The sequence below is a fragment of the Pseudomonas sp. Root562 genome (assembly GCF_001427125.1).
Classification (GTDB): domain Bacteria; phylum Pseudomonadota; class Gammaproteobacteria; order Pseudomonadales; family Pseudomonadaceae; genus Aquipseudomonas.
Genome location: NZ_LMGK01000022.1, coordinates 38,126 through 153,468, shown reverse-complemented (window position 1 = coordinate 153,468; position 115,343 = coordinate 38,126). Strand labels below are relative to the sequence as shown.

The 115,343-nt window shown below is 58.9% G+C and carries 86 protein-coding genes, 1 tRNA gene and 2 pseudogenes (1 of these 89 cut by a window edge); 37 read left to right on the top strand and 52 right to left on the bottom strand.

The genetic code is table 11. From position 1 onward, the window contains the following. Positions 1-647: the 5' portion of a MalY/PatB family protein gene (locus ASD60_RS18440; RefSeq protein ID WP_056855376.1), read on the bottom strand. It extends 508 nt beyond the left edge of the window; only the first 647 of its 1,155 coding nucleotides appear in the window; the start codon lies at positions 645-647; its stop codon lies beyond the left edge, outside the window. A 318-nt stretch (positions 648-965) separates the two neighbouring features. Here ASD60_RS18440 and fdnG point away from each other — a divergent pair, with 318 nt between their 5' ends. The 8 genes from fdnG (at position 966) to ASD60_RS18395 (ending at position 11,226) form a co-directional block, all read left to right on the top strand. Continuing rightward, complete coding sequence (gene fdnG / locus ASD60_RS18430) at positions 966-4,031, top strand: formate dehydrogenase-N subunit alpha (protein ID WP_153189007.1); 3,066 nt, start codon at positions 966-968, stop codon at positions 4,029-4,031. Beyond that, a complete protein-coding gene (fdxH, locus tag ASD60_RS18425; RefSeq protein ID WP_056855373.1) occupies positions 4,032-4,967 on the top strand; it encodes a formate dehydrogenase subunit beta in 936 nt (311 codons plus the stop codon). Beyond that, complete coding sequence (locus tag ASD60_RS18420; RefSeq protein ID WP_056855372.1) at positions 4,964-5,626, top strand: formate dehydrogenase subunit gamma; 663 nt, start codon at positions 4,964-4,966, stop codon at positions 5,624-5,626. Before fdxH ends, ASD60_RS18420 begins: the two co-directional genes overlap by 4 nt. Positions 5,627-5,629: 3 nt before the next feature. Next, positions 5,630-6,556, top strand: a complete 927-nt coding sequence (gene fdhE / locus ASD60_RS18415) for a formate dehydrogenase accessory protein FdhE (RefSeq protein WP_056855371.1) — start codon at positions 5,630-5,632, stop codon at positions 6,554-6,556. A 51-nt stretch (positions 6,557-6,607) separates the two neighbouring features. Further along, complete coding sequence (gene selA, locus ASD60_RS18410) at positions 6,608-8,038, top strand: L-seryl-tRNA(Sec) selenium transferase (protein ID WP_056855370.1); 1,431 nt, start codon at positions 6,608-6,610, stop codon at positions 8,036-8,038. After that, positions 8,035-9,942 (top strand): selenocysteine-specific translation elongation factor, encoded by a 1,908-nt coding sequence (selB, locus tag ASD60_RS18405; RefSeq protein ID WP_056855369.1) that lies wholly within the window; start codon positions 8,035-8,037, stop codon positions 9,940-9,942. Before selA ends, selB begins: the two co-directional genes overlap by 4 nt. Positions 9,943-9,947: 5 nt before the next feature. Further along, a tRNA-Sec gene (locus tag ASD60_RS18400) sits at positions 9,948-10,043 on the top strand. A gap of 109 nt (positions 10,044-10,152) precedes the next feature. Next, complete coding sequence (locus ASD60_RS18395) at positions 10,153-11,226, top strand: AI-2E family transporter (RefSeq protein ID WP_056855368.1); 1,074 nt, start codon at positions 10,153-10,155, stop codon at positions 11,224-11,226. A gap of 3 nt (positions 11,227-11,229) precedes the next feature. Here the strand turns inward: ASD60_RS18395 and ASD60_RS18390 are convergent, their stop codons facing one another. Continuing rightward, the gene (locus tag ASD60_RS18390; RefSeq protein WP_056855367.1) at positions 11,230-11,877 is read right to left on the bottom strand and encodes an MliC family protein; all 648 of its coding nucleotides are present in this window, start codon (positions 11,875-11,877) and stop codon (positions 11,230-11,232) included. Between the two features lie 294 nt (positions 11,878-12,171). Here ASD60_RS18390 and ASD60_RS18385 point away from each other — a divergent pair, with 294 nt between their 5' ends. Then, complete coding sequence (locus ASD60_RS18385) at positions 12,172-13,617, top strand: mechanosensitive ion channel family protein (protein WP_056855366.1); 1,446 nt, start codon at positions 12,172-12,174, stop codon at positions 13,615-13,617. Between the two features lie 19 nt (positions 13,618-13,636). Here the strand turns inward: ASD60_RS18385 and ASD60_RS18380 are convergent, their stop codons facing one another. Continuing rightward, the gene (locus ASD60_RS18380) at positions 13,637-15,922 is read right to left on the bottom strand and encodes an ELM1/GtrOC1 family putative glycosyltransferase (protein ID WP_236708485.1); all 2,286 of its coding nucleotides are present in this window, start codon (positions 15,920-15,922) and stop codon (positions 13,637-13,639) included. Between the two features lie 283 nt (positions 15,923-16,205). Here ASD60_RS18380 and ASD60_RS18375 point away from each other — a divergent pair, with 283 nt between their 5' ends. Beyond that, a complete protein-coding gene (locus ASD60_RS18375; RefSeq protein WP_056855364.1) occupies positions 16,206-17,015 on the top strand; it encodes a phosphocholine cytidylyltransferase family protein in 810 nt (269 codons plus the stop codon). A 16-nt stretch (positions 17,016-17,031) separates the two neighbouring features. Here ASD60_RS18375 and ASD60_RS18370 read toward each other — a convergent pair whose 3' ends face one another. From ASD60_RS18370 to ASD60_RS18330, 9 genes are all read right to left on the bottom strand, one after another. Next, positions 17,032-17,865 (bottom strand): metallophosphoesterase family protein, encoded by an 834-nt coding sequence (locus ASD60_RS18370; RefSeq protein WP_056855363.1) that lies wholly within the window; start codon positions 17,863-17,865, stop codon positions 17,032-17,034. Positions 17,866-17,928: 63 nt separating this feature from the next. After that, positions 17,929-18,690 carry an aspartyl/asparaginyl beta-hydroxylase domain-containing protein gene (locus tag ASD60_RS18365; RefSeq protein ID WP_056855362.1) on the bottom strand — a complete coding sequence of 254 codons (762 nt, stop codon included), beginning with the start codon at positions 18,688-18,690 and terminating at the stop codon, positions 17,929-17,931. Between the two features lie 38 nt (positions 18,691-18,728). Then, entirely contained in the window at positions 18,729-19,694 is a 966-nt protein-coding gene (locus ASD60_RS18360; protein ID WP_056855361.1) for a hypothetical protein, read from the bottom strand. Positions 19,695-19,709: 15 nt separating this feature from the next. Continuing rightward, entirely contained in the window at positions 19,710-20,681 is a 972-nt protein-coding gene (locus ASD60_RS18355) for a diacylglycerol/lipid kinase family protein (RefSeq protein WP_236708484.1), read from the bottom strand. Continuing rightward, entirely contained in the window at positions 20,671-21,777 is a 1,107-nt protein-coding gene (locus tag ASD60_RS18350; protein WP_236708483.1) for a CDP-alcohol phosphatidyltransferase family protein, read from the bottom strand. The genes ASD60_RS18355 and ASD60_RS18350 overlap by 11 nt, the downstream gene beginning before the upstream one ends. A 116-nt stretch (positions 21,778-21,893) precedes the next feature. Then, on the bottom strand, positions 21,894-22,976 hold the full coding sequence (lptG, locus tag ASD60_RS18345; protein WP_056855359.1) for an LPS export ABC transporter permease LptG: 1,083 nt from the start codon (positions 22,974-22,976) through the stop codon (positions 21,894-21,896). Continuing rightward, the gene (gene lptF, locus ASD60_RS18340; protein WP_056855358.1) at positions 22,973-24,046 is read right to left on the bottom strand and encodes an LPS export ABC transporter permease LptF; all 1,074 of its coding nucleotides are present in this window, start codon (positions 24,044-24,046) and stop codon (positions 22,973-22,975) included. The genes lptG and lptF overlap by 4 nt, the downstream gene beginning before the upstream one ends. 54 nt (positions 24,047-24,100) lie before the next feature. Beyond that, on the bottom strand, positions 24,101-24,931 hold the full coding sequence (locus ASD60_RS18335; protein WP_056855357.1) for a nucleotidyltransferase family protein: 831 nt from the start codon (positions 24,929-24,931) through the stop codon (positions 24,101-24,103). Next, a complete protein-coding gene (locus tag ASD60_RS18330) occupies positions 24,915-26,057 on the bottom strand; it encodes a hypothetical protein (RefSeq protein WP_056855356.1) in 1,143 nt (380 codons plus the stop codon). The genes ASD60_RS18335 and ASD60_RS18330 overlap by 17 nt, the downstream gene beginning before the upstream one ends. 430 nt (positions 26,058-26,487) lie before the next feature. Between ASD60_RS18330 and ASD60_RS18325 the strand changes: the two genes are divergently transcribed. The 5 genes from ASD60_RS18325 to ASD60_RS18305 are packed head-to-tail and all read left to right on the top strand — an operon-like array spanning position 26,488 to position 32,398. Continuing rightward, on the top strand, positions 26,488-28,218 hold the full coding sequence (locus tag ASD60_RS18325; protein WP_082557616.1) for a fatty acyl-AMP ligase: 1,731 nt from the start codon (positions 26,488-26,490) through the stop codon (positions 28,216-28,218). Next, the gene (locus ASD60_RS18320; protein WP_056855354.1) at positions 28,215-29,132 is read left to right on the top strand and encodes an NAD-dependent epimerase/dehydratase family protein; all 918 of its coding nucleotides are present in this window, start codon (positions 28,215-28,217) and stop codon (positions 29,130-29,132) included. Before ASD60_RS18325 ends, ASD60_RS18320 begins: the two co-directional genes overlap by 4 nt. A gap of 36 nt (positions 29,133-29,168) precedes the next feature. Then, a complete protein-coding gene (locus ASD60_RS18315) occupies positions 29,169-29,429 on the top strand; it encodes an acyl carrier protein (protein WP_056855353.1) in 261 nt (86 codons plus the stop codon). Continuing rightward, positions 29,416-30,612: a serine palmitoyltransferase gene (gene spt / locus ASD60_RS18310; RefSeq protein WP_056855352.1), complete on the top strand. Its 1,197-nt coding sequence runs from the start codon at positions 29,416-29,418 to the stop codon at positions 30,610-30,612. Before ASD60_RS18315 ends, spt begins: the two co-directional genes overlap by 14 nt. Positions 30,613-30,670: 58 nt before the next feature. Continuing rightward, entirely contained in the window at positions 30,671-32,398 is a 1,728-nt protein-coding gene (locus tag ASD60_RS18305) for an ABC transporter ATP-binding protein (RefSeq protein ID WP_056855351.1), read from the top strand. Between the two features lie 15 nt (positions 32,399-32,413). On the opposite strand, the gene ASD60_RS18300 is transcribed toward ASD60_RS18305, so the two are convergent. The 6 genes from ASD60_RS18300 to ASD60_RS18275 all read right to left on the bottom strand — a co-directional run bounded on the left by ASD60_RS18300 (position 32,414) and on the right by ASD60_RS18275 (position 36,903). Continuing rightward, positions 32,414-33,229: a DUF1206 domain-containing protein gene (locus tag ASD60_RS18300; protein ID WP_056855350.1), complete on the bottom strand. Its 816-nt coding sequence runs from the start codon at positions 33,227-33,229 to the stop codon at positions 32,414-32,416. A 117-nt stretch (positions 33,230-33,346) separates the two neighbouring features. After that, positions 33,347-33,988, bottom strand: a complete 642-nt coding sequence (locus tag ASD60_RS18295) for a 3-oxoacid CoA-transferase subunit B (RefSeq protein WP_056855349.1) — start codon at positions 33,986-33,988, stop codon at positions 33,347-33,349. Between the two features lie 8 nt (positions 33,989-33,996). After that, positions 33,997-34,689 carry a 3-oxoacid CoA-transferase subunit A gene (locus ASD60_RS18290; protein WP_056855348.1) on the bottom strand — a complete coding sequence of 231 codons (693 nt, stop codon included), beginning with the start codon at positions 34,687-34,689 and terminating at the stop codon, positions 33,997-33,999. 514 nt (positions 34,690-35,203) lie between these two features. After that, on the bottom strand, positions 35,204-35,689 hold the full coding sequence (locus tag ASD60_RS18285; protein WP_056855347.1) for a hypothetical protein: 486 nt from the start codon (positions 35,687-35,689) through the stop codon (positions 35,204-35,206). A gap of 357 nt (positions 35,690-36,046) precedes the next feature. Then, the gene (locus ASD60_RS18280) at positions 36,047-36,466 is read right to left on the bottom strand and encodes a DUF6691 family protein (protein WP_056855589.1); all 420 of its coding nucleotides are present in this window, start codon (positions 36,464-36,466) and stop codon (positions 36,047-36,049) included. 2 nt (positions 36,467-36,468) lie between these two features. Beyond that, positions 36,469-36,903 (bottom strand): YeeE/YedE family protein, encoded by a 435-nt coding sequence (locus tag ASD60_RS18275; RefSeq protein WP_056855346.1) that lies wholly within the window; start codon positions 36,901-36,903, stop codon positions 36,469-36,471. 352 nt (positions 36,904-37,255) lie between these two features. Between ASD60_RS18275 and ASD60_RS18270 the strand changes: the two genes are divergently transcribed. The 4 genes from ASD60_RS18270 to ASD60_RS18255 all read left to right on the top strand — a co-directional run bounded on the left by ASD60_RS18270 (position 37,256) and on the right by ASD60_RS18255 (position 40,392). Next, positions 37,256-37,525 carry a hypothetical protein gene (locus ASD60_RS18270; RefSeq protein WP_082557615.1) on the top strand — a complete coding sequence of 90 codons (270 nt, stop codon included), beginning with the start codon at positions 37,256-37,258 and terminating at the stop codon, positions 37,523-37,525. 82 nt (positions 37,526-37,607) lie between these two features. Then, positions 37,608-38,531 (top strand): universal stress protein, encoded by a 924-nt coding sequence (locus ASD60_RS18265; protein WP_056855345.1) that lies wholly within the window; start codon positions 37,608-37,610, stop codon positions 38,529-38,531. 19 nt (positions 38,532-38,550) lie between these two features. After that, positions 38,551-39,456 carry a universal stress protein gene (locus ASD60_RS18260; protein WP_056855344.1) on the top strand — a complete coding sequence of 302 codons (906 nt, stop codon included), beginning with the start codon at positions 38,551-38,553 and terminating at the stop codon, positions 39,454-39,456. 51 nt (positions 39,457-39,507) lie between these two features. Next, positions 39,508-40,392 (top strand): universal stress protein, encoded by an 885-nt coding sequence (locus ASD60_RS18255; RefSeq protein WP_056855343.1) that lies wholly within the window; start codon positions 39,508-39,510, stop codon positions 40,390-40,392. Positions 40,393-40,429: 37 nt separating this feature from the next. Here ASD60_RS18255 and ASD60_RS18250 read toward each other — a convergent pair whose 3' ends face one another. Beyond that, positions 40,430-40,855, bottom strand: a complete 426-nt coding sequence (locus ASD60_RS18250) for a potassium channel family protein (protein WP_056855342.1) — start codon at positions 40,853-40,855, stop codon at positions 40,430-40,432. A 289-nt stretch (positions 40,856-41,144) separates the two neighbouring features. On the opposite strand from ASD60_RS18250, the gene ASD60_RS18245 reads away from it, so the two are divergent. From ASD60_RS18245 to ASD60_RS18235, 3 genes are all read left to right on the top strand, one after another. Further along, positions 41,145-42,065, top strand: coding sequence for a universal stress protein (locus ASD60_RS18245; RefSeq protein WP_056855341.1), 921 nt, complete (start codon positions 41,145-41,147; stop codon positions 42,063-42,065). Positions 42,066-42,163: 98 nt separating this feature from the next. Continuing rightward, the gene (locus ASD60_RS18240) at positions 42,164-43,543 is read left to right on the top strand and encodes an MBL fold metallo-hydrolase RNA specificity domain-containing protein (protein ID WP_056855340.1); all 1,380 of its coding nucleotides are present in this window, start codon (positions 42,164-42,166) and stop codon (positions 43,541-43,543) included. A gap of 149 nt (positions 43,544-43,692) precedes the next feature. Continuing rightward, a complete protein-coding gene (locus ASD60_RS18235) occupies positions 43,693-44,148 on the top strand; it encodes a hypothetical protein (RefSeq protein ID WP_056855588.1) in 456 nt (151 codons plus the stop codon). A gap of 152 nt (positions 44,149-44,300) precedes the next feature. Here ASD60_RS18235 and ASD60_RS18230 read toward each other — a convergent pair whose 3' ends face one another. Both ASD60_RS18230 and ASD60_RS18225 read right to left on the bottom strand, forming a co-directional pair. Beyond that, complete coding sequence (locus tag ASD60_RS18230) at positions 44,301-45,284, bottom strand: zinc-dependent alcohol dehydrogenase family protein (RefSeq protein WP_056855339.1); 984 nt, start codon at positions 45,282-45,284, stop codon at positions 44,301-44,303. 13 nt (positions 45,285-45,297) lie between these two features. Then, positions 45,298-46,044 carry a helix-turn-helix domain-containing protein gene (locus ASD60_RS18225; protein WP_056855338.1) on the bottom strand — a complete coding sequence of 249 codons (747 nt, stop codon included), beginning with the start codon at positions 46,042-46,044 and terminating at the stop codon, positions 45,298-45,300. Positions 46,045-46,268: 224 nt separating this feature from the next. Here ASD60_RS18225 and ASD60_RS18220 point away from each other — a divergent pair, with 224 nt between their 5' ends. Then, on the top strand, positions 46,269-48,641 hold the full coding sequence (locus tag ASD60_RS18220) for a phosphoketolase family protein (protein ID WP_056855337.1): 2,373 nt from the start codon (positions 46,269-46,271) through the stop codon (positions 48,639-48,641). A gap of 6 nt (positions 48,642-48,647) precedes the next feature. Here ASD60_RS18220 and ftsH read toward each other — a convergent pair. The 3 genes and pseudogenes from ftsH to ASD60_RS18205 all read right to left on the bottom strand — a co-directional run bounded on the left by ftsH (position 48,648) and on the right by ASD60_RS18205 (position 52,137). Beyond that, a pseudogene (ftsH, locus tag ASD60_RS18215) lies at positions 48,648-50,524 on the bottom strand (ATP-dependent zinc metalloprotease FtsH). A gap of 86 nt (positions 50,525-50,610) precedes the next feature. Continuing rightward, the gene (locus ASD60_RS18210) at positions 50,611-51,258 is read right to left on the bottom strand and encodes a BON domain-containing protein (RefSeq protein WP_056855587.1); all 648 of its coding nucleotides are present in this window, start codon (positions 51,256-51,258) and stop codon (positions 50,611-50,613) included. Between the two features lie 336 nt (positions 51,259-51,594). Beyond that, positions 51,595-52,137 carry an Hsp20/alpha crystallin family protein gene (locus ASD60_RS18205; RefSeq protein WP_056855336.1) on the bottom strand — a complete coding sequence of 181 codons (543 nt, stop codon included), beginning with the start codon at positions 52,135-52,137 and terminating at the stop codon, positions 51,595-51,597. A gap of 416 nt (positions 52,138-52,553) precedes the next feature. Between ASD60_RS18205 and ASD60_RS18200 the strand changes: the two genes are divergently transcribed. Next, positions 52,554-54,836, top strand: coding sequence for a heavy metal translocating P-type ATPase (locus tag ASD60_RS18200; protein ID WP_056855335.1), 2,283 nt, complete (start codon positions 52,554-52,556; stop codon positions 54,834-54,836). A gap of 29 nt (positions 54,837-54,865) precedes the next feature. On the opposite strand, the gene ASD60_RS18195 is transcribed toward ASD60_RS18200, so the two are convergent. Next, on the bottom strand, positions 54,866-55,795 hold the full coding sequence (locus ASD60_RS18195; RefSeq protein ID WP_056855334.1) for a LysR family transcriptional regulator: 930 nt from the start codon (positions 55,793-55,795) through the stop codon (positions 54,866-54,868). 137 nt (positions 55,796-55,932) lie between these two features. Here ASD60_RS18195 and ASD60_RS18190 point away from each other — a divergent pair, with 137 nt between their 5' ends. Both ASD60_RS18190 and ASD60_RS18185 read left to right on the top strand, forming a co-directional pair. Then, positions 55,933-57,246 carry an MFS transporter gene (locus tag ASD60_RS18190; protein ID WP_056855333.1) on the top strand — a complete coding sequence of 438 codons (1,314 nt, stop codon included), beginning with the start codon at positions 55,933-55,935 and terminating at the stop codon, positions 57,244-57,246. A gap of 62 nt (positions 57,247-57,308) precedes the next feature. After that, positions 57,309-58,058 carry a creatininase family protein gene (locus tag ASD60_RS18185; RefSeq protein ID WP_056855332.1) on the top strand — a complete coding sequence of 250 codons (750 nt, stop codon included), beginning with the start codon at positions 57,309-57,311 and terminating at the stop codon, positions 58,056-58,058. A 153-nt stretch (positions 58,059-58,211) separates the two neighbouring features. Here the strand turns inward: ASD60_RS18185 and ASD60_RS28435 are convergent, their stop codons facing one another. Continuing rightward, positions 58,212-58,376: a hypothetical protein gene (locus tag ASD60_RS28435; RefSeq protein ID WP_236708488.1), complete on the bottom strand. Its 165-nt coding sequence runs from the start codon at positions 58,374-58,376 to the stop codon at positions 58,212-58,214. A gap of 77 nt (positions 58,377-58,453) precedes the next feature. On the opposite strand from ASD60_RS28435, the pseudogene ASD60_RS18175 reads away from it, so the two are divergent. Next, positions 58,454-58,777, top strand: a pseudogene (locus ASD60_RS18175) (TetR/AcrR family transcriptional regulator); the annotation flags it as partial. A gap of 42 nt (positions 58,778-58,819) precedes the next feature. Here the strand turns inward: ASD60_RS18175 and ASD60_RS18170 are convergent. Next, positions 58,820-59,398 (bottom strand): hypothetical protein, encoded by a 579-nt coding sequence (locus tag ASD60_RS18170; RefSeq protein ID WP_056855330.1) that lies wholly within the window; start codon positions 59,396-59,398, stop codon positions 58,820-58,822. A 1,351-nt stretch (positions 59,399-60,749) separates the two neighbouring features. On the opposite strand from ASD60_RS18170, the gene ASD60_RS18160 reads away from it, so the two are divergent. The 3 genes from ASD60_RS18160 to ASD60_RS18150 are packed head-to-tail and all read left to right on the top strand — an operon-like array spanning position 60,750 to position 74,783. Next, complete coding sequence (locus ASD60_RS18160) at positions 60,750-69,209, top strand: hypothetical protein (protein ID WP_156386282.1); 8,460 nt, start codon at positions 60,750-60,752, stop codon at positions 69,207-69,209. Next, a complete protein-coding gene (locus ASD60_RS18155) occupies positions 69,206-74,344 on the top strand; it encodes a hypothetical protein (protein ID WP_056855327.1) in 5,139 nt (1,712 codons plus the stop codon). The genes ASD60_RS18160 and ASD60_RS18155 overlap by 4 nt, the downstream gene beginning before the upstream one ends. Positions 74,345-74,390: 46 nt before the next feature. After that, the gene (locus ASD60_RS18150) at positions 74,391-74,783 is read left to right on the top strand and encodes a hypothetical protein (RefSeq protein WP_056855326.1); all 393 of its coding nucleotides are present in this window, start codon (positions 74,391-74,393) and stop codon (positions 74,781-74,783) included. Positions 74,784-75,641: 858 nt separating this feature from the next. Here ASD60_RS18150 and ASD60_RS18145 read toward each other — a convergent pair. From ASD60_RS18145 to ASD60_RS29670, 6 genes are all read right to left on the bottom strand, one after another. After that, positions 75,642-76,658, bottom strand: a complete 1,017-nt coding sequence (locus tag ASD60_RS18145; protein WP_056855325.1) for a succinylglutamate desuccinylase/aspartoacylase domain-containing protein — start codon at positions 76,656-76,658, stop codon at positions 75,642-75,644. Between the two features lie 14 nt (positions 76,659-76,672). Continuing rightward, entirely contained in the window at positions 76,673-77,638 is a 966-nt protein-coding gene (locus tag ASD60_RS18140) for a DMT family transporter (protein ID WP_056855324.1), read from the bottom strand. Continuing rightward, positions 77,638-78,336 carry an ABC transporter permease subunit gene (locus ASD60_RS18135; RefSeq protein ID WP_056855323.1) on the bottom strand — a complete coding sequence of 233 codons (699 nt, stop codon included), beginning with the start codon at positions 78,334-78,336 and terminating at the stop codon, positions 77,638-77,640. Before ASD60_RS18135 ends, ASD60_RS18140 begins: the two co-directional genes overlap by 1 nt. 18 nt (positions 78,337-78,354) lie before the next feature. Continuing rightward, positions 78,355-79,068 (bottom strand): ABC transporter permease, encoded by a 714-nt coding sequence (locus ASD60_RS18130; RefSeq protein ID WP_056855322.1) that lies wholly within the window; start codon positions 79,066-79,068, stop codon positions 78,355-78,357. 143 nt (positions 79,069-79,211) lie between these two features. Next, a complete protein-coding gene (locus ASD60_RS18125) occupies positions 79,212-79,994 on the bottom strand; it encodes a transporter substrate-binding domain-containing protein (protein ID WP_056855321.1) in 783 nt (260 codons plus the stop codon). A gap of 27 nt (positions 79,995-80,021) precedes the next feature. Next, a complete protein-coding gene (locus tag ASD60_RS29670) occupies positions 80,022-82,025 on the bottom strand; it encodes an aminotransferase class I/II-fold pyridoxal phosphate-dependent enzyme (protein WP_056855320.1) in 2,004 nt (667 codons plus the stop codon). Between the two features lie 238 nt (positions 82,026-82,263). On the opposite strand from ASD60_RS29670, the gene ASD60_RS18115 reads away from it, so the two are divergent. Genes ASD60_RS18115 through ASD60_RS18105 form a run of 3 tightly spaced genes read left to right on the top strand, consistent with a single transcriptional unit; the run spans position 82,264 to position 85,967 of the window. Continuing rightward, on the top strand, positions 82,264-83,802 hold the full coding sequence (locus tag ASD60_RS18115; protein ID WP_056855586.1) for an efflux transporter outer membrane subunit: 1,539 nt from the start codon (positions 82,264-82,266) through the stop codon (positions 83,800-83,802). Then, entirely contained in the window at positions 83,795-84,934 is a 1,140-nt protein-coding gene (locus ASD60_RS18110; RefSeq protein WP_056855319.1) for an HlyD family secretion protein, read from the top strand. The genes ASD60_RS18115 and ASD60_RS18110 overlap by 8 nt, the downstream gene beginning before the upstream one ends. Beyond that, the gene (locus ASD60_RS18105; RefSeq protein WP_056855318.1) at positions 84,924-85,967 is read left to right on the top strand and encodes a DUF2955 domain-containing protein; all 1,044 of its coding nucleotides are present in this window, start codon (positions 84,924-84,926) and stop codon (positions 85,965-85,967) included. The genes ASD60_RS18110 and ASD60_RS18105 overlap by 11 nt, the downstream gene beginning before the upstream one ends. Before the next feature lie 13 nt (positions 85,968-85,980). Here ASD60_RS18105 and ASD60_RS18100 read toward each other — a convergent pair whose 3' ends face one another. Then, entirely contained in the window at positions 85,981-86,436 is a 456-nt protein-coding gene (locus ASD60_RS18100; RefSeq protein ID WP_056855317.1) for a YMGG-like glycine zipper-containing protein, read from the bottom strand. A 282-nt stretch (positions 86,437-86,718) separates the two neighbouring features. Here ASD60_RS18100 and ASD60_RS18095 point away from each other — a divergent pair, with 282 nt between their 5' ends. After that, on the top strand, positions 86,719-87,741 hold the full coding sequence (locus ASD60_RS18095; protein ID WP_056855316.1) for an RHS repeat-associated core domain-containing protein: 1,023 nt from the start codon (positions 86,719-86,721) through the stop codon (positions 87,739-87,741). Positions 87,742-87,800: 59 nt separating this feature from the next. Here the strand turns inward: ASD60_RS18095 and ASD60_RS18090 are convergent, their stop codons facing one another. From ASD60_RS18090 to ASD60_RS18010, 17 genes are all read right to left on the bottom strand, one after another. Continuing rightward, complete coding sequence (locus tag ASD60_RS18090; RefSeq protein WP_056855315.1) at positions 87,801-88,523, bottom strand: NAD(P)H-dependent oxidoreductase; 723 nt, start codon at positions 88,521-88,523, stop codon at positions 87,801-87,803. 9 nt (positions 88,524-88,532) lie between these two features. Beyond that, complete coding sequence (locus ASD60_RS18085) at positions 88,533-90,176, bottom strand: ABC transporter ATP-binding protein (RefSeq protein ID WP_056855314.1); 1,644 nt, start codon at positions 90,174-90,176, stop codon at positions 88,533-88,535. A gap of 2 nt (positions 90,177-90,178) precedes the next feature. Continuing rightward, positions 90,179-91,006: an ABC transporter permease gene (locus ASD60_RS18080; RefSeq protein WP_056855313.1), complete on the bottom strand. Its 828-nt coding sequence runs from the start codon at positions 91,004-91,006 to the stop codon at positions 90,179-90,181. 3 nt (positions 91,007-91,009) lie between these two features. Beyond that, complete coding sequence (locus tag ASD60_RS18075) at positions 91,010-91,969, bottom strand: ABC transporter permease (protein ID WP_056855312.1); 960 nt, start codon at positions 91,967-91,969, stop codon at positions 91,010-91,012. Between the two features lie 244 nt (positions 91,970-92,213). After that, positions 92,214-93,815 carry an ABC transporter substrate-binding protein gene (locus tag ASD60_RS18070; RefSeq protein ID WP_056855311.1) on the bottom strand — a complete coding sequence of 534 codons (1,602 nt, stop codon included), beginning with the start codon at positions 93,813-93,815 and terminating at the stop codon, positions 92,214-92,216. A gap of 98 nt (positions 93,816-93,913) precedes the next feature. Continuing rightward, positions 93,914-95,329 (bottom strand): aldehyde dehydrogenase family protein, encoded by a 1,416-nt coding sequence (locus tag ASD60_RS18065; RefSeq protein WP_056855310.1) that lies wholly within the window; start codon positions 95,327-95,329, stop codon positions 93,914-93,916. Next, positions 95,322-96,512 carry a pyridoxal phosphate-dependent aminotransferase gene (locus ASD60_RS18060; protein ID WP_056855309.1) on the bottom strand — a complete coding sequence of 397 codons (1,191 nt, stop codon included), beginning with the start codon at positions 96,510-96,512 and terminating at the stop codon, positions 95,322-95,324. Before ASD60_RS18060 ends, ASD60_RS18065 begins: the two co-directional genes overlap by 8 nt. A 24-nt stretch (positions 96,513-96,536) precedes the next feature. Continuing rightward, positions 96,537-98,144: a 5-guanidino-2-oxopentanoate decarboxylase gene (locus ASD60_RS18055; RefSeq protein ID WP_056855585.1), complete on the bottom strand. Its 1,608-nt coding sequence runs from the start codon at positions 98,142-98,144 to the stop codon at positions 96,537-96,539. A 10-nt stretch (positions 98,145-98,154) separates the two neighbouring features. Continuing rightward, a complete protein-coding gene (locus tag ASD60_RS18050) occupies positions 98,155-100,254 on the bottom strand; it encodes an acetate--CoA ligase family protein (RefSeq protein ID WP_056855308.1) in 2,100 nt (699 codons plus the stop codon). Positions 100,255-100,272: 18 nt separating this feature from the next. Further along, positions 100,273-101,433, bottom strand: a complete 1,161-nt coding sequence (locus ASD60_RS18045; RefSeq protein ID WP_056855307.1) for an acyl-CoA dehydrogenase family protein — start codon at positions 101,431-101,433, stop codon at positions 100,273-100,275. A gap of 42 nt (positions 101,434-101,475) precedes the next feature. Continuing rightward, positions 101,476-102,267: an enoyl-CoA hydratase/isomerase family protein gene (locus ASD60_RS18040; RefSeq protein ID WP_056855306.1), complete on the bottom strand. Its 792-nt coding sequence runs from the start codon at positions 102,265-102,267 to the stop codon at positions 101,476-101,478. A gap of 330 nt (positions 102,268-102,597) precedes the next feature. Further along, positions 102,598-104,010, bottom strand: coding sequence for an amino acid permease (locus ASD60_RS18035; protein WP_056855584.1), 1,413 nt, complete (start codon positions 104,008-104,010; stop codon positions 102,598-102,600). Between the two features lie 206 nt (positions 104,011-104,216). After that, the gene (locus tag ASD60_RS18030; RefSeq protein ID WP_056855305.1) at positions 104,217-106,478 is read right to left on the bottom strand and encodes a hybrid sensor histidine kinase/response regulator; all 2,262 of its coding nucleotides are present in this window, start codon (positions 106,476-106,478) and stop codon (positions 104,217-104,219) included. Next, positions 106,475-107,254, bottom strand: coding sequence for a substrate-binding periplasmic protein (locus tag ASD60_RS18025; RefSeq protein ID WP_056855304.1), 780 nt, complete (start codon positions 107,252-107,254; stop codon positions 106,475-106,477). Before ASD60_RS18025 ends, ASD60_RS18030 begins: the two co-directional genes overlap by 4 nt. Continuing rightward, positions 107,254-107,970, bottom strand: coding sequence for a response regulator (locus tag ASD60_RS18020; RefSeq protein WP_056855303.1), 717 nt, complete (start codon positions 107,968-107,970; stop codon positions 107,254-107,256). The genes ASD60_RS18025 and ASD60_RS18020 overlap by 1 nt, the downstream gene beginning before the upstream one ends. Positions 107,971-108,045: 75 nt before the next feature. After that, complete coding sequence (locus ASD60_RS18015; RefSeq protein WP_056855302.1) at positions 108,046-108,693, bottom strand: TetR family transcriptional regulator C-terminal domain-containing protein; 648 nt, start codon at positions 108,691-108,693, stop codon at positions 108,046-108,048. 290 nt (positions 108,694-108,983) lie between these two features. Beyond that, entirely contained in the window at positions 108,984-109,778 is a 795-nt protein-coding gene (locus ASD60_RS18010) for a class II aldolase/adducin family protein (RefSeq protein WP_056855301.1), read from the bottom strand. A 281-nt stretch (positions 109,779-110,059) separates the two neighbouring features. Between ASD60_RS18010 and ASD60_RS18005 the strand changes: the two genes are divergently transcribed. Both ASD60_RS18005 and ASD60_RS18000 read left to right on the top strand, forming a co-directional pair. Continuing rightward, positions 110,060-112,015, top strand: coding sequence for an oxidoreductase (locus tag ASD60_RS18005; protein WP_056855300.1), 1,956 nt, complete (start codon positions 110,060-110,062; stop codon positions 112,013-112,015). Between the two features lie 166 nt (positions 112,016-112,181). Continuing rightward, a complete protein-coding gene (locus ASD60_RS18000) occupies positions 112,182-112,778 on the top strand; it encodes a cupin domain-containing protein (protein ID WP_056855299.1) in 597 nt (198 codons plus the stop codon). On the opposite strand, the gene ASD60_RS17995 is transcribed toward ASD60_RS18000, so the two are convergent. Next, positions 112,775-113,707, bottom strand: a complete 933-nt coding sequence (locus ASD60_RS17995) for a helix-turn-helix domain-containing protein (protein ID WP_056855298.1) — start codon at positions 113,705-113,707, stop codon at positions 112,775-112,777. The genes ASD60_RS18000 and ASD60_RS17995 overlap by 4 nt on opposite strands. Before the next feature lie 161 nt (positions 113,708-113,868). Here ASD60_RS17995 and ASD60_RS17990 point away from each other — a divergent pair, with 161 nt between their 5' ends. Further along, on the top strand, positions 113,869-115,227 hold the full coding sequence (locus ASD60_RS17990; RefSeq protein WP_056855297.1) for a glutamine synthetase family protein: 1,359 nt from the start codon (positions 113,869-113,871) through the stop codon (positions 115,225-115,227). Positions 115,228-115,343 lie beyond the last annotated feature (116 nt).

Below are 115,343 nucleotides of genomic sequence, written 5' to 3'. Positions count from 1 at the left end.
GGGCTGAGGGAGGCCATCGGAATGTGCTGGCGGCCGTCGAAGCACAGTTCGGCGTGGATTTCGTCGGAGATGATCCAGGCACCGTGCTCCAGGCAGATGTCGGCGATCGCTTGCAGTTCGGCCCGAGGGAATGCTTTGCCCAATGGGTTGTGCGGGTTGCTCAGCAGCAGGGCGCCGCCACCTTGCAGCGACTGGCTCAACGTGGCCAATGGCGTGATGTAGGTGCCGTCGGCTTGCGGATTGAAATTCAACTCCACCTTGTTCAGGCCCCAATGCCCTGGCGCGTGGCGCAGCGGCGGGTAGTTCGGCACTTGCACGACAACATTCTGTTGCGGCTGCACCAATGCCTTGAGGGCCATGTTGAAGCCCGATTCGACACCCGGCAGGAAGATCAGCTCTTGCGGCTCGACTCGCCAGACGTACTTGTTCCACAAATCAGCAACGATGGCTTCGCGCAGGTCATCCTGAGCCACGCTGTAGCCAAGCAACGGATGCTCCAGACGTTTTTGCAAGGCCTGGACGATCACTGGTGGTGCCGCGAAATCCATGTCGGCAACCCACATCGGCAACACGTCGGCCGGGTAGCGGCTCCACTTGGTACTGCCGGTGTGGTGGCGGTCGAACACCTGATCAAAATCGAAAGTCATGCGCAAATCTCGTAAAGGCTGGTTAATCATGCCGGCCATGATAAGCGCCAATCCCCGGCAACACATCCCCTGTGGGAGCTGGCTTGCCAGCGATGGGGGCCGGTCAGACGGCGAAATGGTGAATGACACGACGCTATCGCTGGCAAGCCAGCTCCCACAATGTTCTGTGGTTGTCCGCAAATGCCCGACGGTCGGTTGTCATGGTGATTTCGACAGCCTTGTCTACTATTTCAGGTGTCGGCAGCCAGACTGCCGCCACCGTGATTGTCCAGAAAAGTCCGGCAATGCACCGGATTTCCACCTGATCAGGAGTGCACGATGGACCTCAGCCGTCGTCAGTTCTTCAAGGTCGCTGGTATCGGCCTTGCTGGTTCGAGCCTGGGCGCGTTGGGCATGGCCCCGACAGCCGCTTTCGCCGAGCAGGTGCGCCACTTCAAGCTTGCCCACACTCGAGAAACCCGCAACACCTGTCCGTACTGCTCGGTCGGCTGTGGGTTGATCATGTACAGCCAGGGCGATGCAGCGAAAAATGTCGCGCAAAACATCATCCACATAGAAGGTGACGCCGACCACCCGGTCAACCGCGGCACCCTTTGCCCCAAAGGCGCAGGCCTGCTGGACTTCATTCACAGCCCCGGGCGCCTGCAATATCCGCAGGTACGCAAACCCGGCAGCTCGGAATGGACCCGCGTCTCCTGGGACGAAGCACTCGACCGCGTGGCGGACCTGATGAAGGCCGACCGCGACGCCAATTTCATCGAGAAGAATGCCCAGGGCCAAACGGTCAACCGCTGGTTGACCACCGGTTTCCTTGCGGCATCGGCGGCGTCCAACGAGGCGGGTTACATCACCCACAAGGTCATTCGCAGTCTCGGCATGCTGGGGTTCGATAACCAGGCGCGTGTCTGACACGGCCCGACGGTGGCAAGTCTTGCCCCGACGTACGGCCGTGGTGCCATGACCAACCACTGGACCGATATCGCCAACGCGAATCTGGTACTGGTGATGGGCGGCAACGCAGCAGAAGCGCACCCGTGCGGCTTCAAATGGGTGACCGAAGCCAAGGCGCACAACAAGGCGCGCTTGATCGTGGTCGATCCGCGTTTTACCCGGACCGCCTCGGTGGCCGATTACTACGCGCCGATTCGTACCGGCACCGACATCGCCTTCATGGGCGGGTTGATCAATTACTTGCTGACCGAGGACAAGATCCAGCACGAATACGTGCGTAACTACACCGACGTGTCGTTCATCGTCAAAGCCGGGTATGGCTTCGAGGACGGTATTTTCAGTGGCTACGATGTCGACAAGCGCCTGTACACCGATAAATCCGGCTGGGGCTACGAGCTCGGTGAGGACGGTTTCGTCAAGGTCGATCCGACGCTGCAAGACCCGCGTTGCGTCTATCAATTGATGAAGCAGCACTACAGCCGTTACAACATCGATCTGGCCAGCCAGATCTGTGGCATGCCGGTCGATGCCATGCAGAAAATCTGGGAGGAAATCGCCACTTGCTCGCAACCGGGCAAGACCATGACCATTCTCTATGCCTTGGGCTGGACCCAACACTCGATTGGCGCCCAGATCATCCGTAGCGCAGCGATGGTGCAATTGCTTTTGGGCAACGTCGGCATGCCGGGCGGGGGCGTGAATGCCTTGCGCGGGCACTCCAATATCCAGGGCCTGACCGACCTGGGGCTGCTGTCCAACTCACTGCCCGGTTATCTGACCCTGCCGGGCGACGCTGAACAGGATTACGCCGCCTACATTACCAAGCGTACGCAAGTCCCCTTGCGTCCGGGGCAGTTGTCTTACTGGCAGCATTACAGCAAGTTCCATGTGAGCTTGATGAAGTCCTGGTACGGCGCCAACGCCACCGTCGAGAACAACTGGGCTTTCGATTACTTGCCGAAACTGGACATTCCTCAGTACGACATCCTCAAGGTGTTTGACCTGATGGGCCAGGGCAAAGTCAACGGCTACATGTGCCAAGGCTTCAACCCCATCGCCGCGCTGCCCGATAAAAACCGGGTGATGGTTGCGCTGGCCAAGCTCAAATGGCTGGTGGTGATGGACCCGCTGGCCACTGAAACATCTGAGTTCTGGCAAAAAGTCGGGCCGTTCAACGACGTCAACAGCGCCGATATCCAAACTGAAGTGATACGCCTGCCCACCACCTGTTTCGCCGAAGAAGACGGTTCGCTGGTCAACAGCAGCCGCTGGCTGCAATGGCACTGGAAAGGTGCCGACGGTCCCGGCGAAGCACGCACCGACGTACAGATCATGAGTGAGCTGTTTCTGCGGTTGCGTCAGCGTTACCAGGCCAATGGCGGCAAATTCCCCGACCCGCTGCTCAAGTTGTCGTGGCCTTACAAGATCCCTGACGAACCTTCGCCCGAGGAACTGGCCAGGGAAATCAACGGCACGGCCATCACCGACATCACCGACGCCACGGGCGCGGCCATCAAGGCCAACGCCCAGCTGGCCGGTTTTGGTCAGCTCAAGGACGATGGCAGCACGGCGTCCGGTTGCTGGATTTTCTGTGGCAGCTGGACAGAGCTGGGCAATCAGATGGCTCGTCGCGACAACAATGACCCGTTCGGCATGCATCAGCATCAGGGTTGGGCGTGGGCCTGGCCGGCGAACCGGCGGATTCTCTACAACCGCGCTTCAGCGGACTTGCAGGGCAAACCGTGGGATCCGCACAAACGCCTGGTGTGGTGGAACGGCAAAGCGTGGGCCGGCACCGATGTGCCGGACTACAAGGCCGATGTGCCACCGGAAGCCGGGATGAATCCGTTCATCATGAACCCCGAGGGCGTGGCGCGTTTCTTCGCCGTCGACAAGATGAACGAAGGCCCGTTTCCCGAGCACTACGAACCGTTCGAAACGCCGATCGGCATCAATCCATTGCACCCGAGCAACAAAAAAGCCACCAGTAACCCGGCAGCGCGGATCTTCGATTCGGTGTGGGATACCCTCGGCGTTGCCAAGGATTACCCGTACGCCGCGACGAGTTACCGGTTGACTGAGCATTTCCACTTCTGGAGCAAGCACTGCAAGCTCAATGCGATTACCCAGCCTGAGCAGTTTGTGGAAATCGGCGAAGTGCTGGCCAAGGAAAAGGGGATCGTGGCCGGTGATCGGGTGCGGGTCAGCAGCAAGCGCGGGTTTATCGAAGCGGTGGCGGTGGTGACCAAACGGATTCGTCCGCTGCAGGTCAACAATCAGGTCGTGCATCAGATCGGCATCCCGCTGCACTGGGGGTTTACCGGCCTGACCCGTCACGGCTACCTGACCAACACCCTGGTGCCGTTCCTCGGCGATGGCAACACACAGACCCCGGAATCCAAGTCATTCCTGGTCAACGTGGAGAAAGTCTAAATGGCCAGCCAAGACATCATTGCCCGCTCGGCCACCACCACGCCCGCGCCATCGGTGCGTGGTGTGGAGGAAGTCGCCAAACTGATCGATACCACCAAGTGCATCGGCTGCAAGGCCTGCCAGGTCGCATGCTCGGAGTGGAACGAGCTGCGCGACGAGGTCGGCCACAACCTCGGCACCTACGACAACCCCCATGACCTGACTGCCGACACCTGGACCTTGATGCGTTTCACCGAGCATGAAACCGATGCCGGTAACCTGGAATGGCTGATCCGCAAGGACGGTTGCATGCATTGCGCCGAACCGGGTTGCCTGGCGGCATGCCCCAGCCCAGGGGCGATCATCAAACATGCCAATGGTATCGTCGATTTCGACCAGGACCATTGCATCGGCTGCGGTTACTGCATCACCGGTTGCCCGTTCAACATTCCGCGGATCTCGCAAAAAGACCACAAAGCCTACAAATGCACACTGTGTTCGGACCGTGTTTCGGTTGGCCTTGAGCCGGCCTGTGTAAAAACCTGTCCAACCGGTGCCATTGTGTTCGGTACCAAGGACGACATGAAGGAACACGCGGCTGAACGCATCGTCGACCTGAAAAGTCGTGGTTTCGACAATGCAGGTTTGTACGATCCCGAAGGGGTCGGCGGCACGCACGTCATGTACGTGCTGCATCACGCCGACACACCAAAGTTGTATGCCGGTTTACCGGATCATCCGGCGATCAGTCCCTTGGTGGGCTTGTGGAAAGGCATCAGCAAACCCTTGGCGCTGCTGGCCATGGGCGCGGCGGTGCTGGCCGGGTTCTTCCACTATGTGCGCATCGGACCGAACCGGGTCGAGGAAGATGAATACCCGGAACCGCCGGATACTTCGGTTCATCAGGTCGATCCTGCGGTGCACACCTATGACCCACGCGGGGAGGGCAGGCCATGAACAAGACCATCCTGCGCTACACCAGCAACCAGCGCACCAACCACTGGCTGGTGGCGATTCTGTTCCTGATGGCCGGGCTGTCCGGGCTGGCGTTGTTCCACCCGGCGCTGTACTGGCTGAGCAATCTGTTTGGCGGTGGCCCCTGGACTCGCATTCTGCATCCGTTCATGGGCGTATTGATGTTCGTGTTTTTCCTTGGGCTGGTGTTCAGCTTCTGGCGTTCCAACTACTTCATTGCCAATGATCGCCTGTGGCTGAGGCGCATCAATCGGGTGATGGCCAACAACGAGGAAGAAGTACCGCCGGTGGGCAAATACAACGCCGGGCAGAAGTTGCTGTTCTGGACTTTACTGCTGTGCATGCTGGTGCTGCTGTTCAGCGGCCTGGTGATCTGGCGTGCATATTTCAGTGCCTACTTCGGCATCAGCAGCATTCGCTGGGCCATGCTGCTGCATGCGCTGGCGGGTTTCGTGCTGATCCTGAGCATCATCGTGCACATTTATGCGGGCATCTGGATCAAGGGTTCGGTCAGCGCCATGACGCACGGTTGGGTCAGTCGTGCCTGGGCCAGGAAACACCACGAACTCTGGTATCGCCAAGTGACTCACGATGAGACGCGCGACGTACCTCCCGAGCGACCGATCACCAAAAAGGGCTGACGCTTGCCAACCATACTTGAACCCGGAGAAATCGAAGCGGCGGCCAGTTCGCCGCCGTTTCTGCACCTGCCACCGCATAACCTGTTCAGCCTGCGCGCAGCACGCCTGGAGCAATTGGCTGTGGATCATCCGTTGGCTGACTATTTACGCTTGATCGCAGACCTGTGTCGGGTGCAACAGCAGATCCTGGACGATCCGCCGCTTGGCGAGCCACTCGACGCACAACGCATCGAGCTTTGCCGACACCACGGATTGCCGCCGTTCGCCGCCGACAGCCTGACTCGCGAGGACGACTGGCAAGCGTATCTGGACGCCTTGCTGCAACGCTATGTACCGCCAGCGCAACCGGCGGTAAACGATGCATTGGCCACGTTGCGCACAGCCAGCCCGGGCCAGCGTCGTGCGTGGGCCGTGGCGCTGGTCAGCGGCCAATATTCGCTGGTGCCGGCAGCGTTGGTACCGTTTCTCGGTGCTGCCCTGCAAGCGGCCTGGAGCCATTGGCTGCTCCGCACGCCGAACCTGCAGCTCAAACCGGGCGACAGCCTCAGCCAATGCCCGTGTTGCGGCTCGCCGGCCATGGCCGGGGTGATTCGCAATCGTGGCAAGCACAACGGTCTGCGGTATCTGGTCTGCTCGTTGTGCGCCTGTGAATGGCACGTTGTGCGGGTCAAATGTGTGTATTGCGAGCAGAGCAAGGGCCTGGAATATCTCAGCCTTGAAGACGATCGCCACGCCGCCAACCAGGCACCGCTGCGCGCCGAAATGTGCCCGAGCTGCAACAGCTACCTGAAACTGCTCTACCTGGAAAACGATGCGGCCGCTGAAGCGTTGTCGGCGGATTTGAGCAGCTTGATGCTCGACATGCGCCTGGCCCAGGACGGCTATCAGCGCCTGGCACCGAACCTGTTACTGGCACCGGGAGACGAATGACCACAGCGTCTACACTCTGGCGCGACGGTCTTTCTATTTCAGGAGCGCCCGATGTCCGCCAGCGGTGCCAGTCCCAACCTGCGATTGCCTTCCATCGACAGCCTGTTGCGTCATCCGGCGTTTCAGCCTTTGGCCGAGCGTTATGGGCGCGACGCGTTGCTGGCGACGTTGCGACAATTGCTCGATGAATTGCGCGAAGCTGTACAACAGGGTCTGCTCCAGGCGATCGAAGTCAGTCCTGAAGTGTTGGCGGGCAGGGCGGGCGAACGGCTGCAGGTGCAACACCGCAGCCATGTGCGGCGGGTGTTCAACCTCACCGGAACCGTATTGCATACCAACCTTGGGCGGGCGTTGTTGCCGCTAGAGGCGATTGACGCAGTACAAATGGCCGCACGCTACCCGCTCAATCTGGAATTCGACCTCAACAGTGGCAAACGCGGTGACCGCGACGATCTGATCGAAGGCTTGATCCGCGAACTGACCGGTGCCGAAGCAGTGACGGTGGTCAACAACAATGCCGCCGCCGTGCTGCTGACCCTCAACAGCCTGGGCGCGCGCAAGGAAGGCATCATCTCTCGGGGTGAATTGATCGAAATCGGCGGTGCCTTCCGCATTCCCGACATCATGGCCCGCGCCGGGGTAAAACTGCATGAGGTCGGCACCACCAACCGTACCCACGCCCGCGACTATGAAGCCGCCATCGGCCCGCGCAGCGGTTTGATCATGCGGGTGCACGCGAGCAACTACAGCATTCAGGGCTTCACTGCTTGCGTACCGACTGCCGAGCTCGCACAACTGGCGCACCGGCATGGGTTACCGCTGCTCGAAGACCTTGGCAGTGGCAGCCTGCTGGACCTGACGCGCTGGGGGTTGCCTGCTGAACCGACGGTGCGCCAGGCGCTGCTCGATGGTGCGGATATCGTCACCTTCAGCGGTGACAAATTGCTCGGCGGGCCGCAGGCCGGGTTGATTGTCGGGCGCAAGGAACTGATCGGCAAAATCAAGAAGAACCCGCTCAAACGCGCGTTGCGAGTCGACAAACTGACCCTGGCCGCCCTTGAAGCGGTGCTCGGCTTGTACCGCAATCCGGATCGACTGGCCGAACGTCTGCCAAGTCTGCGCTTGCTGACCCGGCCACAGGCCGACATCCTCGCCCAGTCCGAGCGCCTGCAACCGGCCTTGGCCAAACAATTGGGCGAAGGCTGGAATGTCAGCGCGACGGCGGCGTTGGGGATGATCGGCAGCGGCAGCCAACCGGTGGCGAGATTACCGAGCGCCGCGCTGTGCCTGCGCCCGAACACTAGCAAGCGATTGCGCGGACGCTCGCTGATGGCGCTGGAATCTGCTTTGCGGGCATTGCCGATTCCGGTGCTCGGGCGCATCGATGACGACGCCCTGTGGCTCGACTTGCGGCAACTCGATGATGAACCGACGTGGCTGGCGCAGCTCGATCAATTGAAAGTGGAGGACCGGGCAGGGTGATTGTCGGCACGGCGGGGCACATCGACCATGGCAAGACTGCGTTGCTCCAGGCCCTGACCGGGCAGGCGGGCGACCGGCGCCGGGAAGAGCGCGAGCGCGGCATGACCATCGACCTTGGCTATCTCTACGCCGAGCTGGTGCCCGGCGCACCGCTGACAGGTTTCATTGATGTGCCGGGTCATGAGCGCTTCACCCACAACATGCTGGCCGGGGCGCAGGGCATCGATCTGGTGTTGCTGGTGGTGGCTGCCGATGACGGCGTGATGCCGCAAACCCGCGAACATCTGGCCATCGTCGAACTGCTTGGCATCGCCCGTTGCATTGTGGCGATCACCAAGTGCGACCGGGTCGAACCTTCCCGAGTGAACATCGTGCGCGAGCAGGTCAGCGCATTGTTGGCACCTGGGCCTTATGCGGCAGCGCCATTGATTGCGCTGTCGAGCGTCACCGGGCAGGGCGTAGACACCTTGCGCGAGGCGCTGCTGCAAGCGCAAAACCAGGTCGCGCAACACGGAATCGACGGTGGTTTTCGGCTGTCCATCGACCGGGCATTCAGTGTCGCCGGCGCCGGTATCGTGGTGACCGGCACGGCCGTGTCCGGCCAGGTCGCGGTGGGCGATACACTGATGCTCGGCCCGCTCGGCAAAACCGTGCGCGTGCGCGGCTTGCATGCGCAAAATCAGGCGGCCGATGTGGCAGTGGCCGGGCAGCGTGTTGCGTTGAACATCAGCGGCGAACGCCTGGCGCTGGAGCACATGAATCGCGGTCAGTGGCTGGTGTCAGAGTGGCTGTACGCGCCGACTCAGCGCCTGGACATCGACTTTCAGTTACTCCCCGCTGAGCCACGCGCGTTTGAGCATTTTCAGCCGGTTCACGTACACATCGGCACTCATGACGTTACCGGGCGCGTGGCATTGCTGGAGGGCGCGAGCGTGGCACCGGGCGAGCGGATGTTGGCGCAGATCCTGCTCAATTCGCCGGTGCAAGCCGTGAAGGGCGATCCACTGATCGTGCGTGACCAGAGCGCGCAACGGACCCTCGGCGGTGGACGCGTACTTGACCCGTTCGCCCCCAGCCGACATCGCCGCAGCCCGGAGCGACTGGCGCAGTTGCAGGCGTTGGCCGCGAGTAATCGCCTGGAAGATGCCCTGCCGGTGTTACTGGCCAACAGCGCTACCGGGTTCGATCCGCAACGTCTGGAGCGCCAGTTCAACCAGCTTCGAGCGAACTGGTCACTGCCCGATGACGTGCGCCTGATCGAATCACGGCAGTCTACCGTGTTGTTCAGCACCACCCGGTGGCAGACATTGCAGGATGAGCTGTTGCAACACCTGACACGCTTTCATCAAATGGAACCCGATCAAATGGGGCCGGACCGCGATCGCTTGCGTCGATTCGCCGGTTTTGCCCTCGACCGCTCGACATTCATGAGCCTGCTCGACCATCTACTCAGCCATGGCGCCATCACTGCGAGTGGGCCGTGGCTGCATTTGCCCGACCACCAGGTGCGCCTGAGCGCGGCGGATGAAGCGATGTGGCTGCAATTGCAGCCGCTGTTCGACGCGGCGGGTTTCGATCCGCCATGGATACGCGAGCTGGGCCACGACGAAGCCGCTGTGCGATTGTTGCTGCGCAAAATGGCCAGGCTTGGGCGGGTGCATCAGATCGTGCGTGACTTGTTTTACACCGACGCAACGCTCCATCGTCTGGCGGCTATGCTGTTGCAACTGGCCGATGAGAATCCGGTGATCCAGGTCTCGGCATTTCGTGATGCCGTGGGGCTGGGCCGCAAGCGCAGCATTCAGATTCTCGAATACTTCGATCGGCTGGGCCTGACGCGACGCGTTGGCGATCGTCGCCAGATTCGTCCGGACAACGCCCTGGCCCGGCGAACCGGGCACTGAATTGAGGAAGGTAATCGCGCCCGGTGGCGCGGCCGGGCTTCAAACCCGGTTGGGGACGGCATCCGTTCCCGGGCAGGTTCGACTCCGGCTACCTTCCGCCACTTTCCTGCGCTGATTATCGACAGTCATACATTCATCACATTTGCCGATGAGCAACTATGCTGGGCATACCGACACTCTATCTTTCCAGTGCACTGCCAGGAGATATCCATGGTGCCCCTACCGCTTTCAGAGAAGGCCTTGTCCCGCGGCTTGCTGGATGTCCTGATCCGCGCAGGACTGATTGTTGTGCTGGTGTTGTTCTGTTTCGAGATTTTCAGGCCGTTCCGCGATTTGATGTTGTGGTCGGTGATCCTGGCGATCACGTTGTATCCGCTGCAAAAGCGTCTCAGAGGCCCGTTGGGGCACAAGGACGGGCGCATTGCGACGTTCATCGTGCTCGTGGCAATCATCATTCTGATGGTGCCGATTTACCTGCTGGGAACCTCGATTGCCGACTCAGTGGAAAATGCCATCAGCGTCGTCAAGGACGAGGGCGTGCATATTCCGGCGCCGGCGGCATCCGTGGCGCAATGGCCGCTGGTGGGTGACCGGGTGTTTGCGCTATGGCAGCAAGCGGCAACTGACCTTCCCGGGCTAACCGCCAAATACATCCCGCAAATCAAGGGCGTCAGCCTGGGCCTGCTGGGCAAACTGGCCGGTGTGGGCATGGGTTTTCTGACCTTTATTTTCGCGCTGATCATTGCCGGGATTTTCATGGCCTACGGCGAAGCCGGCAGCCGTGCTTCCGTGCAGATTGCCTCGCGCATCAACGGGCCGGAGAAGGGCGCCAGCGTCGCCGCCTTGTGCACGGCAACCATCCGTGCCGTGGCGCTGGGTGTCGTCGGTATCGCTTTCATTCAGATGTTGCTGGTCGGGCTCGGCTTTGTCCTCAAGGGCGTGCCGGGGGCGGGCCTGCTGGCCCTGGCGGTGCTGTTGCTGGGGATCATGCAATTGCCCGCGACGCTGATTACCGTGCCGGTGATCGCCTATGTCTTTGCCACGGAAGGCCCCAGCACGGTCACCATCATCTTTGCGATTTACGTCTTCGTTGCCGGCCTGGTGGACAACGTCCTCAAGCCATTGTTGTTGGGGCGTGGGGTGGACGTACCCATGCCGGTGGTACTGATCGGCGCCTTGGGCGGCATGGTCACCAGCGGCATCATCGGTTTGTTCATTGGTCCGGTGGTGCTGGCGGTCGGGTATCAGCTTTTCTGGCAGTGGGTGCGCGATTCACCGGCATGAACTTCAGCCCGTCGGTTCAGCCGTACAGGTCAATATTCCCGAGCCCGGTTTCTGGAACAGGACGCCACTGCCGTCCTGCCGGAAGCTGTAGGTTCCCTGCAAATCCTTGCCAATGTATTGAGTACCAACGTCACTCGGCACCTGGTTCAAGGTGATCGAGCTATTGGCCCACGCCAGGTAAACGACACCTGGCTGGGTGGTGAAGAAAGTCGCGGAAACCAGTGCGTTCAGCCCGTTACAGCGAAATGCCAGAGGGCCTTCGGTGAGTCGGTATGGGTCTTTGGTCCTGACGATTGCCGAACCTTGGCGCAGCTGGTGCGCGCGCTGGGCATAACTGCTGATCGTGCATGACCGGGGGTCAGGCCTGGAGGCACATTGGTTACGGGCATCGACCCAGAACTGCTGGTCGATCAGTACTTTATCCGGGCGCGGAACTGAATGTTCATCCGTCAGCGCCAGGCGATAAAGACGCATCAATTCGACATCCATCTGCGCCAGTTGCGCGTCGCGACAGATCAGCTTCTCGACCGTAGCCGTTGCCTTGGTGCAATCGTAACTGGTGGCAAAGGATGCGGCTTGGGTGCAGGGGACCGTCACCAGGCAAACGCTGGCAGCGGACACAGCGGCCAAGCAGGCCATGAGCGTTTTCATGTTGGCGTCACCCAGATCACCGGATTGCCTTGGGACCCATCGATCCGTTGAGTAGTCATTGGAACGCGGCTGTATCGCAGTGTAAGTCAGTGTTCAGAACTTGCCACGCCGACTGACGGCTGGGTGCGCGCAAAGGGCTGGCGCAGAGCAGCCACAAAAACTGCACTAAGCCACCTTGGGAGACATGTTCACGCGCAATCCGCCGACTTCTTTCGGCCGGCCTGACTATCCTTCAAAGGTCGGATACAGGTCCGCAGTAGCGCGGCGACCATTGGCTGGAGCGGGAGATGCCCGATGTTGTCCTTGTTCTCTGAAAGTCCCTTGATGGGCGGCCTGCTCCTGATCCTCATTGATATGGTGATGTGGCGTGTGGTCGGTTCCCACCGGTACAACTGGAAAGTACTTGCGCGGGTGGTGATTTTTACCTTGTACAGCGCGCTGTTGTTCCATCAAGGCTTGAGCCCATGGGAGCCGGGGCCTGCGGTCGATGACGCGACGCTGCAGTTCGCGACCACCGTGCTGCAGATCATGTGGTGGTTGTTCGGCGCACGCACCCTGACAGTCATCATCGGTGCGGTGATGATGTACCGGGTAGGGCACACCGGGCGCTTGCTCCAGGATCTTCTCGGCGCAGTGATTTTCCTGGTAGCGGTCATCGCCGCCCTGGCGTATGTGCTCAATCTGCCGGTCAAGGGCGTTCTGGCAACGTCCGGCGCCTTGGCGATCATTGTCGGTCTGGCCCTGCAAAGCACCCTCAGCGATGTGTTCTCCGGGATCGTCCTGAACACCACCAAGCCTTATCAAATCGATGACTGGATCGCCATCGACGGCACCGAAGGCCGGGTCACCGATATCGACTGGCGTGCCACGTTCCTGCAAACCTCTCAGGGCAACATGATCGTGATCCCCAACTCGATGGCGGCCAAGGCCAAGATCACCAATTTCAGTCGGCCCAGCGATATGTTCGGGGTCTCGATCAGCTTGCTGATCAGCCCCCTTGTGCGCCCGAACCGGGTGTTCGATGCCCTTGAACGCGCGGCGCAAGGCTGCCGCATCCTGTTGACCAAACCGGCACCGAAAGTGACGATCAAGAGTACCGGTAGCAATGGCGTGGAGTACGAAGTCAGCGGCTTCGTGGTGTCGATGGATCAGAAGCGAAATGTGCGCAACCAGCTCTACGATCTGGCGTATCGGCATTTGCAGGCGGCCGGTATCAACTGGTTGTCGACTGTCGAAACCAGTTTGCCCCCGGTGCAATCAAAAGCCCGGGGCTTGCTGGACAACGCGAGCATCTTCGCGACAACGTTGAGTGAGGAAGAAAAAGACGACGTCAGCCAGGCCATGACCCGGCAGATTTTTCAGCCAGGTGAAGTGATTTTGCCGGCCAACCAGGTCAGCGATCACTTGTACATCATCGAATCGGGCGTAGTGACGGTGGCCTTGAGCCGCGCCGGTGTGAAGTTCGAAGCCGGGCGCATGGGCCCCGGCGAAGTGATTGGCGAAGGCGGGATCGTCTCGGGTACGGCGCTGCCAGCGGAATTTGCCGCACTGACGTTCTGCAACCTGTACCGGATCGACAAGGAATTCTTCAGGCCGTGCGTTGAGGCCCGCCATGACATCGGTGAAGCGATGAAAGCGTTGCTGGATTTCCGCTTGCAGATCGCCCACACCATGACCCAGGAAGAACCGAAGGCCATCGAGAAAAAAGGCTTTTTGCAGTGGTTGCGTAGGCGGGGGTGATTGGACAATTGCCTCCGCTTCAGTGGCCTTGACCAGACGGCCGCTCGCCAATGATCAAGCCGCGAATGGCGTTGATCGCTCGTTCGCGGGCGCTTTGCAGCATTTGTGGAGACAGCAGCGGCGGCTGCAGAGGGCCTTGTGACAAGGGCATGACGCCGAGTGCGAGGTGCGCCTGTTCGAATTGGCGTTCCCGCCTGATCAAGCCGCCCGACACGAGTTTGAAATAGAACCTGCTGAATCCCTCCTGCTGCTTGGGCGTGCCACGCACCCCCGTTGTCCGGTCAATCACTCCCAGGCGCTGTTCCAGAGCGTGGCGAAGTCGGGCTTTGCGGTTGCGTTGGATCGGCAACGGAAAAACCGCGACCGGGCGTCCGGTCATGCAAGCTTCCGTCAGCATCGAAAGGCTGTCGCCGGTGACGATAAAACCATCGGCCAGGGCCAGAAACGCAGGATAAGGATTGTCTTGGGTCTCACCGAATCGATACGACCAGCATGGAACGTCAATGACCGACAGCAAGGTATCGGTGGTCGTTGCGGATGAGCGCGGGCTGGTCGATAACAAAATCGAGCCCCCCATGGCTTTGACCGCTGCATTGGCTTCAACACCGAGTCGTTGCACTGCCTGCGTGTCCATGCAGTAGGGAGAGGCGCTGGCTCCCACGAGTACGGCGATCCAGGGGCGCGGCAGTGAAGCGAAACGCTGTCGCCATTGCTCCAGTTGCGCCTGATCGAGAGCACGCGGGTTCATGTATGGCGCAGGGAGGTCGACAACGTTATCCGCCAGGGCCAACCCATATTGCGGGGTGGAAAGGACCAGGTCGAATCGCCACAACGGAACCTGGGCACGTCCCACATGCACCAGTTGTGTCGTGCCTTTGGAGCGATGTTTGATCCATTGGGCAATCTGGGCGCTGCGTCGCCCCGAACTGAAGACCAGGTCTGGCCAAGGTGCGTTCAGGCCAGGAATTGGCCGTCTGGGCAGCTTGCTTCCCAGCAGGGCGTCGAGCAGATAAGAACGCGGTGGAATGGTGATCCGTTTGCATTCGTAAGGCCAACCCAAGGCGTCCGCCATGGCAATCAGCTGCGCATTGTCACCGGCATGATTGCTCAGCAGCACCCATACCTTAGGACTTTCGGCGGTCTTGAGCCGCAGCGCATAGTCAGCGACGAAGCGCTGCGTGTGCCCCTTTTCATCGACGCAGTCGAGCTGCCAGCACCGATCGGGATAACGCCGCGCGATGCGTCGCAGAAGCCGGCGCCAACCGCTGACAGAACTGATCATCGAGCCATTGCCACTGAGCCTGGCCTTGACGTAGAGCATTCGCGTGGCCAGTGCGAACAGGCGATCCACGACCCAGGGCAGGTCTTCCGGCGCCAGCTTTTCAAGATCATGCGCAGCGATGAAATCCTGAGCAGGTAAATCGACCTGGCGCAGCTGTTCCACATCGAGTTGCCGAACAGCAGGGCCGAATGCCGGCGTTTGTTGCCACGGCCCGATCAGCCCGAACTTCGCACACTGCAGGTTACGGCTGCGCAGCATGACATCCTCTGGCATCAGCGCCGGTTGTGCAGTGGCTTCGCGCTTGAGCTGGAAGAATCGCGGACTGGGTTCGGCTGCCGTGTAGAGCTCATACCCGGTTGCGTCTGCCGCTTCTTCAAGGCTGAGGAAAATTTCGGCATAGGGATGGATTTGATAGCTGTATTGGGCAGGCAGCGGTCGCCAGGGTTGTAGATGCAGCGTCGTGTAATGCAACAACCGGGATTCGCCGTGTTTGTACTCCAGGTCCCGGGCGTGCCAGATGGCATCCAGTATTCCGAAGTTCCCCGGAATGTCTGACGCAGCCGCATGCAGCTTTTTCTTACTGATCGTGGTGGCGGCTTTCATATTCCAGCAACGCTGCATCCGCTCGCAATCGATGAGCATGACTGCCGTTTCTCTGGGCGCGAGCGCCAGATAGCCGTGTTCACCCATCGGTTGGTCGAACAGCTCGGCCGGGTCGGCGGTGTAGAGCTGATCGACGTCGTTGTACAACGCGCGGCCGTGGCGCCCGGCCAGGTCCGGAATAGCGAAGCGATAATTGGTGAAACCGGTACGCCAGCCGGTCTGATCGAAACCGGGCAGGCCAGTCATGCGGTAAATTTCGTAGCGCCGATCCGGGTTTCGCACTTGCGCCAGCGCAAAGACAAAAATGCGTTCGGCACGGTACTGCGCAGGCTCGGTCCCAAGGAATATACGCACGGCGGGGGCTTGCGGTGCGCCGGCCCTGGCCGCCAGGACTATCGGCTCGATGCGGGGAATCGCCACGGGTTGCCCACTGTTCGTTTCGACGATGGGGTCGAGGGTGTCAATGCTTGAGGATGGCTGTACTGAACCCTCCAAGCGCATGGGCGTTTCCTCCGAAAATTGGTTTTCAGAAGCATAGAGCGAAAATCCGAGGCGTCGAGAATAAAACTTCGTCGCGATACTGATTGAATTGAGCCGATGGGCGGGCGTCCTCAGTCCAATCATTGATCTAGTCTACCAAGCACGCCCTCACTGATCGAAGGGTGCTAGTGGTTCAGATCCTGGACTTGGGGAGCCTGGAAATATGGGGTTATTCGAACAACGCACCCGTACAACCGCAATTATTTTGAGTGCCGGACAAGGACGACGGCTACTTCCATATACAGCGAATTCTCCCAAATGCCTGATCGAAGTCGGCGGGCTGCGGGTCATTGAATGGCAGATTGATGCGTTGTTGGCTGCCGGAATAAGCCGGATCACCGCCGTGATTGGCTACGGGGCAGGCCAGGTTGAACAGGTTCTGAACGAGCGCTATGGGCCGGGCGTCATCTCGACGATCTACAATCCGTTCTTCGAGGTCGCCGACAATCTGGCCAGTTGCTGGATGGCTCGCCATGTCATGCATGATGATTTCATCTTGCTCAATGGCGATACGTTGTTCGAACAGCCGGTGCTGGAGAGGCTGCTGGAGGCGCCTGTCAGACCGATTACACTCGCGATCGACAAGAAGTCGGCTTATGACAGCGACGATATGAAGATCCAGCTCGCCGGTGAACGGATCAGTGCTGTCAGCAAGCAGATTGCGCTCGATAAGGTCGACGGGGAATCCATCGGCATGATGCATTTCCAGGCGGGCGGAGGACCGTTGTTTCGCAATGCGCTGGAAGAAAGTATGCGCCGTCCCGAAGCCCTGCAAATGTGGTACTTGAGCATTATCAATTACCTCGCAGCGACGACAGGGCAGGTGTTCGCGCAATCCATCGAAGGACTGGACTGGAATGAGCTGGACTTTCCCGCCGACCTCCAGGCTGCGCAGGCAATGGTCGAGTTTTGGGCGGGCCGCAAATATGGCACGGCCTTCTCCCTCGCTGAGGAAGCGAAGGAGAGTTCCTGACGGTGACGCAACCCCGTTAATTTGCGCTCGCAACCCCGGGCAACAGACAGTCGCAGCGAATTTCTTCGCAGCGCTCGAATGCGCTTTGCAAGGAAGAGTATTCCCAGCGCTCAACGTTAACTTGCCTTGTCAGTTTATCCAGATGGATTCGATTGAATGAGTTGGGGGCATTGCCACGCAGGCGTGACGAGAGCGTGGTGCCGGCCTGCACCCCCCAGATTTCCTTGGACAGCCCGGCATATTGCGTGCTGAGTGCCAGCACATAGGGCAGATGGATATGCCCTCCCATCACCACATCGAGCCCTGACGAAGCCCAACGCTCCAGTGCAGCCCGTGCACCGATCTGCAAATTGCGCCGGTCGGACGCGACGATAGCGCCGAACGGTTGATGAGCGACAACGATGCGCAACTTTTGCCGATCGCACCTCTGCAGTCGCTCAGCCACTTCCTCAACTTGTCGGGCAGTGACCTTGCCTGCCTTGCGCCGTGAAGGATGCGTTGTGTTCAAGCCGATGATCAATGCATCGTCATTTTCGAAAATGGGTGCCAGATTGCTGTCGATGTACCGGTGATAATTCCCATAGGGTGAAAACACGCGCGCGAGCAGGTTGTACAGGGGGATATCGTGATTGCCGGGAATCGTCAGCACCTGAGGTATTCCGTAATCCTTGATGCGCTGGATGAATGCCTGCGCCGAGGCGAACTGAGCGCGTCTGGCGCGTTGCGTAATGTCCCCTGAAAACAGCACCAGATCGGCGCCATGCGCCTTGACGTGCGATTCAAAGGCTTGCACGACGAGGGGCAGTTCCGTGCCGAAATGCGTGTCGGAGATATGCAGAAGACTGGTCATCGTTGTTGGAAATCCTCTGTGCCGGGGCGTGCTGGGTGCTTACTGAGGGACCCGTGGGCGTCGCTATGGTTCAAGACCACGCTCCCAGGCACGGTGGTTGCGGCGCGCGTCCTGAATGAACGGCGACCAGCGAATCAGCCGGAGCACAATCCTGTTGAGCAACGTACCCCGCGCATTGAGCGGTCGTTCGACGTCGAGAAACAGAACCACGCGAGTCCCGGTCGTATCGTTCCAGACTTGATGCCGGTAGGTGTCATCGAATATCAGGCATTTGCCACTTTCCCAATGGCGGATCTGATCGCCGACCTGGATTCGGCAGCTCTCCCGGGGCTCAGGCACCACCAGCCCCAGGTGCACGCGCAGCAGCCCGTTGTAAGGGCCTCGATGCAGGGGAATATGTTTGCCCGGGGCCAGGATCGAAAAGAACGCGGTAAACATGCCCGGTATGGCTTCGACGATCCTCGTGGTGTCAGGGCAGCGGGCGCAGTTCTTGTCCATCTTGTAGCCATAGCCGTAGAGGAAATAAGTTTTCCACTTGTCGTCCTGGGTAATGTTGCGTTGATCTTTAGAAATGTCTTGAAAATTGGGCAACCGGTCGCGGTCATCCAGGACGACTTCGAGCTCCTTGAGAATGCTTGGCCAGTTCGCTTCCAGCTCCGTCACCCAGGCAAACTGTCGGGGCTCGAAGAAAGGGCTGTCGCCCACCGTGGAGTTTCGCAGGATGGTCTTTTCCAGGCGCTTGATGATCCACAAACCGAGCGCCACGCTGGGGCGATGTTTGCGCTTGGTGGGTGGGGTGCTGACGCGTACGTTGTCTCTATCCATGGTCGCCCTCTGTTGTTCGAGTCGGCAAGGCGCATTTCTTAGCGTAGCCGGCGGCTTTTGAGCAGGCGCCAGAGCAGGGGCCAGCCAAAGACCAGTGGAAAACGACGCAACCGATGAGTCACGACGATGGGCTCACCCAAGTGACGCTCCAGCTTCCAGACAAGGTAGTCGACACCGTTTTCGAAGGTAAAAAACGATTTGACCAAGCGTGCCACGTTCAAGGTTCGTCCCTGAATCCGCCGCAACTTCCACAGTCGCTCATGACGGCGGCGTGCTGCCGGCGGACAGAGGTTGCGATAGCGATCCGTTGCGTGCGCACAGACGGCCATTTGCTTCACCGCAGGCGCTGCGGCTTGAGTGATGCGCGAGTAATAATTCATGTCATGCCTGACCAGCTGCCTGGGCCGATCGGCTGATTCCGGGCGCAACTCGGTCCGGTAGGTCAGCGACAGGGATTGTTCCCAAAGCGTAAAACTGTCGAATTGATCCGGTAAATGAGCGATGCAGCGTCCCAGCAGCGTCATCACCGCTTGAGCCAGCGCAAAGTGGATACGCCTTTGCGTTTCCCCGTCCTTGAAATACACCAGTCGGCACGGTTGGGCGAAACGGCCCCAGAGGTAGCTTTGGAACCACGAACGAGTGCCTGTCTCGAAGTCCTGCAGCGAGAGAATGGCGCATTTTGCGTGGAGCATCCGGCCATCGGGCGTTGCAGCGCTGATGACGACTACCGTAGGCGGAAGCCATGCATTGGCCAGTTGTTGCAAGCGTTTGGGATGAGCATGCGCGTAACTGTCAACCAGCGCATACAAATCGACCATGCCATCACTCAGATCGCCATTGCGCAGACAAGAACCGTAGACCAGCAACCCGACCAATGCACCGCCCAGGCGTGCATGCACGGCCTGGGCGATGCCGTCCAGATCAGCGGGCATCGGCTGCGTGCATTGCGCCCTGACCTGTTCGAGCAAGGCCACGGGCGGCGGTAGGCAATCAAAGGCTCGCATCGGCTCTCAGGGGTCCTAAAAGGTCATGAAGCGGATCGGGGCCGTGGCGGCCAGGGTGATCGTGCCTTGTGCTGGAAAAATTTCACCGTCGAGCACGTATTCGTCAGCGCCACCGAGATCCATCCGGGTGAAATTGTGGCTGAAGTAGCCATCTTGCTCCTTGATCAGCGAGACGGCCCGGCCCCAGAGCAAGAGCGGCAGGACCAGGGCCAGGCGCCGGGGCCGATGCGCGATGGCGGTCAGATGTATGGGCTGCGGTTCGGTGCCCCAATAGGGCCTGCTTCCGGCAAGAAGACGGTCCAGGGTGGTGGCAAACACCACCAGCCAGTCACGTTCCCAGACACCACGATGAGTGCCCAGGCGGGCGGGCAACGCGCAAAACAGGTCGTGTGGCAGGTTGTGCAGCGCAGAAAACAGCATTCGACCCAAGGCCAGTGTCGGCCCCAGCGCCCCGGGTACGCGCTTGGGCCGCAGCGTTCGATGGTAGTAACGCACGCCGTTCACGACTGCGCCGACGCCGAAGAACATTCCGAATTGCGCCGCATGTTGCAACCCGCTATCAACGCGAAGCGCAGCACGCGATACGACTTTTGCGGCGGTTGCATCGCCGGCGAGCCAGGCGGATAAGCCCGTCAAGGCCTTTTCGGCGCTCAGGCGCGCCCCCAGATCGATCGCGCTCATATTGGTGGTGCCACCCGGAATGACCAGTACGGTTGGCAGGCACGCAGGTTCTTGGCTCAGCAGAAAGGAGATCGCGGCTTGCAAGGTCCCATCGCCACCCACAACGACCAGCAGGTCACTCTCCCGGAGCTGAAAATCGCACACGGCATCGGCGATCTCATCGGCCGAGGTGGCTTCGAGCACAGAGGCGCCGGGGACGTCGCGGGCGAGAAGACGAAACCTGGGCAAGGCACGTCGCAGGGTGCCGCTGCAAGGGTTGAGCAAGATGCCGATTTTCTGCGGCCGCGGACAAGCGTCACGCATCATTGAGGCCCGAGCGCGGCGCAAACATCCGCACGATCAAGCGGTCGCGCTCGGCGGCCATGTCGATTCGGCTGAGCCAGGGCTGCGGCGGGTGGCCCCGGTGTTTCAAGACAATGGCGGACACTGTGCGAACCCCCAGCACCAGTGTCGAAACACAGGTCCAGACGGCCACCCAAATCAATCCCGTGTCATGGGCATCCACCGCCCACAAGCAGGTCAGTATCAGTAGATTGGGATTACGCCGCGCAGTGACAAGCCTGTTGAGCGAGTCGAACGGGCGCCACAGAAACATTGAAAAGGGCGCGGCGAACTTGAACGCACCTTCGCACAACCGCCCTGCGACATAGCCCAGGAAAATGGCCCAGAGCACGGGGTTGAGCGGTATGTCCGAGTCCCAGGTCGCCGCATAGCCCATTCCCCAGGCGATATACCAGAGCGGCGGGTGAATCAGGTCCAGGCCATGGTCGAAAATATTGCCGAAGCGGGTGGAGGTGACAGTGACGCGTGCCAGTTTGCCGTCGACCGTATCGAGAAACGTCATCAGCCAGCCGGCCACCAGGCCCGCACCGAAATGCCCGTGCCAGAACAGCACACCCGCCAGAATGGCCAGCACATAGCTGGCTGCCGTGACCTGGTTGGGGCTGAGCCCAAGCCGCACGCACCAGACGGTGGCCCAGCGCGCCGGGACAGGCCAGATCGCTCGGGTTATGAAGTCAGTGACACCTTTGTAGGATCCGTTGAACAGCGACTTTTCAAGGTGCGCTTGATTGCTGTCGGTGATTTGCGCGACCCACGGAGGATCGAACTTGCGCAGTTGGGTCTGCATGGCGGTGGCCACGGTAGCGGGAACCACTTTACGCAATCCGGCGACGGCGTCGGTATCCAGGCTGGGCAGGTGCGCGAGTCGCTCCACGCTGGCATGGGCGGCAACGATGGCGCCGGTCTTGGGGTCTTGCAGGGCGACCTCAGGCGTTTTCAACAACCCCCGCAACACCCGATCATCGTAAAGGTAATCTTCGCGCAGCAGCACGACCTCGCCTTGTGCCGGCAATGGCTCGTCTGCATCGCAGAGGTGGGCGTCGGGAAACTTTGCGAGCATACGGCCCACTCGTTCTCTGGAGGTGAGGCCCCACAGACGCACCGGGCTGCTACAGATCAGGTATACGAGAGTCTTCATTGTTCAGCGCCCTGTTCATTGAAATAGCGTGGGCAGTCTCAGCGACTGCCCCGGTCCATGTAACCCACCATCCCGATCGCCACCGCGAGCAAGACCAGTGCCGGCCCCAAGGTAGTGATCAGTGTGTTCATCTTTAGCAGAAGACCAAGGTTTACGATGATCTGATTACTTACATAGACCATTAACCCGACCAGCGCACCCAACGCCAGCCGCGCCCCCAGGTTGGGTGAGCGCGGTTGTGCGAAGGCAAACGGGATGGCGAACAGGATCATCGCCAGGGTCAGGATCGGCCGCCCGAGTTTTTGCCACATCGCCATTTCATATTGCGCCGAGGGCTGGCCCGAACCTTTGAGGTAGGCGATGTAACGATAGAGTTGGCGCACGGACAGGCTTTCAGTCGGCAGGGTAATGTCGCCCAGTCGCGCTCCGCCAAAAATCGAATGCCAAACCATATGATCGAGTTGCTGTGTCGTTTCGGTGCCCTGATCCCACTGTTTGACCTGGACGTTGTTCAAACGCCATTGGCCTGCGTCCTGTATGTCCGCCGACTCTGCAAAGAGGTAGGACACCAGTGAGCGGTCGTTGTCGAACCGGAAGATTTCGATATTGACCGGCAGCCGTTTGTGCTGAAGATTGCCCACCCGCACGATTTGGTCGTCCTGGCGAGCCCAGACGCTTCCCTGGTCGTTGCTGGCCTGAGCACCGGCGGACATGGCTTCGTTGCGCAACTCCAGGCCATTTTGCTGCAGGGGAGAGGCCACCCATTCATCCAGCGCCGCCCATGCCAACGCCAGCGCGAGCCCGGCCAGCGTCGCCGTGAACCCGATACGGGCAATCGACAGGCCAGTGGCGCGCATGACAGTCAGTTCCCGGGTGGCGGCCAACTGCCCGAGCGCGGCAATGCCGCCGAGCAGGGCGATGAACGGGCCAAGCTCAACGATACGACGGGGCAGGGTCATGAAGACGACTTCGATCGCCTGGCTCAATCGGTAGCCGTCAGCAGTCACATCATCGAGTTCGCCCACCAGGTCGAGGGTGGTGAACAACGGCAGCAACAGCGCTGCGGCAGCGGCGAAACCGAAGAACACATGACGGGTGATGTAGCGATCGAGGATTTTCATCGCAGGCCGAACCGAAAGAGTGCCAGATCCCGCGCCAGGAAAATCAGCAGCGCCAGACTCATCAACAGCGGCACGATCCACAACCCCGGGTACAGGGGCAAGGTGCTGTTGCCCACCATTGTCTTGCAGATGTCCGCTGCGTAATAAATCAGGGCGAACGCGGCTGTTACGGGCAGCAGGGTGGCGAATCGTCCCTGTCTGGGCCGGGTGCGACTCAACGGAATGGCGAGTAATGCAAGGATGGTCGCGCTCACGCCCCGCGTCTGGCGCCACTGCAGTTCGGCCTTGTCCAACGGTGCGCTGGAAGCCTCCAGCACCTGGTTGGGAGCCGCCTTGCGCTTGCCTTCGGCAGCCCTTTCGATGGGCAGCAAGTGCAGCCGCATGTGCTCGAATTTTTCTGAAATATCCTTTGAGGTGCTGTGCTTGAGCAAGTAGGAATGGCCTTGCGTCAGTTCCACGACCGGATCGTCTGGATCGGGATCCAGAATGCGCGCTTGTGCGGAACGAAACACACGGGTTTTCGAGTCGCCCGGGTCATAGATCAGTACATCGTGGAGCCGGCCATCGGTGCGATCGATCCGCTCTGCCAGAATCATCCTGCCGTTTTCGTTATTCAGGTTGAAGCGTTGCGCTTGCAGATGATTGACGTCCAGATCTGTTCGCGACTGCTGTTCCAGTACATAGGCCTGCGTGTAGGCCCAGGGACGCCCGTAAAGCGAGAGCATGGCCACCGCCAGCGAGATCGGTATTGCCAATAACAGGACAGCCCGATAGATGCGCAGCGGGTTTGCCCCCGAGGCCGATATCGCAATGATTTCGGAATCGTGGCACAGGCGCCCGACCGCCAGGGTCACCGAGGCATACAACGCCACCGGCACCAGCATTTCCAGCGCAATCAGTACCTTGTAGAACACCATTTGCAGCACGGCCTGCAAAGCGAGGGTTCCCTGTACCGCGTCAGACAGGTAGCGCTCTGCGGAATAACTGGCAAAGATGAACACCAGGATGCTGACCATCACCAACACCGGTCGACGGATCTCGGCGATCACATAGCGTTCGATCAGAAACATAATCCGGACCCTGCCAACGCTCGCGAAACCGCGGAGCGTTGCCATCCAGATCCATCAGGAACCGCTCGGTATCGACTGATTTTTCTGCGCATGAAACCGCTCCACCATTTGATAATCCAGCGGCGAATCGACATCGATAGCGGCCTCCGCAAAGGGCATGATCACCGCGCCGATACTCACCCCCAACTTGCTGGAAAGCTGTTGTAGCGCTTGTTCCAGGGTCAACCGGCCCATCAGGTAGCGCAAAACGCCTGTAAAGCCCAGCGCACCGGCAATGACGCGTCGAGGGTTTTTGCGGTCCTGTTCGACCCGTTGCCAGAAGCTGGCGAGCCGGCGGGCGTCCTCGGTCATGAACGCAAACAAATTGCTGCCGCAATACGGGCCGCCGCGCAGCCGGATGCCGGTGCGCCGGGTGCCTGGAAAGCGCGCCAGAACCGTGTCCAGGGGCGTCACCGCCACCACAAAATCATGCCCGCCCGAGGCCGCGTGCTGTAGAAAGTAGTCGACCATCTCCCGGCAAAGCAGTGCGTGGTCCGCGGTTGTCACCAACACCGGTCTGTCTGCGGGCTGAAGCGCCAGGGCTTGTGCGGCGCTAACACTGGGCGAGTTGGCGGGTTCCAGCCAACCGACACCGGCGCTGTCGAGCAGTTGCGTCATTGAGGCATCTTGTGCGAGTAAGTTTTGCGCAGGGCCAATCAGTACGATTCGATCAATCCACTCGCTGTCCTGCAACGCCCCGACCACCCGACAGACCATGGGTATCCCGGCCACCGGCACCAAGGCCTTGCAGCTGGTCCCGGCCATTGCGGCAACCGGATCGGCCGAGCCCCTGTCCGCTGCCAGCACCAGCGCAGTGAATTGTTTCGCCTCAGATGTGCTTTTCATAGATCCGGTAGCGCTTATAAGGGGTGGCACCGATCTGGACGAGGATTTTGCGCATCACCGCGTTTGATTCCAGGATCCAGGACATCTCCAACGCTTCAATGCCCCGTTTGACGAAGGGTGGCTTGAGCGCTTCGATCAACAGCAGGGCGAGTGTTGGTCCCAAACGGCTGAACTGGTAACGCTGCTTGACGCCCATCAGGGGCACGCGTGCGGTGCGCGTGCCCTTGCCATAAAGCCGCCACAACAGCCGCAGCCAGCCAAAGGGCAGCAATTGTCCTTTGAGAGAGGCGATCGCCTCGTTGATGTTAGGGATGGCCACGATAAAAGCGCAGGGGTCGCCATCGACTTCAGCGATGTACAACAGGTCTTTGGGGACCAACAACCTCAACTGGCTGCCAAGCTCGAAAAATTCGGATTCGGTGAAAGGTACAAACCCCCAATTACGGCTCCAGGCGTCATTGAATATTTCACGCAGGATGCGCATGTCGCGCCGGAACTGACGGGTGTCCAGAGGCCTGACCACCACGCGCTTTCGCTCGCGCGCCATCATCGCCGACAAGGCCGGCGGAAAGTGCAATTGGTCGGTGCGCATCCAGTAGGCCAGCAGGTCCGTGGCTTGCCGATAGCCGATGGCGGTGAGCCTTTGATCATAGTAGGGCTGTCCGTGTCCCATCATCGCAGAGGGGGGATGATCGAATCCTTCCACCAATAACCCGCTTTCCTGGTTAATGGTCAGATTGAACGGACCGGTGATACGCGCGGCGCCACGTTCGCGCAACCAGGCCTCAGCTGCCGCGAACAGGCTGTCGACTACGGCCGGGTCATCCACGGCTTCAAACATCCCGAAGTGCCCGGAATCATTGCCGTGCAATTGCCGGTGAAGGCTGTCGATCTGTGCCGTGATACGCCCCACGACTTCCGTTCCCGACCAGGCCAGCCACGCCTGCCACGTTAAATGGGACGACGCCGGGTTCTTTTTGGAAAGGAGTTCCTGGCGCTCGTAATGGATCGGCTCGATCCAGCAAGGATCGTTGCGATAAAGAGTGCCGGGGAAGCTAATGAATGTCTTGAGTTCCAAACGTGTAAGGACGGGTCGCGTAATGATTGGCAACTTCTTATTGATCATCGTTGGCCCAAAAGTCGGTAGCAGTTGAACTAGCTTCTCTTCGGATTTGCCGTCAGAGCGTAGCTGAACTTTTGGCGTCGGGCGCGCGTGATCTAAATATTGGCGTGAATGCGCCTCTAAGGCTTAAATACCCTGTACTTTTCGATGGCTGTCGCATTTGAGAACGAGGTGCTACAGCTACATGCGATGTTCGCCGGTCGTCGCTCATCCGGGAAAAAATTTGCGATCACCCAGATGCCGATTAGTATTGCGTTAGGCTTTGTAAATACTTGAAAAAGCCGAAAGATCTTCTGCGAGCCGGTTATCCCTGGAGCTTGGACTCCATGGAAACGGCAACGGGGCAGTAAAACGACAAGTGTTTTACTGGCGCAGGGGGTCGACCCGCTATTTGACTTATCCTTACTCGGGCTAAATGGATGGGTGTTTCCTTATGTCTGCAACCGTTGCAAAACAGGCACTCACTCAACGTCTCGCGGACTTTTCCACGCTAGTGGAAGCACTCGATTATGCCGCGTCTGGTCAGACCGGGATGAACTTCTACGACAGGCATTGCCACTTGATTGCTGCGGTTGAATACGCTGAGCTCAAAAGCAATGCTGTCGCGCTGGCTAAACATCTACTTGGGCTCAAGTTGAAGAAGGGTGATCGGGTCGCACTCATCGCCGATACGCACCAAAGCTTTATCGAGTCGTTTTTCGCTTGCCAATACGCGGGCCTGATCGCCGTTCCTCTTTTGGTGCCATCCAGTTTGGGAAGCCATCATTCCTACGTGGAAAAGCTGAAAGGACTGTTCGCCAATTGCACGCCGGCAGCCGTCCTCGGACAGGAGGAATGGCTTCCCTATGCACGGGAAGCGCTGGGGACCTCGCTTCAGGCGTTCGTCGGGACTGTCCAGCAATTGAGCGATTTACCGCCCGTGCAGACGCTTCCCCGCGTGTTGCCGGAGGACATCGCCTACCTGCAATACACATCCGGCAGCACCCGATTTCCTCGTGGCGTGATCATTACCCAGCGTGCGGTGATGGCCAACATCAGAGGCATCGTCGTGAACGGTATCGGCGTTCGCCCGGGGGACCGATGTGCGTCATGGCTGCCCTTTTATCATGACATGGGGCTGGTGGGCTTTGTCCTGGCGCCCATGGCGGCACAATTGACAGTCGACTACTTGCACACCCGGGATTTCGCCACGCGACCCGGGCAATGGCTCAAACTGATAAGCCAGAATCGGGTGAATGTTTCGGTTGCCCCGCCGTTTGGCTATGACCTCTGCACCCGGCGAGTCCGGGACCCGGAAAAAGCCGTATTGGATCTCTCCTGCTGGCGTGTCGCGGGGATTGGGGCAGAGCCCATTCGGGCATCGGTGTTACGCCGTTTCGCGGATTGTTTTCTCGACACGGGATTCAATGCGGCTGCATTCACGCCTTGCTACGGTCTGGCGGAGAGCACCCTGGCCGTCTGCTTCGCCCGCCGCGGGGCAGGGGTGCTGGTGGATCATGTCGCTCGCCAGGCATTGGAACATCAGTTCAAGGCGCAGAAATGTGCTGCCGATGATCCGGGAAGCTGTGCGTTTACCAATTGTGGTGCGCCATTGCCAGGGCATCGCGTGGAAATTCGCAACGCGGCGGGGCGGGTGGTCGCAGAGCGCGAGGTAGGCCAGATATTCGTCTGGGGGCCCAGCGTCATGTCGGGTTATTTCAATGATCCCCAAAATACCCAGGCAGCCTTGAAAGATGGCTGGCTCGACACCGGTGACCTGGGCTATCTGTCCGGGGGCGAGCTGCATATCACTGGCCGGCGCAAGGATTTGCTCATAGTCCGGGGCCGAAACATCTGGCCGCAGGATATCGAATACCTGGTGGAGTCCGAACCCGATCTGAGGCCTGGCGATGCCATCGTGTTTGTCGTGCCCGGCGATGATGAGCCTCAGGTCGTGGTCCAGGTTCAATGCCGGGTCCGTGAGCCGGAAATCCGCGAGCAATTGGTCCGGACACTGCTGGCCAAGATCATCAGTGAGTTCGGCCTTGCTGCCGACGTACACCTTGTGCCACCTCATTCATTGCCACGAACCTCTTCGGGCAAACCCTCTCGCGCCGAAGCCCTCGAACGGTTCATGGCCCAGGCCAACGCTGTTCTTCCCTGTCCGGCACTGGAGACGACGTGAGCGCTCGCGTGGTTGCGCTGACTGGCGCCACTGGCTTCATCGGCAGCGTCCTGCGCGAACGACTTGTTGCCCGAGGCGTGGAGGTACGAGCGTTGGCTCGCTCCAGGAGCGGTACGGCAGAGGATGGAACGAAGTGGATCAAGGGAACACTGGAAGATGAGCCGGCCCTTGCCGAGCTTACCCGGGGCGCAGATGCGGTTATTCACTGCGCTGGCAAGGTCAGGGGCCGGGCTGCCCGGGATTTCGACTCGGTCAACGTGCAGGGCAGCAAACACTTGATGGAGGCGACACGACTTAACGGCAGTTGCGAGCGTTTTCTGCTGATCTCGTCCCTTGCGGCGCGCCATCCGACATTGTCCTGGTACGCCGCTTCCAAATTCGAAGGTGAACGCCAGGTAAAGGCCGCTGCCGGAGCGATTCCCGTGTGTATTTTCAGGCCGACCGCCGTATACGGTCCCGGCGACCGCGAGTTGCGTCCGCTGTTCGACTGGCTCTTGCGCGGCTGGCTGGTAACCCTCGGTCGAGACGATTCACAGTTCAGCTTTCTGCATGTGGACGATTTGGTCAGTGCCGTCATGCAGTGGTTGGACGCACCTGTCGTGCAATCGCAGACCTTTGAGTTGTGTGATGGCCAGGTGCAAGGGTACGACTGGGCAAGCCTGGCCGGCATCGCTTGCGATATCCGCCATGCGCCGGTACGGCAAGCCGCAGTGCCTGCCGGGGTACTGAAAGGCCTTGCACGAGCGAACCTGGTGCTGTCCCGGTTCACCCGCCGGGCACCCATGCTGACCCCCGGCAAAGTCAATGAACTGATGCACCCGGACTGGACCTGCAGCAATGCGCGCATCAGCGCGTCATTGGGCTGGGAGCCGCAGATACTGTTAAGGCAAGCGTTGCGCAATCACATGTTCTGAGCGGGCAAAGAGCCACTGAACTCAAGGAAACCCACGATGATCACACAAGAAGCGATACTCGAACGGGTGATAATGCTCATCGGGCGGCTTGCACCTCCCGGGACGCCAATCTATCCGGATACCGATTTGGCCCAGGACCTGGGGATGGAGTCGATAAAGGTGATGGACATGCTGATGGAGCTGGAGGACGAATTCGACATCTCGATCCACCTCAACATCCTGATGGATGTGCGAACGCCTGCACAGCTGTCCCACGCGATTCTCAACTTGATGGAGCATGCCGATGGGACTGTTTGACAAGTTCGGCAAACTGGCGGCGGAACGCGCCAGCCTCTCGGATTCGCATCCTTTTGGAATTCGCATCGACGAGATGTACTCCCCGACCGAGGGCAGTATCCAGGGGAAGAGAGTCATACTGGCGGGCACCAATAATTATCTCGGGCTGACATTCGATCCCGACGGCATCAAGGCGGCGCAGCGCTCGCTGGAGCTGGAAGGGACCGGCACCACCGGTTCTCGTATGGCCAATGGCAGTTACGCCGGGCACAGCGCGTTGGAGGAGGAACTTGTCGATTTTCTCGGGCGGCGTTCCGTCATTGTGTTCTCCACAGGCTATGTCGCCAATCTGGGTGTCATCGGGACCCTGGCGAGCGCGCGCGAAGTGGTATTGCTTGACGCCGATTGCCACGCGAGCATCTACGACGCTTGCAAGCTGGGTGGTGCAGAGATCATCCGCTTTCGCCATAACGATGTCGCTGATCTGGAGCGGCGCATGGTCCGGCTCGGCGACCGCGCGCGCGAAGCGATTATCCTGGTGGAAGGCATCTACAGCATGCTGGGTGATCAGGCTCCGCTCAGAGAAATAGTCGAGGTCAAGCGTCGTCTCGGAGGTTACCTGCTGGTAGACGAGGCGCATTCCTTCGGTGTGCTGGGTGCCAAGGGGCGAGGGCTGGCCGAAGAGTTGGGGGTGGACTCGGAAGTCGACATTCTGTTGGGCACGTTCAGCAAGAGCCTGGGCGCGGTCGGTGGCTTCGCTGCTTGTCACGATGCGCAAATGGACCTGCTTCGCTACGCCAGCAGGCCCTATATCTTTACCGCTTCACCCGCGCCCTCGGCCATTGCCTCCGTGAGGTCAGCGCTCAAGGCCATCAAGGAACGTCCGGAGCTGCGGCGTCAGCTGTGGACGAATGCCCGGCGGCTTTATCAGGGGTTGGCAGAGTCAGGCTACCAATTGGGGCCACAAGCCAGTCCGGTGATTGCCGTGATGCTGAAGTCGCCACACGAGGGGCTGGCCTTCTGGCGGGCGCTGATAGAGAAGGGCGTCTATGTCAATCTGGTCCTGCCTCCAGCGACGCCCGGTGCCGTCACCCTGATACGTTGCAGCGTCAGCGCGGCCCATACACCCGAGCAAATAGACCAGATCATCGAGGCCTTCGCGTCATTGCGTAGCCCGGTGGACCTCGTCACAGTGGGCGCTTGAACAGTGTCGCGAGCTGTCGGTGAGCTAATCTTTACCTACGTCATAGTGAACGACACTCATGCGGATTATTTTTGCCTTTGGCCGCTCTTATCCGGCCCGTACCGTCCTGATGCTCCTGAGTTTGCTGCTGGCAGGGGTGGTCGAAAGCGTCAGCCTGAGCACAATGCTGCCACTGATATCGGCGGTGCTTGAAGACCAGCCGCATTCAAACCTGGCGGTTCAGGTCTTCGCCGTCATGGACACGCTCGGCCTTGAGCCCTCGATCCCCAACATGCTGGTGATTATTGTCGTGGGCATGACGCTGAGTAACCTGCTGATATTGCTGGGCAATCGGCAGGTTGGCTACACGGTGGCACATGTGGCGACCGACCTGCGCATCGACCTGATCAAAGCCTCGCTGGGCAGTCGCTGGGAATATTATCTGCGCCAGCCTGCCGGGGCACTGGCCAACGCCGTGGCAACGGAAGCCTACCGCGCTTCCACCGCTTATGAGCATGCGGCCAATATGCTGGCGCTGGGCATCCAGGCAGCGGCCTATGCAATCATCGCGCTTTTCGTATCCTGGCAGGCAGCGTTCCTCTCATTGCTGATCGGTTTTGTCCTGCTGGTGGCCGTGCGGGGGCTGGTGAAGACGTCACGGCGCGTGGGCAAAAGCCAGACCCGCTTGATGCGTGAGCTGCTGGTCTACCTGACGGATACGCTGGCTTCGGTTAAACCGCTCAAGGCCATGGCCCGGGATGACATTGCCGATTCCTTGCTGCGCGGTCACGCCGGCGAGCTCAACACCGCATTGGAGCGCGAAGTGATGAGCCGCGAAACATTGCGGGCCTTGCAGGAACCCATGCTGGCAATCCTTGCCGCCGCGGGACTCTACGCCGGGCTTGTCATCGGCGGACTGCCGCTGTCTTCGGTGATGGTGCTCATATTCGTGGTGGTGCGAATGCTGGGATTGCTGCACAAAGCGCAACAGCGCTATCACCGGATGGCCGCGCAAGAGAGCGCCTATTGGGCCATCAACGAAGCAATCGACAATGCCGTGGCCGATGCCGAGCCGGTTGGAGGGAACTGCGTTCCTGCCTTGAAGCGCCATATCGTTTTTGAAAACATCAGCTTTGGCTACGGCGGACGGCAAGTGCTCGACGGCGTGTCGATGAGTTTTCCGGTCGGTTCATTCACCACCATGATCGGTCCTTCCGGTGCAGGCAAAACCACCGTGCTCGACCTGATCTGTTCGCTGCTCGCGCCTCAATCCGGACGCATCAGGGTAGACGACTGTGACTTGCACGACCTGGACCGCAGGGCCTGGCGGCGGATGATCGGCTACGTTACACAGGAAACCTTGCTGCTGCACGACAGCATTCTGGCGAACGTCACCCTGGGGGACAGGTCGTTGAATGCCGACGATGCAGAGCGTGCGCTACGTCAGGCCGGCGCGTGGCAGTTTGTGCAGGAATGTCCAGGCGGGCTGCAATCGATCGTCGGCGAGCGAGGTGCCAAACTGTCCGGCGGCCAGAGGCAGCGTATCGTCATCGCACGTGCCTTGGCCCATCGCCCCAAGCTTCTGATTCTGGACGAAGCAACCAGCGCGCTCGATCCGGAATCGGAGACCGAAATATGCCAGGTACTGAAAAGCCTGACCCCCGGCATAACCGTCATCGCGGTGTCCCATCGGCCCGCCATGATCCGCATTGCAGACCAGATTCTTGAAGTGCGCGAGGGCAGGGTGTTGCCAGTACCCAATGCCGCCGATCGTGATGGCACAATCACGCAAGAAGCGAAAGCCTGAGGTGCCGTCATGCCACTACGATGCCGGGACTCCAGGCACATCCATATTGATTTTGCGCCAGGCGGCTTCGGAAAAACTGTAAACCGAAAAGGCGATCAAGCCCAAAGCCATCACCATCAGAATCACGCTTCCCGCTGGCAGATTCTGCAGAGCATCAAGCGCTTCCTTCATGCCCGGGGGATCCTTGACTTGATAACGTGAGCCGCCGATTACCAGCAACACCGCTATCTCGATAAACACGACGCCTCGGGCTATGAGTCCGAACCGAGATACGGGACGTATGTAGCGCATCACCTCTTCGTCGGCCTCGAAGTACTTCTCGAATGTTGCCTTCCACCCCTTGATGAGGTGAGCAATGCCTACACCCAGTGGGATCAGCGCCACCAGGTAGATCAACACGTTTGAGTGATCCCACGACAAAAGATGCGCCAGCAGATCCCGGGTATTCCCGCCGCCTGAATTGCTTGAGCTTCTGATACCACTGATGAGCAGGCCCAGCGCAAAAAACGCCAGTGCGCCATTGATCAAACCACCCGCGAACAACCCTGCACGAATGACCAGACCCTTGAACGACGTACCGTGATGATCGACGTCGCGAATGGCCTGCAACACTCGCCAGCCTGCGAATGCGAGTAAACCAGCCACCACCAGCCCGACCAGGACGTAACCAAAAGGCTGGCTTAGCAAAGCCTCCAGGCTTTTGTGGCTGTCCTTGGGTTTTGTCGAGTCTTGTGCCGCCAGCAGAGCGAAGATACCGATGATCAGGTACAGAACACCTCGAGCGGCATATCCGCCCCGAGCGAGCACGACAAGGGTGTGTTGCGCGGACATTGGCTTCATTCCCGAGGAGTTATAAAGATGCAGACCTGTCGCTCGGGAAGGGGTTCGATAAAGGGCGAATATTCGGTGAGGAGGGGCGCCCAATCGTGGGGTGGGCGCCAACCGGCTTTACCGAATCAGTGGCACGCCACTGAGCGTTTGCAATGCCTCAAAACTGATATCGGCAAAAATTTCTCTGACCTGCAAGCCTTTTGGAGTGACGTCCAGGATAGCCAGGTCGGTATAAATCCGGGTCACGCAGCCAATGCCGGTCAGCGGGTAGGTGCATTGCGGCACCAATTTGCTTTCGCCCGTCTTGGTCAGGTGATCCATCATTACGAACACTTGGCGCGCGCCGGTTGCGAGATCCATCGCGCCACCCACAGCCGGAATGGAACCTTCGGCTCCGGTGTGCCAGTTGGCCAGGTCGCCGTTGACCGAGACCTGGAAAGCGCCCAGGACGGCAATGTCGATGTGCCCGCCACGCATCATCGAGAACGAATCGGCGTGGTGAAAAAAGGCCCCGCCACGCAGCAGTGTCACATGCTGTTTGCCCGCGTTGATCAGGTCATCGTCTTCCTCACCCGGCGCAGGGCTCGGGCCCATGCCCAGCACACCGTTTTCACTGTGCAGGAACACTTCCTTGTCACCCAGGTAATTGGCCACCAGCGTAGGCACGCCAATACCCAGGTTTACGTAAGAGCCCTCGAGAATGTCGTCGGCCACACGTTGCGCCATTTCGCTACGCGATAGTTTATTCATGACAGTCATGGCGAACCTCAGTTGACGTTGGCTTTCGTGAAAGGGGAGCGGGGCACTGCGACCACGCGCTGAACGAAGATTCCCGGCGTAATGATGTGTTCGGGGTCCAGTTCTCCCAACTCCACGATCCGATTGACTTGGGCGATTGTCGTTTTCGCGGCCATCGCCATGATCGGCCCAAAGTTACGCGCGGCTTTACGGTAAGTGAGATTGCCCCAGCGATCGCCATTTTCGGCCTTGATCAGTGCGACATCGGCATGCAACGGCATTTCCAGCACGTAGTTGCGACCGTCGATCACACGGGTTTCCTTGCCTTCGGCCAGCAAAGTGCCGTAGCCGGTCGGTGAATAGAAAGCACCGATACCAGAGCCTGCCGCGCGAATACGTTCGGCCAGGTTGCCTTGTGGCACCACTTCGAGCTGAACCTTTCCTGCCAGGTAGAGCTCGTCGAAGACATAGGAATCGGATTGGCGTGGAAACGAGCAGATGACCTTGGCAACACGCCCGGCCTTGAGCAATGCAGCCAGACCGATTTCACCATTACCGGCATTGTTGCTGATGATGGTCAGCTCGCGAGCGCCCGAAGCAATGACGCCGTCGACCAACTCCGACGGCATCCCGGCAGTGCCGAATCCACCCACCATGAGGACCGAACCATCGGCAATGCCGTCTAGTGCAGCCGCGACTGATTCAAATGTTTTATTGATCAAGGAATACTCCTGTTTTTATGTTGGCTGAACAGAATGATCCGACGGCAAGCCGCGTGAATCACGGTGATTGCCAAGGTGTGTATAGCGTGCCAAGAAATGAGTTGAGGCGGGGGGCTCGGCAGGCGATGTCGTGCGATTAACGAACAGAACCATGGCGGGCAGCGCGATGAATTGCGTTGAGGTATCGAACAATGAGAACTCATGATTGCTTCGAAAAAGCATTTATTTTTATTCGCACGCATAGCCTGAGGACTCACAGGCTAAGTTCGAAGGCAATCGGGGTCTAATATCATTTGAGTGCTGTACGATACCGTTGAGGTATGGTCGGCAAAAAGGTCTCGTCGCTCAAGACGGCTAGGTTTCCCAACATTGAGGATATCAAGGTCATCGGTATTGACCTTATCAAGCGTTGAAACCTTTGGCAGGTCTGAGTGAATCTGTTCGCGCTAAAAGCGATAGAGGCGTGCGTTCCCAGTCCACCGAAAACGCACTTCACAAAGCAGAGTACAAGTGCCTATTGTCCAGGCTTTGCCGGCGGCTGCCCTTGCATGTAGTTCTGATGCTTCATCATGTTATCCATCATCATCTGTTGCATCCCCGTATACCTGTCCATCATGTATTGGCGTTGACTCTGTTGCTCAGGGGTCATGTTCGCGTAGTCATGCCACCCCATCTTGTGGCTACCACCCATCATGTGTCCTCTGCCCATCATTCCCGGCCCCCACATACCGTTCATCATGCTCATTGCATTCTGCATCGCACTCCAATGTTCCTGAAGAAGCTTCTGCCTTTGCTGGGGATCCTGGGTTTGCTGAATTTTCTCCATCTGTGCCTGCATTTTCTTGAAGGTATCTTGCGCCTGAACCATCTGTTTATCGAACTCGGCAACATTTGGAGCTTGTTGTTGCGTCTGCGTCACTTGAGCTTGCTCTGCTGCAAATGTCCCTGTGGGGGCTAACGATGCAGTAAACAAGAGCATGGCCAGTCTGCTGTATTTCATGTCTAGCCGCCTTTTTTAGTGGGGGGAGCTGAGCCAGGGTTTTGAATGAACATTGCTGTTTGCGTCAGATCACTTTGCCAACATCAAAAACCACAGCCCGACCACCTAGTAATTAGCAGCACTGTCACAACGCACCTTGATATATATCAGATGCCGTATTGATACACCGGGGTCCTCATTTGCGTGGGGAACGAAACATTGCCAACGAGACCATGCAGCCATCGATGAAGAAATCAACGGTGTCCACTGTTCCCAAAGAGATATTCCAAGGCCAGTTGCAGCACGCATCAAACGGTGGGGTGGGCGAAAAGGCGAGGGCCTATGGTTCGAGTGTCCGTTTTTATGGCGATTTCCCTTTCATTGGTTTCGTCGGGCCTGCAGCACAGTAAACAAGCACATGCCGGTCAGCATGGCCAGCATGAACACGATCCCTTGCCAGCGCCCTGTCAGCAGAATTGCCACTGCGGGGCCGGGGCAAATGCCTGCTAATCCCCAGCCGACTCCAAACACCAGACTCCCGCCGATCAAACGGGTATCCAACTCCCGTTTGACCGGTAGCTGCATTGGCCTTCCCAGCAGCGAACGGGATTGTTGGCGTGCCCAGGCTAGCGGCCCCACGGCGATGCCAATGGCCCCGATCATGACCAAAGCCAAGGAGGGGTCCCATGCACCGGCTACATCCAGGAAGGCCAGTACTTTCACCGGATTGGTCATGCCAGCCAGGAGCAGGCCGATGCCGAACAGCAAGCCTGCAATGAATGCACTCAGTTTGATCACGTTCACCCCCCGAGCAGATGACGCACGATAAACACCGTGGCGAAACCACTGAACATGAAGCACGCGGTAGCGACCATCGATCGTGGCGAGAGACGCGATAGGCCGCAAACGCCATGTCCACTGGTGCAACCCGAGCCGTATCGTGTACCGATGCCCACCATCAAGCCGGCCAAGGAAAGTCCAAACCAGCCGCTCTTGAACTCAATTGGCGGCAGCGAGGAAAACAAACGCCATACAAGCGGGGCAATCGCCAGGCCCAGGAGAAAAAGTGCTTTCTCACTCACGCCCTCACTCCCACGCTGCAAAAGACTGCCAATCAGACCACTGATACCGGCGATACGCCCGTTGAAGATAACGAAAAGACTGGCAGCCAGACCAATCAATGCGCCTCCTGCAAGAGACGACCAAGGAGTGAAGTTCAGCCAGTCGACGTTCATGAAGCCTCTCCGGAGCAAAGAGCGATTGATCAGAGGTGACACATCTGCGCCAGGTGATCGGTTGATCCGTTAGCCACGGCGGAAGTCTTCCAACAAGCCTGCAGCGGTTAGGGGCGGCAGGTTTGATCTTTGTCAAAAATAGTCGATCGAACGAAGCCTGACATGCAGTTGTGTGGACATCGCCCGATAACGAAATTATTGACCATGATCAATCTTTTGCCGGTCTCTACGGTGCAGTCTTGAGGATGTGCAGCGCACGGCTTTTTCACTGAAGGAGCAATAGCCGTCAAGGAGGTCGCGATAAAGCCGGAAGGCTTTGCGTGCTGTTTCTCAAAGCAATACGGAGGTCTTTATGATCATTGATATCACGGAGCAACCGGCAAGCCATTGCTGGGTCGTGTGCATGGATGCCTTGCAAGTGAACTTCAACAGTCTGTGCGAAGCACAGGCATTTGTGGGTCTACTCAAGGCACGTATCGAGGCCCCGCATATCTGGCCCAGTGTCGCTGACCTGGCAAAAGAACCCATTCGGATGCCTGAGCGGCAAATGGCTCGCGCCCATAACAAAGATATCAATGAGCAGGCATGGGGATTTCCTGACGGACATCGCGTGCGTAACTGACAAATATCAAATGACCGGAACAGGCATTGATCAATCTGTGACTCTGGTTCTGGATTGTAATGGCCGCGTGCCGAGGTGCCCCATGCCGCAGACTCAACGTTTACTCTTGATCGCCCCTCCAGCCATGACTCGTACCCCGTCCTTCGACAGGGCTGCAGCGTTGGCGCTGGCGATGCAATTACCCTTGCACATCGTGGCGTTCGACTATTCACAGGCCCTGTCGGTGGCAGGGCTGTTCGCCCCTGAGCAATTCGATTTGGCTCGAGACGGCTATCTGCACACCCATCGCCAATGGCTCGCCGACCAGGCCGCATTGATGAGGAAACATGGGGTGCAGGTCACTACCGAGGTGATGTGGGTGCAAGATCCCTACGAGGAGATCCTGACCTTTATCAACGAGATGCCGCTGAAACTCATCATCAAGGATGCTCAGGAAGAATCGGCGTTCAAGCGCGTATTTTTTACCCCGCTGGATTGGCAGTTGCTGCGTGACTGTCCTGTACCGGTGCATCTGGTGACCACGCCGCTCAATGCTCGACCGCATAAGTTACTGGCCATCATTGATGTGTTTCGCGATGAGGATCAGGGCCATGTGCTTAACGACCAGATTATCGACGCAGCCTCGAAACTGGCGGCGATCTGCGATGCCAGCCTTGACCTGCTGCACGTTTATGACTGGACGTCCGCATACGTTCACGACATGGGTTTTGGCGCGTTGCCTTTGGCAACCGGGATATACGAAATGTTGGGCGCGGCCCAACTTGAAGCCTTTGCAGCCATCGCTGAGCGCCACGGCGTGCCACCGCAGCGCAGGCACTTCATCGAAGGTGCTCCGGTGCCGAGCATCTGTGAATTTGTTGGCGAGAACCATACCGATGTCATCGTCATGGGTACGGTGCAGCACAAGGGCCTGAGCAAACTGCTGGGCACCACGGCCGAGCAACTTCTGCACCGGGCGCCCTGCAGTTTGCTCGCGATCAAACCACAAAAAATGCTGCAATCCTGACGCTGAACGGAGGTGTGTGATGGGAAATTACCAACGTTTTCTATTGATCGCCGATCAATCTTTGCATGAGTCACCTGCACAACAGCGCGCGGTTGCATTGGCCATGGAAGCAGGGGCTGTACTGGATGTGCGAGTCTTTGTCGAACCTGCGCCGGTGATTCATTATTTTGAAGAACAGGTCGACGATGCACAGCAACAGCGTTATGTGCGTCGCTACCGTCGCTGGGAAGCCGAAGAACTGGACCGGCTCAGCGACCTGGGTTTACAGGCAACGGTTAAAGCCGTCTTCACTACCCATCCGTTGCTGGATATTTTGAAGACGGTCGAGAATCTCAAACCCGACCTGTTGATCAAGGATGTCACCCTTGAGCCAGCGCTCAAGCGGGTATTCATTACGCCACTTGATTGTCACTTGTTGCGTGAATGCCCAATCCCCGTGCATCTGGTCAACCAGGTTCGCTACAGCTTGCCGCACAGGGTTGTTGCGGCAGTGGACCCATTCGATCCTTCGACACAAATCAGCGGATTGAACGATACGATCATTCAGACTGCGAACGCCTTGGCCCTGCAATGCGATGCGCCGTTACACCTGCTGTACGCCTATGATTTGTCGCCCGTTTTCAATAGCGACGCACCACTGGCCGGGGGAGGGTGGGGCGTGGACCTGATCGAGGAACTGCGTCAATCCTTGCACCAGGCGTTTATCGCACTGGCGCAGCGCTATAGCGTACCGCCAGAGCGTCGGCATTTCGTCATGGGGTTGCCGGTGCCGGTTATCAGTGAGTTTGTCGAGCAATACCTGGCTGATGTCGTGGTAATGGGCACGGTGCACCGTACGGGTTTTGACCGGCTGATTGGCAGCAACACAGAGCGCGCGCTGTACTCCGTGCCTGGCAGCATTCTGGCGGTCAGGGCCAAACGCTGACGTATCCATAAGCGGTTTGCGTCAAATATTTCCGTCACCCGGAGATTTATCATGAGCCTGTATCAACGCTTGTTGCTGATCATCAATCCGGTACTGCGTCATTCCCCAGCCGTGAGCCATGCAGCATCCCTGGCCAAGGCCTGCGGGGCGAGTTTGCATATCACCGCGCTGATCCCTTCGTTCAAATGGTTGTCGCTGCTTGAGGAGGGCGATCGAATATTGGCTCGCGAGCGATACCTGCAGGACCATCGCGACTGGCTTGAGTCTCAGGCTGAGAGTGTGCGAGGCCGGGGAATTGAGGTGACCACGCAAGTGGCATGGGCTGAGGATCTGAAGCAAGACATTATCGATCACGTGACGGATATGCAGCCCGACTTGTTGATCAAGGAAATTGACCATGCGTCAAGGCTCAAGCGGGCCTTTTTCACGCCTTTGGACTGGCATTTGTTGCGACACTGCTCGGCACCGGTTTATCTGATGGGTAACACCGGCTTGAACCTGCCTGGCAGAGTTGTCGCGGCTGTCGAAGTATCGGATGTCGAGTCAGCCGGCGACGAACTGAATGAACAAATCATCAAGCAAGCTTGCAATCTCGCCATGCAGTGCAATGCCGAATTGCATTTGCTGTACGCCTGCGATATTTCGGCCGATTTTCTGGCGGACATGGACGGTCTCACGCTCGCTGACCTGACCAAAGCGCTTCGACGAGACCTGGAAAAGTCTTTCCTTCGCCTGGCAGATCAGTTCGGCGTGCCTGCAGATCGTCGGCATTTCATAGACGGTCATCCGGTCAAGGTTTTGTGTGAGTTCGCTGATGAACACAACGTGGATGTGATCGTAATGGGCAGGGTCCAGTCCAAGGGATTAAACAAGCTCCTGGGCAGCACGACCGAGCATATTCTGTATCAAGCGCCATGCTGCGTGTTGGCGGTTTAGAGCGAGCTTGTAGAGCGCCGATGCGAACGAGTGGCAACTATTTGCGTTTCCAGTATTTCTGCATTTCCAGAAACAGGAAGGAGGCTGTCCAGGTAATGAGTACCAGCCCGGTCAGCGCTTGCAGCCCGGTCAAATACTTGATGTCGCCCACGGGTGAAATATCACCGAAGCCGATCGTCGTGTACGTCGTGAAGGAAAAGTAGACGCAATCCATCAGTGAACCGTCGAAGCTGCCCGTCAGAGTGCCCCATTTACCAGCGTGCACCATGAGGTAGTAAACCAATGCAAAGCACCAAACCTCTGTCGCGTGGGCAACCAGGGCGCCGAATACGCCAACGACAATCCTGAAGCGGCTCCACAACTTGAGCCGGGGCAGCCAATCGTTCAGTCGTAGCAGGCATTCGTAGTGGATCACGACAACGATGATGACCACCAGCATATTGATCAGGGTGACCGCCAACATGGCAAAGCTCCAGGGAGAAGGGGCGGATAGTCGGGGGCACGCGGCATGGAATATGAGGTGTGTAGCGATTCCAGTGATTCCTTTCACCTAGCCGCCGCACCGGGTCCAGTGGTCAATGTATTTCTACAGCAGAAAACCGAAAAAAGGTTGAGCTGAATCAACCATGGATGGACTAGCGAGGGCGAATCGGTGCATTTCTCCGGCTGCTGATTCGTTGATAAAAGTCATGTCCCCCTCGGCGTAACGCCAAATAATCGAATGGCAACCATGACCCAGGGCGAGGTATGTGATGCTCAAGCTCAAACGCATTCTATTGATAGCTCCCAGCGAAATGAGCCATACCCCGGCGTTCGAGCGTGCACATGCGTTGGCATGTGCAACCGGTGCGTTGTTGCACATTGTAGCGTTCGATTATGTCCAGGCATTGGCCGTAGCCGGTTTGCTGGACCACGATGCGATGGCCCAGGCACGAGAAGGCTATTTACAGGTGCACCGTCATTGGCTGGAACAGCAAGCCCGTTTTTACAGGTGCGGCGGCCTTCAGGTGAGTACCGAGGCGGTTTGGGCCCGGTCGAGTCTGACCAACCTGCTGGAGTACATAAGTGACTTCCATCCGGACCTGGTAATCAAGGACGCCCATCACGTGCCAGCACTCGACCGCGTCTTTCACCGGCCTCTGGATTGGCGGCTGTTGCGCGAATGTCCTACCCACTTGCATTTAGTGACCAGTGCCAGAAACCCCAAACCGTTGAAAATCCTGGCCTCGATCGATTTGTCCCATCTCGAGGAGCTGACTCAGGGCTTGAATGACCGAATTGTCGATCTGGCCTCAACTCTGGCGGCCAGTTTTGGCGCCGAGTTGCACTTGCTTAACGTCAGTCGCTGGTCAGAGATCAGCGATGCACCGAGGAGTGTGCCGACAGTCAGCCTTGATGACAGTTTGCGGGACGCCATTGAAGATGCCCAGCAAGAGGCTTTCGACGTGCTTGCCGAACGCTATTGCATCAAGGATGCACATCGACATTTGTTGTCGGGCACGCCCTACAAGGTCATCGAGTTGTTTGCTCACCAGCATGACTTCGACATGCTGGTACTGGGCACGGTCTATCACCCAGGGCCCGACCGGTTTATCGGCGACACCGTTGAACGCCTGTTAAACCGGGCACCGTGCAGTCTGGTGATCGTCAAACCGGTCACTCCATACGGTTGAACGAGCCCCCATCGAGCCCGCAGTTGATAAAAATCAACTGACCCTGGGCCAAAAGGAGCGATCAATAGCGCTCCTCTGAATGTTCAAGGGCAACGGCCATGCGAATCACATTTCTAGGTGCCGCGGGTACGGTCACGGGTAGCAAGTATCTGCTGGAACATGGCAACCAACATGTGCTGGTCGATTGCGGTCTGTTCCAGGGCTACAAGCAATTGCGACTGCACAATCGCGACCCGTTCCAGCTTCCGGTCAGCGACCTCGATGCCATTGTGCTGACCCATGCCCATCTTGATCACAGCGGCTATCTGCCCGTGCTGGTGCGCAATGGATATCGCGGCCCGGTATACGCCACGCCCGCCACCTGTGAATTGGTGAAAATCCTGCTGTTGGACAGTGGTCGCTTGCAGGAAGAAGAAGCGGAGTTTGCCAACCGGCATGGCTTCTCGAAGCACAGCCCGGCGCTGCCGCTTTACACCGAGCAAGATGCTGAGCGAGCCCTGAAACTGTTGCGGCCCGTGGAATTGCACCACAGCGTTAAAATCCTCTCGGACATGTCACTTCTGTTTCGTGGCGCCGGGCATATTTTGGGAGCCGCCACAGTAGAAGTTAAAGCCGGCGGTCTGGCCCTGGTGTTTTCAGGAGATTTGGGACGTCCGGACGATCCATTGATGTTTGCTCCCGAAAAGGTCGAGGAGGCGGATTATCTGCTGGTGGAGTCTACCTACGGTGACCGTCAACATCCGGTCGAGGCGCCACAGGCGCAATTGGCCGACATCATCACCCGCACGGCACTGCGCCGAGGGATAACCCTTGTGCCATCCTTCGCGGTCGGGCGCGCTCAACTGCTGATGTATCACCTGTATCAGTTGAAGCGCAAAAGGGCGATTCCCGATATTCCAATCTACCTCAACAGTCCGATGGCCACCGACGTCACATTGTTGTACCAGCGCTTCCGGAACGAGCACAGATTATCCCTGGAAGACTGCGAGGGCATGTGCCATGTGGCGCAATTCGTCCACACGGTCGATGAGTCGAGAGCGCTTGATCAGCAACGCACCCCGGCGGTGATTATTGCGGCCAGTGGCATGGCGACAGGAGGGCGGGTGGTCCATCACCTCAAGGCACTGGCTCCCAATCCGAATAACACACTGTTAATGCCTGGCTTCCAGGCCGGTGGCACCCGTGGTGCGCAAATTGTTGCCGGCGTCTCTTCGGTGCGTATCCACGGCAAGGACGTGCCGATCCGCGCCGAAGTGGTACCGATGCAAACACTGTCCGCACACGCCGACGCTGATGAAATCATGCAGTGGCTGCGTGGGTTCAAACGACCGCCAAAACATACCTTTGTCGTCCATGGGGAACCTAACGCGTCGGATGTGCTGCGCCGGCGCATCAGTCTGGAGTTGGGGTGGTCGGTGTCGGTGCCGGAGTATCGCGACAACGTGGAACTCTCTAGCGATGACTTCATTGCAAGTTGATCAAGTGAATCCCAAAAGCCACCGCCGTTTGCAGCAGGATCGCCAGCAAGTCAAGAAGCTGGGACTCAGCTTGGCGGAGGTTGATTCAGATCAAACGGTATTTTTCAGTGAGCGCCATTGTTTTGATAAAGATGGTGAGAGATTCAGTCATGTCAAACCACAAGCTTTTCAGCCGGTGTCATGCAGTTCAAGACTGGAGCAAGGCAACGGCACACAAATACCTGCACCGGACGGGCACCCTTTCGTGGAAACGCGAGGCAACCCTCTTGCTGTCGGTCTCGATGGCGTTGATGGCGGGCTACTCAACAGTGTTTAACTTCGCTTCTCACGCGATGCGGGATCTGGTCGACACTTGCACCTTGCGATTAGAAATCGAGTTTGCAAATGCTGAAATAGAGTCCCTTCCAGAAGCCCTGCCTCGGTCATTGTGCGAGTGCGTGGCACATTCGCTCCTCGACAAAAACGGCATGGTGCGCCTGGCCATGCTCAATAAACACCTGCTTGATCCGATGGCCCTGGAACCGGTGACGGGAAAGGACGAGGAGGCCTGCATCAACGCCCTGTGGCTGCCTGATATCGAACTGGCAAAGGGAGAGGCGATTTGAGCCGGCGAGCCATTCAGGCTGACACCGGGACGCAAGATGTGCGAGGTGAAGTGATCTTTCGCCTTGGCTTGCCTGAGAAGGAGCATCGCAGCGTACAGCGCTTGTCATGGGACGGGGCTGCGCTCGGTGTAAAGCAATGAATGAGCCGCGAGTCACGGCACCAGCACGATCGCACCGTTGAATTGACCACTGCGCAATAGCGCCAGTGCCTGATTCGCATCCTCAAGGGAAAACCGGGTGGTGTCGCAGTGCACGTGGGTGTGTTGAAGTTCTTTGAAGAACGCTGTGCCATCGTCGCGGGTCAGATTAGCCACCGATCGTACACTGCGCTCGCCCCATAGCAGCCGATAAGGAAAGGCCGGGATGTCACTCATGTGGATGCCGGCGCAAATCACGCAGCCGCCCTTGACGGTGACGGCGAGCGCCAGCGGCACCAGCGCACCGGCCGGAGCAAAAATCAGGCTGGCATCGAGCAGGTGAGGGGGAGGCTGGTCCGACGAACCGGACCATTTCGCGCCCAGGGACAGGGCATACGCCTGTCCTTGCGTGTCATCCGGACGAGTGAAGGCGTACACCTCCTGACCGCGTCCCCGTGCGACTTGAATGGCCAGATGCGCTGCAGCGCCAAAGCCATAGAACCCGAGATGGCGCGCGCCTTGTGCCATTTGCAAAGCGCGAAAGCCAATTAGCCCGGCACACAGCAGCGGTGCCGCTTCAATATTGGAAAGGGCCTCAGGGATAGAAAAACAGAAGCGTTGATCGGCCACGACGTATTCGGCGTATCCACCGTCCAGATGGCATCCGGTGAACCGCGCCTGATCGCAAAGGTTTTCCCGCCCGGCCTGACAGAACGAGCACTCCCCACACGTCCAGCCAAGCCACGGAACGCCTACCCGTTGGCCGATGCGCTCGGGGTCTGCATGGCTGCCCACAGCGACAACTTCACCGACGATTTCATGCCCCGGCACCCGGGGCAGCACCGCTTGTGGCAATTCTCCGTCCACCAGGTGCAAATCCGTGCGGCAGACACCGCAGGCCAGGACTTTGATCAACAGTTGGTTGGCACTGGGTGCCGGAATGGGGCGGTCTTGCAATTGCAACGGCTGACCGGACGAGTGTAAAACCATGGCGCGCATAGGATGACCGGGATCAACAGGCAGGAGGGCGATGGCAGCCGGCAATCAACTGCTTGAGGCCTTCTGGATTAAGGATTTTGACCTCACGGCCTGAAATTTCTACGAGTGCCTGATCCCGCAAATGTGCGATGCCTCGGCAAATGGTTTCCAGGCGCAGCCCCAGGTAGGAGCCGATTTCCTCGCGGCGCATTTTCAACACGAACTCCGTCGATGAATAGCCACGGGTTTTCAAACGTTGCGACAGGTTTAGCAGAAAGGCTGCCAGACGCTCGTCCGAGCTCATGTTGCCCAGCATCATCAGCATGTCGTGATCACGCACGATTTCCCGACTGAGGATTTTGTTGAAGCTGTGCTGCAGCGAAGGCAGCTCATGGGCAAGTTCTTCCAGGTGAGCAAAGTGGATAGGGCAGACCTCGCTGTCTTCAAGGGCAACGGCATTGCACGCATGCAGGTCCGTGCTGATAGCGTCCAGACCGAGCATTTCGCCGGGGATCTGGAACCCGGTGACTTGTTCGCGGCCATCGACCGACAAAAAGCTGGTCTTGAACGAGCCGATGCGTACCGCATAAAGCGAGCGCAACGGATCGCCTGCCCGGTAAAGCGCCGCGCCCTTTTTGACTTTGAAGCGTTGCACGATCAATGTGTCCAGACGCTCGACTTCCTGGCTTGTCATTCCGATGGGCAGGCACAACTCCATCACACTGCAGGTCGAGCACGCAGTTTTCAGGAAATGCACTTGCAAAGCGCGAATGTCTGGCATTGAGAGGTGACGTCAGTAGGAGTGACTCCCTAAGGATAGGCGTCGAGGAAATTTAGACTCACCGGATTTGCGGATCAACCGGTGTAATCGACGAATGGACCTGCCTTTGCACCCTTTACCCGGGTACCGACGTGGGAAATTGATGTAAATCAAGTCTTAAGCTTCCCAGACTCTCAGACTCGTTCAAAGCCTACCTGGAGCCTGGTCCTTCGGCGGAGAAGTTCATGAGCGATTTCCTGAATGCTGAGCAACTGGAGGGACTGGATGCTTATTGGCGGGCATCCAATTATCTGGCCGTCGGTCAGATTTACCTCAGAGGCAACCCGCTACTCAAACAACCCCTGACCCTGGCGCACATCAAGCCGCGTCTGCTGGGTCATTGGGGGACGACGCCCGGGCTCAACCTGATCTATACCCACCTGAATCATCTGATCAACCGGTACGAGCTGAACATGCTGTTCATTGCCGGTCCCGGTCACGGTGGACCGGCGGTCGTCGCCCAGACTTACCTCGAGGGCACCTACACCGAGTTTTGCCCCGCTGTGGAATGTAATGAAAGCGGCTTGCTGCGCCTGTTTCGCCAGTTTTCGTGGCCTTACGGCATCTCCAGCCATGTCTCGGCACAGATACCGGGATCCATCCACGAAGGTGGCGAACTGGGCTATAGCCTGGCACACGCCTACGGCGCGGCGTTTGACAATCCGGATCTGATTGTCGCTTGTGTCATCGGTGACGGCGAAGCTGAAACAGGGACACTGGCGGCCAGTTGGCACTCCAACAAGTTTCTCAATCCGGCGCGCGATGGCGCGGTATTGCCCATCCTGCACCTCAATGGCTACAAAATCGCCAATCCCACCGTACTGTCCAGAATCAGTGAGAATGAGCTTTCGGCCCTGTTGTATGGCTATGGCTACGATCCGTACTTCGTGGAAGGTGATGAACCCATGCAGGTGCATCAGGCGCTGGCGCAAACACTGGACACGATGATTCTGAAAATTCGTGACATTCAGCTTGAGGCGCGTCGGCCGGGCCGATCCACACCGCCGCAACGGCCACTGTGGCCAATGCTGGTCTTGCGTACACCCAAAGGCTGGACCGGTCCGAAATTCGTCGATGGTCAGCGCGTCGAAGGTACGTGCCGCGCACATCAAGTGCCATTGGCCGACTTTAAGCAGCCGTTACATCTGCGCCAACTGGAGGAATGGCTCAACAGCTACCGGCCGGATGAGCTGTTTGATGAAAACGGTGCGTTGTTGCCTGAGATTACGGCACTGGCACCGACCGGACACCGGCGAATGAGCGCCAACCCCCATGCCAATGGCGGTGTGTTGCTGCGCCCCCTGGATGTGCCGCGATTCAGCGATTATGCCGTGAAGTTTGAAACACCTGGCAGCCTGCGCGTGGAGGCGACACGGGTGATGGGTACGTTTTTGCGCGATGTGATGAAAAACAACCTGACCGCCGGCAATTTTCGCCTGTTCGGCCCGGATGAAACCGCCTCGAACCGGCTCGATGCGGTGTATGAGGTCAGCGCCAAGGCGTGGATGGAGCCACTGGAACCGGACGACCTCAATATGGCCGCCGATGGTCGCGTGATGGAGATTCTCAGTGAGCAGGTCTGCGAGGGCTGGCTCGAGGGTTATCTGCTGACCGGACGTCATGGTCTGTTGTCCTGTTACGAAGCCTTTATCCATATCGTCGATTCGATGGTCAACCAGCATGCCAAATGGCTGAAGACCGCCGCCGACGTGCCATGGCGTCAACCCATTGCTTCGCTTAATTTTTTGCTGACATCCCACGTCTGGCGTCAGGACCACAACGGCTTTTCACATCAAGACCCGGGATTCATTGACCTGGTAGCCAATAAAAAGTCGGACATAGCGCGGATTTATTTGCCCCCCGATGCCAATTGCCTGCTGTCAGTGACGGACCACTGCCTCAGAAGCCGCGATTACATCAACGTCATTGTCGCCGGCAAACAGCTGGAATGGCAGTGGCTGGATATCGATGCAGCCACTGCGCATTGCCAGAAGGGTATCGGTCGGTGGGACTGGGCGTGCCGCAATGATGAGGATCCCGACGTGGTGATGGCCTGCGCCGGTGATGTGCCGACCCTGGAAACGCTAGCCGCTGTCACCTTGTTGCGGGAGTACGTGCCGGATTTGCGGGTGAGGGTGGTCAACGTTGTGGATCTGATGGTGCTGCAGCCGTCGTACCAGCATCCCCATGGCCTGCCGGACAGCGAGTTCGATGAATTATTTACGCGGGACAAACCGGTGATTTTTGCTTTCCACGGCTACCCGGCGTTGATTCACCGTTTGATCTACAAACGCACGAACCATGAGAATTTCCATGTGCGAGGCTTCAAGGAGGAGGGCGCCACGACCACCCCCTTCGACATGGCGGTGATCAACAATCTGGACCGTTATCAGCTGGCACTGGACGTCATTGAGCGTGTGCCTCGTCTGCAGGATCACATGCTGCTCGCCAGGGCGCGATATTGGTCGACGATGGAGCGGCACAAGCTTTATCTGATCGAGCATGGGCAGGACATGCCCGAGGTCTTGAACTGGCAATGGACGCAAGTGGAATGTTGACCGTCGTCAGTGACGCCGCTGCGTATTGAAATCGAGAGTGTCTACACACGTCGTCAGGACCGGGGCACGATTCACCGTGGCGGCTTTGAACGGCAGGATCGGTGGAAACTCTTCAGGCGTGAGCGTTTCTTTCTCCAGTAGCAGAAGTGCACCAGCGTCCAGATCTGCCCGACGACCTTCGAGCAAGGCCGTTGCCCGATGGTAGCCTTCGTCGAGCAGGGCACGAATCTCCAGGTCGACCTCCCTGGCTGTTTGTTCCGAATAATCTTTATCCATGGCGCTCGGCATGTGTTCGCCAAGAAAGGACGCGCTTTGCCGCTCCAGCACCGACTGGCCGAGCGTGGCACTCATGCCAAACCGGGTTATCAGCTGTCGGGCGATATCAGTGGCCCGCGCCAAGTCATCAGCCGCCCCGGTGGATATCTGACCAAACACGAGGTGTTCGGCGGCGCGTCCTGCCATGAGAACGACAATCCGGTCCTTGAGCATTTGGCAACTGATGAGGAAGCGGTCTTCGGTCGGTCGCTGCAGCGTATAGCCCAGTGAACCCACAGCGCGGGCACGATTGAGACCTTATGGACCGGGTCCATGGCTGGCAGGCCGCTCGCCGCCAGGGCGTGCCCCATCTCATGAAACGCCACCACTCGACGTTCATCGGGGCGCAGCACGCTGCTTTTGCGTTCAACCCCGGCAACGATACGCTCTACGGCAGCCGTGAAGTCGTCCAGGTTGACCGCATCAGCACCGCGACGTGTCGCCACGATGGCGGCTTCATTGACCAGGTTGGCCAGATCGGCGCCGGTAAAACCCGTGGTGATGTCAGCAATGCGGTCGTTGTCGAGGTCCGGCGAGACCGTTATTTTTTGCAGATGGACCTTGAGTATTGCCTGACGACCTTTTCGGTCCGGGCGGTCGATCAGCACCTGGCGGTCGATTCGTCCAGCACGCAGCAGTGCCGGGTCCAGAATCTCCGGTCGATTGGTCGCGGCCAGCAATACAACGCCCTCACGAGGGTCGAATCCATCGAGTTCGGACAGTAACTGATTGAGCGTTTGTTCTTTTTCGTCATTGCCACCAAAGGCACCGACGCCCCTCATCTTTCCCAGCGCATCCAGTTCATCGATGAAGATGATGCAGGGGGCGGCCTGACGTGCCTGTTCGAACAGATCGTGGACTCGAGCGGCCCCCACCCCAACGAACATTTCGACAAACTCAGATCCCGAGATCGAAAAAAACGGTACGCCGGCTTCACCGGCAATAGCTTTAGCCACCAAGGTTTTTCCGGTTCCGGGCGGCCCAACCAGCAGTGTGCCTTTAGGGATGTGCGCTCCCAGGCGCGCATATTTTGTCTTGTCTTTGAGGAACGAGACGATTTCCACCAACTCAGCCTTGGCTTCATCGATACCCGCCACATCGGCAAACGTGATGCCGGTATCGCGCTGGACGAATACCTTGGCCCTGGACTTTCCGATGCTCATCAGGCCACCGAAGCCTTGTTTTTCTGCCAGACCGCGGAACAGGAAATGCCAGATCACCATGATCAAAACGAAAGGCAGCAGCCATCCGAGTAATCCGATCAGGTGCGTATTTTCCTGTACGCCGGTAAACCCGACCCCCGAATGGGCGAGATCCGCCGCGAGTGCCGGATCTACTCGGACGGTTGAGAATTGAGTATGCCCATCAATGGGTACCTGCAGTTTGCCGCTGATCCTTTGCTGTTCCACTCGCAAATCGCTGATCTTTTGCTCGTTCAGCAGTTGCAAAAAGTCGCTGTATGGGATGGGCTGAACGACATGGCGTTCAACAAAAAGAAACTGCAGCAGACCAAACACGATGAAGGCGATCGCAAAGTAAGACAGGTTCCATTGTTGATTTTTCTTCATGGCCTTGGCTCGCGGAAAAGGCAGTGTGGAAGGGCACCCAGTGTCAGAAAAGCCCGGAGGAAACTGGATCTCTCCGGGCCATTGGTTCAAGCGATAAGCAAATGATCTTCCACCTTGTTTACGCCGGGTACCGACCAGGCGGCACGCTCCGCGATTTGACGCTCACGCCACAGATGCACCTTGCCTTCGAGTTTGACTACATTGCCTTCAACCTTGATATGAATCCCCTTGGCGTCAACTTCGGCATTGCGCTTGAGCGCTTCTTCGATGCGTTTTTGAATATCGCCCACGTCAACCCGGGGACGAAGCGTGAGACGGTTGTCCACGCCCACCACACCGGACAGTTTGCGCACGGCCCGCTCCACGATTTCCTTCTGGTACTGCCAGTCGACCTGACCTTCCAGGCTGACCCAGCCGTTTTCCACAATGACCTTGACGGCGCCCACGGGAAGATCGGAACTCCAGTCGATGATGTTCAGCGCACGATTGGCGATGGTGTCGTCCGCCGTGCCGGCTCCCTTGTCCAGTCGTACCTGAATTTCTTCGGCCAGTGCACGCACGCCTGTAACCGCCTTGACTGCTCGCTCGGCGCTGACTTTCTGAGCGTAGTTGGTGACGTGGCCGGTCAGGGTGACCACACCTTTGTCTACGGCGACGCCAATGTGGGCGGCATCAATGTCGGGCTGGAATTCGAGCTCTTCCAGAATGGTTTTTCGCAGGCTCAAGTCGTTCATGACGATGTCCTCGGTTGAAGGGCGGTATTTGCCCATTTCCCTTTTTTACGCCTGGGCACCGTCGGGGTATTGAGTTAAATCAATAAGGTGCCAACGTACGTGCCAGTCGGAAGAAGTAAGACGTATCGCGGGTTTTGAGTCCATGCGCCTCTGCAAATCTTATCCCCGCCTATCGTATGTCCTGCGCCGACGTAACTGCTTGAATAGAGTTTGACGTGCAAGTGTTTACGAGTAGCGACAGCGTCTGATTCAGCGGTATCGAACAGCCTTGATACCGATGATGTTAACAATATAAATCCCCCGGTCAGTGTACCTGCCGGGGGCGAGTTGTCTGGTTCAACCGGCTTTGATCGGCACGACTTTGTCCGCTTTCATGGCTTCCGGCTTTTTCGGCAGCGAGAGGCTCAGCACACCTTTGCTGAAGCTCGCCTCGATCTTATCGGCATCGACGCCTTTGGGAAGGTTGAAAACCCGCTCGAAGGAACCATAGTGACGCTCGCTGAGGTAGTAGCCTTTACGTTTTTCTTCCTTGTCTTCTTTCTTTTCCCCTTTGATGATCAGGCTGCCATTGGACAGTTTGACCTCAATATTTTTCTCATCCATGCCGGGCAGTTCGGCCGTGATTTCGAAACTCTTGTCTTTTTCGGTGATGTCCACGGCAGGCAGACTGTGACCGATGTGTTCTCGCCGCCAGAGCGGATCGACATCAAACAAGCCACGGCCAAAGGGTGACAGGCTTGAATGGTGATTGAAGTCTTCGAACAGGTGATCGACGTGTTGCCGGAGTTGTTCCAGAGGGCGCCAAAGATCAGTGACCACTGAATGCTCACGGGCTTTATCGTCGTGAGTCACGGGCATTTTTTTCGCGGAATTGCTCATGTTTACATTCCTCTTAGATGAAGGTGGCTGCCGGCATCACATCTGTCGATCCACTTTGAAAGAACAGAGCGAAGGCCCAGGGGCTGCACCTTGTAATTGCGTGGTCATGGCACTCTGCGCCTGACGCGAGGTGTGCAGGCATCGAATCTGATGACGCAACGACTGTCTCTAATTTCTCCTGAACGACCCAAGCGTGTTTGATTTAAATCAGAAAGAGGGCACACACCTGTTTTTTCCATATGCCGCCTTCACTCGGCTTGTGTTCAACTTCAATCAATGAGCCCCATCGGACACGTCAGGCATTCCAGACCTAAGCTCTGCAGAGGCGTCGCTGACTTGAGTCGTTGATGTCACCCTCACGTTCAAGCCACCGGCGGTATGTGCAACGCCAATCGTTTTTTCAGGTACTCGCTTCGATGCTCAGTAAATGGCCAGACCCAGCGCTGTTGTTGCTCACCGCCTTGACGTTGCTGGTGGGGGGCGCTGCGCACCTTGGGCAGAAACCTGACTGGGCATCACTATGCTGGGCTGCAGGAAGCGTGGTGATGGCGGTGATCCTGCTCGTCGAGATTGCCCGGCGACTGGCTCGAGGGGAGGCAGGTGTCGACTTGATCGCATTGCTGTCGATAGTCGCTGCGCTGCTGTTCCAGCAGACATTGGTCGCGGCGGTGATCGCCTTGATGCTGGCATCCGGGCGGACGTTGGAATTTTTCACCACACAGCGCGCCGAACGCGAACTGCGAGCCCTCGTCGACCGCGCGCCACGGACGGCCTGGTTGCAGGAGGAGGGCGGCTTACGCCAGATCCCTGTCGAGCAAATCCAGCCACATCAAACAATTCTGGTACGGCTGGGAGAGGTCGTGCCAGTCGACGGCTGCCTTCTGAGTGCGGCAGCCATACTGGACGAGTCGGCACTGAGCGGGGAGTCGTTACCGGTCACCCATCAGGAGGGAGAGTTACTGCCCAGTGGGGTATCCAATGTGGGTGCACCCTTCCTGCTCACGGCCACAAGAACGTCAGCGCAAAGCACCTATGCCGGCATTGTCCGGCTGGCCGAGGCCGCGCGCCGTTCGCGTGCTCCTTTTGTGCGATTGGCTGACCGCTATGCGTTGTATTTCATACCGCTGACGTTGCTGATTGCCGCAGTGGCCTGGCAAGTGAGTGGTGATCCCTTGCGAGCATTGGCGGTGCTGGTGGTGGCTACACCTTGCCCGTTGATCCTGGCGGTACCCATTTCCATCATGTCTGGCATTTCGAGGGCGGCACGGCGCGGGATCCTGATCAAGGATGGCGCGACGCTGGAAGCACTGGCCGGGGTAAAACAGGTATTTCTCGACAAGACCGGCACGCTGACCAGCGGCCATGCCCGCCTGCAGTCGATAGAGATCAATGGACTCGGCGATCCGCAACGCCTGCTAGGCCTGGCGGCTTCGCTGGCGCAAGCCTCGACTCATCCCATCTCCCAGGCCATTGTCGAAGCGGCGCATCAGCGCCAATTGCCCCTCAGCGTGCCGCAGGACGTAGAGGAAAACCCGGGCTCGGGGCTTTGTGGGCGCGTCGATGGCGTGCAGGTGCGTTTCGGTACGTTGTCTTTTGCTGATGACGACAACCCTGCAACCGAATGGGCCTCAGCCATGCTGCGCCACATGGATTACCTGGCGTGCAGCGGAAGCTTCATTGACGTGGATGGAAAACTCGCCGGCCTGCTCGTTTTCTCGGACAACGTTCGGCGCGAAACCCCGCAGACTTTGCGTCGACTGCGCAACAGAGGTATCGAAAAGATCGTCATGCTCACCGGCGATCGGCTGGAAACCGCGCAGATGATTGCACTGTCTGCCGGGATTGATGAACTGCGTGCCGGGTTGACCCCAGAAGAAAAAGTGCGTGCTGTTGAGCAAGGTTGCCTGCGTGCCAGCACGCTGATGGTTGGCGACGGCATCAACGACGCTCCCGCACTGGCAGCGGCCAACGTCGGTGTGGCCATGGGGGCCGGCGGTGCCACTGCTTCTGCGCAAGCCGCTGGAATTGTGCTGCTGGTGGATCGTCTGGATCGTCTGGTCGAGGCACTGGACATTGCCCGACGCACCCGCTACATCGCCCACCAGGGTGTACTGGTCGGGATGGGCATGTCGATGCTGGCCATGCTGGTGGCAGCCCTCGGTTATCTACCGCCACTAATTGGCGCCGTGGTGCAGGAGGGCATAGACGTGGTCATCATCCTTAACGCCTTGCGGGCACTGGGGCCGTTGTGGGGACGCAGAAAACAAAAACTTACCGAAGAGCAAATCGACCGCCTGCAAGACGAACACCAGCAACTCTCCACCGTGCTGAGCGATCTGCACCACCTGGCCAACGACTTTGCCCAGCGCCCGCTTGCGCAAGCATGTAGCGACTTGCTGGAACTGGTCAACAAACTGCAGTCATCACTGGCGCAGCATGAACATGAAGATGAAAACGCACTGTATCCGCTGCTGACAAGAAGCATGCCGGGGGAGGACCCTATGTCCGCCATGAGCCACGCTCACCGTGAGATTTTCCGACTTATTCATTTGCTTGCGCGTATGAGCAAAGACTTCAGTGCCGCCCCCGCAACGACATCTGCCGACCAGATCCAGCATCAGTTGATCCGTTTGGATACCCTCGTGCGACTGCACTTTGATCAGGAGGAGGAACTGTTTCGTTATCTGGATTGGCGCTAGACAATCACGTCTTGCAAAAGGGGAAGGAATTAATCAGGCATTCCAGCGCCAGAGGCAAACATCGGCAAGCGCTGCAACATCCAGGTCAGCAGCTCTTGCGCGGGCGCGGCCAACGGTCTGCCGGATTTCACCAGTAGTTTTGCTTCAACCCCAAGAAACAACGGATGGTCGATCGATACCGCTGCCAGGCTTCCGCTGGCGATTTCCCGATACGCCGCGAATTCTCCGAGCAACGAAGCAAAATCGCCGCCTTCCACCATGCGTTTGAGCGCTGCCAGGGAGTTGCTGACGAGTACCGGGCGGATTTCAATTTTTTCGGCATATTCGAGCATCTTGATCGCATGCCCGATACCAAACGTCGTGGGCGTCAGGACCAGTTGGCAGGCGCGGATTTCTTCAATGGTTGCCTTTGTGCCTCGTGATGCCAACGGATGATCCGGGCGAACCAACAGCATCACCGGTTGTGAAAACGTTGCGCGATAGTCGATGTGCGGATGCGGCGGCGGATTGTAGGCAAGGCCGATGTGCGCACGGTTTTCGGCGACTTCGTTGAGGACGTCGTCGACAGGCAGGATGTCCAGCCGCACATCGAGCTTGGGGTACTGCTTGCAGAATGGCGCTAGCACGTTGTCGACCAACGCATCGACATAGCCCTCGCTGATGACGACGCGCACATGGCCTTGCTGCAGGCCCTTGATCGCCTGCAACTGATCTTCGAGTTTTTCCTGGTGCGATCGGTAGCCGCGCCAGAACTCCAGCAGGTGCGCCGCGGCCTCAGTGGGCTGAACGCCACGCGCCTGGCGCTCGAACAGTTTTGCGCCAATTTCCTCTTCCAGCAGCTTGATCTGGCGCGTGATCACCGATGGCGATGTATTGATGTTGTCGGCTGCGCCACGAATCGATCCGTGGGTCAGCACTTCATGAAAATACCTGAGCCGTTGCTGATTGATTTCGCGCATTCCGGGACTCTCTTCAGAAATATAGCGTTGCCTGTGGAGCAACACTACACGAACTTAGTTGCTCTTGCTGGGCAGGAGGCGTCGGTGCAACATTCTTTGGCACGAACTCATACCTACAACAATAACGGGAGATTTCCATGGCAACTCTTCAGACGCCGGCACGAAGTGATGTCCTTTCTGCCCTGTACCGCAAGCTCAACTTGCGGCTGCTGCCACTCCTGTTCATCTGTTATGTCTTTGCGTACCTGGACCGTATCAACGTCGGGTTTGCCAAACTGCAGATGCAAAATGACCTTGGGCTGTCCGATGCAGCGTATGGGGCGGGCGCCGGGATTTTCTTTCTGGGGTATGTGCTGTTCGAGTTGCCAAGCAACCTGATGTTGCCAAAGGTAGGAGCAAGGAAAACCTTCAGCCGCATTCTGGTGTGTTGGGGCATCACCTCGGCCTGCATGTTGTTTGTGGACAGTGTGCCGATGTTTTACGCCATGCGTTTTCTACTGGGTGTGTTCGAAGCCGGCTTTGCACCGGGCATGATTTATTACCTGTCCTGCTGGTACGGCCCCAAGCGTATGGCGCGAGCCATTGCGATCGTGTTTATCGCCGGACCTATTGGCGGCATTATTGGCGGCCCTCTGTCTGCGTGGTTGATCACCACATTCGAAGGTGTTGGCGGTCTGGCCGGCTGGCAGTGGATGTTTTTGATTGAAGGCTTGCCGTGCGTCTTACTCGGCGTGTTGACCTTTTTCATCCTTTCCAATCGACCTGCTGAGGCAAACTGGTTGAGCCATGAAGAAAAGGGCTTGCTGGCCAGCGAGCTGGGTGAATCGACCGGGCGCGTCCATTCGTTCCGCGGGGTGTTGCGCGACCCGAAAATCTACATCCTTGCCAGCGCCTATTTCTGCATCATCTTCTCGATCTACGCGTTGAGTTTCTGGCTGCCGGCCATCCTCAAGGCACAGGGCGTCAACGACACCATGCAACTGGGCTGGTACGCCGCGCTTCCGTATGCCGCTGCCGCTTGCGGCATGTACTGGATAGGGCGCCGATCCGACCGTGTTGGTGAACGACGCTATCACTGCGCAGTGCCTTCGGGCATCGGTGCGATTTTGCTGCTTATGTACCCCTTTGCAGACGGCAACCTGATGGCTGCGCTTGCATTGTTGACCCTGGCCACCGCCATGATGTTCATGGCCTACACCGTATTGTGGGCAATGCCCTCAGAACACATCAAGGGCGAGGCGGCGGCAGGTGGCATTGCCTTGATTAATACCATCGGTCTTTCCGGCGGCTTCTGGGGGCCGGCAGTAATCGGCTGGGCAAAAACGGCAACCGGCAGCGCAAATCTCGGCGTTGTTATCGTGGGGTGCGTGTTTCTGTGCGCAGCATTAGTGATCCTGTCGACCAAGCCGAAAACCCGTGACGTCGCGATTTCAAAATACAGTGCGGGTTGATCCGTCAACATCCGCACCCTTTGCAATGTTCCGCAAGGAACACTTTAAAAGAGAGACCTCAAATGCTTTTACATCTGTCGACCTGGGCCGAGATCGGTCAATTTCTTCAACGCAGCCGCACCATCGTGATACCGATCGGTTCGAACGAACAGCACGGTCCTACCGGTCTTCTGGGAACCGACTGGATGTGCCCGGAAATCATCGCCGGTGAAGCGCAAAAAAACGCAGACATCCTGATTGCACCGACCTTTAACATCGGCATGGCTCAGCACCATCTTGGGTTCCCTGGAACCATCTCGCTGCGTCCGTCGACCTTTATTGCGGCGATCGGAGATTGGGTCCGCTCACTGGCCGCTCACGGGTTTGAAAAAATTCTCTTCCTCAATGGCCACGGTGGCAACGTTGCATCGATCGAGGCGGCGTTCTCTGAGCTCTACGCCGAAGCCAGCTTCGCTCGACGCCCATCAGGTTTCGCGCTGAAGTTGTGTAATTGGTGGGACCTTGAAGGGGTAGGGGATCTCGCGCGCGAGCAGTTCCCTACGGGGCACGGCATTCATGCCACGCCGTCCGAAATCGCGGTCACACAATGGGCCTACCCGGGTTCGATTAAATCGGCTGAGTACGCGCCGCAGATCGCGCCTTGGGGTCCGATCCGCGAAGCAATGGACTTCCGAGCACGCCATCCCGATGGCCGCATGGGCTCCGACCCGGCGCTGGCGACGCCGGAAAAGGGCCGTGAACTGGTAATGTTGGCAGCACGAAGCCTGGTGCGGGAGCTGGATGCTTTCAGCCGTGAGTCAATACCCGTCTAAAGGTGCGGATATTCAATTTGGGCCAACGCCCGGAAAATCTGGGCGTTATTACATTGAAGCACATGATTTAACAAGTGGGCGATGTCAGATGTTCATAAGCCGCTCGCAGGACTACTGCTGCTGACCAGATGCTTTTGAAATGAATGCGGCTGTTCATCGATTCTTGTTCATGGCTGCCGACTTTCTGGCGCATAGCCGCGAAATCAGCAAAGGCTGGGCTACGGCGTTGTTGCATTGGCGACGTTCGATCAGCAAGTGGGCAAGCTTAGCGGCATTGAGCATGGCGTTGTTCACTCCGTCGCCGCCAAAAGGTGACATCACGTGAGATGCATCGCCGATCAAGGTCAATCCAGGGCGGTGTACCCAAGAGTGGCCCACCGGCAAGGCGAAAATCGGGCGAACGGCAAATGGAGCGTTCGTTCATGACGGTATGGCTCGAAAGCGAGTCCCACGAGCCCCTGCGGCCGGGCCGACGCATGAGCTACATCGAGCCGATTGTCGACTCGCTCAAGGACGTGCTCTCACCCCGGACGCGCAAACGCCTGAAGCACGCGCTGGCAATTGTCATGGGCATCGAGGCGTTGATCGCCGTGCGCGATATCGGTCGCGCGAGCATCGAAGAGTCCCTCGACACCGCCGCCTGCGCGGCTCGGGCGCTCGTTCGTCAGGCACTGACGGAGGATGAACAGGCGCGACGAAAGCGCAACGCTGCCGAATAAGCGCATGAAGAGGCCTCCACTATTATGCAGGCACTGACTTTCCTATGGCTTGCGATAAAAGAATACGGCGTTCTGCGCGTTAGCTGCACCGAAGGCGTTGCTGAGTGGCTTATTGAGATAAGCCGAGGCAGGGGCGTTAAGAAGGAAGCTGGCAGAGTTCGCCACCAGCATCCCCCAACTGCCGGACTGCTGGGGCTCCCCGGGGATCACCAGGGCCACATGCCCATGACCGGCAGCTTTGAGCAAGGCGATCACTGGCCAGCCGGCGTTGGCAGCACTCTGGGCGCAAAGGTTGTTTTGCTCATCGAAAACCTTGCCGAGGTTCGACCACTTCGACCCAGGGGCATTGACGGTATCCCACATCTGGTTAGCCGACTGATGAGACGTGCCATTGGACTTGAAGTCATTCACGCCGTAGATGGACTCAAGCCCGCGACTCGCAAAAGTGTTACAGGGGCTTTGATCGTTCAGCGGATCGTTCGCTTCGCATTTAAGGAATTGACCGAGTTTGCTGATCGCCAATTGCTTTGCCGCTTCCGACGGGACATTGGCCGGTGGTACCGGACATTGCGCAGCGGCTGTATTAACCAGTATCAGGAAACTCAACGCTAGATATTTCATAGGGTCTTCCTCTTTAACACTATGGTAAGCAGATGCGTTTGCCGTCTACGGTGCCTGGCTGGACGGGCTTGCTCTTTTGCCAGTTCCTTTGCATTAGCGATGTCGCTTGGCAGATCCTTCTGAACTCGGTGTGACGTTTAACGCTAGCTTGGGCTGCAAGGAAATCAAGGGCGAGAAAAACCATGTTCGTTCTGACTTAGGGGAAGTGGCGGTAAACAAGAACGCCGTGCCAATCAGCACCGACCCGCCGTGTGTTACTTGCGGAAGCGATTTATTACCGCTTGGGTTGACACAGTCGACCGAGGTGCAACCGGATTCCAACAGCCACTCGGCCAGCGGCGTTTCAAATACAAGGTACTTCTTCAGGCCTTCGGATTAAACCTGTGAATAAAGTAACAAGCGTTTTTGGATGCCAGTTTATAGCGGACATAGCCGTCGGTCGGATGGTCACTGAAAACCCCAAAAAAACAAGTGACAAACCTTTCACCTGAGCAACCTTGAGCTAGCCTGACATTAACTTTGACAGGATCATGGATCCATTCTGAAACAGAGCATAGGCGGGAGGCCGGCAAGCCAACAACGCAGTCATTGACGAGGTAAAGTTAAGCTGTTCGGGATCGGGCTGACTAAGGGCACGAATTTGAGTTTGCGGACATCCTTGCAGCCGCCGCGTCGCCGTCACTGGCTGATTCAGTCATTCGCTACTATCTTGCGACTCTATCTCCTCTAAGAAGTACGTTCTGTCGTCGGTTAAGAGGGAAGCTTGTCGGAGAGCCTGATTCTCAGTGAGATGGGCACTGAGACCGGAGGCTGTTATGTTTTTGCGCCGAGGTTTTTTTCTGGGTTCGTGTTACATGCCGGTAGTTGTATTGGCCGACCTTTACGACGACATCATCATTACGTCCAGGCAGCTGCTTGTTTTCTGTCTCGGCCGCAAGTTCAGCAACTATCCCTCAGTGCCACCCTATGCGGATGAACTCACTTGTGATGGTCTCATGGCAAAGGTGCCAAGGAGGTGGCCTGGAAGTAACGAGAAGGGTAGGCGCTATGTCGGACTTATAAGTTTATTCAAGTCATAAAGCCAGAAGGTTGAGTTTGTATCAAGTGGGCTCCTGGTTTTTTATACGTCGTCTAATAGTGCTGCGGTGCGTACTTGATGAGTTGTTGTTATGAGTGATCAGTGGCGGGCAGGCGGATGCGTGGGCAGGTGTTTTTTCGATAATTAGATAGCTGTAAGTCCAGGCTGTGTAATGGGGGTTGTTGTGAAAGCTGCTCTTGCACTCATGCAGGAGGGAGGGCTCTTTTGCCCTTGCTTTGAACTCTATCTTCCATTAACAGCAGGACACTCTCGATGAAGCGGCGCACTTTTATAGCAGGTTCCACGAGCCTTCTTGCAGTGAGTTCCGTCAGTGGCAAATGGAGTGGCGTTTTAGCCGGTTCGTTTGACAGGATTCTGCCAGGTCATCTGGTGTTGAAACTATCGGAAGATGCCCGGCAAGTTATCGTGATCGAGACTCCGTCCATTAATGAGCAAGCAACGCCGCGGCAAATGGATGAAAGTCCAGTAGGGCGTGCGCTGCGGATCATGGCCAGTCAATTCGGCGATAAAACGACGTTCCGGTTGGGACGCAGCTTTGGCCCCGAAGACACACGGCATACTGTCTATATCGACAATGCCGCCATGGGCAGCAAAAGGGGAATCGCCCACCAGATAATCTTCAATCGTGAGAACACGGACGCCCATTGGACGATTTCGTTAAGCACGACCGCTTTCGGCGGGACACTCGACCTGGGGCCGATCAGGTACCGCAATTTCCTTTTCGGCGACCCTTTGCAAAAAAAGATACGCGCCATTGAGATGAGCAAGGTGCTGCCTGAACTGTCGGGCGGTCGGATGAGCATCAGTGGCAATGGTAAATGGTCGGTTACAGTGGACAGCGAGTTCACTTGGCGCCTGAGTGGCGTGGAGTCAATGGCATCCTTCGTTGCGTTCGGCAGACGCCTGGTCAGTACGCAACCCATCGAAATGCGTTGGTGGTGGGTGGGCCGCGCGGCGCTGCCGCTACATAGCACAGGCGAGTTCGAGACAACGCAGGACCTGGTCAACCCGATCCATCTGATTAAAGCCACGGAACCTGCGTTCGGCGGTTTTGAGCTGTTGGATTCGCAAAAGCGTTGGCTGCGCGTTAGTGCGATAAAAGGTGGCAAACCAGCCGAGTTGTGTATCTTCCACAGGCCTGACGCCGAACCTGTTCAGACCTCCCCTTCACTCGCGGTGTTGTCCTTGGCGCATGGGACGATAGAGGCAGGCCATACGCTCGGCATTGACGGTTTTTCAACTTTACCGGCTCGAGATTTCTACATACTTGAACGGCTGGAGAAAGCCGGTGAGCTGCGTACGGTCATCTCCGGGTCGGTGGCTCAGGATGATGCTGTCGAGTGCCGAACGGCAGGAGGAACGGTGATGTTGGCATCGCTGCAGCCGATCGGTGTAGCGAATGACAGCGGACGTCGTCTGGACGTTGAACAGCGACAGGCACAAATTGCCAAGTCCGGGATCGAGGGTGTTCAGCAGCGGCAGGACAGACAGGCGGGAGAAGACCCGCTGGAGGAGAAGCTCAAGAGCTATCTCGCGCTATTAGCGCCCAACCGGCCGTACGGCGATCAGGCGACGATCTACATCTGCGCCCATTCGAGTGACGGGCCTAACCAGTTGCCGGTTACCTTTCAGACGATTGTCATCAGTGCAGCGCTTCATGCAATGGACCAGGCGTTACCGGGTTCTGATTGGAGCCGTTTGCGTTTCGGCGTGGTGCCCGATCAGATGCGGCGTAGCAAGGTGACGGCGAAAAAAGACGACCACCAGGTCAGCAGCAAAACCGCGGGCACGGCGCTTCATCTGATTTACCCCATGCCCGATATCCTTCGGACAGACTATGCCGTTGTCATTGCGATGTTTCCCGCCAAAGACTCGGTCTTGGCCCGGATCTCAATGGACCGGGCGCGGCTCGATGTTGCCAGCTCCAAGGGGCTTGTGGATTTGAGTTTTGGCTTTCGCGGCTTGTCGCTGCTGCTCGATGGCGGCGCGCCCCGCCTGCTGCCGGACAACAGCGGTTGTCAGGTGCAACGCATGACGGACGGTTCTCTGGTCGACACCCGGCCGGTGCTGATCATTGATCTGCCGCCGCAGCATGTTCTGGAGGAGGCGTGGTTCCGACCGGTTCGAATTGCAGAGGCCGATAAGGCCGAAAAGAGGCTGGATGAGTCTTTGAAGCAGGCTGATGTTGTCATCGACAATCTGCGTAAACGCCAGGGCGGTATCCCGAACGACGGCGATGTATCACGTGCGGATCTGGCGCGTCTGCTCGAGGGACAGGTGGAGTCGGCGGATGCCTTTTATGCCCTGTGGCGTGAGTTTTTTCGTGACTCGCTCCTCGACAGGTCCGTTGACTTCGAGTTTTTTGCATTTACGAACCGTCAGCATCTGGATCCCGCCGACTTGTCGACGTACGACTGTCTAGTGGATCAATTGAAGACGCAGTTCATCGCGCTGCTGGCCAAGGTGGCGTTGCCGCCCAACGTCATGCGTGCTCGGCTGAGCGGGCGCAGTCGACTAGCCTTCCGTATGCGTTGCGATACCGTCTCTGAAGATCTCGGCATCCTGGGAACCGTACCTTTTACCGTGTCCGGTCTGACCATGCTGGGCCGGCTCGAACCGGCTGTAACCCGTCGCGCCGAACTACTTGCCCGTCCATTGCCGGATGGCCGGGTGCCCGCGGCCGATGAAGCGAGTTACGACAATATCGACGGCACCACGGTGCTCGATTATCAGGGCATTGTGGGTGGGCAGCGTACCGTGTTCACTCACATGAACAGTGTCCGCAGCGCGCTGGCTCGTCTGCCGAAGCCGGACGAGACCTCACTTGAACTGGTTTCGCGGCTCATTTTTTCGCCGTCACAGCGCGCCATCTTCCTGACAGATGCACCGGTGCCGAAACAGGTCTTCGTCGACGCACCCGCAGAAAAGTTTGCGTACAAATGTTCGTACTTATCCGAGCCGTCTCGTCTTTGGTCACTGCGACTATTGATTGACGGCCGCTATGGTCCGCACTCGTCGGACATTCGTGTGGTCGCCACCCCGGACTACCGTGCCGAAGCATTGCGACCCTGGCCGGCTGGCAAACGTGACGAAGTGTTCGGAGCACCGCCCTATGGCAATAAGGCGCCGTGGTTATTACCCCGGGCCCCGACTGCGTCCCTCCCACCTGAGGATTTTACTGTCCCCACCGCTCCGCCCGCTGTCGCAGGTCCAGGCCTGATCCAGAAATGCCAGCAGATTCTCAGCGGTGACGTCAGTGAGCAACGCAAGGAAGCCCAGTTTCGTACCGGGTTGAGCGCCAACGACCGACATCAACTGTTGTTGCTGTCGGGTGCCTACGGCCTGCCGGTCATTGGCAAGCGCAAGCAGAACCAGGACGGCAAGGCAGGCGAGCTGGTCGCCGACTCCGATCAATTCTCTACTGAACCGGGTTACACCCTGGCGGAACTGGACCCCGGCCAGGCGATCTACGCCCCCAGAAGCCTGGACGTGAGCGAGCTGGCGCTCTCAGCGCTTGGCGCGACGTTTCGTCACGACACACACTTTAATCCGCCCCTCCCGGCACTGCTGCTAAAGGCACGTGGTGCGCCGCAGATCTTTGACAAGCGTCCGGCCTTTGACGGCCTGTCGATCTGTCGCTGGGAGCACAACAGCCTATTGGGGCGTGATCTGCGTGTGCGTGTGGCATACAAAGGTTATCTGATGCCGACAGGTCACCAGGCAACCTTCGTCAAGCTGACCGAGCGGCGCATCGTCCACACCGCCGATGGCAAGCTGCGGGCCGTACAGGTGCAGCGCATGTTCATCACCTTGTCGACGCCCGAGCTGAATTTCCCCCGCCTGGAACAGCCTTGTGCCGGTCGCGGGTGGCCATGCGCCAAGGTTATTGTCCAAGACCCTTCGGCGATCGAGATTGCGGATCCGTATGGGGCCTCCATTCCGCAGGCGACCGTCGGACTTGCCTTCTGGCCGGTTAGGGCGGCGGACCTTAATCCACTGAAATTCAGCCTCTCGGTCGGGGGCGCCTCGACCGAAGCGCAGATGATGTTTGTCGATAATGTTGCAATTGGCGACCCAGGCGTACTGGCCAAACTGGCAGTTGTTTACAACGGTACAGTCAACGAGCGGATATGGTCATTCGGCGGGGCCAAATTGCCGTACGCCCAAGCCAAGAAGAGGGGAGATACCGACCTCTGCACCCAGCGGCTGTGTGTTCGCGTCACGGGACGCAACCTCTCGCCGCTACCGGCCGACAGTTGGGTGGGGCCATGCGATGAATTCCAATCGTCATCCGTACTGGAGGGCGCGGGTGAGCCACCGTTTTTTCCGGCGCTTGAATGGGCGGATATCAGTCTGGACGGTCCGGGGAAATTGACCGGAGCCGAAGCAAAGACCGTCACGGCCTACTATGACGGTTGCTATGTCCGAGAGGGATTTGCAGTATCGGACGACAAAGCGTTGCAACCGAATCCGCTGGGTGTCTATCTTCACTTCAACGGCGAAGGCCCGGTTCTCGATGTGGGTAATAACGGCGACCGGACCGCGGGGTTTGCCCGGCCAAACGCAGTACTGAGAGGACTAAGCCGCGAACTGGGACCCCTCGGGCACGAATCACCCACGTTCAAGGACGGGCCATCGGACGAATTGTGCAGACGTTTTACCGCGCCTAAGTGTTCGCCGCTGGCAGCGGATGGCTATAGGTCAATTGCCCATCTCTACGACACCAAACAGTACGCGGCCGGTGATGGCGTGGTGCTCGCTGCCCCCACCAGTGGAGGCCCGAAAACAATCGCCAAGAGCTTCTTTGCCTCGGATGCGAAACTCCTCGGCACCATAACCTTTGCAGACCTGTTTGAGCTGGTGGACGACAGCGGTGCCCTCTCTGACATATTGCCTGCGCTCGAGCAGGCCCTCGACTTTGGCCTTGCCGTTGCGGACACGGTCGAAGCAACGCGCAAAATGCTCAAGGAGCGTGTCCTCCTGCCGCTCTCCGATCTGCTTCAGGCATTCGAGGCCCAGTGGGTAGAACTGGAACGGCAGCTGCAAAGCCACACTCGAGAATTCAGCACCGACGACGCGTCGCAACAGTTAACCCTCGCGTCACTGTTTCCTGTTCTGGACGAAACCCGGTTGATGCTGCGCATGCGCCTGAACGAGGCAATCGCCGAAGAAGACGTGTTGCAGATGCCCGGCAAGTTATCGGCCCTACAAGAAGCCGCTGGCCGTTTCCTGCTGGTGCTCGGGGAGTTTGCGCGTCGGCCGGTGGAAACTTTCGCCGCCAGTTTGCGCACGCTGCTTGATCGCGCTGTGGGCAACTTGCGCGCAGCGTTGACCCAATTAGGGGTGCCGACTGGCCTCGTCAAGCTACTACAGAGTCTGGAGAAAGATCCGGCAGGCTTCGACGCAGGATTGCGCAAATTGATCGTCGAAACAGTCTCTGAAAAGCTGCAAGAGGAATTCTCCAGCGTCATCCCCGACCGCTTCAGGCTCATACCTTGGCCCGACCTTCCTGAAATATTCGAAGCCGAAAAAAGCGCCTATCAAGAGATATTGAAGTCGACCTTTGGCTCTATCCGGCTCAAGGATTCTGATATTGGCGACGTTTTGAAATCGCTGCTGGAACGCCCTGACAAGTCACCGGTTGCATTAGCCACGATCTTGATCCAGCCGTTGATCGAGGAAGCAAAGAAGGCACGATTCACCATTGAAGAGCGCGATGAACTGGTGACGCAGGATGACGCGCTTGTCGCGATGAATCTCTACATTTACCGGTTAGAGACGTTTGTTGGTGATCTCAAAAAAACTGAGGTTTCGGCTCAGACAGAGGCAATCCTCGGGCGGATCAATGCGGAATGCTACCGGCTGCTGCATTTCCGTGGCCAACTGTCATGGCTCAAAGACTTTATGCGCCAGGGCAATCTGGCAGGGATACTCGGTTGCTTGGCAGAGTTAGCCCTGGGAGTGGGCGGGCCTCAGTTTGCCGGAGCGGTAGAGCAGCTTGGTTTGTTTCTGATCACGACTGCCAAAGACGTTGCCCTATCGTTCAAGGGCTTTGCATCAGCGTCCGATGACGAGCGTCAGGCATGCAAAGAATCCGAGAGCAAGGAGTGGGACTCGCAGCCAATCATTGATCTGAGCACCGTCGAGGAGCCGCTCAAACAGATTCGCGACCTCATGGAGCAGGCGAAGAAACTCAAGGTCGACGTTGAAAAATTCGACAGTGACTCCAAAAAAAATCTGGTCGAATTGGAAAACATTGATGATGGAAAACTCTCGAAGTGCATCAAGTTAGGCACCGCCCATTCTCAGAAGCTATTGCATTGCGTCCTCGTAGACGGCGCCAAGGCCTTTTGTGGTGTGGTGAGGTTCAAGGACGCTGCCCAGACGCTTGAAAGGGCGGTTGCCGATCAGCCCGATCCAGCGGCCGTTCTCACCAGGGTGCTGCAGGTACAAGCGATGCTCCTGGTATCGGTGCTTGAGGCGGTTTTGGATGTGGTCACTGAACTTGGAAAATATGTCAAAGACGAAGGGGCGATACTCGTTGTCGGGGGGGCGCTAAAGGAACTGGGCAGGCGGGCGCCTTCGCTCACCGGGGACGTAGAAGAGGCGGCAAAGGACATCCTTGCTGCTGTCACCACCCTTCAGCAACAGACTGCAGAATTCGCGAAGTCTCTGCTGGAAACATTGAATGCCATCTTCAAGCAGCTGGAAAAGTTAGTGCGTGCTCCGCTGGCCGGACTGGACGCAGCGCTGGCGCGGATCATCGATCCGAAATTGGGATTGCCGGCCGGCTTTATCGATGCCGAAACGCGGCGTCTGGTCACCCAAGGTCGCCAATTGTTGACGCTCCCGGCAGACATGTTTGCGACATTCGAGGAACCTCAGGGCGGTACTGCTCAGTTGAATCTTGATACGGTGCTGAACGCACAACGATTAGACAAGACAACGCTGCGGGACTTCATCATTGCGCCTCAAACACCCAAGATTCTTGAGCCGGACAATCTGCTACGCGCGCAAGCGGTTCTGCAGCAGTTGTATCAACATGTGCAGAACAGGATAAAAGGCCTGCCGGATGCATTGCTGAGCGTGCTTGCTCGTTATGCCAAGGACTTCTTCGGTAATGGCCCCAACGGTCTGCGCCAAATCTATGCAACGCTCTACAAAACTCGTCAGGACCTTATTGAGTGGCTGGACAAAAACGCTTCATGGATCGATACCAGGGAACTGGATGCCGCGCTTTCACCACCCGAAGGCGAGGGCGATGCCTTTGATTTCCTGTTCATCGAGAAAAAACTGGTTGATGAGTTGCCACTGGAGGATCCACTTTCAGATCCGGTGAAACGTGAAAAGATTATGGCTTTCGCTTCACTCTGGTCCTCGGGCCAGGCAGCGCCCGTTCTCATACTCAAAGGGTTGCAGTCGATCACTGAGCGGGTGTTGCGCGGTGACATCCTCAGTTTTATCGATATCTCGGGATTGCGTGACGAGATCGAGGATCGCATCAGTGCCTTGGTACCGACCCGGCAGACGTTGCGTTACGACTTCGGAGTTTCGCTGACGGACGGCGGCCCCACCGCATTGTTTTCTCCCCAACCGGGCTGCCGGTTCGAGGTCGGGGTTTTTTCCGAGGTCAATCTGCTGGATCCCGAGCAGTTCACCTTCGAGACACAGGGGGCAATCGGTGCATTCAATATCAATCTGGTGCACCAGTTCGGCATCGAAGCGATAAGGCTGATATTTGGCGGTGCCACTTTCCGCATGGCGCGAGGGGAAAAGGTTTCGTTCGATGCCGACTTCCAGGACTTTGAAATCGGTCCCGCACTGGAATTTGTTCAGCAACTGCAGGAGTCGCTTTCTATCGGCGCCTCCGGTGTCTATCTGGAACCTCTGCGCGGGACGCCGGGCATTCGGGTCGGTTACGGGTTGGACATCGGCATCATTACCCTGGGCGCGCTCAGCTTCTCCAATGTCACGGTCGGCATTGCCGCCGACTTGCCCTTCAGCGACGACCAAGCCTTGTTCTCGGTATCGCTTGGGCGACGCATGGCACCGTTCATGATCTCGGCCCTTCCGTGGGCGGGTTCTGGGTACCTGGCCATTCTTTCCACCGCTCAAGAGATCGTCGGCTTCGAAATGGGCCTGGAATTCGGTGTCGGCGGAGCTTTCATGTTCGGCCCGCTCGTTGGCCAGGGGCGTGTTCAGGCCGGGTTTGCAATTCGCACGGTTGAACTGAAGAACGGGAAGCGGGTGACGGAGATCTCCGGCACTTTCTTTGCCGGAGGTTCGGCGAATATCTGGATTTTCACATTTTCCGCCTGCCTGTATGTCCGCCTGACCATGGACACCGGAAGCGGCTCCATGCAGGGCGAGGCAGTGTTCGCGTTTTCGTTCAAGGTAGGTTTTGCCCAGTTCAGCTATCAGGTACGTGCCCATTACTCCCAGAACAAACTGAGTAACGACGGCGGGAAAGCGGCTGGCGGAGCGAAGAAAACCGCCAATCATATGAGACAAACCTATCCGCGCGATCCTTACCTCGAACTCGCGTCCATCGACTCCAGCACCTATGCCAGCGTGGGGCGCCAGTCGCCCGACGAGCAAGACCTCCCTCCACCACGTAGTGAAGAGGCGATCAGGGACACTCGCAGCATGAAAGACGGCTGGAAAACATACTCGGAGTATTTCGATTCTTCGTTGCTCAAAGGTGCCCTATGACGATCAATGTGGTCCCGGTCTTTCGCGTGGTACCCAACGGGTTGGTGACTGAAGGGAATGTAACCCGTCTTGCAGTGACGATCCTGGCAACGCCATTGGTAGAGGAGGGCGATGCGCAGTGCAACCTGGAAGACTGGCCCAAAGATATTGCCAAGTGGTTTGCCGAAAAAGACTATCGCCTCTCGCTCTATCTCCAACGAATCAAAGTTCAGGGACAGACGCGCCCCGAGTGTGATGGAACCGGCGATAAAATAGAGGCCCGGCTTCGGCTTCTGCGTGTGACCCATCCTTCCACTAAAACGCCGCCTCAATGGCAACAGATCAACGAAAAATGGAAGGAGACTTTCTTCTGCTCGCTTGGAAAGTGTGATGTGGGTACTTGCGTCGAAACCATGGCTTCGCCATGGACCGTGCTTAAGGAAGCACTCAGGCACACCGCCAAAAATGAAGGTTTCTCCATGGGGCTCGAGGACAGTGTCCCAGAGCACTCACCGGGTGATATACAGAGCAATCTCAATGACAATGGATCGCTGAAGGGCGGTGGTTCGGGGCAGGGCACAACAGAGACGATAACGACGGTACTGCCTGTCGGTCATGCAGCGTTTGCGCATTACCTTGAACAGACAAGGGGCGAGCGCGTCTGCGCCGCCATACTGAATCCTGAGGTCCTTCAACGCAAAAGAGATGTGTCGAAGGCTGATTATCAGGCGCGACTGACGTTGCTCAAAAAGGCGTCGAAAATACCCGACAGCGCCAATAAAGAAACACTGCTCCCCGTGCTTGCGCAGCGGTTAAGCACCGCCTACAAGAGCACCGACTCCGTACGGGTTCGAATGAATCAGCGCTACTGCAAGATCACCAATGATTTGCAAAGCTCATCTTGTATCACTCCGTGCGCGAAGCCCACCGCAGCTTCTGTCGTTCCGATGACCAGCGACTCCCCGGAGATGCAAGAGCACGTTGCGATCCAGCACTATGGAAACTGGCCTGAAAGTTCTGACGCCAAGACCATTGATCCCGATGTTCAGCAGGCAATGAAGGATGCGATCAGCCAGGCATTCTTTGCCCTGCAGTCCAGCCCGTCGCTTGCTCGTCTATTCGGGTTGGCGTTCGATGCGGAAATCGAGATTGAGGATGTCCGTAGCCTACTGGCGGGGCGTCCTGCGCCGGTCGATGACGGTTACTTCTATGGGTTTCTGGGGGCCGACCAACAGCTTTGTTCCGTTTCGCGGGCAGCAACGGCCGTCTGTCTGGAGGTCGTCAGTGGCAAGGTGGTCGGTTTTTTGCCGGCGACCCGCGCCGAGCTCGCGCTATCGGCGGCTTGCGATAACACGGATCGGCAGAGTTGGCTCGACAGCTGCGATCATCACAGCGGTCTGGTCCCGATGTCCGGGTGCCTGCTACCTGAGGCGTGTGGTGTGGAAGGTCAGCGTTTTGTGCTGACCACGCTCGATGTCCGCCGAGCCGTTGATCAGGCACTGCACACCGATGCGGATACCCCTGATCCGGCTGCTGACAAGCTTCGTGTACCAGTGGACGCGGGCCAGCGTTATGCCACGGTCGGCTTCTGCCTCAATGATCGACGCCGCAGCATTGGTGTGCTGGAAGAACTGGCGGTCATGGCATACGTAAAAAAAGACGCCGCCAAAGATACGCTGTATGCCGAGGACCTGGTCGTTGGGCATGTGATCGATGTTCAGGTCCTGCGCAATCACCCCCTGCCACCCTCGCCCTGGCGCTGTCTGATGGAGCGCCATGTTCGTTTCGAGGGGCTCGAAGGACTCGATGGGATTGTGCGACCGCTGATCGGCACTGCGACATCACCACAACGCATGGACCTTGAGCGAGCCCGTATCACGCCGATCACCCGAGTCATGTCGCAGCCGGTATCGAAGGATAAAAAGGACTTGATCGTCGAAGAATCCGTGGCGATATGGGATGGCTCGCCCATGGGCGTTGATACCGGACCGAACGACAACGTCCTCAAACAGACCCATCTGACTGACAAAGTTGACGCCATGGCGAGCGCCCCGAAACCGCCTTTTGTTCGTCACCTGGACTTGCCTGGTCGCTACCATGCCGGTGAAGAGCGACGGCCACCCCCGCTCAGATACGGCGTGAGCTACCGGTTTGCGATGCGTTGTGTGTATGCCGGTGGCGGTGGGCTGACGCTCAGCCAGGCAGCTAACCAATATAAGCGGGCAAGCAACGCTTTTGTGCTTCCGCGAACAGGCGGGCAGGTGTTTCGACGTAACGAGTCAATATTGTCTCCGGACGTTTTGATGTTGGTTGGCGATGCCATCCAGGAGCGTGACGTAATGGGTTTCGAGAGTAGTCTCGAGGTCATTCTGCGCACCGCTAACGGCACGCTGGGCAATGCGCAAGGCATGTTCCCGAAGAAAGACAAGGATGCGAGCTACGTCGACCTCGACAAGCGAGCGTTCCCCCATTCCACCAAACGGATCATCATGCCTCCCCCGGTGGGCATGGAGGACGCAGCGCGGCATTCGATGTTCGACGGCCAGTCAGGAATCGAAAACTGGACGCACGGGGCAATGCCGCTCCTGGACTATCACGGCGGTTATCCGAAGTGTCGGGACCATGTTGAGCGCGGCTGGAACGATGAAGAAGTCATCGTGAAACGGTCCGATCCAACCTACGCCACAGGGCAGGGTGTGGCGGCGTTTCACCTGAGAAAGACACCGGCAGAGTTTAAGGCGGACGATCGTTTTTATCCCGATCCCGCAGCGCGGTACCTGGTTATCGGCCTGCTCAGGAAAGGCTCGAAGACCTATGTGCGCCAACCCGGCAACACGCTGCTGACCTGTATCCCTTTTTACGGCAGCGCACCGGTACAAGGTTTACTCGAGGCTAAACACTACAACAGCGTAATGCCGGTGATGATCACGTTCGAGGCGCGCCTGGACCTCAAGAGTTGCAAGGTTGTCGATCAGGGTGTCGCCTTGCTTGAAGCTGATCGTCTGCGGGTCAAGGCCCGTAGCGTGATCATCGCACTTGCCCCCTTCGATGAGGTCGAGGTGCACCTGTGGTGCGTACCAGACGTGGTAACCCTGGAAAAACAGTTCGCCCTGCCGCAGTACATGAAAAGTATTGGCGCCAATGTTGCCGGTCAGTTATGGACTCACGTGAGTGAAACCGGACCCATCGAAGAGCTGGGCGCGGTGCAGATCATCAAGGCCGTGCATGCACTCAACCGCCCGGCGACCGATCCGGTTCTTGTGCTTGACTCGAAGTGTGCCAGCCGGATACGCAGAAAGGGCGCAGACGGCGCTGAGCGCCCCAATGCCAGCGCGGAGTTGGTGCTCAAAGGTAAGTTGCAGCTCCCTACGGCCAGCGCAGACAGCTACGAACTCTATTTGAAGTGTGTTTCGCCGCATTCCAGCCGGTTCGACGATGATCAGCGCGGGCGTACCCTCAGCAAGCGTCGCGCCGCCCAGTGGCCCAAGTACGCTGAGCAGAAAGTTGATAATGACGCTGATGAACATTGTGAAAAAAACACCCAAGAAAAGGACTGCATGTCTGCCAGGTCAATCTTCGGCTTCGATGTGTCGAGCAGCGGCAAAGTGACCTTGCCCATGAGCACTGTTCTGTTGGTGCGCGGCGATGATGTTCCGCCACCCGAGCCGTGGGAGGGGCAACCGCCGGCCCTGGACGTGAAATCGATACTGCGCGAGGCAGTCCGGCAGCCCGCTCCTCTGGACGCAGATGACCTGGTCGACCCAGCGGTTGGTAAGGTCGCGCTTTCCCATCAGTTTGCCGATGAAAAGGCCCGACGCTTGTTTGTCCGCCCGGTGGCGATCGGTCGGCATGCACCGTTTTTCAATACCCGTACGACATTCGGCCAGGATTATGATCGTCAACGTGTTCAGCGGCGGATCAGCCCACTCAGGGCAGGCGATCAGAGTCGGGTCGGCACTGAGCAGGAAGTCTGGCTCGATGCGATGATGCGACCGCAGCCGCCTGAACTACTGGCTTGCGAGCCCAGTTTTACCTTCCTTCAATGCAGTGCACGGGAACAGGCGATGGTGACGATGACACGCTTCGCCGATGTCAGAATCCGGATCAAGCGACCGTGGTTCAGCTCCGGTGAAGGTGAGATGTTGGGTATCGTCCTGACTCGCAAGGGCACTGCCGATGAAGGCCTGGTAAACGATGATACGTCTGCACAGGCACCCTTCACGCGGTGGGGCGGCGACCCGATATGGGTCGGAGGAGAGGGTGAGACCGAGCTGACTGAAATCAATCAATTTGATTGGGGCCGCTGCCGGCACGCCTATAGAGTGATTGAACACTACGATTTTCCGGTTGCGGATACCGAATGCGAGGTCGGAGCCTCCGCATGTACCTCAATCAAGCCCGTTTCGCTTTTACTGTTCGAGCCTCACTTCGACGTTGACCGTGAGGAGTGGTATGTCGATGTTCCATTACGCAGGCGCAAGAGTGCCGATCCATTCGTACGGTTTGTGCTGGTTCGGTATCAGCAGCATACCGCCGAAGGGTTCGAGAAGACTTCGCCCCCAGTCGAAAGCTGGGCGAAGCTGCTGCCCTTGCGCGACGTGGAGGTCATCTGCAGTTACAAGGAAAGGTGCAAGGACAAGTGCAAGGAACAGGAAAAGTGCGATGACGAGGCTAATGCCGAAACCAAAGACTGGTGCGTGTCTGTTCTGGTCAAAGGCCTCTCTCACCGCGGCCCGAGCATGGCTCCCGGTCTGACTGGTTCCGATGAAGCGGTGCCGCGCATGCGCATGCGACTGTTCCATGAGAGCGTTCTTGGCGATGCTGCGCCATTGTCTCAAGCACCTTTGAGGCGACGACCGGTTTTGCTGCCAGACGACCCTGATGGACATAAGTTCGAGCGTGGAGTGCCGTGGCATAGAGTTGCCGATGGTCTTGACGAGTGTAAATTCGTAGCAACGATTACCGCACAACGACGGGCCAAGCTGGGTTCCGGGAACTTCGTCGTGTTTTTATCGGAGTTTGAGCGATTCATGCCCGCGACTTACACGGATGATTTTGCTGAGCCTGTCACATGGGATGACATCAAGAACAAGGACACCCTGGTGGAGAGCGGGGCGCGTTTTAGCGTGCGAATTGAAGTGCCGCCGCTAAAGTGATTGTCAGTGTTTGCCCCATGATTTGGTCCGATTGTTAAGACCACACATGGGCTTATTTCAACTGCCGAAGCTGAAGGAACAAACGTGGACTGAAGAACGGCCTGGCCAATTGATGTTGACTCACATCTGGAGGTTCGAAATGGCAACGGTTGCAAACGTGCTACTGGATTTTGGGAACGAAGTCGCGATCACAATTCTGGATGACAGGACATGGTCAGTGACAGGAGACCCTAAAGGCGTCCTTGACGTGGATGGCGGGCCGTGGAAGGTCACACCGCCTACGGGAACGGAGCTAATCGGTGGAGGACTTACTCAGGTGGTTCTTTTGGGATGGACGCTTGCATCCATGCCCGCAGGGAAAACTGAAGAAGGTACGGCGTATTTGTTTCCAGAAACGGCCAACACAGTGGGTTCGTTCGAAGTCACCCAAGCGCTTTAAAGCTCAAGTGCGGAAAGATCTGAAAGCCATTGATTCCTGAAAAAAACATTGATCGCAGATCTCTTTATACGAGAGTTTCAAATTTACATTTCAGAGGCAGTGCGCCATCGGCTTTTTTGATGGAAAAGTTTCACATTCATGGAGTCGCAAGCTTAGGCAGCTCATGAACATCTATGACATAGCCTGTCGTTTAACATAATATACATTATGCGTAACAGGATATTTCAGAAGCAGGCTCGTTGCACAGGGATTTCAACGCTCTAATCGTCCCAAGGAATACTCATCGAATCGCCAGCGTATCAATCAACTGTCAGTTGTTCTGAAAATTGCTCTACCAGTTTTTGTTGGCTGACGATTTCCCTATCGGCAAAAATCAAGCCCTGGCGAAATGGCTTCGCTGGCCAGACCGAATCCTGATGAGCCCGTCATCAGCCGATGACGCTTTCCAGATTCCGCCAGCTATGTGCATTTGCAAACTTCACCCGGCAACAACGTCGTTGCGTTTTCAATGTGCCGGCTGGGAAAATCAGTGAGTACTCGATGGCGTCACCCAAATGGTAGTAATGCATCACGCCTGACTGGTTGGGGGAAAATGTCCTGTGGGCGAATCTTCAGCCATCCGCAATATCGTGAGCCGTCCCTGTTGGTCGGTATGGCTTGTTTGTCGGAGCGTAACGTCGATGGTATTCGCTGCATCTGGTGCAGTGCCAGTTCGAGTGCGACGATCAATTGTCCGGCTGAGTCCGTCGCGCACTGCTAACGTTTTTTGGCTTTTATTTACGTGTTTTCGCCGACGATCGGCGATTAACTCGACTAAACAGGCATTTAGCGTAGTTATAAAATTCATCCCTTCAACGCTCAGTTCGGATCCAGCAACCCGCCGCTCCAGTTGCGTGATACACGGCTACCGGTGAATTTGGCCACTACCGCGCCTTGTGGGATCAGGCGATCGCGATAACGCGTGACCATGCGCCCGGTTTGTTCGGCCAACAAGACGACTTGCGAAGACGGATCTCCCGGCCGGCGCAGGATTCGCGCAAACCGCTGGCCTTGCTCCACGACATCACCCAGTTCTTTTTCAAAGATCAGTACGCCCGATTGTGGCGCGAGAATGGTCTCCATCTGCGCCATGTCCCTGATCTCGACAGGCCATTCGGCCAGTGCGGTCACTTCGTCGATTGTTCCGTAGCCACACAGCCAGGCGTACAGGCCATCGGCGTCTTGCGTGGCGTACCGGTCGTTGACATCGCCCTGCCCTCGCAGCTCCAGGGTAGCGGCCATGCGACCGTGCGTCGTACCTTCGCGCAACCACGGTGCGATGACGGTTTCTTCGAATGAGCCATCGCCGCCATTGTCCCAGATGATTGCCACGTCCATCTTCATCGCTGTCGCCAGTTCGTGACCTCGGGGCCAGAAACTGCGATGCACGTAGAGATAGGGAAGTGCTTCGTCATCGGTATGCAGATCAAGCATCACCTCTGCCGACGCGGCCAGTTCTACCAGTTTCTTTTGCCATTGCTGGACATTCGTAGCCGGTTGTTCCATCGCGGCTGATTGATCGAAGCCCCGGTTGAAATTATGGCCGGTAGCATCGTGAAAGCGCCCCAGAATCCGACCTTGGCGAAACTGGCCGATGCCCAGGGGATTGGCCTGTGGCACCACGGTCACGCTGCCCTTCAGTCGGCCCTCGGCCTCGGCCACTGCAAGTCGTTGCATCAAGACGTGCAAGACCAGCATTCCGGCAATTTCATCGGCATGCACCCCAGCCTGCAAGTGCACCTTCGGCCCGGTATTGTCGCCTTCGAAACGCCAGGCACCGACCTGCACCGCGTCACCATTGTTGTTAAGAACGCTGAATGAAACGTCCTGCGCCATGCCCTTCCCCTCTGTCATGAACGTAATTTTTCAGCCTGGTCAACAGGCTCCAGTTCTGTCGTTGCTGGATAAAGGGGTTGCGACACGGAGCATTCAGCACCGACGACATCCTGTGAGGGATGCCGGCCGAAAATCATCGCCAGGGTGCCACTGACCGCGATCAAACCGGCGCCGATCATCAACGACACATCCATCAGCGTGCCCCAGATCAGGCTCGACAGCAGGAACGCCCAGATCAATCCCGTGTACTCGAAGGGTGCCAATACCGTCGCGGTGGCGCGCTGGAAACTGGCGAACAGCAGGAACTGGCCGATGCCGCCCAACAGGCCCGCTCCCAGCATGCCTAGCCAGGCCGGGGTCGGCGCTGGCGTATGGGTCCAGGGCAGTGCCACCGCCATGCAAATGACGAACACCACGTTGGTGATCAGCATCTGCTCCAGCACCGAGGTCTGGTCATCCACCTGGCGCAGCTGGATATAGGTGAATGCCCAGCACATCGCCGCCAACAGCGTCAGCACAATCGGCAGCGGATCGGCCAGATTGTTGGGGCGACAAGCAATCACCACGCCGACAAAACCGATGAGCAAGGTAAACCACTGCCAACCGCTGACGCGTTCCTTGAGTATCGTAGTCGCCAGCACCGTGACCATGATCGGCGCCGAAAAATACAACGTGGTCATTTCCGCGAGTGTCAGGTCCCGGGCTGCCGTGTAATACAGCAGCCACGCAGCGATCGACAGCAACCCGCGCACGACCAGCAAGCGGCGACTGGACGACTGCCACGCACGGCGCACCAGCGACAAACGCCCGATCAGCAAGCACGCAACCGCAACCACCAAGGCTCGCCAGAACAAAATGCTGACCACCGAATAGTCGGCCACCAGCCACTTGATGCCGGCGTCCTGCAACGACAGGAACGCGTAGCCCAAGGTGCACAGGCCGATGCCTTGCAGCGAGCGGTCAACCAACGGTTTGTTCATCATGCGGACCTGCGTACCGGCGTTCCCCGGCGCTCGAAAAAGGCAAACAAGGCTTCGATCAGGAACGTCAGACAGACGTAGACACCGGCCACCAGCAGCAACGGTTCGTAGACTTGCAGGGTTTGCGCTCGAACCACGTTGGCCGCCCCCAGCAGATCGATGACCGCGATGGTCGAGGCCAGCGCCGTGGACTTGAGCAGCATCACGGTTTCCCCGGCCAGGGTCGGCAACAGCAAACGCAAGGCCCGCGGCAGCCGCACGCGCAACAGTGCCTGGCGAGCCGTCATGCCAAACGCCGAGGCTGCTTCCATTTCACCCTTCGGGACGGCCAACAGACCGCCGCGGATCACTTCGCCGACATAGGCGCCAACCGACACCACCAGGGCAAACACGATGTACCAGTAACCATCGCGCAGGTACGGCCAGAGAAAACTGCCGCGAATCAGCGGGAACTGCGCAAACAGGCTGCCGAGTCCGTAGTAGAAGATGTAAATCTGAATCAGCAGCGGCGTGCCGCGGGTCACGCTGGTGTAAAACAGGCTGACCCTGGCGATCACTGTGTTCTTCGAGATTCGCGCCAGGGCTACCAAAATCGCCAGCAAGAAACCCAGCACACTGGCAATCAACAGAATCATGAGGGTCGTTTGCAGCCCCCTGATCAACAGCGATGCGTATTCAACTGTCCACGCTGGAATCATTTCATTTACTCAGCCGGTTTAGTCAACAAGAGGCATCCAGCGACGAATACGCCGCTCCAACCGTCCCGACAGGTAGTTCGACACCAGCGTCACCGCGTAATACAACGCCGCGGCCGTGAGGTAGAACAACAGATAGTGACGCGTCGAACCCGCCGCTTGCTTGGCGGTGTACAGCAACTCGTTGGTGCCGACCACGCTGATCAGGGCGCTGTCCTTGATCAGGTTGATCCACAGGTTGGCCATCCCCGCCATTGCGTAAGGGGCCATGATTGGCAACGTGACACGCCGGAACAGGCCAAAACCGTGCAAGCCGAAGGCCTTGCCTGCTTCGATCTGGCCATAGGGAATCGCCTGGATCGCCGCACGGAAAATCTCCGAGGCGTAGGCACCCTGCACCAGTCCCAGCACCACGATCGCCGCCAACGGGCCGCTGACATTGACCACCTCGTAACCCAGCGAGGTCATCAGCGAGTTGAGCAGCATCGAACCCATGTAGTACAGCAACAGAATCAGCAACAACTCCGGCACCGCGCGGAACAATGTGGTGTAACCGCGAGCCAGTGCTGCAATCGGTTTTGGCGCACCCAACTTGAGGCAGGCCACCAGCAAGCCGATCCCCAGCCCGAGCACGAATGCTCCGGCCGAGATCTGCAGGGTCATCCAGAGCCCCTTGAGCAGCGCCCCGCCCCACCCTTGCTCGCTGAAATTGATCAAATCGAACATTGCAGGCATTTCAGTCTCCCGTAACAACCGTGAACGCACCGCATAGCCTTTGTGGGAGCTGGCTTGCCAGCGAAGGCGGTACGTCAGGCACACCGCGTCGCGTCAATCGCCGGCAAGCCAGCTCCCACAGGGTTCTATATGCGCCCGGTTGGTCAGAACGTCGGCTTCACGCTTGTACCGAAGTAGCGCTGGGACAAGTCGTCATAGTCCTTGCTCGCCAGCAACTCCTGGATCGCCTTGTCGAGTTTGCTCTTGAGCTCGGTGTCGTCCTTGCGCAGACCGGCGCCCACGCCTTTGCCGAAGATCGGGTCGTATGGCACCGCGCCGAGGTAGGCCAGGTCTTTGGCATCCGGGGTCTTGACGAAAGCAGCCATGGCCGTGCCGTCGGCCATCATCAGGTCGATGCGGCCAGCGAGCAGGTCGGCGTTCACCGAGTCCTGGGTGTCGTAGTACTTCACGTCAGCAATTTTTTCGTAGTAGGTCTTCAGGTAGCTCGCACTGACTGTCGAGTTCTGCACGCCGATGGTTTTTCCTTTGAGGTCATCCGGGTACTTTTTGACGACGGCGTCCTTCGGCCCCACCACCGCGACCACCGAGTCGTAATAGGCTTTGCTGAATGCGATCTGTTTTTCGCGCTCTTCGGTCACCGACATCGAGGAGAAAATCACGTCGATTTTCTTCGCCAACAACGATGGAATGATCCCGTCCCACGCCACTTCCTTGATCTCGCACTCGGCCTTCATTTCGCTGCACAGCTTGTGAATCAAGTCGACCTCAAAACCTTTCCATTCACCGTTGGCCTGTTTTTCGGTGTACGGCGGATAAGGTTCCGCGGCGACTGCAAAGCGAATGGGCTGTGCCTGAGCTGCGGTCATGCCGGCCAGCAATACGCAGGCGGCGCCAGTCAACCAGTGTGCAAAACGTCGATTTCCCATGGTGTTTTCCCGTCTTTTTATGTGGCGTTAGCGAGTTTGATGAGCGTTGACGAACTGCCGGCAACGCTCGCTGCGTGGGTGTACGAACACTTCGTCCGGCGAACCGGTTTCCTCGATCAGGCCTTGATGCAAGAAGGCGACTTTGGAAGAGACATCGCGTGCGAAGGCCATTTCATGGGTCACCAGGATCATGGTCCGGCCTTCTTCGGCGAGGGAGCGGATCACCCGCAGCACTTCCCCGACCAGTTCCGGGTCGAGAGCCGAGGTGGGTTCATCGAACAGCATGACCTTGGGCCGCATGGCCAGGGCCCGGGCGATGGCCACCCGTTGTTGCTGTCCCCCGGAAAGAAACGCCGGGTACTCGTTGCGCTTGGCCGCCAGCCCCACGCGTTCGAGCAAGGCTTCGGCGCGTTCGGTGGCCTCCGCTTTGCTTTCGCGCAGGACTTGGGTCGGCGCTTCGATGAGGTTCTCCAGCACCGTACGATGGGGCCAGAGGTTGAAGTTCTGGAACACCATGCCCAGGCTGGACCGAATGCGCACCAGTTGCCTGGCGTCGCAAATGAGCGGCGCGCCGGGGCGGGTGTGATTGAGGTGAATGCTTTCGCCGTCCACCAGAATGCGCCCCTGGTCCGGCACTTCGAGCATGTTGATGCAGCGCAACAAAGTGCTTTTGCCCGAACCGCTGGCGCCAATCAGTGAAATCACTTCCCCTTCACGGGCGGTCAGGGACACGCCTTTGAGCACTTCGATATTGCCGAAGTGCTTGTGCAGTTTCTCGACCTCGATCATGGTCCGCGCCGCGACGGGTTCGACCTTTGCCTCGGTCGCGACACACGTGATCACGGGTCGCGGCGCTTCGCCCTTCAATACCAGGACGAAATCCCGAATGCGCTGGCAAGCCTCGGCCAGCCGCTCTTCAGCCAAAGTGAAGGACAGGCGCACAAAGCCTTGGGCCGGTTCGCCGAAAGCCGCCGCGTCCAGCACCGATACCCTCGCCTCCCGCAACAGGCGCCAGGCAAATTCCAGCGAAGTCAGGCCAGTGCCACGCACGTCCACCAGCACGAACATGCCGGCATCGGGTTTGAGCACTGAAATGCCCGGGCAATCGGACAGCCCGTTCACCACCAGATCACGGCGGCGGCGATAGATGTCGCGCATGCCGTGGGTCACTTCAGCGTGGGCCTCGACAGCCTTGAGCGCGGCTTCCATGACGAACCCCGGCAAACCGTAGAGCATGCTCAGGACCAGGGTTTCGGCATGCGCGATCAGGGCGGGGTCGGCAACGATCCAGCCGATCCGCCAACCGGTCATGGCGTGGGATTTCGACAGACTGCCAATGACCACGCAACGCTCGGCCATGCCCGGCAGCGCTGCCAGGCTCAGGTGCTCGCGTTCGAAAGCCAGGCTCTCGTAGACCTCATCGACGACCACCCACAGGTTATGAGCGATCGCCAGGTCTGCGATGGCTTGCAGCTCTTCGCGATTGAGCATCACGCCAGTGGGGTTGTTGGGGTTGGACAGGAAAATCGCCCGGGTTCGTGGAGTAATGGCTTTTGCCAATACGGCAGCGTCGAGACGGAAATCATCCATCGCCGAGCACGGTACCCGCACCAGGGTGGCGCCAGAAGCCTTGAGCGTCGCTTCGTAGGTCACGTACATCGGATCGAGGGCAATCACTTCGTCCCCCGCACTGAGCAGGCACATCGAGGTGACGAACAAGGCGTTCTGCGCACCGGCCACGGTGATCACATTTGCCGCCTGCACCTCGCGCCCGAACAGCTTGCCGTAGCGCGCCGCGATGGCTTCGCGCAACGCCTGGCGGCCGGCGATTTCGGTGTAGTGGGTATCTCCTTCGCGCAACGCCTGGATGGCGGCATCGGTAATGAAATCGGGGGTTGGGAAATCCGGGTCGCCGACACTGAGAATGATCACATCCTCACCATTGCGGCGGGCTTCGAACGCCGCATTGTGAATATCCCAGGCAGCGACACCTTGACCTGAGATCCGCTCAACAAAAGGTGAAAACCGCATGCCAGTGCCTCGTTCAAATAGAAGAAACGCAAGCCCGCAACCAGCCGGGAAAGAAGGTGGAACGAACATAGACCAGGCTGAACACTCGTTCAACAGAAAAGTCGTGGTGGTTCGCGTTCAGCGTAAACAGGTCGTTTTTGCGACAGTGGTGGCGTTTTTACGCCGCGTGACGTTGAAACACAGCGGCAGTCGTCCGGGCGTCTATGCTGCTGTGATGTTCTTGGTCGGAAAACGCGTAATGCATTCAGGTACCCTCCAGCTGCTGCTGTCTGCCGTGCTTGTCCTTGGCGGTTGCGTGCGGTTGGGACCGGACTTTCAATCGCCCGGCGAAACGTGGATCGATCACTGGAACACCCCGGCCCTTGAGCACGCCAGCCAACGTGCAGTGAATCCGGACATCCGCCAGTGGTGGCAAGTGTTCGCCGACCCGGCGCTGGACCAGTTGATTGCCGAATCCGATGCGCACAACGCCAGCCTGAAGATCGCCGGGTTGCGCGTCATGGAAGCTCGCGCACAATTGGGCATTGCCCAAAGCGGTCTCTATCCGCAACTGCAGCAGGTCAGCGTTGACAGCCTTTACGTCAACCGGCGGCAGTCCGGCGGCAATAACCCTGTCGACAGCCATTTCTGGCAGCACAGCGCCGGCTTCGATGTGGGCTGGGAATTGGATTTCTGGGGCCGTTTCAGCCGCGCCATCGAGTCTTCCGATGCCAGTTACTTCGCTGCCGAAGCCAATTATGAAGATGCGCTGGTATTGCTCCGGGCTCAGGTTGCCGATACCTATTTTTCCCTGCGCACTACCGAAGCGCGTTTGCGTGTGGCTCGGGAAAACGCCCGCCAGCAACAGCGCAATTACGAGATAACGGAAAAACTGTTCATGAGTGGCCAGACGGCTGAACTCGACTTGCAACAAGCCAAGACCCAATACCTGGGCACCTTGAGCACAATCCCCGTTCTCGAGGATCAGATCGGTCGAATCCGCAATGCCCTGGCGGTGTTGATTGGTCGTCCACCCGGGGCGCTGCCGCTGATGGCCGAGAACACTGGGTTGATTCCGTTGGTGGACCGTGCGGTGCTGCAGGATGTCCCGGCCAATCTGCTGCTGCGTCGCCCGGACATACGCGCCGCAGAACTGAATGTCGCCGCCCAATCGGCATTGATCGGCGTGGCCGAAACCGATTTCTACCCGTCGTTGACGTTGCTGGGCAGTATCGTCTGGTCCGCCGATACCTTGAGCGGGACATCCCGCAGCCTCGACCTGATTGGCGGCCCAAGCCTGCGTTGGAACGTGTTCGACTATGGCCGTATCAGCAACAACGTGCGCGTGCAGGATGCGCGGTTGCAGCAATTGATCGAGGCCTACCGCGACAAAGTCCGCCAGGCCGCGCGCGAGGCCGATGATGCAGCCAATGGACTGGTTCGCGCATTGCAGCGCGAACGCATTCTGCGTGAGGCCGAAGGCGCGGCCAAACGTTCATTGGAGCTGGCCAACGCGCTGTATCGCGAAGGCTATTCGGATTTCCAGCGCGTACTCGATGCACAGCGTGCACTGCTTGAACTCCAGGACAGTTACCTGCTCAGTCGCGGCGATGCCGTGAGCAACGTGATTGCCTTGTACAAGGCACTCGGCGGCGGTTGGTACAGCGCCCAAGCCCGAGTCGACTCCACGACGCGCAAGCAGATGGAGCAACGCACGGACTGGGGCGACTTGCTGACTGATCCCTCTGCCGACCTTCCCGTATCCCCTTTGCCCGACCAGGTGAAAAACCATGAGTGAAGCCGCGCCCGTGACGCCCGACGCGCCCTCCCCGCCGCCCGCCGAACCGGCTGCCGACCCGACTGGCAAAGGCATCAAGTGGGTTTTGTTGCTGATCGTCCTGAGCCTTGCGTGGTACCTGCTGGCAGACCGATTCACGCCCTATACGCAACAGGCACGGGTCGGTGCGTTCGTGATTCCGGTGGCGGCGGAAGTCGCGGGGCGGGTAACCCGCGTCAATGTGCGCAACAACCAGGACGTCAAGGCCGGGGAAGTGATTTTCGAGATCGATCCGCAGCCGTATCAGATTGCCGTCGACCGTGCCCGCGCCGACCTCGAATCCACCCGCCGGCAGATCGGCGCCAGTACCGCCGGCATTGCTTCGGCCCAGGCCAGCTTGCGTGCGGCGCAAGCCAACGAGCTCAAGGCGCGCCAGGACAATCAGCGCTTGGAAGGGTTGTATCGAGAGGACCCGGGAACCATTTCCGTGCGTTTGCTGGAAGTTTCCCGCGCCAACCGCGAAGCGGCGGTCAGCCAGGTGGCCGCCGCCCGCGCCGAGGTCCAGCGCGCCCGTGAAACGGAGGGTGGCAGCGCGGAAGACAACGCCCTGCTGCGTAGCGCCGCGACGGCATTGTCAAAAGCTGAACTGGACCTTTCCAACACGCAGATCCGCGCCCGTTCGGCCGGTTTGATCACTGACCTGCGCACCGATGTCGGCCAATTCGCCGCAGCCGGCAACCCGGTCATGACCCTGATTGCCATCCACGATGTATGGATCAGCGCCGACATGACTGAAAACAACCTCGGCCTGGTCAAGCCTGAAACCCCGGTGTCGATTGTGCTCGATGCCCTGCCCGGTGAAGTGTTCGAGGGGCGCATACGCAGCATCGGTTACGGCGTCAGCGTTGGCCAACCCGCCGCGCCCGGCAGCCTGCCGACCGTGCAGAACAGCCGCGACTGGCTGCGTCCCGCGCAACGCTTCCCGGTGATCATCGAGTTTTCCCCTGACGCCCTGGCGAAGCTGCGTGACAACCGCGGCATCCGCGCTGGCGGCCAGGCGGAAGTCATGGCTTTTCCCTCTGAAGATAATCTGCTGAACCCACTGGGTCGGGTGTTCCTGCGGCTGATGAGTTGGCTGTCGTATGTTTACTAGCGCACAGCGCACGCCCAGGGCTCAGCGTGCATTGCGCCTGGCCACTGGCACGTCGGTATGCCTGGCCGCCAGTTTTGGCCTGGCACTGCCGATCCCTTTTTTAGCCCCGGTGCTCTGTGCGCTGCTGCTCGCGTCCGCCAATCGGCCGCTACCGTTCAAGACAGCAGTGGTATTGGCGCTGGCTGCAATGCTGACCACCGGCACCGGCCTGTTGTTGATCCCGGTACTGCGTTACTACCCCAACACCGGGGTGCTGTTGATCGGCCTGTGCCTGTTCCTGGTTTTTCGCTTCGGCTTGCGGGGCGGCAATAACCTGATCGTCACGTTTCTGGTGATTGGCCTGACCCTGATTTCCTCGGCGGGTGTTGCCGATTTTGGCCTGGCAGTCATGGTCATCACGGCCATGGTCTCGGGACTGCTTCTGGCAGTGATCGTCGGCATGTTCAGTCACTGGCTGTTCCGCGAACCGGTCAACGCACCGGCTCAGCCCCCTTCCCCAGCCCTCCCGACGAGCGAAGTGGACCGAATCGCCTTGCGCGCCACCTTGATCGTGGTTCCGGCATTCCTGCTCGCTTTGATTGATCCGGCAAGTTACCTGCCCATCGTCCTCAAGGCGGTCAACCTGGGGCAACAGAGTTCGACGACCTCGGCGCGAAACGCCGCACGCGAGCTGATCGGATCGACCCTGCTCGGGGGGCTGTTGGCCGTGATGTTCTGGTGGGCGCTCAGCCTGTTCGCCCACTTGTGGATGTTCTTCTTGTGGATGCTGTTGTTCGCCCTGATCGTCGCGCGCAAGCTCTACGGGTTGAAATCGGGCCGCTTTAGCCCGGGATTCTGGCTCAACAGCCTGCTGACCCTGATCATCCTGCTGGGCCAATCTGTTCAGGACAGTGCAGAAGGCAAGGACGTACAGACCGCATTTGCCGTGCGCATGGCGCTGTTCATCGGCGTAACGCTGTATGCGTGCTTGATGGTTCATTTACTTGAACAGCGGCAAAAACCAACCCGAGCGGATGCCGCCACTGCTCCATAGCAACCGGCGATTCTCAGGGATTGACTTGATAACCCTTGCCTTGCAGGCAACTGGTATAAGCCGTCGCCGTGTTCGCGGTGTTGGTCTTCTCCTGCGCGCGTCGCTCCTGACGCTGGCGCGAGCCACCGACCACGGCACCGGCCGCTGCGGTTTCCTTGGCGCGGTTCTGGCGGTAATCCTGTTTGGTGTCGTCGTCGACGCGATCATAAAACTCGTCGTGCTGCCGCCCGCGCACCTGCGCACCCGCAGCCCCGGCAGCCGCACCGGCCACGGCGCCCTTGACCCGACCTCCGGAGGGCGTCGATGAGGTCGACGCCGTCTGACTGGCGGCAATGTTGTTGCACTCGGTGATATCCATTTGAGTCTGCTGCGAACTCTGGCCTTTCAACGGCGTCACCGTCTGCGCCCATCCCTGGACACTGAAAAAACACAAGGCAACGCACAGGCCGATAGGTGACAAGCGTTTCATGTTGACCTCCGACTGAAGTCGGGCTGGGTGAAGTAGAAACAGTGTAGTTCACCCCCCGGCCCGCTCTTGGCTCCGAGCGTTAAACGGTCAGTCGGGCAGCGCGACTTAAGTGTTGCGTATAAGGCATGTGCCACACCATGAAGGTCTCTGCACATCAAAACCTACATAGGATATGAAAGATCTACCTATCAGTTCTGCTAGTACCCACCACCTTCATTTCCGCCGATACTCAAGCCTCTCAAGCCTCTCAAGCCTCTCAAGCCTTGAAAGTGAGGAACTTCCATGCTTTCCCCGCAAAGTTGTGTACTCGCCCGCTATAGCTACGATCCCCTGGATCGGTTGATCAGCCACACCCGGTCAACCGCTCCAGCGCTCCGTTTCTATTGCGAAAACCGCTTGGTCACTGAGATACAGGGAGCGCTCAGGCACTCCATCGTTCAGCATGACGATCTGTTGCTGGCGCAACAACAGCACGAGAACGAGGTCTTCGGTACTACTTTGCTGGCAACCGACTTACAGCGCTCGGTGCTACACACGCTAGAGAAGAACACTGAAAGTCAACCTATTGCCTACTCCGCCTACGGTCACCGAAGCGCCGAAAGTGGGTTAACCAGTCGGTTGGGCTTCAACGGTGAACGGCCTGATCCAATGACCGGACATTACTTGTTGGGGAATGGTTATCGGGCGTTCAATCCTGCGTTGATGCGATTCAATAGTCCGGACAGTTTGAGTCCGTTCGGAAAAGGCGGTTTTAATTCGTATACGTACTGTTTGGGAGACCCGATTAATGGACGCGATCCCAATGGGCATTGGTCACTGTTTCGTAGGACCGTAGAAATCGACGGAATGAAATTACAGGTGTACAGAAGAGCAACCCGTCGGGAGATAGCAAATGTAATAGACGAAACAAGTAGAATAAACGAAAGTATCCAAGGCAAAAAATATGAAATTAACCAGATTTTTCGTGCGGACAAGAATGAATTTTTAAAGAAAATTCCTTTAAAAGATTTAGCGAAAGACGTCATCAACACAAACCCAAGCGTGAGTACAAAAGAATTACCACCCACACTTCAAACATTTTTAGAAACCAAGCCAGCTTCAGCCGATTTTTTTGAACTTGAAAGGGGTGGCACTGTTGATATAACGAGATTAGGACACCTTTCGTTGGATGCAGGCGATAAACGACATCTTTCAGACCTAACGAAAAACTTCCTAGAGAAAACATCTAGTTTACTCAAAGAAATTTCCGACTTACGGACTCAAAAACACAGGCTTCAGTTGAGCATTGGACGCTTTAAACTCTAAACTCACTAGCTGTTAATTGGCCCTCCATCAAGGACCAATTAACAGCTAGTTAAATCAAATCACTTTTCGACGACCGTTGAATTAAACAAAGGATAAAGTTGCTCATCAAACTGCGCCAGCTTCGGAAACACCAGCGGCTGCTCATCACTCAAATGCTGCAACCTCTGCCCGTAATCAGCCAGAAACTGCTGGCGAGCCTCTTCGCTGATATACGGCACATGCCATGCCACGAACGGCTGCAGCACATCGAAACCCACATAAGCCAGGGTGCCGCGCAGGATCGGCCGCAACATGTCCTCCAGCGGTCCGTGAATGGCGCCATCACCGAACATGTGCTCACGCCCGCCAAGCGTCACCGTCACCAGCGCTTTCTTGCCTGCCAAACCACCCTGATCGTAAAAACGTTTGCCGCCGTAACAGATACCCGACACCAGCACCCGGTCGATCCAGCCTTTGAGCATGGCCGGGGCGGAGAACCAGAAGATCGGGAAGTTGAGGATCAGCAGGTCGGCCCACAGCAGTTTGTCCAGCTCGGCCTGGATGTCCGGCGCTAGGGACTGGCTTTTCACGCCGAGGCGTTGTTCCAGGGCGTAGACCAGGTATTGCGGGTTTTCCCGCGACGAGAAGTCAGCGTCGCTGGCCACTGGGTTCCAGTTCATTTTGTACAGGTCGCTGACCTGCACTTCATGGCCTTGGGCTTCGAGGGTGGCTAGCGCTTGATCACGCAGGGCGGCGGTGAAGGATTTTGGCTCCGGGTGAGCGTGGACGATCAATACTTTCATGGTGGTTCCTTAGACTTTTTCCAGCGTAGGGTTTGAATTCTTGGTGCGGCTCGCCAGCAAACGGTCGAGCCAGTCCGGGTCCATTTGCGGTTCGGAAGAAAACAGCAGTCCGGTGTAGTCCTCGTGCGGCGGCGTGAAGATCTGGCTGCGCGTGCCTTGGTCGACCACCCTGCCCCGCTGCATCACCAGCACGTGATCGGCAATCGCCCGCACGGTGGCGACGTCATGGGTGATGAACAGGTAGGCGACGCCGAGCTGTTGCTGTATGCGGTTGAGCAGCTTGAGCACGCCTTCGGCCACCAATTGATCGAGGGCGGACGTCACTTCATCGCAGATGATCAATTGCGGATCGGCCGCCAATGCCCTGGCAATGCAGATGCGTTGCTTCTGCCCTCCGGACAACTCCCGGGGCTGGCGCTCCATGAAGGTTGCCGGGTCCAGCTCGATCATTTCCAGCAACTCGGCGACCCGTGTGCGCATCGCTTTGCCTTTGAGCCCCAGATAAAACGTCAGCGGCCGGCCGATGATGTCGACGATGCGCTGACGCGGGTTCAGTGCGGTGTCCGGGATCTGATAGATCATCTGGATGCGCCGCAGTTGCTCTTTGCAGCGCTGGCGAAAGTCCGCCGGCAGTGGCTGGCCGTCATACAGCACCTCGCCATAGGTGGGCGGCAGCAAACCGGTGATCAACCGAGCCGTAGAGCTTTTGCCACTGCCCGATTCGCCGATCACCGCCAGGGTCTGGCCGCGATACAGCTGCAACGAAACGTCATGCAGCACCGGTTGATGTCCGTAGCTGGCGCAACTCTTGCGCAGTTCAAGCAGCGGCTGTTCCTGCTGTGGACACGCCTTGGGTTCAGTGCGGAAACTGCGCACCGCCCACAACGATTTGGTGTAGTCCTCCTGCGGGTCGCCGAGCATCTTGCGGGTCACGGCCTCTTCCACCCGTTTGCCGTGACGCAGCACCATGATGCGGTCGGCCATTTGCGCGACCACCGCAAGATCGTGGCTGATGTAGATCGCCGCGCTGCCGTAGGTCTTCACCGCATCGCGTATCGCCGCGAGCACTTCGATCTGGGTGGTGACGTCCAGCGCGGTGGTCGGTTCGTCGAAGATGATCAGGTCCGGGTGGCAAGCCATGGCCATGGCGGTCATCACTCGCTGTAACTGACCGCCAGACACTTGATGCGGATAGCGCTGGCCGATGGTTTCCGGACTGGGCAGACGCAGCACGCGATACAGCTCAACGGCTTCGGCCATGGCCTGATCGCGGCTCATACCCCCGTTTGTCACGGCGGTTTCAACGTGCTGGTCAATCAGCCGATGGGCAGGATTGAACGAGGCCGCCGCACTTTGCGCTACATAAGCGATGCGCAAACCGCGCAGCTTGCGCAGGGCTTCGGGTTTGGCCTTGAGCAAGTCGATGCCGTCGAAATGCACCGAGCCTCCAGTGATCCGGCAGCCGTCACGGGTGTAGCCCATGGCCGCCAGCCCTAGGGTCGACTTCCCCGCGCCGGACTCACCGATCAGTCCCAGGACCTCGCCGCGTTGCAGTGTCAGGTCGATGCCCTTGATCAGCGGATGCCACGCGTCTTCGTAGTGACCTTCGATGTGCAGGTCGCGGATTTCCAGCAATGGTTTGGACGTCGTCATGTTCAGCACTCCTTTAGGCCGCTGGACTTGTGCAGCATCCAGTCGACGACGAAGTTGACGCTGACCGTGATCAACGCCACGGCCAGGGCGGGCAGCAGCGGGCTGATGTCGCCGAAGGTGATCAGCACGGCGTTGTCGCGCACCATGCTGCCCCAGTCGGCGGTGGGCGGTTGAATGCCCAGGCCGAGGAACGACAAGGCACTGATGAACAGGAACACGAAACAGAAGCGCAGGCCGAACTCGGCAATCAGTGGCGCTGCGGCATTGGGTAGCACTTCACGGGTCACCAGCCAGTACAGGCCTTCCCCCCGCAAGCGTGCGGCTTCGACGAAGTCTTGCACCACCACGTTCATCGCCACCGCCCGTGACAGGCGAAACACCCGGGTCGCATCCAGCAGCGCAATCACCAGCACGAGCGAGGTCGCCGTGGTGCCGACCACGCTGAGGATAAGCAACGCGAAGATCAATTGCGGAATCGCCATCAGAATATCCACGACTCGCGACAAACCCTGATCGATCCAGCCCCCCTTGATCGCTGCAACCAACCCGCACGAACCACCAAGCAAGAACGCCAGCAGCGTGGTCAGGAAGGCAATGCCCAGGGTGTTGCGGGCGCCGTAGACCAGACGGCTGAACATGTCACGCCCCAGGTTATCGGTGCCCAACAGGAACTGCCCGCCCCAGGGTGCGAAGCCCTCGCCCACGACCTGGGTTTCACCGAACGGTGCAAGCAGCGGCGCGAACAACGCCACGAGGATGTACAGCACAATCACCAGCAGCCCGAATTTCGCGCTCAGCGGCGCCCGGATCAATTGTTTGAACAGGTTCATGAACTACCCCTTCGGATGCATCAGGCGTGGATTGCTGGCGATCGACAGCACATCGGCGCTGGTGTTGAGCAGGATGTACGTCGCGGCAAAGATCAGGCTGCAGGCCTGTACCACCGGAATGTCGCGCTTGGCCACCGAGTCCACCAATAACTGACCGAGCCCCGGATAGACAAACACCACCTCGACCACCACCACGCCGACCACCAGGTACGCCAGGTTCAACGCGACGACGTTGACGATCGGCGCCAGGGCGTTGGGCAAGGCATGGCGAAAGATGATCCGCGATTGGCTGATGCCCTTGAGCCGGGCCATTTCGATGTAGGGGCTGGCCAGCAAATTGATCAGGGATGCGCGAGTCATGCGCATCATCTGCGCGATCACCACCAGGCTCAGGGTCGCCACCGGCAGCACCGAACGTTCCAGCACTGTGCCGAGGGAGGCGTCTGGCGACAGGTTGGAGATGCTCGGGAACCAGTTGAGCTTGACCGCGAACAGCAGAATCAGGATGTAGGCGACGAAGAACTCGGGGAACGACACAGCGCTCAACGCCGAGGTATTGAGCAAGCGATCAAACCAGCTATTGCGATACAACGCCGCGAGCATGCCCAGCAGCAACGCCAGTGGCACCGATACCAGCGCCGCCAGCAATGCGAGGCTGAAGGTGTTGCCCAGGCGCGAACCGACCAGGTCGGCGATGGGTCGCTGGTTGGCCAGTGACACGCCGAGATCGCCCTGCAGCAATTGCCAGATCCAGTGCCCGAAACGGGTCAGCGGCGGCAGGTCCAGGCCCAATTGCGCGCGGTAAGCCGCCACGGTTTCCGGAGTGGCGGACTGGCCGAGCATGGCTTGGGCGATGTCACCCGGGAGCAGGCCGACAGCCAGGAAGATGATCACCGATACGGCGAACAGCGATAACAGGCCCAGGGCCAAACGTTGCCCCAACAGCTTGAAAATACTTCTCATCATGCAGTTCCTTAAGACGGATTGCAGGCCTTGAATGATCGTTCCAACGCTTCGCGTGGGAATGCAGCCCGTGACGCTCCGCGTCACTGGACGCAGAGCGTCCCTAGAGACATTCCCAACGCTTCGCGTGGGAATGCAGCCCGTGACGCTCCGCGTCACTGGACGCAGAGCGTCCCTAGAGACATTCCCACGCGGAGCATGGGAACGATCAGCCGTTGATCTCCACAGGTTTCAAGAGCCGGTTTTATGCCTGCCACCACCGCTCGATCACCCGCAAGCCATCCAGTTCGCCATACGGCGCTGTCTGCCCGCCGTGCGCGACACGGTTGGATCGCGCTGCCACGGAACTGGCAAACAACGGCACAATCGCCCCGCCCTCATCGCGGCACAGGCCCTGCATTTCGTTGTACATCTCGCGGCGCAGCGGTTCGTTCATCTCGCCACGGGCGGCATTCAGCAGTTGATTGAATCGCGGGTTGTCCCAGTGGGTTTCGTTCCACGCTGCGCCTTTGGCGTAACCGATGCTGAACATGCGGTCGGCGGTCAGGCTGCTGTACCAGAACGAGGTGGTAAACGGCTGCTTCATCCACACGTTGGTGAAAAAGCCGTCGGCCGGTTCACGCACCACATCGATGTCGATCCCGGCTGCACGGGCCTGCTCCTTGAACAACACGGATGCGTCGACAGCGCCGGTATACGCCGCGTCGGAGGCTTGCAGGCGCACCTTGAGCGAATCCAGGCCGGCCTTTTTCAGATAGAAGCGCGACTTCTCCGGATCGTAGGTGCGCTGCTCCAGTGCGGTGTTGATGAAGCGGCTACCGGGCTGGATCGGATGGTCGTTGCCGACCAGGCCGTAGCCGTACAGCACCGAGGCCAACAAGGTTTCGCGGTTGATCGCATGCTTCATTGCCAGGCGCACGTCATTGTTCTGAAACACCTGGCTGTCGGTGAGCATCGGGAAGGTGTAGTGCTGCGCGCCTTTGGTTTCCTCGATCACCAGGTTCGGGTTGCGCTTGAGCAATGCCACGGTTTTCAAGTCGACCTTGTTGATCACGTCGACTTGCCCGGTGACCAGTGCGTTGATTCGCGCCGCGCCATCGCCAATTGCAATCAGCTCGGCGCCGGCGAAGTGTGCCCGCCCTGCCTTCCAGTAATCCGGGCTGCGTTCCAGGGTCATGCGCACGCCCGGTTCGAAATCCTTCAAACGATAACCGCCGGTACCGACACCAGCCTGCCAGTCCGGCACACCGTCCTTGCTCGGCATGATCACCAGATGGTAATCGGCAACCACGTAGGTGAAATCGGCGTTGCCTGATTTGAGTTCGAACACCACGCTGTCGCTGCCGTTGGCACTGACCTTGGCCACATCGCCCAGCACGGTTTTGGCCGCCGAGCTGGATTTTTCCCCGAGGTGATGCTGGATCGAGGCGACCACATCGTCGGCGGTCAGGGTCTTGCCATTGTGGAAGGTCACGCCCTGGCGCAATTTGAACGTCCAGACCCGTGCGTCCGGGCTCGAGGTCCAGCTTTCGGCCAGTTCGGGGATCGCCGTGCCGTCGACGGCAATCTCGGTCAGGGTGTTATAGATCGCCGAGAACCCGACGAAGGTGAAGGTATCGACCCAGGAGCCGGGGTCTTTCGAATCGGTGGTGCTGCCACCGGCCAGGCCCAGGCGCAATACACCACCGGGTTTCGGCGTCGCCTGCGCCGCCATGGCGCCAAACGGCAGGCCCATGGAGAACGCCCCGGCTACGGCAGCCGCCGCGGCGCTGTACCTCAAGAAGTCGCGACGCGGGAAGCTGAATTCATGGTTCGCTTGAGTAATCTTGTTTTTGTTATCGCTCATTGGATTGCCCCTGATCAAAAGCTAACGGAATACCCATTCAAAACAACGCAAAACACCGGACCAAGGCCCGGTGCGTACAACGTTTGAATCGCCAACGGTCACACCTGGATCGCCTTCACTTCGACAAATTCGTTCAGTCCTTCTTCCCCCCACTCCCGACCATTGCCCGATTGTTTGTAACCGCCGAACGGCGCCTGATAGTTGAACGCCGCGCCGTTGAGGAAGCATTGGCCCGCACGCATTTGCCGCCCCAGATGCAAGGCACGCTCGGCGCTGCCGGCCCACACGCCACTGGACAGGCCGAACGGCGAGTCGTTGGCGATCTGGATGGCTTGCGCTTCATCGGCATAGGGAATCAGGCACAGCACCGGGCCGAAGATTTCTTCCTGGGCGATGCGCATGCGGTTGTCGACATCGGCGAACAGCGTCGGGCTGACGTAGAAACCCCGTTCAAATGCTGACGGCGTATCACCACCGCACAACAGCCGCGCACCTTCCTGTTGCCCGACCTTGATGTAATCGAGCACGGTGCGACGTTGCCCCGCCGAACACATCGGCCCGAGAAAACTGTACGGGTCGAGCGGATCGCCCATTTTCAGGCTCAGGGTTTCGGCCAGCGCAAGCTCCAGCGCTTCGGCGTAGCGACTGGCTGGCAGCAGCATGCGGGTCAGAGCCGTGCAGGTTTGACCGGAGTTGATCATCACGTCCTGCACGCCATAACGAACCGCTGCGGCCAGGTCGGCGTCTTCGGCGATCAGCAGCGGCGACTTGCCACCCAACTCCAGACACACCCGTTTCACTGAAGGCGCTGCCGCCTGTGCCACACGAACGCCTGCGCCGGTAGAACCGGTGAACGACACCATGTCGACATCCGGGTGCTTGGCCAGTGCTTCACCAACCTTCGAACCCGGCCCGCTGACCAGATTGAACACCCCGGCCGGCAGGCCAATGGCTTCGATCATTTGCGCCAGCAAAAACGCGTGCAGCGGCGTTTCCTGACTCGGCTTGACCACCACCGTGCAGCCAGCAGCCAGTGCCGGGGCCAGCTTGCCGATCAGTTGATGCAGCGGATAATTCCATGGATTGATAAAGGCGCAGACACCGACCGCCTCGCGAATCACCAGCGAGTTGCCGACTTCGCGCACTTCGTCCATCAAGTGCGTCAGCTCGATGTACTGCTCAAGGCCGATGATCGGCCCGTCCACTTGCACCGAGCGGCACCATTGCACCGGCATGCCCAGTTCGGCGGTGATGACCGCGGCCATTTCGTCGGCGCGGTTGCGCAGTTGTTCGGCCAAGGCACGGAGGTATCCGGTGCGAACGCTGGCAGGTGTACGCGACCATGACGCGAAGGCTTTGCGCGCCGCGGCCACAGCGTTGTCGACATCGCGCTCATCGCCCAACGGCACGCTGCCGGCGACTTCCTCGGTGGCCGGGTTAATGACCTCGGCCACGCCTTGCCCCGAAGGTGTTTGCCAGCGGCCATCGATAAACAATGTCTTGTGGTTATGCATCAACCTGGGCCTCCATCAGTTCCTGGGCACAACGGGCGATGCGCTGACAGGCATCGCGCAACGGTTCGGCGCCGACCACCAGGCCGAGACGAATATGCCCGGCCGCGCTCGGGCCGAAAGCTTCACCGGCCAGCACCGAAACGCCGTGGCGATCCAGCAAGCGATCGGCAAATGCCTGGGCACTGAGCCCGGTTTCGCGGATATCCACCATCACGAACATTCCGCCATCGGGCTTCAACGCCCGTACGCCGGGGCATCTGCCGAGGATGTCGCACACCAGGTCGCGGCGCTGGCGATAGGCCTCGCGCATGGCGTGCAGCTCCGGCAAGTCACTGTCGAGCGCGATCACCGCGGCGTCTTGAATGAAGTCCGGCGAACCGTAGAGCATGCACAGCGCCAGGTTTTCCAGGTGCGCGGCCAGTGACGGTGGCGCCACCACCCAGCCGACGCGCCAGCCGGTCATGGCGTGGGATTTCGACAGGCTGTTGAGGGTCGCGGTGCGCTCGGCCATGCCCGGCAGGCTCGCCGGGCTGACGTGCTCGCCTTCGAACAGCAGTTCGCTGTAGACCTCATCGGAAATCAGCCACAGGTCATGGCCGATGCACAGCTCGGCCAGCGCTTGCCAGGTGCTGCGCGGCAAGCTTGCGCCCGACGGGTTGTGCGGGCTGTTGAGCGCCAACGCACGGGTACGCGGGGTGATGCGTGCGGCAACGTCTTCGGGCAACACGCGAAAGCCGTTCTCCGAGCGCACCGGCACGGGCACTACCACGGCGCCACAGGCACCGAACACTGCCTCGTACGTGACATACATCGGCTCGGCGACGATCACTTCATCGCCTGGGTTCAGTACGCATTGGGCAACGGCGAACAGCGCACACTGCGCACCGGCCAGCACCGTGACCTGATCGGCAGAAACGCGTTGCCCGCTACGTTGCTGATGGCGCCTGGCGATGGCTTCACGCAGGGCACGCTTGCCGCGCACCTCGGCGTAGTGAGTGTTGCCGTTGAGCAAACTGTCGATGGCGCCCTGCACGATGGGCTGCGGCGTGTCGAAATCCGGGTCGCCCACGGACAGCAGCAGGATGTCTTCACCCTGCTCGCGCAGTGCCAAAGCGCGGTAATGAATATCCCAGGCGGCAGCGCCGTCCCCGGCGATACGTTGAGTCAGATCGGAAAAGCGCATGGCTTCATATCCTTCAAATACAGATCAATGGGCGCAGGCATGCTTGAGTTCGATCAAGGTCACGCCGTTGCGCTTGAAGCCGTGGCGCAGGTCGGTTTGCAGCTCCGCCAGGCTTTGCGGCTGGGTCACGGTGCAACCGAATGCACGTGCGAGCGCGGCGAAGTCCGGGTTGCGCGGCAGCACGCCAATCGGCTCGATATCGAGGCCGAGCATGTCGTCGCGGATCTGCCCCAATGCATCGTTATTCCAGAGCAACACCACCAGTGGGCTGTCCAGTTCCTCGACAGCGGTGGCCAGTTCCTGAGCGGTGTAGAGGAAACCGCCATCGCCCACCAGCACCAGACCGGGGCGCTGCGGTGCGCCAAACTTGGCGCCAATGCCGGCCGGCAGGCCGTAACCCAACGTCCCGTAACCGGTCGGGTGCAACCAGCTGCGAATGGCAAGACTGTCGAAGGCGTAGTTGCCGGTGTAGGCCAGTTGGGTCATGTCGGTGCTGACGAACGCGTTTTCCGGCAGCTCTGCAGCAATGCGCGCCAGAATCGATTGGTGAATCTGTTGCAGCGGACCATGGCTGGCCTTGACCGCTTCGCGTAGCGCGGCAACCGAGGCAATCGCTGCGCTGGCGTCACGTACGCTGGATGGCAGGCGCTCGAGCAAACCGCTGAGGGTTTGTTGCGCATCGCCATGCAAAGCCACCGCGCACGGGTAGAAGTCGTTGAACTTGCGCGGGTCGATGTCCACGCGCAGCAATTGAGCGTTGAGCGGCAGGCGTTCGCGCCAGAAATCGGTGTCGGCCATTTCGGTGCCGACCGCCAGCACCACGTCGGCTTCGGCAATCAGCTTCCAGCCGGGTTCTACGCACAGGGACGAGCCGGCGTTCAACGCTGCGTTCGGTGGCAACAGGCCTTTGCCGGCGACGCTGGTGAACAACGGCGCCGCCAGTCGTGTGCTGATCTCCAGCAGTTGCTCGGTAGCATTCAAGGCACCGCCACCGGCGATGATCATCGGCCGTTTTGCGCCGATGAGCCTGGCTGCTGCGTCATCAAGGGCGGTGGCACAAGCCGGGCCGCGGGTCGGACGCCGCACCACGTCATTGCTCCAGTCGCGGGTAATCGGCGCCGACAACACGTCCAGCGGCACCGAAATGTGTACCGGACGCGGGCGCTCGCTGTCGAACACCGCATAGGCCCGGGCGATCAGTTCCGGCAGGTCTTCGGCGGTCAGTGCCACGGCGGAGAACGCAGTGATCGGCGCGGTCATCGCCCGTTGGTCCTGGCATTCGTGCAGGCTGCCCCACCCCTTGCCGAGACTGGCGCTGTGGTTGACGCTGGAAATCACCAGCATCGGAATCGAGTCGGCGTAAGCCTGGCCGATGCCGGTGGCGGCGTTGGTCACGCCGGGGCCGGTGATGACGAAGCACACGCCGGGCTTGCCGCTGACCCGGGCATAACCGTCGGCCATGAAACTGGCGCCCTGTTCGTGACGGGTCAAGACGTGGCGAATGCCGCTGCCCGGCAGGCCGCGATACAGCTCCAGGGTGTGAACGCCGGGAATGCCGAATACGGTATCGACGCCGTAATTGGCCAGCAGACGCACCAGCGCCTGGCCGCCGGTCAAGGTTTTGCTTTGCATGTTCATGTCCTCACTCGTGGCCGAGGCGAATCAACGCATCGACTGCGGTCGTGCCATCGGCACCGACCAACAATGGGTTCACATCGAGTTCCAGCAACTGCGAGGCGTTTTCGCAGGCGTAATCGGCGACCGCGCGAATCGCTGCCACCAACGCCTCCAGATCCGCCGCTTCACGGCCACGGAAACCTTGCAGCAACGGTGCGCTGCGCAGGCTGAGCACGGCATGGCGGATGGCGCCGTCGGTGGTTGGCAGCAACAGGCTGCGACTGTCCTTGAGCAATTCCACCAGAATGCCGCCCGCGCCAATCACCAGCGCCAGACCAAAGTCGTTTTCGCGCTTGATGCCGACAATCAACTCGGCCAACGGCGGTTTGGCCATGGGCTCCAGCAGCAGTTGATCGAACGGTACGCCCGGTGCATACGCGGCAATGTTCGAACGCATTTTTTCCAGAGCCGCGCTTAATGCGACGCCATCCTTGAGGTTCAGCGCCACGGCGCCGGCTTCAGTCTTGTGCGGCAACTGTGCGCTGACGGCTTTGAGTACCAGCGGATAGCCCAATGCTTCGGCGTCTTTCAACGCATTGGCCGGTGAGCTGAGAACACCGTTGGGTGTCGGCAGGCCGAAGACTCTTAACGCTTGTTTGGAATCCCATTCATTGAGCAATTCGCCTTCGCCTGTCAGCGCTTGCGGGCACAGCGGCACCAACGCCGATTCACCCAGCTCCAGCAAAGCCCGGCGATTGCGCTGGTAACCGGCAATGCGCCCCCACGCCGCGAGGCCATCCTCGACACCTTGCAACGCCGCCACGCCCTGGGCATGCAGACGAATGCGGGCGTGGGCCGGCAGTAACTCAGGGAACGCCGAAGTGACAAAACCGGTCTTGCCATGCCGTACCAGCGCCTTGCAGAACAGGTCCAGCAGCAGGTCGCATTCCTTGCGCTCGCCAGTGAACTCGGCCGGATAATCGAGCACCAGCATCGCCGCATCGGCTTCAGTACGCAGGGCACTGTCGAGCATGCGGTTCAAGGCTTCGCCGTCGCCCCAGATCGCCGTGGTGAAATCCAGCGGATTGACCAGGTTGGCGTAACTCGGCAGCACTTGGGCCAGTTCACCGACCTGGCCGTCATCGAGCTTTGGCAAGCCCAGATCGTTGCGTTCGGCGTAGTCGGCAATCAGCCCCGCATCACCGCCGGAGCACGCCAGCGCGATCACGCTGTTTCCCGCCGGCAAGTTGCCGCAGGCCGCGGCTTTCAGGGTTTCGACGAAACTCACCGGGCCACTGACGCGAATAACCCCAAGGCGATCGAACAGCGCGTCATACAGCGCATCGGAGCCGGACAGCGAACTGGTGTGACTCAGGGCCAGTTCGGCGCCGATCTGCGACACGCCGGTTTTCAAAGCGATGATCGGGATGCCCTTCTCCAGCGCCTTGTGCGCGGCGCGGGCGAAACCCGGGACGTTTTTCAGGCCTTCGAGGTGCAGGCCGATAGCAGTGACCCGCGGCTCGTCGAGTAACACGTCCATCAACTCAGCGACGCCCAGTTGCGCCTGATTGCCAACCGAAGCCATGTAGGCCACTGGCAGCGAGCGGTCGCTCATCGACAGGTTGTAAGCGAAGTTGCCGCTTTGGGTCAGCACCGCCACGCCCTTCTCCACCGCTTTGCCGCCGTGGGCCACCGGCCAGAGTGCGCAGCTGTGCAGATAGTCGAGCAGGCCGTAGCAGTTGGGGCCGAGCAAGGCCATGTCACCGGCGGCTTCGAGCAGTTGTTGTTGCAGCGCCTGGCCTTCGGCACCGGTTTCGGCAAAACCCGAGGCATAGCAAATCGCGCCGCCCGCACCGATGGCGGCGAGTTCAGCGATACAGGTCAGGGTCAAGTCGCGGTTGGTGGCGATGAATACCGCGTCAGGGCCGCAGGGCAAGTCAGCAATACTGCGTACGCAGGGCACGCCTTCAAGGCTGTCGTTCTGCGGATTGACCAGCCACATCTGCCCTTGGTAGCCACCTTCGGCGCAGCGCTTGAGGGCACGCGCCATACTGCGCCCGCCCACGAACGCCACATGCTGTGGCGCGAGCATGCGTTTGAGGTTGTCACGAATGGTTTGCGACATGGAAATTCTCCGGGCGGATCAGCGCAACAGTGGCCGCAGCAGTTCGCGGGAAATGATGTGGCGCTGGATTTCCGAAGTGCCTTCCCAGATCCGCTCGATCCGCGCGTTGCGCCAAATGCGCTCCACCGGACTCTCGTCCATCAGGCCCATGCCGCCAAAGATCTGCACCGCCTCGTCAGCCGCACGTCCGAGCACCTCGCTGGCGAACAATTTGGCCATGCCGGCCTCGCCATCGGTCATGGTGCCCTGGTCCATTTTCCACGCGGTGTGCAGGGTCAGCAGTTCGGCAGCGCGAATCTGCGTGGCCATGTCGGCCAACTTGAACGACACGCCCTGATAGGTGCCGATCGGCTGGCCGAATTGCTTGCGATCCGCCGCCCATTGCAACGAAACATCGAGTGCGCGCTGGGCCTGGCCGACACAGTTGGCCGCCACCATTACCCGCCCGGCAGTCAGCCAGGCGTTGGCCACTTCCCATCCCTTGCCGACTTCGCCCAGCACTTTGCTGGCAGGAACGCGGCAATCGTCGAAGAACATTTCGAAAGTGTGGTAACCACGGTTACTCACACATTTCGGTCCACGGCGAATGGTCATGCCCGGTGTGTTGCGGTCGACCAGGAACGAGGTCACGGCGTTACGCTTTTTACCGTTGTGTTCGTAGGTGTCGGTCACGGCGAACACGATGGCGAAATCGGCATGCCCGGCATGGCTAATGAAGTGTTTGCTGCCATTGAGGATGAAGTCATCGCCCTCGCGCACGGCGCGGGTCTTGATCGCATTGGCGTCGGAGCCGGCACCCGGCTCAGTGAGGGCGAAGCAATCGATTTTCTCGCCCTGGATGCACGGCAGCAGGTAATCGTTGATCTGCTCGCCGGTGCAAGCCATGAGGATTTTCGACGGTCGCGCAACGAACACATGCAGCGCCCAGGAGACTTTCGACAGTTCCCGCTCGATCAGCGCCTGGGACAGGTAATCAAGACCGCCACCGCCGACCTCTTCCGGCATGTTGAAAGCGTAGAAACCGGCCGCAATCGCCTTGCCGCGAATCAGTGCCGCCAGTTCCGGCGAAACTTCGTCGGCACGGTCGACTTCGGTCTCATAGGGCAGCAGCTCCTTCTCGACGAAGCTGCGTACCGAGTCCACCAACATTTCTTGTTCTTGGGTCAGTTGGAAATTCATGCTGCTACCTGTTGTTCGTGTGCTGATAAAGGGGTGCGAGGCTTAGCGGCCGATGAAGCGTGGCGGACGTTTTTCCATGGCGGCGCGCAAGGCTTCGCCACCGTCTTCGCTGCGACCGCAGAGCAGTCCGGCGGCGAGTTCGGCTTGCAGTTGTTCGGGCAGGCTGCGCTCGGCACCTTCACGGATGAGTTTTTTGGTCTGGGCGAAAGCGAATGTCGGCCCGGCCGCCAGCCGCGCGGCCAGCTCGCTGGCAACGGTCAGCAGTTGATCGTCGGCGCAGACTTCGCCGACCAGCCCGGCTGCAAGAGCACGGTCAGCGCCCCACAATTCGTCTAGGAACAGCAGGCGTTTGGCTTGTTCGCTGCCAATCAGGCGTGGCAAATGCCAACTGGCGCCGGCATCCGGCGAGTAGGCCATGCTGGTGTAGCCGGCCTTGAACCGCGCGGACTGCCCGGCAATGCGCAGATCGCAGCACAGGGTCAAATCCATCCCGGCGCCGACGGCGGTGCCGTTAATGGCGGCAATCGTCGGTTTTGCCAGGCTGTGCAGACGCGTCATCAAGGCGTGGGCAGTTTCGGTCCAGCCGTAGGTTTCCAATGCGCCACGGGCTTCGGCGTCGGCCCACTCATCGAGGTCGGCGCCAGCACAGAAACTGCGACCGCTGCCAGTCAACACAACCACGCGCACCGCTGGATCGGTGTTGAAGCGATCGAGCAACGCCTGCAGGTTTTTCAGGGTCGGGATGTCCAGCGCGTTGCGCTGTGCGCTGCGATTGAGCGTGATCCAGGCAACGCCTGCTTCGACCTGGCTGAGCAGCGAATCATGAGTAGTCATGCGAATCCTCGAATTATTTTGATGAGTCTGAGGTGATGCGACTTGAAGCCATACTAAACGAGTGTTCAGCAAGGCGGCAATTGTTGGTGGAATGAGCTGTAACAAGCTCTATGAATCTCTAAAGCATTGGTTTTGTTGAATTTTTTCTGATGGCGCGAGCGCAAGCCGGTGGCGCTGTTACAACTTCGAACAACTCGCTACGGCCTCCCCAAAACCAATGTGGGAGCAAGCCTGCTGGCGATAGCGTCATCACATTCAACATCTCTGTTGACTGATGCTCCGCTATCGCCAGCAGGCTGGCTCCCACAGGGGATGTACGGATTGAAGGGATTACACCGTGGGCAAGCTCGGCGCCAACACGCCCTGGCGCTTGCGGTGAATCAGGAAGTACGCGCCGTAGCACAGCGCAATGAAACCAAAGCCCCAGTACAGCGATGGCCGTTGGGTTTCATCCAATGCGAGGAACACGAACAGCGAGCAGCACAGCGTGATGCACATCAGTGGCAGTACCGGGAACCACGGTGCGCGATATTTCAGATCGCTGAGTTTGCCGCCTTCGCGCAGGTAGGCCTTGCGGAATTTGTATTGCGCCAGCGCGATGACAATCCAGGTCACAGTGCCCGACATCCCGCTCACTGCCATCAACACCATGAACAAGGTGTCAGCCGCGATGAAGCTGGTCATCAGCGACACCAAAGCGAAACACAAGGTGATACTCAAGGCACGCAGCGGCACCCCGCGTTTGCTCAGTGGCGACAGGCTCTTGGGCGCCATTCCGGTTTTCGACATCGCCCACAGGATGCGCGTCGAGGCATACAGGCCAGAGTTGCCCACCGACAGGATCGCGGTGAGGATCACGAAGTTCATCAGGTCGGCGGCGTAAGGAATGCCGACCATGTCGAACACCTGCACGAACGGACTTTCCATCAGCCCCGCTTGCTGCCACGGCACGATGGCGGACAGCACGATGATCGCCAGCACATAGAAAATCAGCACGCGGAACACCACGTTGCGCACCGCACGCGGGATGCTTTTTTCCGGCTGATCGGTTTCGCCGGCGGCCACGCCCATGATTTCGCAACCCTGGAAGGCGTAGACCACGGTCATCATCACCGCGAACACTGCCGACAAGCCGTTAGGGAACAGCGAATCGCCAATCAGGTTGCTCGCCATCGGCGCCGGAGCACCGCTGCTCAGCGGCATCACCCCGAAGATTACCAGCACGCCAACCACGATAAAACCGAGAATCGCCGCCACCTTGATCCCCGAAAACCAATACTCGGCTTCACCGAACGCCCGGGTCGCCAGCGCGTTGATACCGAAAAGCACCACCACGAACAGCGCCGACCAGTACCAGATCGGCACGTCCGGAAACCAGCGTGTCATCAGCATCCCGGCGGCCGTGAATTCAAGGCCGACGGTGGTCGCCCAGCTCATCCAGTACACCCAACCGATCATGAACCCGGTCGCCGGGCCGATGTATTTGGTGGCGTGGGTCTGGAACGATCCCGATACCGGCATCTGCACCGACAGTTCCCCCAGGCAGACCATCACCAGGTACATCAGGAAACCGGCCACCAGATACGCCAGTATCGCCCCTACCGGGCCACCCTGATTGATGGTCACGCCGGAGCCCATGAACAGCCCGGTGCCGATCACCCCGCCCAGGGACAGCATGAAGATGTGCCGGCTTTTCAGGGCGCGGGTCAGGTGAATGCCTTTGCGATCAGAATTTTCGTTCATGTCAGCACCCCAAGTCAGTGAGGTGCGCAGTGCATGACAGGACGTCAGGGCACGGGGAGAAATCAGCTTTACGGCCATTCATTATTATTATCTCCAATAAGCTTCGAAGACCGCGCTGCGGCGGTTGCGTCGATTATTGGAAAGCCATGTAAGGTCGCGTTGAACGTAAAGATCGAAGTTGTGCAAAGTCGTAACAAACTTGTACGTCAGCTCTGCAACAGCGGTTCCAGCGTGTCCAGCGCCCGTTGGCATTGCCCGTCGATCTGCGGTGCCAGCAGGCGCACGGCCGCCTCATCGTTGATTCGTGCGGCGTCTTCCAGCGCACGCAAGGCATTGGCCAACGCACGAAACCCCAACGAATCGCAGCTTCCCGCCAGGCGATGAGCCAGGTGCGCGACTTCGGTCCCGTCTTCGGCGCCAATGGCTTCGCGCAACGCCTCACGATGCTGCAGGATCGATTCGCGCAGTACTGCCAGCAGCCCCTGCACTTTCTGTTCGCCCAGCAAGTCGCGATGGGTTTGCAGCAGCGGCCAGTCCATCGCGCTGTCTTCGTGCATCGGTGGCGGAGTCGATCGTTGTTCCCTCAGGGCTTTGCGCAGATTGTCCAGTTTCAACGGTTTGGCGAGCACCCCGTCCATGCCGGCATCGAGATAGCCGCGCACCAGTGCCGGTTGCACACTGGCGGTCAGGGCAAAAATACGTGCGGTGCGGTTCGGTCCGTCGAGGCTGCGCAGGCTTTTGCACAGTTCCACACCGCTCATGCCCGGCAGATGCACGTCCAACAGAATCAGGTCGAATGCCTGCGCAGCACATTGGCGCAGCGCCTGTTCGCCCTCTTCGGCCAGCCAGACCCGATGGCCGTCGCGCTCCAGCAGACCCGAAACCACTTCCCGATTGAGCGCCACGTCCTCCACTACCAGAACCTTCAACGCCGGCCCCGGCACGTCCACCGGCACTGGACTCGTCACGCCAACAGCAGGTTGCAGCGTCAGTTCAAACCAGAAACAACTGCCCCGCGCGACTTCACTGGTGACACCGATGCTCCCGCCCATCTGCTCCACCAGGTGTTTGCAGATCGCCAGTCCCAACCCGGTGCCGCCGAAACGCTGCGCCACTTCATCGCTGGCCTGGGTGAAACGCTCGAAGATCTTTGCCTGCATCGGCGGCGCGATGCCGATGCCGTTGTCGGTGACACTCACCCGCAAGCGATCTGCGCGAGTGCCTTCAGGCTGCGCGAGCAACGCCACATCGACACTGACCTCGCCGTTCTCGGTGAACTTGATCGCGTTGGCCAACAGATTGCTCAAGACCTGGCGCAAGAACTGTTCGGCGCCGTAATAACGCTCGGCTACCCGCTGATCTATTCGACACTGCAGCACCGTGTCATTGGCCAAGGCCTTCGGCTCCAGCAAAGTCAGCACTTCATCGAGCAATTGCCGAACCGAGAAATCCACCGGCTCCGGCAGGCTCGCGCCCTCCTCCAGTTTGGCGAAGAACAGCACTTCGTTAAGGATGGTCAGCAAACCTTCGCCGGCCTTGTGCAGTGCATCGAGCCGTTTGCCGTCGCGCTCGTCCAGCCGGGCATCGCGCAGCAACTCAGCCATGCCGAGAATGCCGTTGAGCGGCGTGCGCAACTCATGGCTCATGGTCGCCAGGAACCGTGACTTGGCAAGGTTGGCCGCTTCGGCTTCGTCCTTGGCGCGCATCAGGCTGGCGGTACGCCGCTCGACCATTTTCAACAATTCGTCGCGGTTGTCCTGCAAGGCCAGTCGATCGGATTCGCGGCGTTCGATGTCGCTGAGGATTGCCCGGCGCATGTCGTCAAGGGCGTGGGCGACTGTGTCGATTTCATCTTCGTTGGCGCTACGGCTCTTGCCCAGGCGCAGGGGTTCCTGCCACTGGCCGGCGGCAATGCGCCGGGCAAATTCGGCCATGACCTGCAAGTGGCGGGTCACCAGGCGATAAAACAGGCCGGACAACGCCACCGCCAGGCCACACAGGAAGGCGCCCATCCACAACAGGCTGGTCAAGCCGCTGGCATACAGGCGCTGATACACCGCCCCCAGATCGGTGCTGACTTCCAGCTCACCCAGTTGGCGCAACGGGCCGGACGGTGGTTGATAGTCCAGTACAAAACGCTCGATACGCAGCGGCCCGATCGGACGCGGGTTGCCCTGCACCAGATCGAAATCGTTGCTGATCAGATGCACCCGTGCCACGTCGGAAAAGTCCACCAGCCCGCGCAATTGCACGTTCAACTGTTCCTGGTTCAGATCCCACAGGCTGCGCTCCAGGCTTGCCAGGTACCCGGCGCGGATCAGCTCCATGCGCGAATCGATCTCGCGCATCTCGCGCCGGTACTCGATATACAGCTGTACGCTACTGGCAAGCACGGTAAAGCACAGGCTGAACAACAGAATGAACAGCAGCAGACGCCGCAATAAACCACCGGATCTGCCGCGGATCATGGGATGTTCGCCGGCAGATTGATCATGTCGCGGTAGGTGACTTCACTTTCATTGAGCAGGCGCTCGATGTCACCGGCATCGACCATGCGCTGCAGCTGCGCATCGATGTCCGGCATCCGCGCGGCCAGCGGTGAGCGGCGGGATACAGCGACCCGCAGATAGTCGACGCTCAGGGCGGTGGGCAACGCGACGATGTCTTGCGCGCCGGCCAGGCTTTCGACGTACAACTGGCCGGTGCGGCGTTCCTGGGTGATGAAATCAATGCGCCCGCGAATCAGCTTGCCGAAATTCTGGCGGCTATCGGAGACCCATTCGATGTTGTTGTTTTGCGCGACCATGCGATCGAACTCCACGCCGTAGCTTTCGCCGAACAACAGCCCGCCCCGGTAATGCGCCAGGTCTTGCAGGTGTTCGAACTGCACCGGGTGCTGCCGGTTGACGAACAGCGCGACTTCTTCGCGCAGCACCGGGACAGTAGAAAACAGCATGCTTTGCTCGCGCTGCGCGGTGCTGTACGCCAGGACCACATCGACCCGGCCTTCGGCGGCATCGAGCAGGCAACGCTTCCAATTGCCCAGCACCACCACTTCAACCTCGTAGCCCAGTTGGCCGAACAGTTTTTTCACCACGCTCGGCGCCAACCCACGGACGTGCTTGCCATCGCTCCAGGAAATCGGCGGATACACCGGGTAATCGCAATAGCGCACCGTCTGCGCCGCGGACGTACTGCCCGCCACCAGCGCCAATATCAGGCAGAGCAGCCTGATTGCAGCCATCACGCCGCCAGGCTGGCGGTGAATAGATAACCGGCGCCGTGAATGGTGATGATCAACTGCGGTTCCGCCGGATCGTCGTGCAACTTGCGGCGCAAACGCCCCACCAGCACGTCGATGGAACGGTCATTGGGCACCCATTCGCGGTTGCGGATCTGGTCCATCAACTGGTCGCGACTGAGCGTGTGACCGCTGTTGCGCAGGAACACGCTCAGCAACTGATACTCGCCGTGGGTCAGCAGGGTTTCACTGCCGGACGCATCGATCAGTCGGCGGCGGTCGGTGTCCAGCGCCCAATCGGCGAACTGTTTGACCGGTTTGGACACAGCGGCGACCGGTGGCGGCGTCTGCGCGTGGCGGACCCGACGAATCAGGTTTTTCGCCCGAGATACCAGCTCACGTGGGTTGAGCGGTTTGATCACGTAGTCATCGGCGCCGCATTCGAGGCCAACGATGCGGTCGATTTCATCGTTGCGCCCGGTGATCAGGATGATGCCCACTTCCGAACGCACCCGCAGCTCGCGGGTCAGGGTCAGGCCGTCCTTGCCCGGCAGGCGAATATCAAGCATGACCAGGTCGACGCTTTGGCTGGCCAGAAAGGTTTCGGCCAGTTCCGCCGTGGCGGCGCTATGCACCTCATAGCCCTCCTGGGAAAGGTAGGCATGCAACAGTTCGCGAATCAGCGGATCGTCATCGACGACCAGTACCCGAGGAGTCATTGCTGGTGTCCTGCTTGTTTCTTATTAGAAGGGTGTTGCATCAGCGCCAGAGAGTAGCCACTGCTGAACGGGTGATCAACAGCTACTCGTCTGTATGCAGAAACGCTGGCGGCCACCGGCTTGCAAACCGTCGACCCAGGCTTCGCAAATCTGAATGCCTTGCTCCGGGGTAAAGGTGCCAGGGTTGAGGCCGGACTCCAGCCACAAGCCATCGAGCAATGCGCTGAGACTGATCGCCGCGAGATCGGCGTCAAAGTTTTCCCAGTTTTCTTCTTGTGCCAGTTCCATCAGCACCTTGCGCAGGATGCCGCGATACTCGCCGTAGGAGTGATCGTGGGCCTTGTTGATCGCCTCGGCGGTTTTCACCGCACCCCAGAATGCCAGCCAGGCGTCGATCAGTTGCGGGTCGAGCAGTTCGGCGGAGAACGACCCACGGAAAAACGCCGACAGACGTTCGCGGGCATTGGGCGCCGCTTGCTCCATGGCGTCACGCAACAGGGTCATGACCCGGCCGGTGATCGCCATGTAGGCCTCGGCCACCAGTTCGTCCTTGCCGGAATAGTGATGGCTGATCAAGCCCACCGACACACCGGCCTCGGCGGAAATCTTGCGGATCGAGGCGCCCTGAAAGCCGTGGCGCTTGAGGCACGTCAACGTGGCCTCGATCAGGTTGGCCTTGCGCAACTCCGGTTCCATGCGGGAAAAACGGGCTTCCTGATTCATCGGCAACACGCTCCTGGATTCAATCATGGGGACTCGCGATTGGCCCGCGAGTTGAACGACTGTACAGCAAGAACAGGAAAAACCTCCAGTCAGTTACCAGCCTGAAAGACTTCGGAGCATGACCGGGCCCCATCGCTGGCAAGCCAGCTCCCACAGGGTTAGTGGGTGTACGCAAAATCTGTGCACACCTGAAAACATTGTGGGCGAACGCAAAATCTGTGCACACCTGAAAACATTGTGGGAGCTGGCTTGCCAGCGATGAGGCCCGCCTCAACAACCGAGAATCCAGATCAGTCCCGATAACCCGGCGCCACCCGCTCCAGCAACCGCAACATCGCCGCCCAGGCCAGTTGCATCGCATCCGGATCGCTCAGTTCGCCCTCTTCCAACGGTCGCCCCGGATCATTGAACTGGCGCTCGGTGTGCGCGCAGACCTCGGCGGATGGAAGTACCAGCTCACCGGCGGCCTGAGCAGCCAACTGAATCTCACAGGCCTTTTCCAGGTAATACATGCGCAAAAACGCCTGGCTGACGGTTTCACCAACGGTCAGCAAACCATGGTTACGCAGCATCAACACCGGCTTGTCGCCAAGGTCCTGCACCAAGCGCTGTTGCTCGCTCATGTCCAGCGCCACGCCTTCATATTCGTGATAAGCAACGCGGCCATAGAACTCCATGGAAATCTGGTTCACCGGCAACAAACCACACTTGAGTGCCGCCACCGCGCAGCCGGACCGGGTGTGGGTGTGCAATACGCATTGCGCATCTTCGCGGGCACCGTGAATCGCGCTGTGAATCACGAAACCGGCCGGGTTTACCGGGTACGGCGACGATTCGACGGCTCGGCCATCCAGACCGATCTTCACCAGATTCGACGCCGTGATCTCATCGAACATCAGCCCGTAGGGGTTGATCAGAAAATGATGGTCCGGCCCCGGAATGCGCACCGAGATGTGGGTGAAGATCAGGTCAGTCATGCGAAAGTGCGCGATCAGGCGATAACACGCGGCCAGTTCCTCGCGCAGTCGCTGTTCGATGGCGCTGCGCCCCGGGGCGGCAGTCAGATGGCTCGCGATCTCAATCATTTTTATGGTTCTCCAGGTTGATCGGCTGGGGCAGACAGTAAGGCTGGACGTGTTGAACGTCCAGTCGCTTTCCGTTCACCCAAGTAAAGAAATAGATTGATTTTTTACTACAGGTAAATTTCTATAGAAAAAAACAACATCAACTGACAATTTTGTAGGAGCGAGCCGCTCGCGATGGACGTCAACGATGACACCGTGAACCGGATACCCCGCGGCGTGTTTGAATCCATCGCGAGCAGGCTCGCTCCTACAAAGTCAGCCTGCCTGGAGTAGCCCGCACCATGCCGACACCTGCTTTCGCGCACCTGTTCGAACCCTTGCAGATCCGTGGCAAGCGCCTGAAAAACCGCATCATGTCCAGCGGTCATGACACGTCGATGCCCACCGACAATCTGGTCAACGAGCAACTGATCGCCTATCACCGGGCGCGTGCCGAAGGCGGTGTCGGGTTGATCGTGCTGCAAGTGGCCGGCGTGCATGACAGCGCGCGGTATACCTCCCATGTGCTGATGGCCACCGACGATGCCTGTATCGAGGGTTATCGCAAACTCGCGCAAACCTGCCACGCCCACGGCACCGTGGTGTTGTCCCAGGTGTTCCATCCGGGCCGGGAAATCATGGAGTCCAGCGACGGCTTGCTGGCGGTGGCCTACTCGGCCTCGGCGGTGCCCAACGAGCGCTTCCGGGTGATGCCACGAGCTCTGGACCAGGCGATGATCGACGAGATTGTCACCGGCTATGCCGCCGCCGCCCGCCGCTTGCATCAGGCCGGCATCGATGGCGTGGAAGTGGTCGCCAGCCACGGTTACCTGCCGGCGCAATTCATCAATCCCCGGGTCAACCGCCGAACCGATGGCTACAACGGCGAACTCGAACAGCGCCTGCGTTTTCTTCGCGAAGTCATCGCTGCGATACGCGCCGCCACTGACGAGCAGTTCATCATCGGCCTGCGCATCTCTGCCGATGAGCGCGATCCCGAAGGGCTGACCGAAGACGAATCCCTGGCCGCCGTGCAGTCGCTGCAAACTCAGCTCGATTACGTGCACATCGTCGCCGGCACCTCGGCGTCGCTGGGCGGTGCCGTGCACATCGTGCCGCCGATGGCGATCGAGGCGGCTTACCTGGCCAGGGAAGCCGGGACGTTCAAGGCCAGTCTGGCTATTCCGCTATTCGTCACCGGACGCATCAACCAGCCCCAGGAGGCCGAGCTGATTCTGGCTCGGGGCCAGGCCGATGTCTGCGGCATGACCCGGGCGTTGATTTGCGACCCGCAGATGCCCAACAAAACCGATGCTGGCCGCGCCGAAGACGTGCGCGCGTGCATCGCCTGCAATCAGGCGTGTATCGGCCACTTCCACAAGGGCTTGCCGATCTCCTGCATCCAGCACCCGGAAACCGGTCGTGAGCTGGTTTTTGGCGAACGGCAAACAGCTAAAACACGCAAACGGATCATGATCGCCGGTGGTGGTCCGGCCGGGATGAAAGCGGCCGCCGTCGCCGCACAACGTGGGCATGAAGTGACGCTGTACGAAGCCAGTCCGCAACTCGGTGGCCAGGTATTGCTCGCGCAATTGCTGCCACGGCGCAGCGAGTTCGGTGGGGCCAGCACCAACCTCCAACGGGAGATGGAATTGGCCGGTGTGCGCGTGGTGCGTAATACCCGCGTCAACCGCGCCTTGGTGGAGCAGGAAAAACCGGACATGGTGATCATCGCCACCGGCGCCGAACCTTATTGGCCCATGTTCGAACGCGGTGGCGAATTGCAGGTGGTGGACGCCTGGCAAGTGCTGCGCGAAGAGGTGCAGATTGGCCGCTCGGTAGTGGTGGTCGACTGGCGCTGCGACTGGATCGGCCCCGGCATCGCCGAGCGCCTGACCCGCGCCGGGCATCAGGTGCAACTGGCGGTCAACGGCACCCATTGCGGGGAAAACCTGCCGTTGTATGTCCGCGATCAACTGGCCGGTGAATTGCACAAACTGGGCATCCCGATCATTCCGTACGCCCGGTTGTACGGTTGTGATGACAACACCGTGTATCTGCAACACACCGCCAGTGGTGAGCCGATGCTGCTGGAAAATATCGACACGCTGGTACTGTGCCAGGGCCATCAACCGGTCGACACGCTGGGGGCCGAACTGCAAGGTTTGGTGGAGTTTCGCCGTATCGGCGACTGCCTCGCGCCGCGCACGGCTGAAGAAGCGATTTATGAAGGTCTGAAAGTCGCGTGGGAGCTTTAAGCCTGTTTATACTCCGGGCCATCAACGGCTAACACCGACCCTGTAGGAGCGAGCCTGCTCGCGATAGCGTCACTGCATTCAACACTAAGTTGGCTGAGCCACCGCTATCGCGAGCAGGCTCGCTCCTACAGGGGTTTGCGCCACTCCTTCCGGTTCGGATTTGACCATGAGCAACAGCAACACCACACAGCCCGCAACCGGCGCCGCAGAGCCGCACTTTCTCGGCACGCGAATTCGCGGCCTGCGCAAACGTCGGGGCATGACCTTGGCAGAGTTGGCGCAACAGAGCGAACTGACCGCCGGCTACATCAGCCAGCTGGAACGCAACCTGGCCTATCCGTCGATCCCGGCGCTGTTCAATATTGCCCGCAGCCTCGGCGTGACCATCCAGTGGTTCTTCGCCAGTGAAGCCAATACCGCCCCCGAAGATGACGGCATCGTGGTGCGCAAGAACAGCCGACTGAGCGTGCATTACGAGGATGGCATCGTCGACCAGTTGCTCACGTCGCAACCCAATCAACAGCTGGAAATGCTCCACTCGCGTTTTCCGCCCGGCACCTACAGCCAGCAAAGCTACAGCCACGAAGGCGAGGAAGCCGGGTATGTGCTGTCGGGGCGCTTCGAGTTGTGGGTTGGCGAGCGCCATTTCCAGCTCTGTGAAGGCGACAGCTTCAGCTTTTCCAGCCGGGAACCGCACCGCTACGGCAACCCTGGTGAAGTCGATGCGGTAGTGATCTGGGTGATTACCCCGCCGACGTTTTAACGCCGGCCACGACCAATGGGTTGAGTGGCACTTGCCCGCTTGAGCGTGTCGCTCGGCAACTCCTTGAACAGTGCACGGTAGCTGCTGGAAAACCGCCCCAAATGCCAGAACGACCAATGCATGGCCACTTCGGCCACGGTGGTTTGCGTCGGCGTGCGGCTGAGCAATTCACGGCGGGCACTGTTCAGGCGCCGCAGTCGCAGCCACTGGGTTGGCGCCATGCCCGTATAGGCCTTGAACGCATGCTGCAACTGGCGCAGAGAAACGTCGGCAACCCGGGACAGCTCCAGCAGGTTGAGGTGTTCTTCCGGGGTGTCCGCCGCCCATTCCCCTACCCGCTTCATGATCGCCCGCTCTCCGGCCCGGCGCTGCAACGCGCCTTGATCGAGACAGACGCAGGCGTTGTCGAGAATAAACAGACAGTCATCCAGCAATTGCTGAGTCAGCGCTTCCCGGGTCGGCGGATCGAACGTCTGCGACAGCCGCGTCAGCGTGCTGCTCAGCCAACGGCAGAACAACGCGTTCTGCTGTGAGTTGAGCGGCGCCATGAACAACCCTTCGAGCCGGGCGACATCGAGGCGATTGCGTTGCACGAACTCCGGACCGAACACCACGGCGATTTCCTGGTAGTTCTCCGGGGTGATCCAGATGTTGCGGCTTTCACCATTCAACACGTACAGCGCGTTGTCACTGCGATCGAAACAGAACGCCAGCGCCCCCTGCGGTGCACTGAAATTCTGCTCGACCCGGGTGTTCATGTGCTCTTCGTAGATCTCCACGCCCTGTAAATCCAGATAGCGCACCAGACCGGCGAAATGCCCCGGTGACATCTGTTGGTAATGCTGAGTCCAGCCCGGCGTGACACGGATTTGCTCGGCCACATCGACGGTGCTGAACGCTTGAACCTGGAGTGAATTGCCGTTTGTCATGGGTGACCTTGCGCACTCTTTTGGTGCGCTTTGTGCTGCTTAAAGTGGATAGATGGAACCGCGAGGCTCGCCCAAGATAGACGTCAACGCGCTACAGGGGAAGTGTCCGGCGGATGAAACCGGCCTCTCCTGGCGTTAATAAAACCAATAACGAGGTCTTTATGAATGTCCCTTTCGATCAGCTGTTCACTTGGCTGAAAGATCACAAGATTACCGAAGTCGAGTGCGTCGTCAGCGACCTGACCGGCATTGCACGCGGCAAAATTGCACCCACCAACAAGTTCCTGCATGAGCGAGGCATGCGCCTGCCGGAAAGTGTGCTTTTGCAAACGGTAACCGGGGACTTTGTCGACGACGACATCTACTACGACCTGCTCGACCCCGCCGACATCGACATGGTCTGCAAGCCGGACGCCGATGCAGTCTACGTGGTGCCATGGGCCATCGAGCCTACCGCGATCGTGATCCACGACACCTTCGACAAGTTCGGCAACCCGATCGAACTGTCGCCGCGCAACGTACTGAAGAAAGTCTTGCAGCTGTACACCGACAAAGGCTGGCGGCCGATTGTCGCACCGGAAATGGAGTTCTACCTGACCCAGCGCTGTGAAGACCCGGATTTGCCGCTCAAGGCACCGATGGGCCGTTCGGGTCGTGCTGAAAGCGGTCGTCAGTCGTTCTCCATTGATGCCGCCAACGAGTTCGACCCGCTGTTCGAAGACGTCTATGACTGGTGCGAATTGCAGGGCCTGGACCTCGATACGCTGATCCACGAAGACGGCCCGGCGCAGATGGAAATCAACTTCCGCCATGGCAATGCGCTGGACCTGGCCGACCAGATCACCGTGTTCAAGCGCACCATGCGTGAAGCGGCGCTCAAGCACAACGTGGCGGCGACCTTCATGGCCAAACCGGTCGGCGACGAGCCGGGCAGCGCCATGCACATTCACCAGAGCGTGGTGGATATCGCCACCGGCAAGCCGATCTTTGCCGACGCCGATGGCAACATGAGCGAGCTGTTCCTGCACCACATCGGCGGCTTGCAGAAATACATCCCGAAAGTGCTGCCGATGTTTGCGCCGAACGTCAACTCGTTCCGCCGCTTCCTGCCGGATACCTCGGCGCCAGTGAACGTCGAATGGGGCGAAGAAAACCGCACCGTCGGCCTGCGTGTACCGACCTCCAGCCCGGACGCCATGCGCGTGGAAAACCGCTTGCCGGGCGCCGATGCCAACCCGTACCTGGCCATCGCGGCCAGCTTGTTGTGCGGTTACCTGGGCATGGTCGAGCGCGTCGAGCCGAGCGCCGCCGTCCAGGGTCGGGCTTATGAACGCCGTAACCTGCGTTTGCCGATCACCATCGAAGACGCCCTGACCAAAATGGAAGAGTGCGAAACCATCGGCCGTTACCTGGGCGACAAGTTCGTGCGCGGATACGTCGCGGTCAAACGCGCCGAGCACGAGAACTTCAAACGGGTGATCAGTTCGTGGGAGCGTGAGTTCCTGATGCTCAGCGTCTGACCAGTTCTCATGATCGTTGATCGTTCCCACGCTCTGCGTGGGAACACAGCCCGGGACGCTCCGCGTCCCTGCAACAGCCGAACGCGGAGCGTCCGTGGAGACATTCCCACGCGGAG

Excerpts from the sequence above, each read along its gene's own strand:
- ASD60_RS18170 (WP_056855330.1), bottom strand. The coding sequence starts at position 59,398 with ATGAAATATCTAGCGTTGAGTTTCCTGATACTGGTTAATACAGCCGCT.
- ASD60_RS18250 (WP_056855342.1), bottom strand. The coding sequence starts at position 40,855 with ATGTTGGCGGTCACCCTGATCAATATGCTGGTGGTCATCATCGTTGTC.
- ASD60_RS18030 (WP_056855305.1), bottom strand. The coding sequence starts at position 106,478 with ATGATCCGCGGCAGATCCGGTGGTTTATTGCGGCGTCTGCTGCTGTTC.
- ASD60_RS18275 (WP_056855346.1), bottom strand. The coding sequence starts at position 36,903 with ATGAACGTCGACTGGCTGAACTTCACTCCTTGGTCGTCTCTTGCAGGA.
- ASD60_RS18125 (WP_056855321.1), bottom strand. The coding sequence starts at position 79,994 with ATGGGAAATCGACGTTTTGCACACTGGTTGACTGGCGCCGCCTGCGTA.
- ASD60_RS17990 (WP_056855297.1), top strand. The coding sequence starts at position 113,869 with ATGAATGTCCCTTTCGATCAGCTGTTCACTTGGCTGAAAGATCACAAG.
- ASD60_RS18420 (WP_056855372.1), top strand. The coding sequence starts at position 4,964 with ATGAACAAGACCATCCTGCGCTACACCAGCAACCAGCGCACCAACCAC.
- ASD60_RS18075 (WP_056855312.1), bottom strand. The coding sequence starts at position 91,969 with ATGAGAAGTATTTTCAAGCTGTTGGGGCAACGTTTGGCCCTGGGCCTG.
- ASD60_RS18080 (WP_056855313.1), bottom strand. The coding sequence starts at position 91,006 with ATGAACCTGTTCAAACAATTGATCCGGGCGCCGCTGAGCGCGAAATTC.
- ASD60_RS18305 (WP_056855351.1), top strand. The coding sequence starts at position 30,671 with ATGCGGATTATTTTTGCCTTTGGCCGCTCTTATCCGGCCCGTACCGTC.
- ASD60_RS18045 (WP_056855307.1), bottom strand. The coding sequence starts at position 101,433 with ATGAATTTCCAACTGACCCAAGAACAAGAAATGTTGGTGGACTCGGTA.
- ASD60_RS18055 (WP_056855585.1), bottom strand. The coding sequence starts at position 98,144 with ATGCAAAGCAAAACCTTGACCGGCGGCCAGGCGCTGGTGCGTCTGCTG.
- ASD60_RS18010 (WP_056855301.1), bottom strand. The coding sequence starts at position 109,778 with ATGATTGAGATCGCGAGCCATCTGACTGCCGCCCCGGGGCGCAGCGCC.
- ASD60_RS18185 (WP_056855332.1), top strand. The coding sequence starts at position 57,309 with ATGCTTTTACATCTGTCGACCTGGGCCGAGATCGGTCAATTTCTTCAA.
- selA (WP_056855370.1), top strand. The coding sequence starts at position 6,608 with ATGTCCGCCAGCGGTGCCAGTCCCAACCTGCGATTGCCTTCCATCGAC.
- ASD60_RS18370 (WP_056855363.1), bottom strand. The coding sequence starts at position 17,865 with ATGACCAGTCTTCTGCATATCTCCGACACGCATTTCGGCACGGAACTG.
- lptG (WP_056855359.1), bottom strand. The coding sequence starts at position 22,976 with ATGAAAATCCTCGATCGCTACATCACCCGTCATGTGTTCTTCGGTTTC.
- ASD60_RS18070 (WP_056855311.1), bottom strand. The coding sequence starts at position 93,815 with ATGAGCGATAACAAAAACAAGATTACTCAAGCGAACCATGAATTCAGC.
- ASD60_RS18245 (WP_056855341.1), top strand. The coding sequence starts at position 41,145 with ATGCTCAAGCTCAAACGCATTCTATTGATAGCTCCCAGCGAAATGAGC.
- ASD60_RS18225 (WP_056855338.1), bottom strand. The coding sequence starts at position 46,044 with ATGCCAGACATTCGCGCTTTGCAAGTGCATTTCCTGAAAACTGCGTGC.
- ASD60_RS18235 (WP_056855588.1), top strand. The coding sequence starts at position 43,693 with ATGTCAAACCACAAGCTTTTCAGCCGGTGTCATGCAGTTCAAGACTGG.
- ASD60_RS18230 (WP_056855339.1), bottom strand. The coding sequence starts at position 45,284 with ATGCGCGCCATGGTTTTACACTCGTCCGGTCAGCCGTTGCAATTGCAA.
- ASD60_RS18135 (WP_056855323.1), bottom strand. The coding sequence starts at position 78,336 with ATGATTCCAGCGTGGACAGTTGAATACGCATCGCTGTTGATCAGGGGG.
- ASD60_RS18200 (WP_056855335.1), top strand. The coding sequence starts at position 52,554 with ATGCTCAGTAAATGGCCAGACCCAGCGCTGTTGTTGCTCACCGCCTTG.
- ASD60_RS18255 (WP_056855343.1), top strand. The coding sequence starts at position 39,508 with ATGAGCCTGTATCAACGCTTGTTGCTGATCATCAATCCGGTACTGCGT.
- ASD60_RS18355 (WP_236708484.1), bottom strand. The coding sequence starts at position 20,681 with ATGATGCGTGACGCTTGTCCGCGGCCGCAGAAAATCGGCATCTTGCTC.
- ASD60_RS18195 (WP_056855334.1), bottom strand. The coding sequence starts at position 55,795 with ATGCGCGAAATCAATCAGCAACGGCTCAGGTATTTTCATGAAGTGCTG.
- fdxH (WP_056855373.1), top strand. The coding sequence starts at position 4,032 with ATGGCCAGCCAAGACATCATTGCCCGCTCGGCCACCACCACGCCCGCG.
- ASD60_RS18145 (WP_056855325.1), bottom strand. The coding sequence starts at position 76,658 with ATGGCGCAGGACGTTTCATTCAGCGTTCTTAACAACAATGGTGACGCG.
- ASD60_RS18110 (WP_056855319.1), top strand. The coding sequence starts at position 83,795 with ATGAGTGAAGCCGCGCCCGTGACGCCCGACGCGCCCTCCCCGCCGCCC.
- ASD60_RS18095 (WP_056855316.1), top strand. The coding sequence starts at position 86,719 with ATGCTTTCCCCGCAAAGTTGTGTACTCGCCCGCTATAGCTACGATCCC.
- ASD60_RS18220 (WP_056855337.1), top strand. The coding sequence starts at position 46,269 with ATGAGCGATTTCCTGAATGCTGAGCAACTGGAGGGACTGGATGCTTAT.
- ASD60_RS29670 (WP_056855320.1), bottom strand. The coding sequence starts at position 82,025 with ATGCGGTTTTCACCTTTTGTTGAGCGGATCTCAGGTCAAGGTGTCGCT.
- ASD60_RS18330 (WP_056855356.1), bottom strand. The coding sequence starts at position 26,057 with ATGATCAATAAGAAGTTGCCAATCATTACGCGACCCGTCCTTACACGT.
- ASD60_RS18065 (WP_056855310.1), bottom strand. The coding sequence starts at position 95,329 with ATGCATAACCACAAGACATTGTTTATCGATGGCCGCTGGCAAACACCT.
- ASD60_RS18315 (WP_056855353.1), top strand. The coding sequence starts at position 29,169 with ATGATCACACAAGAAGCGATACTCGAACGGGTGATAATGCTCATCGGG.
- ASD60_RS18385 (WP_056855366.1), top strand. The coding sequence starts at position 12,172 with ATGTTGTCCTTGTTCTCTGAAAGTCCCTTGATGGGCGGCCTGCTCCTG.
- ASD60_RS18035 (WP_056855584.1), bottom strand. The coding sequence starts at position 104,010 with ATGAACGAAAATTCTGATCGCAAAGGCATTCACCTGACCCGCGCCCTG.
- ASD60_RS18205 (WP_056855336.1), bottom strand. The coding sequence starts at position 52,137 with ATGAGCAATTCCGCGAAAAAAATGCCCGTGACTCACGACGATAAAGCC.
- ASD60_RS18150 (WP_056855326.1), top strand. The coding sequence starts at position 74,391 with ATGGGCTTATTTCAACTGCCGAAGCTGAAGGAACAAACGTGGACTGAA.
- ASD60_RS18040 (WP_056855306.1), bottom strand. The coding sequence starts at position 102,267 with ATGACTACTCATGATTCGCTGCTCAGCCAGGTCGAAGCAGGCGTTGCC.
- ASD60_RS18000 (WP_056855299.1), top strand. The coding sequence starts at position 112,182 with ATGAGCAACAGCAACACCACACAGCCCGCAACCGGCGCCGCAGAGCCG.
- ASD60_RS17995 (WP_056855298.1), bottom strand. The coding sequence starts at position 113,707 with ATGACAAACGGCAATTCACTCCAGGTTCAAGCGTTCAGCACCGTCGAT.
- ASD60_RS18335 (WP_056855357.1), bottom strand. The coding sequence starts at position 24,931 with ATGAAAAGCACATCTGAGGCGAAACAATTCACTGCGCTGGTGCTGGCA.
- ASD60_RS18240 (WP_056855340.1), top strand. The coding sequence starts at position 42,164 with ATGCGAATCACATTTCTAGGTGCCGCGGGTACGGTCACGGGTAGCAAG.
- ASD60_RS18190 (WP_056855333.1), top strand. The coding sequence starts at position 55,933 with ATGGCAACTCTTCAGACGCCGGCACGAAGTGATGTCCTTTCTGCCCTG.
- ASD60_RS18375 (WP_056855364.1), top strand. The coding sequence starts at position 16,206 with ATGGGGTTATTCGAACAACGCACCCGTACAACCGCAATTATTTTGAGT.
- ASD60_RS28435 (WP_236708488.1), bottom strand. The coding sequence starts at position 58,376 with ATGTCACCTTTTGGCGGCGACGGAGTGAACAACGCCATGCTCAATGCC.
- ASD60_RS18105 (WP_056855318.1), top strand. The coding sequence starts at position 84,924 with ATGTTTACTAGCGCACAGCGCACGCCCAGGGCTCAGCGTGCATTGCGC.
- ASD60_RS18350 (WP_236708483.1), bottom strand. The coding sequence starts at position 21,777 with ATGCTCGCAAAGTTTCCCGACGCCCACCTCTGCGATGCAGACGAGCCA.
- ASD60_RS18260 (WP_056855344.1), top strand. The coding sequence starts at position 38,551 with ATGGGAAATTACCAACGTTTTCTATTGATCGCCGATCAATCTTTGCAT.
- ASD60_RS18160 (WP_156386282.1), top strand. The coding sequence starts at position 60,750 with ATGAAGCGGCGCACTTTTATAGCAGGTTCCACGAGCCTTCTTGCAGTG.
- ASD60_RS18005 (WP_056855300.1), top strand. The coding sequence starts at position 110,060 with ATGCCGACACCTGCTTTCGCGCACCTGTTCGAACCCTTGCAGATCCGT.
- ASD60_RS18360 (WP_056855361.1), bottom strand. The coding sequence starts at position 19,694 with ATGCGAGCCTTTGATTGCCTACCGCCGCCCGTGGCCTTGCTCGAACAG.
- ASD60_RS18325 (WP_082557616.1), top strand. The coding sequence starts at position 26,488 with ATGTCTGCAACCGTTGCAAAACAGGCACTCACTCAACGTCTCGCGGAC.
- ASD60_RS18395 (WP_056855368.1), top strand. The coding sequence starts at position 10,153 with ATGGTGCCCCTACCGCTTTCAGAGAAGGCCTTGTCCCGCGGCTTGCTG.
- spt (WP_056855352.1), top strand. The coding sequence starts at position 29,416 with ATGGGACTGTTTGACAAGTTCGGCAAACTGGCGGCGGAACGCGCCAGC.
- ASD60_RS18300 (WP_056855350.1), bottom strand. The coding sequence starts at position 33,229 with ATGTCCGCGCAACACACCCTTGTCGTGCTCGCTCGGGGCGGATATGCC.
- ASD60_RS18155 (WP_056855327.1), top strand. The coding sequence starts at position 69,206 with ATGACGATCAATGTGGTCCCGGTCTTTCGCGTGGTACCCAACGGGTTG.
- ASD60_RS18270 (WP_082557615.1), top strand. The coding sequence starts at position 37,256 with ATGATCATTGATATCACGGAGCAACCGGCAAGCCATTGCTGGGTCGTG.
- ASD60_RS18390 (WP_056855367.1), bottom strand. The coding sequence starts at position 11,877 with ATGAAAACGCTCATGGCCTGCTTGGCCGCTGTGTCCGCTGCCAGCGTT.
- ASD60_RS18265 (WP_056855345.1), top strand. The coding sequence starts at position 37,608 with ATGCCGCAGACTCAACGTTTACTCTTGATCGCCCCTCCAGCCATGACT.
- ASD60_RS18285 (WP_056855347.1), bottom strand. The coding sequence starts at position 35,689 with ATGAAATACAGCAGACTGGCCATGCTCTTGTTTACTGCATCGTTAGCC.
- ASD60_RS18210 (WP_056855587.1), bottom strand. The coding sequence starts at position 51,258 with ATGAACGACTTGAGCCTGCGAAAAACCATTCTGGAAGAGCTCGAATTC.
- ASD60_RS18140 (WP_056855324.1), bottom strand. The coding sequence starts at position 77,638 with ATGAACAAACCGTTGGTTGACCGCTCGCTGCAAGGCATCGGCCTGTGC.
- ASD60_RS18115 (WP_056855586.1), top strand. The coding sequence starts at position 82,264 with ATGCATTCAGGTACCCTCCAGCTGCTGCTGTCTGCCGTGCTTGTCCTT.
- ASD60_RS18085 (WP_056855314.1), bottom strand. The coding sequence starts at position 90,176 with ATGACGACGTCCAAACCATTGCTGGAAATCCGCGACCTGCACATCGAA.
- ASD60_RS18060 (WP_056855309.1), bottom strand. The coding sequence starts at position 96,512 with ATGCGCTTTTCCGATCTGACTCAACGTATCGCCGGGGACGGCGCTGCC.
- ASD60_RS18295 (WP_056855349.1), bottom strand. The coding sequence starts at position 33,988 with ATGACTGTCATGAATAAACTATCGCGTAGCGAAATGGCGCAACGTGTG.
- ASD60_RS18100 (WP_056855317.1), bottom strand. The coding sequence starts at position 86,436 with ATGAAACGCTTGTCACCTATCGGCCTGTGCGTTGCCTTGTGTTTTTTC.
- ASD60_RS18365 (WP_056855362.1), bottom strand. The coding sequence starts at position 18,690 with ATGGATAGAGACAACGTACGCGTCAGCACCCCACCCACCAAGCGCAAA.
- lptF (WP_056855358.1), bottom strand. The coding sequence starts at position 24,046 with ATGTTTCTGATCGAACGCTATGTGATCGCCGAGATCCGTCGACCGGTG.
- ASD60_RS18090 (WP_056855315.1), bottom strand. The coding sequence starts at position 88,523 with ATGAAAGTATTGATCGTCCACGCTCACCCGGAGCCAAAATCCTTCACC.
- ASD60_RS18015 (WP_056855302.1), bottom strand. The coding sequence starts at position 108,693 with ATGAATCAGGAAGCCCGTTTTTCCCGCATGGAACCGGAGTTGCGCAAG.
- ASD60_RS18130 (WP_056855322.1), bottom strand. The coding sequence starts at position 79,068 with ATGCCTGCAATGTTCGATTTGATCAATTTCAGCGAGCAAGGGTGGGGC.
- ASD60_RS18025 (WP_056855304.1), bottom strand. The coding sequence starts at position 107,254 with ATGGCTGCAATCAGGCTGCTCTGCCTGATATTGGCGCTGGTGGCGGGC.
- ASD60_RS18020 (WP_056855303.1), bottom strand. The coding sequence starts at position 107,970 with ATGACTCCTCGGGTACTGGTCGTCGATGACGATCCGCTGATTCGCGAA.
- ASD60_RS18050 (WP_056855308.1), bottom strand. The coding sequence starts at position 100,254 with ATGTCGCAAACCATTCGTGACAACCTCAAACGCATGCTCGCGCCACAG.